Source organism: Pseudomonas sp. SWRI92 (genome assembly GCF_014268685.1).
Taxonomy (GTDB): domain Bacteria; phylum Pseudomonadota; class Gammaproteobacteria; order Pseudomonadales; family Pseudomonadaceae; genus Aquipseudomonas; species Aquipseudomonas marvdashtae.
Genome location: NZ_JABWQY010000015.1, coordinates 1 through 115,343, shown reverse-complemented (window position 1 = coordinate 115,343; position 115,343 = coordinate 1). Strand labels below are relative to the sequence as shown.

The 115,343-nt window shown below is 61.6% G+C and carries 98 protein-coding genes and 1 pseudogene (1 of these 99 running past the window's edge); 45 read left to right on the top strand and 54 right to left on the bottom strand.

The genetic code is table 11. The features are described 5' to 3' along the window. The 7 genes from HU762_RS20760 to HU762_RS20730 form a co-directional block, all read left to right on the top strand. A protein-coding gene (locus HU762_RS20760; RefSeq protein ID WP_186613825.1) for a DUF4381 domain-containing protein crosses the window boundary here: on the top strand, nucleotides 1-408 show its 3' portion. It extends 87 nt beyond the left edge of the window; only the last 408 of its 495 coding nucleotides appear in the window; its start codon lies off the left edge, out of view; its stop codon occupies nucleotides 406-408. Then, nucleotides 401-1,480 (top strand): VWA domain-containing protein, encoded by a 1,080-nt coding sequence (locus tag HU762_RS20755; RefSeq protein ID WP_186640173.1) that lies wholly within the window; start codon nucleotides 401-403, stop codon nucleotides 1,478-1,480. The genes HU762_RS20760 and HU762_RS20755 overlap by 8 nt, the downstream gene beginning before the upstream one ends. Further along, entirely contained in the window at nucleotides 1,477-3,210 is a 1,734-nt protein-coding gene (locus HU762_RS20750; protein WP_186640171.1) for a tetratricopeptide repeat protein, read from the top strand. Before HU762_RS20755 ends, HU762_RS20750 begins: the two co-directional genes overlap by 4 nt. After that, entirely contained in the window at nucleotides 3,207-4,844 is a 1,638-nt protein-coding gene (locus HU762_RS20745) for a BatD family protein (RefSeq protein ID WP_186640169.1), read from the top strand. The genes HU762_RS20750 and HU762_RS20745 overlap by 4 nt, the downstream gene beginning before the upstream one ends. A 276-nt stretch (nucleotides 4,845-5,120) precedes the next feature. Next, on the top strand, nucleotides 5,121-6,365 hold the full coding sequence (locus HU762_RS20740; protein WP_186640167.1) for an exonuclease SbcCD subunit D C-terminal domain-containing protein: 1,245 nt from the start codon (nucleotides 5,121-5,123) through the stop codon (nucleotides 6,363-6,365). Next, nucleotides 6,362-10,003 carry an AAA family ATPase gene (locus HU762_RS20735; RefSeq protein ID WP_186640165.1) on the top strand — a complete coding sequence of 1,214 codons (3,642 nt, stop codon included), beginning with the start codon at nucleotides 6,362-6,364 and terminating at the stop codon, nucleotides 10,001-10,003. The genes HU762_RS20740 and HU762_RS20735 overlap by 4 nt, the downstream gene beginning before the upstream one ends. Then, nucleotides 10,000-10,602, top strand: a complete 603-nt coding sequence (locus tag HU762_RS20730) for a glutathione S-transferase (RefSeq protein ID WP_186640163.1) — start codon at nucleotides 10,000-10,002, stop codon at nucleotides 10,600-10,602. Before HU762_RS20735 ends, HU762_RS20730 begins: the two co-directional genes overlap by 4 nt. Before the next feature lie 162 nt (nucleotides 10,603-10,764). Here the strand turns inward: HU762_RS20730 and HU762_RS26935 are convergent, their stop codons facing one another. The 7 genes from HU762_RS26935 to HU762_RS20700 all read right to left on the bottom strand — a co-directional run bounded on the left by HU762_RS26935 (nucleotide 10,765) and on the right by HU762_RS20700 (nucleotide 17,136). Beyond that, nucleotides 10,765-10,890, bottom strand: a complete 126-nt coding sequence (locus HU762_RS26935; RefSeq protein ID WP_264082673.1) for a hypothetical protein — start codon at nucleotides 10,888-10,890, stop codon at nucleotides 10,765-10,767. Between the two features lie 169 nt (nucleotides 10,891-11,059). Then, nucleotides 11,060-11,239 (bottom strand): hypothetical protein, encoded by a 180-nt coding sequence (locus HU762_RS20725; protein ID WP_018611529.1) that lies wholly within the window; start codon nucleotides 11,237-11,239, stop codon nucleotides 11,060-11,062. A 156-nt stretch (nucleotides 11,240-11,395) separates the two neighbouring features. Further along, complete coding sequence (locus HU762_RS20720) at nucleotides 11,396-12,571, bottom strand: lactonase family protein (protein WP_186640162.1); 1,176 nt, start codon at nucleotides 12,569-12,571, stop codon at nucleotides 11,396-11,398. Continuing rightward, a complete protein-coding gene (locus tag HU762_RS20715) occupies nucleotides 12,558-12,854 on the bottom strand; it encodes a DUF5629 family protein (RefSeq protein WP_186640160.1) in 297 nt (98 codons plus the stop codon). The genes HU762_RS20720 and HU762_RS20715 overlap by 14 nt, the downstream gene beginning before the upstream one ends. Nucleotides 12,855-13,053: 199 nt before the next feature. Next, nucleotides 13,054-14,634 carry an aldehyde dehydrogenase (NADP(+)) gene (locus HU762_RS20710; RefSeq protein WP_186640158.1) on the bottom strand — a complete coding sequence of 527 codons (1,581 nt, stop codon included), beginning with the start codon at nucleotides 14,632-14,634 and terminating at the stop codon, nucleotides 13,054-13,056. A gap of 12 nt (nucleotides 14,635-14,646) precedes the next feature. Further along, a complete protein-coding gene (gene araD1, locus HU762_RS20705) occupies nucleotides 14,647-15,639 on the bottom strand; it encodes an AraD1 family protein (protein ID WP_186640156.1) in 993 nt (330 codons plus the stop codon). 174 nt (nucleotides 15,640-15,813) lie between these two features. After that, the gene (locus tag HU762_RS20700; RefSeq protein ID WP_186640154.1) at nucleotides 15,814-17,136 is read right to left on the bottom strand and encodes an MFS transporter; all 1,323 of its coding nucleotides are present in this window, start codon (nucleotides 17,134-17,136) and stop codon (nucleotides 15,814-15,816) included. Between the two features lie 192 nt (nucleotides 17,137-17,328). Between HU762_RS20700 and HU762_RS20695 the strand changes: the two genes are divergently transcribed. The 3 genes from HU762_RS20695 to HU762_RS20685 all read left to right on the top strand — a co-directional run bounded on the left by HU762_RS20695 (nucleotide 17,329) and on the right by HU762_RS20685 (nucleotide 24,728). Further along, the gene (locus HU762_RS20695) at nucleotides 17,329-19,065 is read left to right on the top strand and encodes an IlvD/Edd family dehydratase (protein WP_186640152.1); all 1,737 of its coding nucleotides are present in this window, start codon (nucleotides 17,329-17,331) and stop codon (nucleotides 19,063-19,065) included. Nucleotides 19,066-19,170: 105 nt separating this feature from the next. Beyond that, nucleotides 19,171-19,890 carry a FadR/GntR family transcriptional regulator gene (locus tag HU762_RS20690; protein WP_186640150.1) on the top strand — a complete coding sequence of 240 codons (720 nt, stop codon included), beginning with the start codon at nucleotides 19,171-19,173 and terminating at the stop codon, nucleotides 19,888-19,890. Nucleotides 19,891-20,057: 167 nt separating this feature from the next. Then, nucleotides 20,058-24,728 carry a DUF6543 domain-containing protein gene (locus HU762_RS20685; protein ID WP_186640148.1) on the top strand — a complete coding sequence of 1,557 codons (4,671 nt, stop codon included), beginning with the start codon at nucleotides 20,058-20,060 and terminating at the stop codon, nucleotides 24,726-24,728. 71 nt (nucleotides 24,729-24,799) lie between these two features. Here HU762_RS20685 and HU762_RS20680 read toward each other — a convergent pair whose 3' ends face one another. The 8 genes from HU762_RS20680 to HU762_RS20645 form a co-directional block, all read right to left on the bottom strand. Continuing rightward, nucleotides 24,800-27,175 carry an RND family transporter gene (locus HU762_RS20680; RefSeq protein ID WP_186640147.1) on the bottom strand — a complete coding sequence of 792 codons (2,376 nt, stop codon included), beginning with the start codon at nucleotides 27,173-27,175 and terminating at the stop codon, nucleotides 24,800-24,802. Between the two features lie 43 nt (nucleotides 27,176-27,218). Continuing rightward, nucleotides 27,219-28,271, bottom strand: coding sequence for a YCF48-related protein (locus HU762_RS20675; RefSeq protein WP_186640145.1), 1,053 nt, complete (start codon nucleotides 28,269-28,271; stop codon nucleotides 27,219-27,221). Between the two features lie 355 nt (nucleotides 28,272-28,626). Further along, a complete protein-coding gene (gene pepN / locus HU762_RS20670; RefSeq protein ID WP_186640144.1) occupies nucleotides 28,627-31,284 on the bottom strand; it encodes an aminopeptidase N in 2,658 nt (885 codons plus the stop codon). Between the two features lie 13 nt (nucleotides 31,285-31,297). Beyond that, nucleotides 31,298-32,128 (bottom strand): DUF2797 domain-containing protein, encoded by an 831-nt coding sequence (locus HU762_RS20665; protein WP_186640142.1) that lies wholly within the window; start codon nucleotides 32,126-32,128, stop codon nucleotides 31,298-31,300. Further along, nucleotides 32,125-32,385, bottom strand: a complete 261-nt coding sequence (locus HU762_RS20660) for a DUF1315 family protein (RefSeq protein WP_186640141.1) — start codon at nucleotides 32,383-32,385, stop codon at nucleotides 32,125-32,127. The genes HU762_RS20665 and HU762_RS20660 overlap by 4 nt, the downstream gene beginning before the upstream one ends. A 45-nt stretch (nucleotides 32,386-32,430) precedes the next feature. Then, entirely contained in the window at nucleotides 32,431-33,303 is an 873-nt protein-coding gene (locus HU762_RS20655; protein WP_186640140.1) for a rhomboid family intramembrane serine protease, read from the bottom strand. Continuing rightward, nucleotides 33,300-34,274: a metallophosphoesterase gene (locus HU762_RS20650; RefSeq protein WP_186640229.1), complete on the bottom strand. Its 975-nt coding sequence runs from the start codon at nucleotides 34,272-34,274 to the stop codon at nucleotides 33,300-33,302. The genes HU762_RS20655 and HU762_RS20650 overlap by 4 nt, the downstream gene beginning before the upstream one ends. Beyond that, nucleotides 34,271-35,161, bottom strand: a complete 891-nt coding sequence (locus HU762_RS20645) for an NAD(+) kinase (protein WP_003180647.1) — start codon at nucleotides 35,159-35,161, stop codon at nucleotides 34,271-34,273. Before HU762_RS20645 ends, HU762_RS20650 begins: the two co-directional genes overlap by 4 nt. Nucleotides 35,162-35,266: 105 nt before the next feature. On the opposite strand from HU762_RS20645, the gene HU762_RS20640 reads away from it, so the two are divergent. Continuing rightward, a complete protein-coding gene (locus HU762_RS20640) occupies nucleotides 35,267-36,232 on the top strand; it encodes a DUF1853 family protein (RefSeq protein ID WP_186640138.1) in 966 nt (321 codons plus the stop codon). Nucleotides 36,233-36,279: 47 nt separating this feature from the next. Here the strand turns inward: HU762_RS20640 and HU762_RS20635 are convergent, their stop codons facing one another. Beyond that, nucleotides 36,280-37,563, bottom strand: coding sequence for an arsenic transporter (locus HU762_RS20635; RefSeq protein WP_186640136.1), 1,284 nt, complete (start codon nucleotides 37,561-37,563; stop codon nucleotides 36,280-36,282). Nucleotides 37,564-37,752: 189 nt separating this feature from the next. Beyond that, nucleotides 37,753-38,310: an NAD(P)H-dependent oxidoreductase gene (locus HU762_RS20630; protein WP_186640134.1), complete on the bottom strand. Its 558-nt coding sequence runs from the start codon at nucleotides 38,308-38,310 to the stop codon at nucleotides 37,753-37,755. Between the two features lie 186 nt (nucleotides 38,311-38,496). On the opposite strand from HU762_RS20630, the gene HU762_RS20625 reads away from it, so the two are divergent. Both HU762_RS20625 and HU762_RS20620 read left to right on the top strand, forming a co-directional pair. Beyond that, nucleotides 38,497-38,727 carry a hypothetical protein gene (locus HU762_RS20625; RefSeq protein WP_186640132.1) on the top strand — a complete coding sequence of 77 codons (231 nt, stop codon included), beginning with the start codon at nucleotides 38,497-38,499 and terminating at the stop codon, nucleotides 38,725-38,727. A gap of 88 nt (nucleotides 38,728-38,815) precedes the next feature. After that, entirely contained in the window at nucleotides 38,816-39,709 is an 894-nt protein-coding gene (locus HU762_RS20620) for a LysR substrate-binding domain-containing protein (protein WP_186640130.1), read from the top strand. On the opposite strand, the gene HU762_RS20615 is transcribed toward HU762_RS20620, so the two are convergent. The 4 genes from HU762_RS20615 to HU762_RS20600 all read right to left on the bottom strand — a co-directional run bounded on the left by HU762_RS20615 (nucleotide 39,675) and on the right by HU762_RS20600 (nucleotide 42,649). Next, nucleotides 39,675-40,289 carry a GNAT family N-acetyltransferase gene (locus HU762_RS20615; RefSeq protein ID WP_186640128.1) on the bottom strand — a complete coding sequence of 205 codons (615 nt, stop codon included), beginning with the start codon at nucleotides 40,287-40,289 and terminating at the stop codon, nucleotides 39,675-39,677. The genes HU762_RS20620 and HU762_RS20615 overlap by 35 nt on opposite strands. A gap of 172 nt (nucleotides 40,290-40,461) precedes the next feature. Then, entirely contained in the window at nucleotides 40,462-41,223 is a 762-nt protein-coding gene (dnaQ, locus tag HU762_RS20610; protein ID WP_186614965.1) for a DNA polymerase III subunit epsilon, read from the bottom strand. A gap of 125 nt (nucleotides 41,224-41,348) precedes the next feature. Further along, nucleotides 41,349-41,801 (bottom strand): ribonuclease HI, encoded by a 453-nt coding sequence (rnhA, locus tag HU762_RS20605; protein ID WP_003180633.1) that lies wholly within the window; start codon nucleotides 41,799-41,801, stop codon nucleotides 41,349-41,351. An 89-nt stretch (nucleotides 41,802-41,890) separates the two neighbouring features. Then, nucleotides 41,891-42,649 carry a methyltransferase domain-containing protein gene (locus tag HU762_RS20600; RefSeq protein ID WP_186614963.1) on the bottom strand — a complete coding sequence of 253 codons (759 nt, stop codon included), beginning with the start codon at nucleotides 42,647-42,649 and terminating at the stop codon, nucleotides 41,891-41,893. A 65-nt stretch (nucleotides 42,650-42,714) separates the two neighbouring features. Here HU762_RS20600 and gloB point away from each other — a divergent pair, with 65 nt between their 5' ends. From gloB to fabI, 8 genes are all read left to right on the top strand, one after another. Beyond that, nucleotides 42,715-43,482 carry a hydroxyacylglutathione hydrolase gene (gene gloB, locus HU762_RS20595; protein WP_186640126.1) on the top strand — a complete coding sequence of 256 codons (768 nt, stop codon included), beginning with the start codon at nucleotides 42,715-42,717 and terminating at the stop codon, nucleotides 43,480-43,482. A 99-nt stretch (nucleotides 43,483-43,581) separates the two neighbouring features. Next, complete coding sequence (locus HU762_RS20590) at nucleotides 43,582-45,030, top strand: transglycosylase SLT domain-containing protein (protein ID WP_186640124.1); 1,449 nt, start codon at nucleotides 43,582-43,584, stop codon at nucleotides 45,028-45,030. A 236-nt stretch (nucleotides 45,031-45,266) separates the two neighbouring features. Further along, a complete protein-coding gene (locus HU762_RS20585) occupies nucleotides 45,267-47,096 on the top strand; it encodes an extracellular solute-binding protein (protein ID WP_186640227.1) in 1,830 nt (609 codons plus the stop codon). Continuing rightward, the gene (locus tag HU762_RS20580) at nucleotides 47,093-48,946 is read left to right on the top strand and encodes an extracellular solute-binding protein (protein WP_186640122.1); all 1,854 of its coding nucleotides are present in this window, start codon (nucleotides 47,093-47,095) and stop codon (nucleotides 48,944-48,946) included. The genes HU762_RS20585 and HU762_RS20580 overlap by 4 nt, the downstream gene beginning before the upstream one ends. Before the next feature lie 4 nt (nucleotides 48,947-48,950). Next, on the top strand, nucleotides 48,951-50,024 hold the full coding sequence (locus tag HU762_RS20575; protein WP_186640121.1) for a microcin C ABC transporter permease YejB: 1,074 nt from the start codon (nucleotides 48,951-48,953) through the stop codon (nucleotides 50,022-50,024). A 1-nt stretch (nucleotide 50,025) separates the two neighbouring features. Continuing rightward, the gene (locus HU762_RS20570; RefSeq protein ID WP_186640119.1) at nucleotides 50,026-51,045 is read left to right on the top strand and encodes an ABC transporter permease; all 1,020 of its coding nucleotides are present in this window, start codon (nucleotides 50,026-50,028) and stop codon (nucleotides 51,043-51,045) included. Between the two features lies 1 nt (nucleotide 51,046). Further along, nucleotides 51,047-52,657: an ABC transporter ATP-binding protein gene (locus HU762_RS20565; protein ID WP_186640117.1), complete on the top strand. Its 1,611-nt coding sequence runs from the start codon at nucleotides 51,047-51,049 to the stop codon at nucleotides 52,655-52,657. Nucleotides 52,658-52,676: 19 nt separating this feature from the next. Next, complete coding sequence (gene fabI, locus HU762_RS20560; protein WP_150802880.1) at nucleotides 52,677-53,471, top strand: enoyl-ACP reductase FabI; 795 nt, start codon at nucleotides 52,677-52,679, stop codon at nucleotides 53,469-53,471. 75 nt (nucleotides 53,472-53,546) lie between these two features. On the opposite strand, the gene HU762_RS20555 is transcribed toward fabI, so the two are convergent. After that, the gene (locus tag HU762_RS20555) at nucleotides 53,547-54,506 is read right to left on the bottom strand and encodes a sensor domain-containing diguanylate cyclase (protein WP_186640116.1); all 960 of its coding nucleotides are present in this window, start codon (nucleotides 54,504-54,506) and stop codon (nucleotides 53,547-53,549) included. Nucleotides 54,507-54,624: 118 nt separating this feature from the next. On the opposite strand from HU762_RS20555, the gene HU762_RS20550 reads away from it, so the two are divergent. Beyond that, nucleotides 54,625-55,449 carry an AraC family transcriptional regulator gene (locus HU762_RS20550; protein WP_186640114.1) on the top strand — a complete coding sequence of 275 codons (825 nt, stop codon included), beginning with the start codon at nucleotides 54,625-54,627 and terminating at the stop codon, nucleotides 55,447-55,449. An 18-nt stretch (nucleotides 55,450-55,467) separates the two neighbouring features. Here HU762_RS20550 and HU762_RS20545 read toward each other — a convergent pair whose 3' ends face one another. After that, nucleotides 55,468-56,055 carry a LysE family translocator gene (locus HU762_RS20545; protein WP_186640112.1) on the bottom strand — a complete coding sequence of 196 codons (588 nt, stop codon included), beginning with the start codon at nucleotides 56,053-56,055 and terminating at the stop codon, nucleotides 55,468-55,470. Nucleotides 56,056-56,228: 173 nt separating this feature from the next. On the opposite strand from HU762_RS20545, the gene HU762_RS20540 reads away from it, so the two are divergent. Genes HU762_RS20540 through HU762_RS20525 form a run of 4 tightly spaced genes read left to right on the top strand, consistent with a single transcriptional unit; the run spans nucleotide 56,229 to nucleotide 60,000 of the window. Then, complete coding sequence (locus HU762_RS20540) at nucleotides 56,229-57,683, top strand: TrkH family potassium uptake protein (protein WP_186640110.1); 1,455 nt, start codon at nucleotides 56,229-56,231, stop codon at nucleotides 57,681-57,683. Nucleotides 57,684-57,742: 59 nt separating this feature from the next. Continuing rightward, on the top strand, nucleotides 57,743-58,825 hold the full coding sequence (locus tag HU762_RS20535) for a bifunctional transcriptional activator/DNA repair protein Ada (RefSeq protein ID WP_186640108.1): 1,083 nt from the start codon (nucleotides 57,743-57,745) through the stop codon (nucleotides 58,823-58,825). 23 nt (nucleotides 58,826-58,848) lie between these two features. Beyond that, nucleotides 58,849-59,466 (top strand): DNA-3-methyladenine glycosylase, encoded by a 618-nt coding sequence (locus HU762_RS20530; protein ID WP_186640106.1) that lies wholly within the window; start codon nucleotides 58,849-58,851, stop codon nucleotides 59,464-59,466. A gap of 45 nt (nucleotides 59,467-59,511) precedes the next feature. Further along, complete coding sequence (locus HU762_RS20525; protein WP_186640104.1) at nucleotides 59,512-60,000, top strand: GFA family protein; 489 nt, start codon at nucleotides 59,512-59,514, stop codon at nucleotides 59,998-60,000. Here HU762_RS20525 and miaE read toward each other — a convergent pair. Next, nucleotides 59,997-60,599: a tRNA isopentenyl-2-thiomethyl-A-37 hydroxylase MiaE gene (miaE, locus tag HU762_RS20520; protein ID WP_186640102.1), complete on the bottom strand. Its 603-nt coding sequence runs from the start codon at nucleotides 60,597-60,599 to the stop codon at nucleotides 59,997-59,999. The two genes, HU762_RS20525 and miaE, sit on opposite strands and share 4 nt — an antisense overlap. A gap of 160 nt (nucleotides 60,600-60,759) precedes the next feature. On the opposite strand from miaE, the gene HU762_RS20515 reads away from it, so the two are divergent. Then, nucleotides 60,760-61,623 carry a universal stress protein gene (locus HU762_RS20515; protein ID WP_186640100.1) on the top strand — a complete coding sequence of 288 codons (864 nt, stop codon included), beginning with the start codon at nucleotides 60,760-60,762 and terminating at the stop codon, nucleotides 61,621-61,623. A gap of 197 nt (nucleotides 61,624-61,820) precedes the next feature. On the opposite strand, the gene HU762_RS20510 is transcribed toward HU762_RS20515, so the two are convergent. Further along, complete coding sequence (locus tag HU762_RS20510) at nucleotides 61,821-62,291, bottom strand: DUF1289 domain-containing protein (protein WP_186614915.1); 471 nt, start codon at nucleotides 62,289-62,291, stop codon at nucleotides 61,821-61,823. A 408-nt stretch (nucleotides 62,292-62,699) separates the two neighbouring features. On the opposite strand from HU762_RS20510, the gene acnB reads away from it, so the two are divergent. Then, nucleotides 62,700-65,300 (top strand): bifunctional aconitate hydratase 2/2-methylisocitrate dehydratase, encoded by a 2,601-nt coding sequence (acnB, locus tag HU762_RS20505; RefSeq protein WP_186640225.1) that lies wholly within the window; start codon nucleotides 62,700-62,702, stop codon nucleotides 65,298-65,300. A gap of 81 nt (nucleotides 65,301-65,381) precedes the next feature. Here acnB and HU762_RS20500 read toward each other — a convergent pair whose 3' ends face one another. Next, a complete protein-coding gene (locus tag HU762_RS20500; protein ID WP_186640098.1) occupies nucleotides 65,382-66,662 on the bottom strand; it encodes a serine/threonine transporter in 1,281 nt (426 codons plus the stop codon). Between the two features lie 297 nt (nucleotides 66,663-66,959). On the opposite strand from HU762_RS20500, the gene HU762_RS20495 reads away from it, so the two are divergent. From HU762_RS20495 to HU762_RS20480, 4 genes are all read left to right on the top strand, one after another. Further along, nucleotides 66,960-67,913, top strand: coding sequence for a 2-hydroxyacid dehydrogenase (locus HU762_RS20495; RefSeq protein ID WP_186640096.1), 954 nt, complete (start codon nucleotides 66,960-66,962; stop codon nucleotides 67,911-67,913). 184 nt (nucleotides 67,914-68,097) lie between these two features. Then, a complete protein-coding gene (locus HU762_RS20490) occupies nucleotides 68,098-69,165 on the top strand; it encodes a phosphotransferase family protein (RefSeq protein WP_186640094.1) in 1,068 nt (355 codons plus the stop codon). A 24-nt stretch (nucleotides 69,166-69,189) separates the two neighbouring features. Continuing rightward, the gene (locus tag HU762_RS20485; RefSeq protein WP_003180553.1) at nucleotides 69,190-69,957 is read left to right on the top strand and encodes an SDR family oxidoreductase; all 768 of its coding nucleotides are present in this window, start codon (nucleotides 69,190-69,192) and stop codon (nucleotides 69,955-69,957) included. 103 nt (nucleotides 69,958-70,060) lie between these two features. Then, nucleotides 70,061-71,176, top strand: coding sequence for a Gfo/Idh/MocA family oxidoreductase (locus tag HU762_RS20480; protein ID WP_186640092.1), 1,116 nt, complete (start codon nucleotides 70,061-70,063; stop codon nucleotides 71,174-71,176). A gap of 36 nt (nucleotides 71,177-71,212) precedes the next feature. Here HU762_RS20480 and HU762_RS20475 read toward each other — a convergent pair whose 3' ends face one another. Together HU762_RS20475 and HU762_RS20470 are read right to left on the bottom strand one after the other, a co-directional pair. Next, a complete protein-coding gene (locus HU762_RS20475; protein WP_186640090.1) occupies nucleotides 71,213-72,664 on the bottom strand; it encodes an FAD/NAD(P)-binding protein in 1,452 nt (483 codons plus the stop codon). A 15-nt stretch (nucleotides 72,665-72,679) separates the two neighbouring features. Next, nucleotides 72,680-73,243 (bottom strand): XRE family transcriptional regulator, encoded by a 564-nt coding sequence (locus HU762_RS20470; protein WP_186640088.1) that lies wholly within the window; start codon nucleotides 73,241-73,243, stop codon nucleotides 72,680-72,682. A gap of 91 nt (nucleotides 73,244-73,334) precedes the next feature. Between HU762_RS20470 and HU762_RS20465 the strand changes: the two genes are divergently transcribed. Continuing rightward, nucleotides 73,335-74,267, top strand: coding sequence for a DMT family transporter (locus tag HU762_RS20465; RefSeq protein ID WP_189664456.1), 933 nt, complete (start codon nucleotides 73,335-73,337; stop codon nucleotides 74,265-74,267). A gap of 40 nt (nucleotides 74,268-74,307) precedes the next feature. Here the strand turns inward: HU762_RS20465 and HU762_RS20460 are convergent, their stop codons facing one another. The 4 genes from HU762_RS20460 to HU762_RS20445 all read right to left on the bottom strand — a co-directional run bounded on the left by HU762_RS20460 (nucleotide 74,308) and on the right by HU762_RS20445 (nucleotide 79,476). Then, nucleotides 74,308-76,143, bottom strand: coding sequence for a bacteriocin immunity protein (locus HU762_RS20460; protein WP_186640084.1), 1,836 nt, complete (start codon nucleotides 76,141-76,143; stop codon nucleotides 74,308-74,310). An 83-nt stretch (nucleotides 76,144-76,226) separates the two neighbouring features. After that, nucleotides 76,227-76,286, bottom strand: a complete 60-nt coding sequence (locus HU762_RS26785) for a hypothetical protein (RefSeq protein ID WP_238340417.1) — start codon at nucleotides 76,284-76,286, stop codon at nucleotides 76,227-76,229. Between the two features lie 110 nt (nucleotides 76,287-76,396). Then, nucleotides 76,397-76,873 carry a DUF6392 family protein gene (locus tag HU762_RS20450; RefSeq protein ID WP_186640082.1) on the bottom strand — a complete coding sequence of 159 codons (477 nt, stop codon included), beginning with the start codon at nucleotides 76,871-76,873 and terminating at the stop codon, nucleotides 76,397-76,399. Continuing rightward, on the bottom strand, nucleotides 76,873-79,476 hold the full coding sequence (locus HU762_RS20445; RefSeq protein WP_238340414.1) for an S-type pyocin domain-containing protein: 2,604 nt from the start codon (nucleotides 79,474-79,476) through the stop codon (nucleotides 76,873-76,875). Before HU762_RS20445 ends, HU762_RS20450 begins: the two co-directional genes overlap by 1 nt. 228 nt (nucleotides 79,477-79,704) lie before the next feature. On the opposite strand from HU762_RS20445, the gene HU762_RS20440 reads away from it, so the two are divergent. From HU762_RS20440 to HU762_RS20415, 6 genes are read left to right on the top strand one after another with little or no spacing between them, the layout of a single operon-like run. Then, nucleotides 79,705-82,626, top strand: coding sequence for a monovalent cation/H+ antiporter subunit A (locus HU762_RS20440; RefSeq protein ID WP_186640080.1), 2,922 nt, complete (start codon nucleotides 79,705-79,707; stop codon nucleotides 82,624-82,626). Continuing rightward, a complete protein-coding gene (locus HU762_RS20435; protein ID WP_038579788.1) occupies nucleotides 82,626-82,970 on the top strand; it encodes a Na+/H+ antiporter subunit C in 345 nt (114 codons plus the stop codon). Before HU762_RS20440 ends, HU762_RS20435 begins: the two co-directional genes overlap by 1 nt. After that, nucleotides 82,967-84,652, top strand: a complete 1,686-nt coding sequence (locus HU762_RS20430; protein ID WP_186640078.1) for a monovalent cation/H+ antiporter subunit D — start codon at nucleotides 82,967-82,969, stop codon at nucleotides 84,650-84,652. Before HU762_RS20435 ends, HU762_RS20430 begins: the two co-directional genes overlap by 4 nt. Next, complete coding sequence (locus HU762_RS20425) at nucleotides 84,649-85,137, top strand: Na+/H+ antiporter subunit E (RefSeq protein WP_186640076.1); 489 nt, start codon at nucleotides 84,649-84,651, stop codon at nucleotides 85,135-85,137. The genes HU762_RS20430 and HU762_RS20425 overlap by 4 nt, the downstream gene beginning before the upstream one ends. Then, nucleotides 85,134-85,412, top strand: coding sequence for a K+/H+ antiporter subunit F (locus HU762_RS20420; protein WP_186640074.1), 279 nt, complete (start codon nucleotides 85,134-85,136; stop codon nucleotides 85,410-85,412). The genes HU762_RS20425 and HU762_RS20420 overlap by 4 nt, the downstream gene beginning before the upstream one ends. Continuing rightward, complete coding sequence (locus tag HU762_RS20415; RefSeq protein WP_186640072.1) at nucleotides 85,409-85,762, top strand: Na+/H+ antiporter subunit G; 354 nt, start codon at nucleotides 85,409-85,411, stop codon at nucleotides 85,760-85,762. The genes HU762_RS20420 and HU762_RS20415 overlap by 4 nt, the downstream gene beginning before the upstream one ends. Nucleotides 85,763-85,935: 173 nt before the next feature. Here HU762_RS20415 and HU762_RS20410 read toward each other — a convergent pair whose 3' ends face one another. From HU762_RS20410 to HU762_RS20400, 3 genes are all read right to left on the bottom strand, one after another. Further along, complete coding sequence (locus HU762_RS20410) at nucleotides 85,936-86,373, bottom strand: DUF3995 domain-containing protein (protein WP_186640070.1); 438 nt, start codon at nucleotides 86,371-86,373, stop codon at nucleotides 85,936-85,938. A gap of 137 nt (nucleotides 86,374-86,510) precedes the next feature. Then, on the bottom strand, nucleotides 86,511-87,521 hold the full coding sequence (locus tag HU762_RS20405; RefSeq protein ID WP_186640068.1) for an ABC transporter substrate-binding protein: 1,011 nt from the start codon (nucleotides 87,519-87,521) through the stop codon (nucleotides 86,511-86,513). A gap of 189 nt (nucleotides 87,522-87,710) precedes the next feature. Further along, the gene (locus HU762_RS20400) at nucleotides 87,711-88,160 is read right to left on the bottom strand and encodes a hypothetical protein (protein ID WP_186640221.1); all 450 of its coding nucleotides are present in this window, start codon (nucleotides 88,158-88,160) and stop codon (nucleotides 87,711-87,713) included. 783 nt (nucleotides 88,161-88,943) lie between these two features. On the opposite strand from HU762_RS20400, the gene HU762_RS20395 reads away from it, so the two are divergent. Next, complete coding sequence (locus tag HU762_RS20395) at nucleotides 88,944-89,174, top strand: hypothetical protein (RefSeq protein WP_186640066.1); 231 nt, start codon at nucleotides 88,944-88,946, stop codon at nucleotides 89,172-89,174. Nucleotides 89,175-89,261: 87 nt separating this feature from the next. Next, a complete protein-coding gene (locus HU762_RS20390) occupies nucleotides 89,262-89,498 on the top strand; it encodes a DUF2789 family protein (RefSeq protein ID WP_186640064.1) in 237 nt (78 codons plus the stop codon). 146 nt (nucleotides 89,499-89,644) lie between these two features. On the opposite strand, the gene HU762_RS20385 is transcribed toward HU762_RS20390, so the two are convergent. The 14 genes from HU762_RS20385 to iolC all read right to left on the bottom strand — a co-directional run bounded on the left by HU762_RS20385 (nucleotide 89,645) and on the right by iolC (nucleotide 106,383). Further along, a complete protein-coding gene (locus HU762_RS20385) occupies nucleotides 89,645-91,252 on the bottom strand; it encodes a methyl-accepting chemotaxis protein (protein ID WP_186640062.1) in 1,608 nt (535 codons plus the stop codon). Between the two features lie 171 nt (nucleotides 91,253-91,423). Beyond that, a complete protein-coding gene (locus HU762_RS20380) occupies nucleotides 91,424-91,828 on the bottom strand; it encodes a TraR/DksA family transcriptional regulator (RefSeq protein WP_186640060.1) in 405 nt (134 codons plus the stop codon). Between the two features lie 326 nt (nucleotides 91,829-92,154). Further along, nucleotides 92,155-93,177, bottom strand: coding sequence for an ABC transporter permease (locus tag HU762_RS20375; RefSeq protein WP_186640058.1), 1,023 nt, complete (start codon nucleotides 93,175-93,177; stop codon nucleotides 92,155-92,157). Nucleotides 93,178-93,211: 34 nt separating this feature from the next. Beyond that, nucleotides 93,212-94,765, bottom strand: coding sequence for a sugar ABC transporter ATP-binding protein (locus tag HU762_RS20370; protein ID WP_186640056.1), 1,554 nt, complete (start codon nucleotides 94,763-94,765; stop codon nucleotides 93,212-93,214). A 74-nt stretch (nucleotides 94,766-94,839) separates the two neighbouring features. Beyond that, nucleotides 94,840-95,766 (bottom strand): sugar ABC transporter substrate-binding protein, encoded by a 927-nt coding sequence (locus tag HU762_RS20365; RefSeq protein WP_186640054.1) that lies wholly within the window; start codon nucleotides 95,764-95,766, stop codon nucleotides 94,840-94,842. Between the two features lie 52 nt (nucleotides 95,767-95,818). Then, nucleotides 95,819-95,971: a hypothetical protein gene (locus HU762_RS20360; protein ID WP_186615376.1), complete on the bottom strand. Its 153-nt coding sequence runs from the start codon at nucleotides 95,969-95,971 to the stop codon at nucleotides 95,819-95,821. A gap of 124 nt (nucleotides 95,972-96,095) precedes the next feature. Further along, nucleotides 96,096-97,166 (bottom strand): Gfo/Idh/MocA family oxidoreductase, encoded by a 1,071-nt coding sequence (locus tag HU762_RS20355; protein WP_186640052.1) that lies wholly within the window; start codon nucleotides 97,164-97,166, stop codon nucleotides 96,096-96,098. Nucleotides 97,167-97,199: 33 nt separating this feature from the next. Next, nucleotides 97,200-98,210 carry a Gfo/Idh/MocA family oxidoreductase gene (locus HU762_RS20350; RefSeq protein ID WP_186615380.1) on the bottom strand — a complete coding sequence of 337 codons (1,011 nt, stop codon included), beginning with the start codon at nucleotides 98,208-98,210 and terminating at the stop codon, nucleotides 97,200-97,202. 31 nt (nucleotides 98,211-98,241) lie between these two features. Beyond that, a complete protein-coding gene (gene iolD, locus HU762_RS20345; RefSeq protein WP_186640050.1) occupies nucleotides 98,242-100,173 on the bottom strand; it encodes a 3D-(3,5/4)-trihydroxycyclohexane-1,2-dione acylhydrolase (decyclizing) in 1,932 nt (643 codons plus the stop codon). A 105-nt stretch (nucleotides 100,174-100,278) separates the two neighbouring features. After that, nucleotides 100,279-101,100, bottom strand: coding sequence for a TIM barrel protein (locus HU762_RS20340; RefSeq protein ID WP_186640048.1), 822 nt, complete (start codon nucleotides 101,098-101,100; stop codon nucleotides 100,279-100,281). A 32-nt stretch (nucleotides 101,101-101,132) separates the two neighbouring features. Continuing rightward, on the bottom strand, nucleotides 101,133-102,635 hold the full coding sequence (locus HU762_RS20335; RefSeq protein WP_186640046.1) for a CoA-acylating methylmalonate-semialdehyde dehydrogenase: 1,503 nt from the start codon (nucleotides 102,633-102,635) through the stop codon (nucleotides 101,133-101,135). A gap of 30 nt (nucleotides 102,636-102,665) precedes the next feature. Continuing rightward, entirely contained in the window at nucleotides 102,666-103,475 is an 810-nt protein-coding gene (iolB, locus tag HU762_RS20330; RefSeq protein ID WP_186640044.1) for a 5-deoxy-glucuronate isomerase, read from the bottom strand. Then, nucleotides 103,472-104,365, bottom strand: a complete 894-nt coding sequence (iolE, locus tag HU762_RS20325; protein WP_186640042.1) for a myo-inosose-2 dehydratase — start codon at nucleotides 104,363-104,365, stop codon at nucleotides 103,472-103,474. The genes iolB and iolE overlap by 4 nt, the downstream gene beginning before the upstream one ends. An 80-nt stretch (nucleotides 104,366-104,445) precedes the next feature. After that, nucleotides 104,446-106,383, bottom strand: coding sequence for a 5-dehydro-2-deoxygluconokinase (iolC, locus tag HU762_RS20320; RefSeq protein WP_186640040.1), 1,938 nt, complete (start codon nucleotides 106,381-106,383; stop codon nucleotides 104,446-104,448). A gap of 312 nt (nucleotides 106,384-106,695) precedes the next feature. On the opposite strand from iolC, the gene HU762_RS20315 reads away from it, so the two are divergent. From HU762_RS20315 to HU762_RS20300, 4 genes are all read left to right on the top strand, one after another. Beyond that, a complete protein-coding gene (locus HU762_RS20315) occupies nucleotides 106,696-107,616 on the top strand; it encodes a MurR/RpiR family transcriptional regulator (protein WP_186640038.1) in 921 nt (306 codons plus the stop codon). A 33-nt stretch (nucleotides 107,617-107,649) separates the two neighbouring features. Then, nucleotides 107,650-108,261, top strand: a complete 612-nt coding sequence (locus tag HU762_RS20310) for a glutathione S-transferase N-terminal domain-containing protein (RefSeq protein ID WP_186640036.1) — start codon at nucleotides 107,650-107,652, stop codon at nucleotides 108,259-108,261. 116 nt (nucleotides 108,262-108,377) lie between these two features. Next, nucleotides 108,378-109,061 (top strand): response regulator transcription factor, encoded by a 684-nt coding sequence (locus tag HU762_RS20305; protein ID WP_186640034.1) that lies wholly within the window; start codon nucleotides 108,378-108,380, stop codon nucleotides 109,059-109,061. After that, nucleotides 109,039-110,424 carry a HAMP domain-containing sensor histidine kinase gene (locus tag HU762_RS20300; protein WP_186640032.1) on the top strand — a complete coding sequence of 462 codons (1,386 nt, stop codon included), beginning with the start codon at nucleotides 109,039-109,041 and terminating at the stop codon, nucleotides 110,422-110,424. Before HU762_RS20305 ends, HU762_RS20300 begins: the two co-directional genes overlap by 23 nt. Before the next feature lie 28 nt (nucleotides 110,425-110,452). Here HU762_RS20300 and HU762_RS20295 read toward each other — a convergent pair whose 3' ends face one another. The 5 genes and pseudogenes from HU762_RS20295 to HU762_RS26780 all read right to left on the bottom strand — a co-directional run. After that, nucleotides 110,453-110,704: a DUF1652 domain-containing protein gene (locus tag HU762_RS20295; protein ID WP_186640030.1), complete on the bottom strand. Its 252-nt coding sequence runs from the start codon at nucleotides 110,702-110,704 to the stop codon at nucleotides 110,453-110,455. Between the two features lie 240 nt (nucleotides 110,705-110,944). Then, the gene (locus HU762_RS20290; protein WP_186640028.1) at nucleotides 110,945-112,429 is read right to left on the bottom strand and encodes a helix-turn-helix transcriptional regulator; all 1,485 of its coding nucleotides are present in this window, start codon (nucleotides 112,427-112,429) and stop codon (nucleotides 110,945-110,947) included. Between the two features lie 82 nt (nucleotides 112,430-112,511). After that, nucleotides 112,512-113,591 carry a tartrate dehydrogenase gene (locus HU762_RS20285; protein ID WP_186640026.1) on the bottom strand — a complete coding sequence of 360 codons (1,080 nt, stop codon included), beginning with the start codon at nucleotides 113,589-113,591 and terminating at the stop codon, nucleotides 112,512-112,514. Between the two features lie 40 nt (nucleotides 113,592-113,631). Continuing rightward, nucleotides 113,632-115,089 carry an NAD-dependent succinate-semialdehyde dehydrogenase gene (locus HU762_RS20280; RefSeq protein WP_186640024.1) on the bottom strand — a complete coding sequence of 486 codons (1,458 nt, stop codon included), beginning with the start codon at nucleotides 115,087-115,089 and terminating at the stop codon, nucleotides 113,632-113,634. A 144-nt stretch (nucleotides 115,090-115,233) separates the two neighbouring features. Beyond that, nucleotides 115,234-115,343: pseudogene (locus HU762_RS26780) on the bottom strand (IS110 family transposase); the annotation flags it as partial.

Here is a 115,343-nt window from a genome sequence, read left to right as displayed (position 1 = left end):
GTGCTGATGCCACTGCTGGGCCTGGGCCTGTGGCAGTTGCGCCGGTTCATTCCCGCCAGGCGCAGCGATTCGCGCACCGAGCAACCGCTGGACCCGGTACGCCTCGCGGCGCTGGCCGAACTCGCCCTGTTGCCCAAACCCTACGACGGCGCACCCGCCGGGGCCTGGCTGCAGCAACTCAATGCGTTGCTCAAGCGCCTGTGTCGCAATCACTATCCCTACAGCCAGAGCCACACCCTCAATGGACGCAAATGGCTGGCCTTCCTCGATAACCGCTGCCCGGCCGCCGGCCTGACTCGCTGGATGATCCTGGTCGAAGGCGCCTACAAGCCTGAATGCAAGCTCGATGACAAAGCCATCGCCGGCCTGACCCAGGCGGTCGAGATATGGATTCGCAAGCATGTTTGAATTCGCCTGGCCGTGGATCTTCGCCCTGTTGCCATTGCCCTGGCTGATGCGCCTGGTACTGCCGGCGGCGGACAGCGGTGAGCCAGCCCTCAAGGTCAGCTTCCTGGAAGACCTCGAAGGCTTGGTTGGGCGCCGGGCCCGGGCCAACCTGCCCACCTGGCGCCAGCAGGCGCCCTTCATCCTGCTGTGGCTCCTGCTGCTGATCGCCGCCGCCCGCCCGCAATGGCTGGGCGACCCTCTGCCGATCGCCGCCAGCGGCCGCGACCTCTTGGTGGCGGTGGACGTGTCAGGATCGATGGATTTCCCCGACATGCAATGGAAGGACGAGGAAGTCAGTCGCCTGGCGCTGGTCCAGCACATGCTCGGGGACTTTCTCGAAAGTCGCGAAGGCGACCGGGTCGGCCTGATCCTGTTCGGCAGCCAGGCTTATCTGCAAGCCCCGTTGACCTTTGACCGTCACACCGTGCGCCGCTGGCTCGACGAGGCGCGGGTGGGCATCGCCGGCAAGAACACCGCCATCGGCGATGCCATTGGCCTGGCACTCAAACGCCTGCGCCAACGTCCGGCCCACAGCCGCGTGCTGATCCTGGTCACCGATGGCGCCAACAACGGTGGCGAGATCGATCCGCTGACCGCCGCCCGACTGGCCGCCGATGAAAGCGTGAAAATCTACACCATCGGCGTGGGCGCCGATCCGGAGCAAACGGGCACGGCCGGCTTCCTGGGCGTCAACCCGAGCCTGGATCTCGACGAAGCGACACTCAGGGACATCGCCCAAGTCACCGGCGGTCAATATTTTCGAGCCCAGGATGGTGAGCAGTTGCTGGCGATCAAGACCACGCTCGACCAACTCGAACCGGTGGCGCAGCAACCGACCCAGGCGCGCCCGTCCCTGGCGCTCTATCAGTGGCCGCTGGCCGTTGCGCTGTTGTTGAGCATGTTGCTGGTGGCTAGGGAACGCTGGCCGGACAACCCGTTGCAGCGGCTGTTCACCCAGCCGCTGTTTCAGCCATCGCAATCCTCTGAATGGCGCAAGCGGCTCAAGCGCCTGCGACTGCGGAGGCGCCGATGATCGCGCTCTGGCCGCATTGGCTGCGCCCTGGTTTCATCCTGCTGCTGCCTCTGTTGGGTTGGCTGCTCTGGCAACTGTGGCACCGGCAGAAACGCGTGGGCCGCTGGCAGATGATCCTGCCCCCGGCGTTCCATGCGGTGCTGCTCAGCGGTGGCAGCGGCCGTGAAAGCCGACTGCCCTGGATTGCCCTGGGCCTGGGCTGGCTGCTGATGGTGCTGGCCTTGCTCGGCCCAAGCTGGACGCGGGTCGAACAGACCAGCCAGAAACCCGCCGATCCTCTGGTTGTGATCCTGGAACTGAGCCCGGAAATGCTCGCCACCGACGTCCCGCCCACGCGCCTGGAGCAGGCCCGGCGCAAAGTGTTGGACGTGCTGCAAAATCGCAGTGACTCGCAGACCGCGATCATCGTTTACGCCGGCAGCGCCCACACCCTGGTGCCGCTGTCCGACGACCTGGCCACCAGCACCAACCTGCTCGAGGCCCTGGCGCCGTCGATCATGCCGCAAAACGGCCACCGCGCCGACTTGGCCGTCATCAAAGCCATGGCCTTGCTCGATCAGGCCGGGCTCGGTCATGGCCGGATCCTGCTGATAGGGTCGTCGCTGAACGAGCAGGAACGCCTAGGCATCCGGCAGGTTCTGGACGGTTCCGCGACGCGCTTGCTGATGCTCGGCATCGGTACCCGCGAAGGCGCGCCGGTGGCCCAGGACGATGGCAGTTACCTCAAGGACGCACAGGGCGCCATCCTGGTCCCGCGCCTCGACAGCCCGAGCCTCAAGTCCTTCATCAATGAACTGGACGGCCGCTACCGGCCGGCACGCCTGGATGACGGCGACCTGCGCGGCCTGGGGCTGCTGGACGGCCCAAGCCGTCTGCGCAGCGATGGTCAGAAACTGCGCCTGGATACCTGGGCGGACCAAGGCTATTGGCTGCTTCTGCCACTGTTATTGCTGGCCGCTTGCGCCGGGCGGCGTGGTTGGCTGTTCTGCCTGCCGCTGCTGTTCGCCTTTCCGCAAACCGGCCATGCCTTCGAATTCCAGGACTTGTGGTTGCGCGCCGATCAACAGGGACAGCATTTGCTCAAGCAAAAACGCCCCGCCGAGGCGGCCGCCCATTTCGAGGACAGCCAATGGCAAGGGGTTGCCTTGTACGAAGCCGGTGCATACAGCGAAGCCGCCCGACGGTTTGCCGAAGGCAACGATGCCCGGGCTCATTACAATCGCGGCAACGCCTTGGCCAGGAGCGGCGAGCTGGAAGCCGCCATCGATGCCTATGAACAAGCCTTGGAGCTGCAACCGGACCTGCGCCCGGCGCAGACCAACAAAGCCCTGGTGGAAAGTTTGTTGAAAGAGCAGGCACCGCCGCCGGATACGCCCAAGCCTGCCGAACGCGAGGAACCGGACCCCGCCGAGCAACCGCCGGATACCAATGCTTCAGCCCAGTCTTCAGAGCCGGGCCAGCCGTCTTCCGACGCCAGCGCGACGCCCGACGAATCCCAGGCATCCCAGGCACCGCCGCCCGGCGCCCAGGATGTTCCCGGCAGCGAATTGCCGGACGAGCAGACCACCACCCCGCCACTGCGTCCGGCCGCGGGCCAGCGCAATGAAGAAGAACAGCGCCAGGCACTGGAACAATGGCTGCGCCAGATCCCGGATAACCCGGGGGAACTGCTCAGGCGAAAATTCTGGTATGAACAGCAAAGCCACCAGGCCCAGGAAAAACACCAATGAGCCGCTGCACCGTCTATCTGCTTCTATTGCTGCTCTGGGCTGCCGGCTCCCAAGCCGCACAGCTCACCGCCAGCGTGGACCGCAGTCGCCTGAATTCCGGGGAGACCGTTGAGCTGACGCTCGAATCCAACGACGCCACGCTGTTCGGTAAACCCGACCTGAGCCCACTGCAAGCGCTGTTCGATGTGCGAGGCACCCGCCAGGTCAACCAGTTGACCACCCTCGACGGCGAGAATCGCGCCACCACCCGCTGGATCGTGACCCTGCTCCCGCGCCAGAGCGGCACCGTGGTGATACCGGCCCTGCAATTGGGCGAAACGACCAGCCAGCCGATCACGTTGCAGGTGATCGAAAGCGAAACCCGCAACGCCTCCGGCACCCTCGCGCCCGTCTTTATCGAGGCCAACCTCGACCAGGCCCAGGTGTATGTGCAGGCCCAGGCGATCCTTACGCTGCGCATCTACCATTCGGTGTCGCTGTACGACGACAGCAGCCTGACACCGTTGCACATTCCTGACGCACGCACTGAGCAACTGGGCGAATCGCGTACTTACGAGAAGGTCATCAACGGCGTTCGCCACGGCGTGATCGAACTGCGTTACGGCATATACCCGCAGCGCAGCGGCGAACTGACGATCCCTGTCCAGACCTTCAGCGCCACGCTGGTCGAGCCAACCGCCCAGGACACGGCAACGCCGGGCGCCAAACCTGGCCAGTTGATGCGCGTCAGCTCCACGCCATTGCCATTGACCGTCATGCCCAAGCCCGCCAGCTACCCGGCCGATCTGCCGTGGCTGCCGGCCCGCAGCCTGTCCTTGAGCGAAAGTTGGAGCCCGGAACCGACCCACAGCCAGGTCGGCGACTCACTGACCCGCAGCCTGACGCTGGAGGCCGAAGGCTTGACCAGCGCCCAACTGCCTCCGTTGCCCGCGACCGAGATCAACGGCCTGCGACGTTATCCCGACCAGCCGGTGCTGAGCAGTCGCAGCAGCGAACGCGGCCTTGTGGGCAGTCGTGAAGATCGCGAGGCGCTGGTGCCCAACCGCAGCGGTACCATCGAGCTGCCACCGGTGGAAGTGGTCTGGTGGAATACCCTGGAAGATCACCTGGACCGTACCAGCCTGCCCGCGCGAACCCTGCAAGTGGCGAACAATCCGAGCCTGATGGTGGATACACCGGCGGGCCCCGCTCAAATCGTCACGACCGTGGACAGCGAGACGCTGTGGTATTGGCAGCTGAGCACGCTCATCCTGACCTGTACCACACTGCTCGGGTTCGGCCTGTGGTGGCGAGCCCGCTGGCAACCGGCGATCCTGCGCTCGGCCCAGGCCGGACCGAGCCCACGCACCCTGCTGGACGACCTCAAGCGTGCCTGCCTGGCCAACGACCCCCACGCCACCCGCCAGGCGCTGGACGCCTGGGCCCGCCAGCAACCGGAAACCCTGGCCGACATGGCGGCGCGTTTCGTGCCGCTGTCCGACGCCCTCGACGGCTTGAACGGCGCCCTCTACAGCGAAACCGGCCAGCACTGGCAAGGCGAAGACCTGTGGCGTGCGATTCGGACCATCCCGCCCCTTGAGGGCGCACAAGATTCGACCAGCGATTCGAGCCTGCCGCCGCTGTATCCCAAATGACCCTCGCGAACGGCGCCGATCTTTTGTGGCGAGGGAGCTTGCTCCCGCTGGCGCGCGCAGCGCGCCCAAAGCCAGGCGCCTCGGTGTATCGGAAAGGTTGCGACTGGCTAGTTGGGGCCGCTGCGCAGCCCAGCGGGAGCAAGCTCCCTCGCCACAGGATCGCGCTGCAGCAGATCCAGGGAAGTTGACCAAGTCCCCAACGCCATTTCCCAGTAAACTCTGCATTTTTGCGCCGCCTCTCTTCCCGCGGCCATCCTCTGTTTTCTGGAGTCTGCCTTGCGTCTGTTTCACACCTCCGATTGGCACCTTGGGCAAAACCTCCACGGCCAGGATCGCGACTTCGAACACGCCTGTTTCCTCGAATGGCTGCTACGTCAGCTGGCCAACGAAAAGCCCGACGCGCTGCTGATCGCCGGGGACATCTTCGACACGGTCAACCCACCGGTCAAAGCCCAGGAGCGCCTGTACGACTTTATCGTCAGCGCCCACGAACAAAATGCCAACCTCACCATCGTCATGATCGCCGGCAACCACGACTCCGGCTCGCGCATCGAGTTGCCGGCGCCGTTGATGCGTCGCCTGCGCACCCACGCATTGGGCCGGGTGTTGTGGCTGGACGATGGGCAGCTCGACGTCGAGCGCCTGCTGCTGCCGTTGCCGGATGCCAAGGGCAAGGTCAAGGCCTGGTGCCTGGCCTTGCCATTCCTGCGCCCCGCCGAGGTCACCGGCGCACAACTGGGCGACGACTATTTGCGGGGCATCGGCCAGGTGCACGAATGGCTGATCGCCGCCGCCAACAGCAAACGCAAGAAAGGACAAGCGCTGATCGCTGTCAGCCACGCGCACATGGCCGGCGGCTCGGTGTCCGAGGACTCCGAGCGCAGCCTGATCATCGGCAACGCCGAGGCCTTGCCGGCCAGCCTGTTCGGCCCGGGCATCAGCTACGTCGCCCTCGGTCACTTGCACAAGCCACAGAGGGTCAATGGCGAAGAACGCATCCGCTACAGCGGCTCGCCGATTCCGCTGTCGTTTTCCGAAATCGGCTACCGGCACCAGATTCTCGACATCACCTTGGATGGCGAAACCCTGGTAAACGTCGAACCCCGGCTGATTCCCCGTGCCGTCAATCTGCAACGCCTGGGGCCAGTGCCACTGGCCGATCTGCTGGTACAACTGAAGGAGCTGCCGGACATCGACCTGTTGGCCGACGTCCAGCGCCAGCCCTGGCTGGAAGTACGAGTGCGCCTGGACGAACCGCAGCCGGACTTGCGCCATCAGGTGGAAGCCGCCCTGCAAGGCAAAGCCGTACGCCTGGTACGAATCGCCGCCGAGTATGCCGGCAACGGTGGTGCCGGCGGTGCCGATGACGGCAGCGCACTGGTGGAACTGGACCAACTCAGCCCGCAGGAACTGTTCAGCCGCGCCTGGCAGGACACCTACGGCAATGAAGTCGACGAGCAGACCCTCAGGGACTTCGCCCTGCTGTTGCAGGACGTGCAGATGGAGAGCGAGCAGCCATGAAGATTCTCGCGATCCGCCTCAAGAACCTCGCCTCCCTGGCCGGCCCTTTCGAAATCGACTTCACCGCCGAGCCATTGGCCAGCGCTGGCCTGTTCGCCATCACCGGCCCCACGGGTGCCGGGAAAAGCACCCTGCTCGACGCCTTGTGCCTGGCCTTGTTCGGCGCGGTGCCACGCCTCAACAACACCGGTCGCGACGCCAGGGTGCCGGACGCCGACGGAGAAATCGCCACGGGTGACCCACGCACGCTGTTGCGCCGGGGTACGGGCGATGGTTACGCCGAAGTGGATTTTCGCGGCGTCGACGGCCGCCGCTACCGCGCTCGCTGGGAAGCCAATCGCGCTCGGGAAAAAGCCGCCGGCAAGCTACAAGCCAGCCGCCAGAGCCTTCGCGACCTGGACAACGATCAACTGCTGGCCAGCCAGAAAGGTGAATACAAGACCCAGCTCGAAGCCGCCCTCGGTTTGAACTTCGAGCAGTTCACCCGTGCCGTGCTGCTGGCCCAGAGCGAGTTCAGCGCCTTTCTCAAGGCTGACGACAACGACCGCAGCGAGTTGCTGGAAAAGCTTACCGACACTGCCCTCTATACGCGCCTCGGTCGCCGCGCCTTCGACAAGGCCAAGCAAGCCAAGGAAACCCACAAGCTGCTACAGGACCAGGCCACCGGCGTCACGCCGCTGTCCCCCGAAGCCCGGGCCGAACTGGACCAGCGCTTCAACCAAGCCCAGCAATTGCTCAAGGCCCAGCAGGCGCAGCTCAAGCAACTGGAACAGCAGCACACTTGGCTCAAGGACCTGCGCCAATTGCAGGATGAACAGGCCAGCGCCGCCGAGCAGTTGCAACAGGCCCAGGTCGATTGGACCGCGCTGGCGGATGAACGCCTGAAACTGGCACGCCTTGAGCAATTGGCGCCCCAGCGCCATCAATTCATCCGCCAGGCTGAGTTGACCCGGCAACTTGAACCGCTGGCCGTCAGAATCCTGCAACTGACCCAGCAGCAGGTCGAGCTGCATGAACAACAGACCGAACTGGAAAAGGGCCTGGGCGTGGCGCAGTTGGCGCTGGCTGCCGCCCGCCAGCAGAGCAACGATAACGCGCCGCTGCTGCGCCAGGCGTTCGATGAACAAAGCAACCTCGCTCGCCTGGCCAGGGAAGTCGGTCAAGGCGCCGAGCAGTTGCAACAGGCCCAACAGGCTTGCAGCGATGGTCAACGCACCATCGACACGTTGCTCGAACAGCAACGGCACGTCAGCGAGCGCCTGCAACGGATTGCCGGCGAACTGGAGCAAAGCGTCGATCTTGCACCACTGGGCGATGCCTGGAGTGCCTATCGTGATCGCCTCCAACAACTGATGTTGATCGGCAATCGGTTGAACAAGGGCCAGGACGAACTCGCCCTACTGGAACAGAACGCGACTCGCGCCGCCGATGATCTCGCGGCCCGTCGGCAGAATCTCGACGTGCTCTACAAGGAGGCCGGTGCCGAACCGCAAGCGGTCGCCGAGCAGATCCAGTTGCTGGCCAACCTGCTGCAAGACAATCGCAAGCAACTGCGGGCGTTCGAAGAATTGAGCCGGCTATGGGCCAGTCAACAGGAACTGAACAGCCGCAGCGCGCAATTGGAGCAGCGCCAGCAACAAGCCTTGCAGGAGCGCGACCGACTGGTACGTGAAGGTGGCGAAGCCAAGGCCGAGCTGACCGTCGCCGAACAGACCCTGGCCGTGACCCGTGAGCTACTGGAGCGCCAGCGCCTGGCTCGCAGCGAAAGCGTCGAGCAACTGCGCGAACAGTTGCAGGACAACCAGCCCTGCCCGGTGTGTGGCAGTGTTGAACATCCTTACCATCAACCCGAAGCGCTGCTGCAAAGCCTTGGACGATTCGATGAAAGCGAAGAGGCCAACGCGCGCAAGGCCGTCGACCTGCTCAATGAAAAAGTCATTGATCTGCGGGCGCAATACAGCGGAGTCATCGCCCAGCTCAAGGAATTCAAGCAGCAACAGGAACAACTCGCGGCCCAACAACAAAGCCTCGCGCCAAGTCTCGAAGCCCATCCACTGTCGGAGCCGTTGCTGGCCCAGGATTCGGACAAGCGTGACGCCTGGCTGGCCCAGCAAAACAGCCAGTTGACCCAACGCATCAGCCAGGACGAACAGCGCCAGGCTGCCCTGCTCACCCTGCAACAAGACGCCGCGCGCCTGTCGCAACAATTGCGTGATGCCGAAACGGCGAGCCAGCAGGCGTCACAGCATCTGAACAACCAGCAACAGGAGCTGGCCCGGGATCGCCAGCGCCTGGATGAAGAGCTGGAGCATTTCAGCACGCTGTTGCCGTCCGCCACGCTACAGGCTCTGCGCAGCGACCCCGCGGCAACGTTCATGCAACTTGACCAGCGGATCAGCCAGCGCCTGGCGCAACTGGAACAGCAACGCGAGGAACTCAGCGAACAGCTTCAGCGTCAGCAAACCCTGGAGAAAGAACAGGACCGCCAGCAGACCCGCGTACAGCAACTGGAATCGGCGCAACAGCAATTCCATGCGCTGAATGAGCAACATCAATCCTGCCAGCAGAAACTCGCGCACCTGCTAGGCGAACATGCCAGTGCCGAACAATGGCAGCAACAGCTCGATCTGGCCCAGGAACAGGCCCGCAATGCCGAGGCAACAGCCCATCAGCAACTGCAGGATCTGCGCAACAGCCTTGTCCAACTGGCTGCCGAACTCCAGGCCCGTCATGAACAGGCCCATGGTTTGGAGGCCGAACAACAGACGCTGGCCGCTGGCATTGCGCAATGGCGCGCCTCTCACCCTGAACTGGACGACGCGGCGCTCGATGGCCTGCTGGGCCTCGACGAGCAACAGGTCAGCCAACTGCGGCAACGCCTGCTCAACAACGAAAAAGCCATCGAACAGGCCCGCGTCCTGCTGACCGAGCGCGAGCAGCGCCTGCAAAATCACCAGGCCCAACACAACGGCCACCTGCCATCGGAAGAATTGGCCGATGCCCTGTCCGTGCTTCAGGATCAATTTGCAGTCAGCGAACAACAGTGCGCCGAGTTGCGTGCCCAGCAGGCCGAGGACCAACGCCGACAAAATGCCAACCAGGCACTGGCCCAACAGATCGAGCAGGCTTATACCGAGTACCAGCGCTGGGCACGCCTGGACGCCTTGATCGGCTCGGCCACTGGCGACCGTTTCCGCAAACTGGCCCAGGCGTACAACCTCGATTTGCTGGTGCACCACGCCAACGCCCAGTTGCGCCAACTGGTGCGCCGCTATCGCCTCAAGCGCGGAGGCAGCATGCTTGGCCTGCTGGTCATGGACACGGAAATGGGTGATGAGCTGCGCTCGGTGCATTCGTTATCCGGCGGCGAAACCTTCCTGGTCTCCCTCGCCCTGGCGCTGGGCCTGGCCTCGATGGCATCCAGCACGCTGAAGATCGAATCGCTGTTCATCGACGAAGGCTTCGGCAGCCTCGACCCCGAGTCGCTGCAACTGGCGATGGACGCCCTCGACGGCTTGCAGGCCCAAGGCCGCAAAGTCGCGGTCATTTCCCACGTGCAGGAAATGCACGAGCGGATCCCGGTGCAGATCCAGGTCCGTCGCCAAGGCAACGGTTTGAGCACGGTGGAAGTGAAATGAGCCGCGCCACGCTGTATTCCTTCCGTCGTTGCCCGTATGCCATGCGAGCGCGGATGGCGCTGCGCTACAGCGCGATCGATGTGGCTATTGTCGAAGTCAGTCTCAAGGCCAAGCCGGCCGAAATGCTCGCACTCTCGAGCAAAGGCACGGTGCCGGTGCTGCAGGTCGATGGTCGGGTGATCGATGAAAGCCTGGAGATCATGCACTGGGCCTTGGCCCTGCACGATCCGCAGGATTGGAAACTGCGGGACGATGCCCAGGGCCAGGCGTTGACGGCGGCGTTGATCGAGGAAAACGATCAGGTCTTCAAGCTCCACTTGAATCGCTACAAATACCCGGAGCGGCATCCTGAACATCCGGCAGCGCATTATCGGAGCGAGGGGGAAGTTTTTCTGCGCAAGCTGGAAGGACTGCTGGAAACCCGACCCTTCCTTGTTGCGGGCCACCTGAGCCTGGCGGATGTAGCGTTACTGCCATTCGTGCGCCAATTTGCCCATGTCGATCGCGACTGGTTTTCCCTGGCGCCCTACCCTCGGCTCCAGAAGTGGTTGCAGGGCCTGCTCGATTCCGAGCTGTTCGTAGCGATCATGGCCAAGTAGCTGTTGGTCTTGCGAGCGCGCTTTTGTGGCGAGGGAGCTTGCTCCCGCTCGGCTGCGCAGCAGACGCCTTGGTTGTAGACCGAATAGGCCTGCTGCGCAGTCCAGCGGGAGCAAGCTCCCTCGCCACAAAAGCGATGATGATGTTCAAGCCGCGCGACCCGATCAGTCTCTCACCAAATTCAACAACCGCTCGCGAGCCACTTCCATTTCGCCGGGAATTGGCTGGGCTGCCGAGACAATCGGCGTGGAATAGAGAAACAGCAACATCACTGCAAGACGCATCGCCATGGTGTCGATCCTTATTGGTAAGGAGTCAATTAACTAGCGTCAAATTTAACCACATGGCCAAGTGATATCACAATAGGGTTTTTACCCAGACGCACGAAGCCTGCGATCTTTTCTCTCTTTAGCACGCTAAGGGAGATGAAAAGATCGCAGGCTTCATTTGCAGCGAGAGTCAGTGTTGGGTCTTGTGGTCCAGCGCCGCGTAGAAGTTGGCGCTCTGTTGCAGGTATTTCTCGGTGTAGCTCTGGGTGCGGTTTTTCTTGTCGCTGATTTCGATGCTGGCACTGGCTGGCAAGGCCACGGTAGCGGAAATGGCGGAAGCAGCGATCACGGAGAAAAGATTCAGATTCATGGCGGTAGTCCTCGGATTCAGTTAGCTGATTTGCCCGTTGGGGCCGTGAAGCAAACTTACGCGCCGAGGCGTCTCGCCTTGAAATGCTTTGTAATACTAGCGACTATCAGTCTCGTTGATACAACTGCGAAGGCCCCGGGAATCGGGGCCTTCGGTCTATTGACGGACCAGGAATTCAAGATCGCTGGGCGCATCCATTGATAACTTCTGCACGGTCTTTCCCAGTAGACCGGTCTTTGGATCACGCTCGATGACCACGATCTGGTTGCTCTTCTGATTGGCCACCAGGACGAATTTTTCGCTCGGATCGAGGCTGAATTCTCGCGGATGATCGCCTTCGACCGAGCGCCGCTGGAGTTCCTTCAGCGTGCCCGTCGCCGGGTCGATGGCCAATACCAGAAGTTCGTTGGTGGTGCCGCGGTTGCTGACATACAGAAACTTGCCATCCTTGGAGGCATGCAGCGCCGCCGCTGCCTTGCCCGGTTGGGGCTTGTCCGCCGCCAAATCAACAAGCTGGCGCTGGGTCAGGCGGCCATCGGCGTAGTCGAATACGGCGACCTGGGCGGTCATTTCCATGGTCAGCCAGGCGTGCTTGCCGTCACGGCTGAACAACAAGTGACGCGGCCCGCTGCCCGGCGGCAATTGCACGAATGCCGGGTCGGCGGGTGTCAGCGGTAGCTCGGGATTGGCCTTGGGGTCGTAGCGGTAGACGAAGACCTTGTCCGCCCCCAGGTCATTGGCGAACACGTACTTGCCGTCTGGCGAAGGCACCGCCGAATGCACATGGCCGGACTTCTGCCGCTCAGGATTGACCCGGCTCGGCTGATGACTGCCCGACTGCACCACCGGCGCCAGCTTGCCGCCTGGCCCCACCGGCAGCACCACCAGGGTGCCGCCCGGGTTTTCCAGCACGGAATAATTGCTGACCAGCAAATGCTGGCCATCGTGGCTCAGACTGGAATGGGTCGGCTCGTTGCCCAGGCTTTGTACCTGATTGATCAGGCTCAGTTCATGGGTCTTCGGGTCGATGGCGTAGCTGCTGACCTTGCCCACCGGATCCTTCTGTCCCGGGCCGTTTTCGTTGACCACGAACAACCGGGTCATGTCCTTGGAAAGGGTCAGCCAGGAAGGGTTGTCCGTCTTGATCACTTGCAGCGGCTTGGCGTCGAGCTGTCCGGTGCGACTGTCGAACTGCATGCGGTAGATGCCTTGGCTCTGGTCCGCCGTGTAGGAGCCGACCAGCAGTTGATAATGTTCGGCGGTTTCTGCCTGGACGCCCATGGCGCCCACGCTGCCGGCCATCAACAACGGCCAGAAACTACGCATCTTCATCTTCTTGGTCCTCGTCGTCGTGGCCGCTGGTCGCTTCCACGCATTCCAGGTGATGGTCGCCCGAGTCGCTGGTGATGATCCAATGCTTCAGGGCTTTGTCAAACGTCGCGGCCTGCATCTGCGCGGGCGTAAAACGCCAGTGCTCAAGGGTGCGGCCGTTCATGCACTCAACGTGCAACTGGTCTTGCTCGTCGAGGGAAAAATCGAACGCGTGCAGCCCGTCAATGATCAGCATGTCGCAGTGTTCGAGGGCGTGCAGCAGGGTGTCGGTGGAAGCAGTCATGGCGATCAGTCGGTCATTGGGAAAGGCAGCATGATAACCCAATGTCGGACCGGGCCTGGGCCCATAAGGTTCGAAAAACCTGCCACCGGCACATTCGCCAACGCAAACAGGCCCGCCCCACACCCGAACGCATTCGAAGTGTGGGAGCGGGCCTGCCTGGATCAGGCAGTCCATCAAAGCTCAATGGACTGCCTGATCTTCAGAGCGCCTCGCGCCCCGGTACGCCATCCACCAGCCGCTGGATGCCCAGCGGGTTGGCGTTCTTCAACGGCTCCGGCAACAGGCTGTCGGGGTAGTTCTGGAAGCACACCGGACGCAGGAAACGATCGATCGCCAAGGTGCCGACCGACGTGCCACGGGCATCGGATGTCGCCGGATAAGGCCCGCCGTGAACCATCGAGTCGCAGACCTCGACGCCGGTTGGATAACCGTTGAGCAGGATACGGCCGACCTTCTGTTCCAGCAGCGGCGTCAGTTCGCCGAACTGTTCGAAGTCCGCCGGCTCGCCAATGATCGTAGCGGTGAGTTGGCCGTGCAGGCCGTTCAGCGCGGCGGTCAGTTGCGCCTGGTCCGCCACTTCGACAAACACCGTGGTCGGCCCGAAGACTTCTTCCTGCAACGCCTCGTCGCCGTTGATCAACAGGCTGGCGTCGGCCTTGAACAACTGCGGCTGGGCCTGGTTGCCTTGCTGCTCGCGACCGGCCAAGTGCTCGATGCCCGAGTGAGCCAACAACTTTTGCAGGCCCTTGCCGTAACTTTGCAGCGTGCCGGCGTTGAGCATGGTTTGGGGTGCCTGGTCGCCGATCAGGGCCGCCACCTGCTGGGTGAACGCGGTGAACTCAGGCGAACGGATGCCGATCACCAGCCCAGGGTTGGTGCAGAACTGACCGCAACCCTGCACCACCGAGGCGGTAAGGTCGCGAGCAACGCTGTCGGCACGGGCCTGCAAGGCTTTTGGCAAGACGATCACCGGGTTGATGCTCGACATTTCGGCGAAGACCGGGATCGGCTGGGGCCGGGCGGCGGCCATGTCGCATAGGGCACGGCCGCCCTTGAGGGAACCGGTGAAGCCGACGGCCTGGATCGCCGGATGCTTGACCAGCCATTCGCCGACACCACCGCCGTAGATCATGTTGAACACACCGGCCGGCATCGAGGTCTTTTCGGCTGCGCGAATGATCGCATCGGCCACGTGTTCGGCCGTGGCCATATGGCCGCTGTGGGCCTTGAACACCACCGGGCAACCGGCGGCCAGCGCCGCTGCGGTATCACCACCGGCGGTGGAAAATGCCAGCGGGAAGTTGCTGGCGCCGAACACCGCCACCGGGCCGAGGCCGATGCGGTACTGGCGCAGGTCCGGGCGCGGCAGCGGCGTGCGCTCAGGCAATGCGCGGTCGATGCGCGCGCCGTAGAAATCGCCACGGCGCAAGACTTTGGCAAACAGGCGCATCTGCCCGCTGGTGCGCCCGCGTTCGCCCTGGATCCGTGCGGCTGGCAAGGCAGTTTCACGACAGACCACGGCGACGAACTCATCGCCCAAGGCATCCAGCTCATCGGCAATCGCGTCGAGAAACTCGGCCCGACGCGCCGCGCTCAGGCTGCGATAAGCAGGATAAGCCGCCGCCGCGGCCTTGGCGGCAGCGTCGACTTCTTCAGCCGTGGCCTGGACGAAATCATGGGGCAAGGCCTCGCCGGTGCTGGCGTCGACGCTTTGCAGGCGGGTCTGGCCGGCCGCGCTGCGTGCGCCGCCGATGTAGTTGTGGCCAAGGATCTGGTTCATCGCAAGTCTCCTTTAAAGTGTGCCGATAGTACCTGGGTTGAACACCGCGTCTACCGGGGCAATGCCATTGACCAGCGGCGCGCCGAATTCAGCCTGGCTGATTTCGAACACATCCCCCGGCTGGGTGCGGATGCCATCGGCGAACGACAGGGTCGCGGTGCCGAAGAAGTGAACGTGCACATCCCCCGGGCGCAGGAACTGACTGTACTTGAAGTGATGGAACTCCAGGTTTTCGAGGCTGTGGCACATGTTCGCCTCGCCGCTGAGGAATTCGTTCTGCCACAGCACTTCGCCGTTGCGCAGGATACGACTGGTCCCGGACAGATGTTGAGGCAGTTCACCCACGCGAAGTTCCGGGCCAAAGCTGCAACTGCGCAGTTTCGAATGGGCCAGGTACAGATAATTCTTGCGTTCCATCACATGGTCAGAGAATTCGTTACCCACCGCAAAGCCCAGGCGATAAGGCTTGCCGTCGAGACCGATGACGTACAGGCCGCTGATTTCCGGTTCTTCGCCGGCGTCTTCGGCGAACGGTGGCAGAGGGAACGGCTGGCCCGGACGGACGACGATACTGCCGTCGCCCTTGTAGAACCATTCCGGTTGCACGCCGGCCTGCCCGGCCTGGGGTTTACCGCCCTCCACGCCCCATTTGAAAATGCGCATGGTGTCGGTCATCGCGCTTTCGTCACCGGCCTGCTGATGCATCTTGTCCCGGGCAGAGGCGCTGCCCAAATGGGTCAGGCCGGTGCCGCTGACCAACAGGTGCGCCGGGTCCGGGTGATCCAGCGGCGGGAGGATGCGCAACTCTGCGAGCAGTTGCGCGTAGTCGTGGCTGGCACCCAGGCCCAGGCCATTGACCTGCTGCTCAAGCTTCAAGCCCGCTTCGATGGCGGCCAGCGCCAGCTCCCGCACAGTACCGGCGCCCTGCACTTCGCGCACCTGATCGCCGTCGACCAGGCCGACACGGCGCTCGCCGTTACTCAATTCGAACTGAACTAAACGCATGCTGTTCTCCTGTTAAACAAACACAACACTGTACGCATCGATCGTTCCCACGCTCTGCGTGGGAATGTAGCCCGTGACGCTCCGCGTCACTGGACGCGGAGCGTCCCTTGAGGCATTCCCACGCAGAGCGTGGGAACGATCAAACAAAAGCTCTCTTCCACAATTGCAATAAGTTCAGGTACGCGTCGCCCCGCGGGCACTGGCGGCGAACTGATCGGCCGGCAACACGTGCTTGCGCTCTAGCAGGCGATACACCACGCCGGTCAACACCAGGCCGAACACCATCACACCCGACAGGAAATACAGCCCCGACGCCAGGTTACCGGTGTATTCCTTCAGCGCGCCGATCACGAACGGCCCGATGTAACCACCCAGGTTGCCCACCGAGTTGATAAGTGCAATGCCCGCCGCCGCACTGGCGCCGGCAAAGAAACGCCCCGGCAAGGTCCAGAACACCGCCGTGCAGGAAAACAGCGCGAACGCCACCAGGCACAACGCCGCCAGTTGCAGCACCGGCACCGTCAGCCAGGCACTGAGGAACAGGCCGATGGCGCCCAGCACGTACAACACCGCCAAGTGGCCGTAGCGATCGTTCAAGCGGTCGGAACTGCGTGGAATGATCAACAGCCCGATAATGCCGAAGATGTACGGCACCGAGGACACGAAACCGGTCACCAGGTCCGTGCCACCGAACTGCTTGATCAGCGTCGGCAGCCACAGGCCCAGGCCGTAGATGCTCAGGGTCACCGGCAGATAGAACAGCGCCAGCAGCAACACACGTTTGTCTTTAAGCGCATGCAGCGGATTGCCATGGCGGGTCTGGCCGTATTCTTCAAGGTCCTTTTTCAGCTCACCGGTCAGCCAATCCTTTTCGCTCTGGTCCATCCATTTGACCTGGTGCGGGCCGTCCGGCAGATAACGCAGCACCGGCCAGGTCAACAGCACCGCCGGCATGCCGATGACGATGAACAGCCACTGCCAGCCATGCAGGCCGAGGATGCCGTCCATGCCCAGCAAGCCACCGGACACGGGGCCGGTAATCATCATCGCGATGGGTTGGGACAGAATGAACAGGCCGAGGATCTTGCCGCGATGGCGCACCGGGAACCATTGGGTGATGTAGTACAGCACGCCCGGGAAGAACCCGGCTTCGGCCGCGCCCAGCAAAAAGCGCATCACATAGAAGCTGTACGGCCCTTGCACGAAGGCCATGCCGATGGTGATGGCGCCCCAGGTGATCATGATCCGGGCGAACCAGCGTCGGGCACCGAAGCGTTCGAGCATCAGGTTGCTGGGGATCTCCAGCAGGAAATAGCCAATGAAAAACAGCCCGGCACCCAGGCCGTAGGCGGCGTCGCCGATGCCAATGTCAGCGCCCATGTGCAGCTTGGCGAAGCCCACGGCGGAGCGGTCCACGTAGGCAATCAGGTACAGCAGGATCAGGAAGGGAATCAGTTTCAGCGTGATGCGACGAATAAGCCGCAATTCCTGGCTCATGGGACCGGTCTCCGATTGTTGTTGTTATAGAAGCTCGGGGGATTTCTCTGGCGATTCACGCTAGGACAACCCCTCCGTTGAACCGGACTATATAGTAATACTATTTGAGCAACAACACTTCCAAACCGCGCAAATTGCGCTTATGTTACGCTTCAGCTAGAACAATATAGTCATACAATAAGAGAATCGATCATGTCTGATAAGAAACCCTCCCTGCGCTCGGCCCAATGGTTTGGCACCGCCGACAAGAACGGCTTCATGTACCGCAGCTGGATGAAAAATCAGGGCATCGCCGACCATCAGTTCCATGGCAAGCCGATCATCGGCATCTGCAACACCTGGTCGGAGCTGACACCGTGCAACGCGCACTTCCGGCAGATCGCCGAACACGTCAAGCGCGGCGTGATCGAGGCCGGGGGCTTCCCGGTGGAATTCCCGGTGTTCTCCAACGGCGAATCGAACCTGCGCCCCACCGCCATGCTGACCCGCAACCTGGCAAGCATGGACGTGGAAGAGGCCATTCGCGGCAACCCGATTGACGGCGTGGTGCTGCTCACCGGTTGCGACAAAACCACCCCTGCATTGTTGATGGGCGCCGCCAGCTGCGACGTGCCCGCTATCGTCGTTACCGGCGGGCCGATGCTCAACGGCAAGCACAAGGGCCAGGACATTGGCTCCGGCACCGTGGTCTGGCAGTTGAGCGAGCAGGTCAAGGCCGGCACCATCACCATCGACGACTTCCTCGCGGCCGAAGGTGGCATGTCCCGCTCGGCCGGTACCTGCAACACCATGGGCACGGCCTCGACCATGGCCTGCATGGCTGAAGCCCTCGGCACCTCCCTGCCCCACAACGCCGCCATTCCAGCGGTGGACGCGCGCCGTTACGTGCTCGCCCACATGTCCGGCATGCGCGCCGTGGAGATGGTCCGCGAAGACCTCAAGCTGTCGAAGATCCTGACCAAGGAAGCCTTCGAGAACGCCATTCGCGTCAACGCCGCCATTGGTGGCTCGACCAACGCGGTGATCCACCTCAAGGCCATTGCCGGCCGCATCGGCGTGCAATTGGACCTGGACGACTGGACCCGCATCGGTCGCGGCATGCCGACCATCGTCGACCTGCAACCGTCCGGGCGTTTCCTGATGGAAGAGTTCTACTACGCCGGCGGTTTGCCCGCCGTGCTGCGGCGTCTGGGCGAAGCCAACCTGATTCCGCACCCGAACGCCTTGACCGTCAACGGCAAGAGCCTGGGGGAAAACACCAAGGACGCGCCGATCTACGGCCAGGACGAAGTCATCCGCACCCTCGACAACCCAATCCGCGCCGACGGTGGCATCTGCGTGCTGCGCGGTAACCTTGCCCCCCTTGGCGCGGTGCTCAAGCCGTCCGCCGCCACCGCCGAATTGATGCAGCATCGCGGCCGCGCGGTGGTGTTCGAGAACTTCGACGAGTACAAGGCGCGGATCAACGACCCGGAACTGGACGTTGATGCCAGCTCGATCCTGGTGATGAAAAACTGCGGGCCGAAGGGTTATCCGGGCATGGCCGAAGTCGGCAACATGGGCTTGCCGGCCAAGCTGCTGGCCCAGGGCGTGACGGACATGGTGCGGATTTCCGATGCGCGCATGAGCGGCACCGCCTACGGCACCGTGGTGCTGCATGTGGCACCGGAAGCAGCGGCCGGCGGACCTCTGGCGGCAGTGCAGGAAGGCGATTGGATCGAACTCGATTGCGCCAGCGGCCGCCTGCACCTGGACATCTCGGACGCCGAACTCGCCGCGCGCCTGGCCGACATCGCCCCACCGCAGCAACTGTTGGTGGGTGGCTACCGCCAGTTGTACATCGACCACGTACTGCAAGCGGACCAGGGCTGTGACTTCGACTTCCTGGTGGGCTGCCGTGGGGCCGAGGTGCCACGCCACTCTCACTAATCCCCTCGCCACAAGTCACTCAAGCCCAAGGGTTTAGCCTGATGAATACCCGCCGCGCCTGCTATCATGCGCGGCACCCCCTCGTACAGGATCGCGCCGCGCCCCATGGATTACCGCAAACCCTCCGACCGCAAAAGCATGCATGCGCGCATCGTCCAGGAACTGGGCATGCAGATCGTCTCCGGGCGCTTCAAGCCCGACGACAAACTGCCGGCCGAAGCCTTGCTCTGCGAAGAATATGCGGTCAGCCGTCCGGTGTTGCGCGAAGCCACGCGGGTGCTGGTCGCCAAGGGCCTGGTGTATTCGCGACCGCGCGTGGGCACGGTGGTCAAGCCGCGTCGGGAATGGCACATGCTCGACCCCGATGTGCTGCATTGGCTGATGCAAAGCAGCCCGCAAAATGAATTTTTCAACCTGCTGACCAGCGTGCGCAGCATCATCGAGCCGGCCGCCGCTTCTCTCGCCGCGCAATTCGCCACCGATGAAGACATCGCGGCCATCAACGAAGCCTACCAGCGCATGGAAGCAGCTCCGACCCCCGAGGCGCTGCTGCAACCGGACCTGGACTTCCACAGCCGCATCGCCGACGCCACCCACAACGACCTGCTCGCCAACTTGTGCAACATGCTGTCGGTGGCCATCGCCGAGGCGCTCAAGCATTCCAACCAACGGCCCAACCTGCATGAGCTGGCGATGCCCCGACACAAAGCGATCCTCACCGCCATCGAGAACCGCGACGCCCTCGGCGCTCGCCATGCCACGCTGGTGCAGCTGGACGATGCCCGTAGCGCGCTGAACGTGGTGCTGGGCAGCGACCCAGCCTGATCACCCAACTCAACACCCTCGCAGGAACTTCAAAAAGCGCTGTCGACCAGGACGGCATGACTCGCGCTTGAAGAGGCGGTACTTATATACCGCACGCCATACAAAGGGACGCTGATACTTGCCCCGTCGTCATCCCGACGGCCATGAGATCAGGAAAAGGATGTCTTATGACCTCGCCCTCTTTGGCTGACCGCCCCTCTGCGCTTGCGCAAAATGTCAGCTTGCAATTCGCCGACTGCCCGACCTTCGAGCAGATCGTCCAGCAAGAGCTTAAACGCGCCCTCCAGTCGAAATACCCCTCGCTGGTCATCGACCTCGCCAAGACACAATTGGCCAGCCCCGATGCGATCGTCCGAGGTTGGAATTTCCAAGCGCTCATGCCGCTTGTGCTCGACTACCTGTCCCTCGGCACGCCCGTGGATTTTGGTTCACAGGGAATCCTTGAATGCTATCTTTCCGACTCACCGCCCCGACGCCTTCGGCCAGCCGATGGAAGGCTGGACATGGCGCTCGTCGAAAAGTGCGTACTTGAACTGCCTTGGCGCGTCCCCATCGGACTGCAAGATGCACTGACCCATTATTGGAATGGCGACATCGCTGCCCGCTCCCAGGCCGTCCCCCATGCTCGCGCCAGCCGCTGGCAATGGCTCAGCGATACCCTCAGGAACATGCTGCATATCCACGGGCTGCAACAGCCGGGATTGTCCGAACCGGCGCGCGACGCCCTGGACCAGATCGTCCGCTGGCCGGACCGTGAGGAGCGCTTCAAGCGCAATCTTCCACCGGTCTATGCCTACCATTTGGAAAGTACCGTCACCTACGGAGCCTCCAGTACCGTGCTGCCCGGCATGGCCATCCTCCTGATGCATTACACACGGTATGGACTGGTCATTTTGCTGAGCTGCCCCGGCAGCGCCGTGCAATCCTTCGAATCGATAGAAGCCTTCAACAGCTTTTGGGCCGGACGAATCGCCAATCGCTACGCCGTCGACACGGTCATCTGCCAACGCTACGAGATCGCTGGCAATGCCTTCGACACCCAGGCCGCAATGATCCTGGAGCAGCAACTGACCGACCTGAAAGCCGTCCAGTTACCCTCTCGGATCGGACAGAAGGACGTGAGTAAGCTCTACGAGGAACTGAGCGATCCTGCCCGCTATCTGCACGATGCCCCACGCCTCGCGCCAGACCTCTCGACACAACTGCTGCCTGAATGGCTGGCAAAGGCGTCCCTCCTGGACCAGACCAGATTCCAGCGATACAGCCTGGCACTCGCCGGTGCCAGAAGTCGCGGTCAAGGGCGTCCGCGTCTGATGGACATCAACGCTTTTGCGGCAGATGCCTTGTTCGCCCGGATGGAAAAAACCAACGGCAGCAGCCCGATCAGGGCCCATTCCGGGCAATTTCAACCCGACGACGTGCAACTGACCTTCACTCTATCCACGGGATACCCCGGGACCATCGGAATCAGCCAGAAAAAAACCATGAGCCTGACCCAACTGGCCATCAATAACCTGGTCGCGCGCCCCAGCGGCTATCTGGTGCTCAGTCATCGTCGGGGCCTGACCTTACCGGCGTGGTTGACACCCGGCTACATCACCGACAAGGGCGGGCTGATCGAACAGGTGGATATAGGCAGTAGCTATCCGCGTTATCTTCAGCAGGAGCTGCTGAGCGACTCGTCTCAAGCGCGCCAGTACCAAAGAATTTTTGCTGAACAGATCCCGGCGCAGTTGATGCTTGAAGCACTGCAGCAAGCGCTCGATAACCAGAATGGCATGACCCCCGAAGGGCTGCGTCTCATTGAGACACTGTTCCAACCTGACGCTGGCGACCAACGGGTTGACGGTCGTCCCGTGTTCATCCGGCACTTGGCTTTCCTGCGCAAGCCCAAGGCTACGCCTGACATCGTCGCCAATATGTTCATCATCGAGGCACAGGGCACCCAAACCGGTCCGCACATATTGTATCGTCCCCTTTACACACCCTCCTTGTTGGCGTTTGCGACGCGCCAGGCGCTGTTAAAGGCCATCGCAACCGCCGGGGATCTGCAAGACAGTGTGCTGACCTGGATGTCCGACGGTGCACGGGCGGTGTATGCCAACGGTGGTTTCCTTGAGCCACACGTCTTGCATTTTTTCCAGGGCGACGAGTTCAACCTGCCCGAACGGCCCGCCCCGGCGACGCTCGCCGACGACGGCGTCAACGATGAGTTGCTGCAATACCAGCGCCACGGCGAGTTGATGCAGTATCTGTATGGCTGCAACGCACGAGCCCTGATCGCCCAGGCCGACCGCAACTCTGTCTCTAACCGCGAGAGCCGCTGGGCGGTGTTCCTCGAAGGTGGCAGCCTGCTGTTCAATGCGTTCCTGTTTCCGGTATTGCGTGGTCCAGCCATGGCCGTCGCCTGGCTATGGAGCCTGATGGCCAGTGCTGGCCAGGATATTCCGGCCCTGGTCAGTCAGGACCCGGCGACCCGAGAACTCGCCGCCGTCGATGTGCTGGTAAACCTGGCCATGCTGGTAAGCCAGTTACGCGCCGCCCGGCTGCCCGCCCGTTCACCGCTGCCCGACGCACTCAAGACGCGAGCTCTTCGCCCTCCCGCCCCACGAGTCGTCGCACAACAATGGCCCGCGCCGCCCCCGCCCAGCGTCTTCGAGGGAACCGTGACCTTACCCGGCGAACCCTCCGGCAGGCATTTGGCCCTTGCGTTCAGCAGCCCCCGCTACAACCTGAGCCCGGAACAGCGCACTCGCATACGAGGCATGCAGGTGCCACGCCCCGCCACGTTGCCTGAACCAATAAAGAATGGGCCCTTGAAGGGCCTGTATGTGATCGGCAACAAATGGCACGCGGTAATCCAGGAAAACCTGTATCGGGTCGACCCGGATCCGGAGGCTGGCACTTCGATTGTCGATCCGCTCGATCCCACACAAATCGGGCCTCTGTTGCAATCGGACCTCGACGGCAACTGGACACTGGATTTGCGCTTGCGCCTGGTGGGAGGAGCCCTGCCAAGGCGCCTGGAAAATCAGCGACGTCTCAATGCAAAAAAAGCCGCTGACCTTAGCAATGAACTGGCGGATTACCTCGCGCAAGAGAACAAACGAGACAAGGCGCTGGACATCGCCCAGCAAGTCATGACGCGATTCGAAGAAACACCCGGCTTTACCGAAGAGCAACGCGCGCCGAGACGCAAGCTGTTTTACGACCTGCTCAACGAGCAGACCGAGGCCTATCTCAAATTGCTCGACAGCCTGCCCGAACGAGACAGGTTAGGTATCGGCCTGCCCTCCGAAAGTATCCGCGCGCTGATGGAAAATGTAGTCAACAACGCCCGCAAGGCCGTGCTTGTGGTCGAAGCGCAATTGCAGGCACTCAATGCGGCTCACCCCGGTTTTTCAGGGGAATTGGTCGAGCGAGTCGTGATGAGCGATATGGACGGCTACCTGACGTACCTTGATGCCATGAGCGATATCAACGACCGCGCAATCCATTGGCTGGAACTCAAGGATGAGTACCTGGAAAAGTTATTGAACCTGGACTCCATCGGGGCGCAAGCGTTCGAACGCCTGACACAGGGTCGTCCGCTCAATGAAAGAAACGTTATCGGTGCAAAGGCCTTGCAGGTGGCTGCACTTCCCATGCTCGCAATCAAAAATCCGGCATCCGATTTACCCGATAGCCTGTACCGCATCGTCACACCGTTGGCGGAGCAAATGCGCTCCCATGCTGATCTGCAAGCGTATGAGCTGTCCCCTTCGGAGCAATTGGACGTGCTGACGAGCCTCACCCAGCACTACGGCGAGGCCTTGGACGCGCTGCAAGGTATGCGAACGCTCTATGTCGACGATATCAACGAGTCCTATTTCGACAGACTGATCAAGCTGCTCGACAGTCTGTATAGCGACGTATCCCGGAAACTGGCGGCCGAAGTCAAACCCGAACCCACGCCGCGCAAGCGCGGGCCAAAACGTCCCAAGGTAAATTCGGGACGCCCCAATAAAAAGGTGATCAAGACGCGCAAGAATGGCGTGCTGATCGGCGACCTCAAGCCAGCCGGCACCGTCTTGCCGATCGAGGTCGTCGAGCTGCGCTCCGAAGTCGATGACCAGGTCATTGCCACGTATTCGCGTCACGACGAGGTCTGGGATGTCGTTGAAGAACGTCGCCCCACTCCTGCGCCAAGGACGAGAGCTGTCAAGACGATTAAAAGTGATGCGCGCCAGTTGCTGGAGCAGTTGGAAGAACGTTTACGTCGTGTGGAAAGCTATAAGAAGCACTGCCGCCATCCTCAGGAAATCGAGGAAATCATGAACAATGAGGCGGACCGCTTTAGCGCCCTCGCAACCGAACTCGACAGGGCCTTCACCGCGTCGCAAGCCACGCGCACGCCGGCCGAAAAGGCGCTGGCTAGTCAATTGTCAGAGGCGATATCCAGGCTGAAGACCAAGGGCAGTGCCCTGCGCACCGAGTTGAGCCTGCTGTTGCCGCCCACCGACGGCAACCTGCGGTTCCTTTTCGAAAAAAACCTGATCCAGGTCGCACGCCTGGGCGAACGCAAAGCCCTGAAAGGGGCCCGCATGGATTTCCTTCAGGAATATGCCGTCAATGACCGTAACGGCTCCCCCCTCTGGTACGCTCACTTTCACTACGAAACGGCTGATACACCAAAAGCCGACTATAGCGTCGCGCATCTGAAAAGCCGGGAGCAACGCCGGGAACACTACCATTCGCTGCTCGCCAAGGCGCAAAACCCCTACGCGGTGATGGATGTGCACCGAGGGCAGATTGGCAAATCCCTGGCCAGCGACAAGTTCCTGCCGTTGGCGCCCTGATCGCAACGAAAGAAAAAGCCGCAGCCCCTGGGCTGCGGCTTTTGCCGATCAATCAAGTGAAGTACACCCCATCAATGGGCAAACAACGAATTGCCCTTCTGCCCCGCCAGTTTCTCAGGCTTGATCAGGAACCGCGCCAGCGCCGGCAGCAGCCACAGCGCGCCGAACATGTTCCACAGCAGCATGAACGTCAGCATCAAGCCCATGTCGGCCTGGAACTTGATGGCCGAGAAGATCCAGGTGCACACACCAATCGCCAGGCACAGACCGGTGAATAGCACCGCTTTACCAGTGGATTTGAGCGTCTGGTAATAGGCTTCCTGCAACGGCAAGCCGGCCCGCAGGAAACTTTCCAGGCGGCTGTAGATGTAGATGCCGTAGTCCACGCCAATCCCCACGCCCAAGGCTACCACCGGTAAGGTCGCGACCTTCACGCCAATGCCCATGAATGCCATCAGGGCGTTGCCCAGCACCGACGTCAGCACCAGCGGCAACACGATGCACAGCGTCGCCGCCCAGGAACGGAAGGTGATCATGCACATGGTCGCCACGCAGATGTACACCAGGATCAGGATGGTCAGTTCCGACTCCTTGATCACTTCGTTGGTGGCCGCCTCGATCCCGGCGTTACCGGCGGCGAGGATGAACTCCAGGCCATCGCGGTTGTTTTCCTTGGCGAAGTCCTGCACCGCCTTCACGGCGCGGTCCAGGGTCTCGGCCTTGTGATCGTTGAGGAACACCAGCACCGGCGCCAGGGAGCAGCTGTTGTTGTACAGGCCATCGGCCCGGGCAATGGAGTTGTTCAGCACGTCCGGGTTGCGCGACAAGGTTTCCCATTTCAGGTTGCCCTCGTTCATGCCCTTGATCATTTGCTTGGACACGGTCACCAGGGAAATCGCCGACTGCACGCCCTCGGTGTTCTGCATCTTCCACATCAGCTCGTCGATAGGCGCCATGGCCTCGTAGCGCGAGCAGCCTTCGGCCTTGGTCTTGACCATCACCACCAGCACATCGGAACTGGTGGAATAGTTGCTGATGATGAAATTGTTGTCCTGGTTGTAACGCGAGTCCGGACGCAGTTCCGGCGCCCCCTGGTCCAAGTCGCCAATCTTCAGGTTCTGGCTGTACCAGAGGCCGCCGCCAAAGGCGAGCACGGCCAGGGCAATCGACACCGGCGCGACTTTGGCGCTGGCGAAATTCGACAGCAGGCGCCAGAACGGATGCTCGCGGGTCGCGTCTTTCTTGCTGCGCTCAACGGCACGCTTGCTGATGCCGACGTAGGAAATCGCCACCGGCAGCAGGATCAGGTTGGTGAACACGATCACCGCCACCCCGATGGACGCGCCGATGGCCAGCTCGCGGATCACGCCGATGTCGATGATCAACAGGGTAATGAAGCCGACGGCATCGGCCAGGATGGCGATCATCCCCGGCAGGAACAATTGGCGGAAGGTGCGCCGTGCGGCGGTCAGGGCGTTGTCCGCCTCGCTGGACTGCAAGGCGATGCCGTTGATTTTCTGCACGCCGTGGGAAATGCCAATGGCGAAGATCAGGAACGGCACCAGCATCGAATACGGATCGAGACCGAAGCCGGCCGCGTGCATCAACCCCAACTGCCAGACCACCGCCACCAGCGTTGTGCTCAACACCGCGACGGTGCTGCGCATGCAGTTGGTGAACCAGTACAGCAGGATCAGGGTAATGACGAAGGCCACGCCGAAGAACAGCACCACCATGACCAAGCCATCGATCAGGTCACCGACCTTCTTGGCGAAACCGACGATGTGAATCTGCACATTCGGATTCTGGGCTTCGAACTTGTTGCGGATCTTGTCTTCAAGCTCGTGGGAAAACTTGCGGTAGTCCAAGGCGAGCAATTTGCCCTGGTCCTGCGGGTCCGGGTAAGACTCCAGCAGCGGGATATCGATGATGCTCGACTTGAAATCGTTGGCGACAAGACGCCCCACCTGGCCGGACTTGAGCACGTTGTTGCGCAGAAGATCGAGGCTTTCGGCCGAGCCGTTGTAACTCTGCGGAATCACCTCGCCACCGGCGAAGCCCTCTTCCGTCACCTCGGTCCAGCGCACGCTGGGGCTCCAGAGTGACTTCAGGCCGGAGCGGTCGACGCCCGAAATGTAGAACACTTCGTCGTGGATCTGGCGCAGCGTCTCCATGTAGTCCTTGGAAAAGATATCGCCGTCGGTGGCCTCCACGGAAATCCGCACCGTGTTGCCCAGGTTCGCCAGGTCATTGCGGTGCTCGAGCATCTTCTCGATGAAGGGGTGCTGGAGGGGGATCATTTTTTCGAAACTGGTGGACGGCCGGATCAGCGTGGCCTGCCAGAACAGGAAAATGCTGACCAGCAGGCAGATGATGATCACTGCCGGGCGGTTGTTGAATATAAGGCGTTCGAGAAACGTCGCCTTGTCTTGGTGATGACTGCTCATGGGGTCCGCCTTCTTGTTATTGTGCCCGTCTGACAGGCCCGGCTCATTTGCTCAATTCGGCGCCCGAGGACGTGGTGGCGCGAACGCCGCCCTGTCCCGCCAGGATCAGGTTGCCGTTGCCCGCCGCCGTGACCGCCGCCACCGAAATACGATCCGGGCGGTTGAACACGCTGAAGGTCACGCCGTCATCGGTGCTGCGCACCACACTGCCGCCGTTGCCGACGATCACGATCGAGCCGTCCGACAGAAGCGTGCTTCCCGACAAACCGAACTCCAACGCGCCACGGGCGGCCTTGAGTTCGACCTGCTCCCAGGTATCGCCGAAATCGGTGGAGCGGTAGAGGTTGCCGCGCAGGCCATAGGCCAACAGTGTCGAAGGCTGGGCGGTGCCAATCACGCCAAACAGCGAGCCCTCATACGGGCCTTCGAGCTTTTCCCAGGTCTGTCCCCAGTCGGGGGATCGGAACATGCTGCCGGCTTCGCCGACGATGAACAGCCCGGCGTCTTTCACGGCCGTCAAGGCGTTGAGATGGAATTGGTCTTCGTTGTCGAGGCGGTCACTGACGTCGGCCCAGTGCTTGCCGCCATCGGTGGTTTCGTACAACGCACCGTAGGCGCCCACCGCAAGACCATGGCTGGCGTCCTTGAACCAGACGTCCAGCAACGGCGCTTCGCGGGTGAGGTCTTCGAATTGCTTGGTCCAGGTACTGCCACCGTCGTCGCTGGCGAGGATCTGCGCGTCGTGCCCGACGGCCCAGCCGTGTTTGTCGTCGACGAAAAACACCGCGGTGAGCAGTTGGCGAGTCGGCACCTTGGCCTGGGTCCAGGTCTTGCCCTGGTCATCGGAATAGACGATATGCCCACGGTCGCCGACCGCCACCAGGCGCGGCCCGGCGTGGACCACATCGAGCATCAGGGTCTTGCTGGCCTTGGCCGATTCGACGGAGTAGATGACATCGGACGTCGATGCCGCGACCGCCAGCACCGGTGCCGACAAGACGGCAGAGCCCAGCAGCGAGAGCACCGAGGCCAGCAACGCCACTCGGCGCAGCAACGGCGGCCGGCAGCGGCCCACAGCCATGACAGGCTCATTCATAGACCTTTCCCCCATTATTATTGTTATGGCGTGATACGTTGCCAGTCTTGGAGCATAGCCCTGAAACCTGCAATCTAGAGCCACTCGCAAGCGGAACCTATCGTATCGGGCTTTCGAAAGGTCTGACAATCGACGCCACGTTATCTTTTGTTAACCACGGGGGTATCGGCCAAGGGTGAATCAGAAGACATTCGTGAGGGTGATGGATGTGGCGAGGGAGCTTGCTCCCGCTGGAGGCCGAAGGACTCCCTGATCTTGGTTCACACGCCTTTTATGGCGAAATGAATCAAGATCGGGCCTGCTTCGCAGGCCAGCGGGAGCAAGCTCCCTCGCCACAAAGGCAACGCGAATCCGGTCACGCCAGGCTCTTGCTCACCACCTCGAACACATCGGCGGAAAGCCCGCCGGACGCCAGGATGCGCTCCAGCTCGGCCTTCATCAGCGCCTGGCGGGCGCTGTCGTACTTGCGCCAGCGAGTCAGCGGCGCCAGTTGCCGCGAGGCGATCTGCGGGTTGAAGCCGTTGAGCTCGATCACCAGGTCCGCCAGGAAGCGATAACCCGAGCCGTCGGCTGCGTGGAAGTTGATCAGGTTCTGCCCGGCAAACGCGCCCACCAGCGCCCGTACCTTGTTCGGGTTCTTGATATTGAACGCCGGGTGCTCCATCAGCGCCTTGACTCGCGCCAGCCCACCCGGCAGCGGGCTGCCGGCCTGGACGCTGAACCACTGATCCATGACCAGCGGGTTGCCCTTGAAGTTTTCCGCGAACACTTCCAGCGCCTTGGCTTTTTCGGCTTCGTATGGCGAATTCACCAGCACCGCCAGCGCGGTCAGGCGCTCGGTCATGTTGTCGGCGGTGTCGAACTGTTCCAGGGTCGCGCTCAGCACCTCGGGCTTGTCCGTCAGCATCAGGTACGACAGGGCGATGTTTTGCAGCGCGCGCCGAGCGAAGTGCTCGGCCTCGGCCACGTATGGCGTGCGCTTGGACAGGTCGCGGTTGGCTTCATAGCGCAGCCACAACGCCTCGAACAGGCTCTCGGCCAACTGCCGGCGGGCAAATTCGCGGGCGGCGTGGATCGCCTCGACGTCCGCCACCTCACTGATTTCGGTCAGGTAGGCTTCGCTTGGCAGCGAGAGCATTTCCGCGACCATCGCCTGGTCCAGGGATTCGTCCGACAGGACGGCGCGCAACGCGCTGACCAGCCGCGGATCGAGCACCAGGCCCTGGCCCTTCTGATGCTGGCCGATCAATTCCTGCAACACCTGCACCGATAGCTGCTGGCCGGCGTCCCAGCGGTTGAAGCCATCGCTGTCGTGCTGCATCAGGAACATCAACTGGTCGCGATCATACGGGAAGCTCAGCTTCACCGGCGCCGAGAAACCGCGCAGCAGCGACGGCAAAGGTTTCTCGGTAACGTCTACGAATGTGAACGTCTGCTCGGCTTCGGTGACCGAGATCACTCGGGTGGTGCCGTTCGCCGCCGCCTCATCGGCCAGGCGCAACGGGATCTCGGCGCCCTTGCTGTCCAACAGGCCCAGTTCCACGGGAATCACGAACGGCAGTTTTTCAATCTTGTCCGGCGTCGGCGGACAGCTCTGGCGGAAGGTCAGGCTGTAGATCTTGGCCGCGGCGTCGTAGGACTCGCTCACCGCCAGCCGTGGCGTGCCGGCCTGGCTGTACCAGCGCTTGAACTGGCTCAGGTCGACACCGTTGGCATCTTCCATGGCCTTGATGAAATCGTCGCAGGTTACGGCCTGGCCATCGTGGCGCTCGAAGTACAGGTCGCTGCCCTTGCGAAAACCCTCAGGCCCCAACAGTGTGTGGATCATGCCGACCACTTCCGAGCCCTTCTCGTACACGGTCAGGGTGTAGAAGTTGGAGATCTCGATGAAGCTGTCCGGACGCACCGGGTGGGCCATGGGCCCAGCGTCCTCGGCGAACTGGTGGGTACGCAGGTAAGCCACGTCCTGGATGCGCTTGACGGTCGCGGAATTCATGTCCGCCGAAAAGCCAGCATCGCGGAACACCGTGAAGCCTTCCTTGAGCGACAGCTGGAACCAGTCCCGGCAGGTCACGCGGTTGCCCGACCAGTTATGGAAATATTCGTGGGCGACAATCGCCTCGACCCGCTGGTGCGCGGCGTCGGTGGCGGTTTCGGCCCGGGCCAGCACGGCGCTGGAGTTGAAGATGTTGAGGCCCTTGTTCTCCATGGCGCCCATGTTGAAATCGTTGACCGCGACAATCATGAAGATGTCCAGGTCGTATTCGCGCCCGTACACCTCTTCGTCCCAGCGCATCGACTTCTTCAGGCTGGACATGGCGTGCTGGCACTTGTCGATGTTTTCCGGCTCGACGTAGATGCGCAGCGCCACGGTGCGCTCGGTCATGGTGGTGAAGGTGTCTTCGACGCACCACAGGTCACCGGCCACCAGGGCAAACAGGTAGGCCGGTTTCTTGAACGGGTCTTCCCAGGTCGCCCAGTGCCGCCCGTCTTCGCCAGGACCGCTGGCGATTGGGTTGCCGTTGGACAGCAGCACCGGATAGCTGTGCTGTTCAGCCACCACCGTGGTGGTGAACTTGCTCATTACGTCCGGACGGTCAAGGTAATAGGTGATCTTGCGGAAACCTTCGGCCTCGCACTGGGTGCAGAACATGCTGCCGGATTTGTACAGGCCTTCCAGGGCGGTGTTGGTTTCCGGATGGATGCGCACGGTGGTGTCGAGCGTGAACGCCTGGGCCTTGGGCTGCAAGGTCAGGTGGCTATCGTCGAGTTGATAGTCGCCCTGCCCCAGGTCGGCGTCGTCGAGCTTGATCGACAACAGCTCCAACTGCTGGCCATCGAGCACCAACGGCGGCAGCCCGGCACCGCGCTCGGGATTGCGGCGCATCACCAGTTGCGCATGGACCAGGCTGTGGTCCTCGAACAGCTCGAAGGTCAGGTGCGTCTCGTCGATCAGGTATTCGGGTGCCTGATAGTCCTTCAGGTAAATCATCTTCGGTTGTTCGGTGCGCATGGGTCGAATCCTTCTACTGATGCACGGCGAGCTGGTAAGCCGTGTATTTACGAATATTGATCACGCCGGTGTCGAAAATCAGATACTGGCCCTTGATTCCCAGCAGCGTGCCTTCGGCGATCGGGTTCTTGTCCAGGTTGAAGCTGACGATCTTGGCCGGATATTGCTCCACCGGGTAACGGATCTCGACCGGTTCGACGTCCGCTATGGTCTGGATCGCCTGCAGGCCGAATCGTTCCTGCAAACCCTGCAGGCCTTGGGCGCAGCTTTCAAACAGTGAATCACGAATCCGTGGCAAATCCACCGCGACGGCGTCGCCCTTGAGCAAGGCCCGCCAGTTGGTCTTGTCCGCCACTTGGCTGCGAAACAGGTCTTCGACAAAGCCCGACTGCTGCCGGGTCGCCACTCGCAGGATCGGCAACGCCTGGCTCGCGCCCTGGTCCAGCCAGCGGGTCGGCAACTGCGTGGCACGGGTGATGCCGACTTTCACGCCTGAGGAGTTGGCCAGGTAGACCACATGATCGGTCATGCAGAACTGCTCGCCCCAGGCCGGATCCCGGCAAGTGCCCGCCTCGAAATGGCAACGTTCCGGGCTCATGATGCACAGGTCGCACTGGGCCAGCTTGGTCATACAGGGGTAGCAATAACCCTGGCTGAAACTGGTCTTGGTCCGGCGTCCGCAGTGGGTGCAGTGGATCGCACCGAGGTATTCCAGGCGGATCGTGCTGCCGATCAATGGATTGACCGGCACCTCGACGTCGCCCAGGCGAAAGGCGTATTGAACGTTCGGCCCGTCAAGGCGTGCCGACATCTTGCTGATTGCACCGCGGCCAATCTCGATCAATGGATGGCGTCCGATTTGAACAGGATATTCGGCACTTCGGTCGCTTTCGACTGGCATTCCTGCGGGCCCATGTAGCCGGTGCGCTCTTCCTCGGGCAGGTTCTGGATTTCCCAGGCGATCATCGCCTGCAGCGACAGTTCGCGTTGCTCGGCGGTGAGCTTGTTGCCATCGGCCCATTTACCGATTTCCACGGCCAGCTTCAGGCTGCGGTAGATATCGGGGGTGATGTTCTTGATCATTTCGTTAAAGGAAGACATGGGTTCTCCGCGCAAACGCGCATTGTCAAAAGGCACAGGCGCCGGTCAAAGGGCCATTTTACGGCGAGCGAACAGCCCGCCCAACAAACCCGTGAAGCAGCCGACGAGCAGCCCGCCGACGTGGGCCGCATTGGCGATTTCACCGAAACCGATCAGCGAGACCAGCCCGGACAGGCACAACAGCAACCACACCAGCATCATCACCAGCACCCCACGGGGCAAGTGATAGGCCGGGTTCGGTGCGAGCAGTTGGTAAATCCAGCAATGCCCCAGCAGGCCGTATAGCACCCCGGACAGCCCGCCGAACAGCGTCGCGCCACTGAACACGTACTGGGCGAAATTCGACACGAGGCTGAACAGCAGCGTCAGCCCCAACAGGTTGATACCTCCCTGGCGCGCTTCGATCCTGCGCCCCAGCTCCCAGTACCACATGCCATTCATGGCGATGTGCAGGAAACCGAAGTGAACCAGCATCGGTGTTACCAGGCGCCACCACTGTCCCGCCGCCAGGCTGTCGCCCAGCGGGGTGAACTGGATGTAGTCACCGACCACGCGAAATTCAAGGAAGGTCAGCCAGCGCAACGTCTCGAGGTTTTCACCCAGCAGGGTCACGGCCGCGACGATCAGGCTCGACAACAACACCAGCGCGGTGATCGGGCTGGCCTTCAGTTGCTGGACAAACCCGGGGCGAGTCGAGGTGCGGCCGGAGGCTGGAAGCTCCAACTGCTGGTCCGGATCGCCAGCGGGAAAACGGGCATAGAGCGAACGCACGTCTTCGCTGATTTCATCCGGCACCCAAAGCACTTGCTCGCCCGCCTCTTCGCTGACGCGATGGGGCACTTGCATGCGTTGCAGCAGCTTGACGAAGCCGCTCAGGTCGACTGCCAGGGGCAGGCGCAAAACCGCGACGACACTCATCGCACAACCTCCGGCCGTTCGACATCGACCCAGACGAACTTGTGCGGATCCAGGCGGGTTTCCTGGTCGAGTCGATAGGCGACCAGCTTGCCATAGAGCACGGCGCTGTAATCCAGGCAGGCCAGGTTCGGACGCAGCGGCGCAGGTTTGCCGCTGCGCCAGTAATGCCCGACGAACAACAACGGCTCGTCGACGCCATAGCGCAGCAGGTTGTTCTTTTCATCCGGGGACAACGGTGTGCGGGCCACCGGTTCGGGCAGCGCATCGGGTTGGAACACGATGTCGCCGTAGGTCTGCGGGTTGTCTTCCCAGAATTTGGTGCGAAAAAACGAGCGGGTCAGACCATCGCCGCCTGTAAGGGTCATGCCATGGGGCAAGCGCATATCGGTACCGCGCAGCAAACGGTCGAACACGGTACAGGCGAAACTGCCCGATTCAGCCGAGGCCTGGAGAAAATGCTCGTCGACGCAGCCATTGGGGAACAAACCCCGCAACGGCTCGATCAGGCCGGCGTCCCAGCAGGCGTGCACAACCCGGAAGCGCCCGGCGTCGATAAACAGCGGTAGCTCGTAGAACCACTTGAGGAAATCCTGCCAGTCGCCCGGATGTTGCTCGAATTGACTCAGGGTTTCGTTGAGCAGGCGTGCGTGTCGCGGCGTGTGTTCGCGCACGTAGCGCTGGCCGCTGCCCGGCAACGCCGGTGTGCTCCAGCCCAGGGCGTTGAACTCATGGTTGCCCATGATGCACAACGCCTGGCCGGCCTGGACCATGTCGTGGACGATGTGCAGCGCCTCGCGAATCCGCGGACCCCGGTCAATGATGTCGCCAAGGAACACGGCCATGCGCGACGGATGCCGCCAGACCCCGCCCTGCTTGTGGTAACCGAGTCGGTCCAGCAGGTGTTCCAGCGTCAAGGCGCATCCGTGCACGTCGCCGATCAGATCGTAACTGCGCGCGGGATCGAGCATCAGTCGCCTCCACCCCCCAACCGACTGCCCCAGCCGAGCTTGGTCCGGCAGACTTCGTAGTAATTGTGGTCCAGCGGGTGGATCAGGCGCAGCTTCTGCGCTTTCTTGCTGACGGTGATGGTGTCACCTGGCGCGCAGGTGAAATGGTTCTGGCCGTCACAGGACACTTGCGGGTAGATCTGCATATCCTTGGACACGACGATTTTCAGCTCACTGTTGCCATCGACCACGATGGGTCGCCCAGACAAGGTATGGGGGTACATCGGCACAATCACAATAGCGTCGAGCTTGGGGTGCATGATCGGCCCGCCGGCAGACAGTGCATACGCGGTGGAACCGGTCGGCGTGGCGACGATCAGGCCGTCGGCCTTCTGGCTGCAGACGAACTGGCCGTCGATATACAGCTCGAACTCGATCATGCGCGTGGATTTGCCGGGGTGCAGCACCACGTCGTTGAGCGCGTCGCCCTGGCCGATGGCCTCGGCGTGACGACGCACCTCGGCTTGCAGCAGGAAGCGGTTTTCCACCAGGTAATGGCCGTCGAGCACCTCGGCGACCTTGATTTCCAGCTCGTCAGGGCGGATATCGGTCAAGAAACCCAGGCTGCCACGATTGATCCCCAGCACCGGAATATTATGCCGGGCCAGTGCCCGGGCGGCGCCCAGCAAGCTGCCGTCGCCACCGACCACGATGACCATGTCGCAGACTTCGCCGAGCATCTTGCGCGACGAAGTCTGCAGGCCGTGGCCCGGCAGCACTTCGGCGATGGTATCTTCGAGGATCACGTGCAGGTGCCGCTCCAGGAGGAAGCGCTTGAGACGGCGAACGGTGTCCAGCACCTGCGAACTGCCCAGGCGACCGATGATGCCGATATTGCGAAATTGCTCCATGAGGCTCCTGCGAAGGTCTGCGGCGGGCGAAAAACACGATTATGGGCGAAAGCGCTCCATAGACAAAATTCTTTAAGCCTCCGGCGCAACGGCTATGCTCGCAAGATGATCCTGTTCCCTGAATTGCTGGACCTGCCCCGCCGCCTGCACCATCCCGAAGTGCGCGACCTGGCGTGGGTGATCGTCGCCCCGCCGATGCTCATCGACCCGCCTTGGCCCCAGCGCCATCCGCTGGCGGGCAGTGATTGGGTGCAACAGCCCTATCGACTGGAAGATTGGCTGCGACAATTGGACCGCGACAGCTATCCACTCCTGCAGTGCCTGTCCCAAGGGCGGACGAGGCGCCTGGGCCTGTATTACGAAAGGCTGTGGCAGTTTGCCGTGCAGCACGCACCGGGGATCGAGTTGATCGCAGCGAACCTGCCGATCCGCCGCGAAGGCCATACGCTGGGCGAGCTGGACCTGTTGCTGCGCGATGGCGAAGGGGTTCATCACTTGGAACTTGCGATCAAGCTGTACCTCGGGCCACAGCACGGTAACGGGCTCGATACCGCGCAATGGCTTGGCCCGGGCTGCCATGACCGGCTCGACCGCAAGCTGGCGCACCTGCGCGAGCATCAACTGCCGATCTCGGCACGTCCGGAGAGTCGCGAAGCCCTGGCAGCGCTGGGCATCGAACACTCGGGCATCGAGTCATTTCGCTCGCACCTGTGGCTCGGCGGTTATTTGCTTTACCCCTGGCCAGGCGAGGCCGAACCACCCAGCGGTGCTCATCCCAGGCACTTGCGCGGCCGGTGGCTGCACCAACGAGATTGGCTCGGATTCGTCGCCCAGCGCCCGCCAGGCCGCTGGCAACCCCTGCCCCGCGCGGCCTGGTTGGCCCCGGCGCATTACCCGGCGGACCAGACCTGGACCGCCGCGCAACTGGACGCTTGGCGAGCGACCCTCGACCCCATGGCGCCCGCGCAACTGATGGTGCGCCTGACGGAAAATGCCAAGGGCGAGTGGGAGGAAGCCGAACGGGCATTCCTGGTGGCGGATCTGTGGCCGGATGTGCCGGGCAATGGCTAAGCGCCCGCCCGGCTGAACGCCTGCTCGCGCGATGCGTCCGACTCGGTCTAGAAGGACAGCCGCACCGCCAGCGCCGCCAACGTCACCAGCAACACCGGCACCGTCAGGACGATCCCGACCTTGAAGTAATAACCCCAACCGATCTGGATGTTCTTGCGCGCCAGCACATGCAGCCACAGCAACGTCGCCAGGCTGCCAATCGGGGTGATTTTCGGACCCAGGTCGCTGCCGATGACGTTGGCATAGATCATCGCTTCCTTCACCACACCGGTGGCCTGGCTGGCGTCGATGGACAAGGCACCGATCAGTACCGTCGGCAGGTTGTTCATCACCGATGAGAGCAACGCCGTCAGCAAGCCGGTGCCCATGGCCGCGCCCCACACACCGTAGCCGGCGAAGGCGTCGAGCCACTGGGCCAGATAGTCGGTCAGCCCGGCGTTGCGCAGGCCATAGACCACCAGGTACATGCCCAAGGAGAAGATCACGATCTGCCACGGCGCTTCTTTCATCGCCTTGCGAGTAGAGATCTTGTGACCGCGAGCCGCGACAGCCAACAACAATGCGGCGCAGACCGCCGAGATCGCGCTGATGGGAATCCCCAGCGGCTCCAGGGCAAAGCAACCCAGCAGCAGGATCACCAGCACCGCCCAACCTGCATAAAACGTGGCCTTGTCGTGGATCGCCGTTGCGGGATCGTCCAACTGATCAGGGTCATAGTCACGGGGGATGTCGTGGCGAAAGAACCACAACAAGATCGCCAGGCTCGCCGCCACGCTGACCAGGTTCACCGGCACCATCACCGCCGCGTAGCGGTTGAAGCCAATGCCGAAGAAGTCCGCCGAGACGATGTTCACCAGGTTCGACACCACCAACGGCAGGCTCGCGGTATCGGCGATGAAACCGGCACCCATGACGAACGCGAGGGTCGCCGCCGGGGAGAACCGCAAAGCCAGCAACATCGAAATCACGATGGGCGTCAGGATCAGCGCCGCGCCGTCGTTGGCGAACAGCGCCGACACCAGTGCCCCGAGCAGCACCATGAATGCGAACAGCTTGCGTCCGCTGCCTCGCCCCCATCGGGCCACATGCAGGGCGGCCCAGGCAAAAAAGCCGGCCTCGTCCAGCAACAGGCTGATGATGATCAGCGCAACAAACGTGCCGGTGGCGTTCCAGATGATGTGCCACACCAAGGCGATATCACCGACCTGCACCACCCCGCTCAGCAACGCCAACAGCGCGCCGAGCATGGCGCTCCAGCCGACACCCAGCCCTTTGGGCTGCCAGATCACCAACGTTATGGTCAGCAGGAAAATCAACGACGCGAGAAGCATGCGCAACAACCTTGGGAGTAAAACGGTTTGAAAGAAAGCGTCAGCAACAGCGCGCCACCGGACGATCGGCCATGGCGTGCAAACGGTAGTAGACCCATTGCCCTTGGCGCCGGTCGCTTCGGCATTGCAATACGCCCCCGTGGCGAGGGAGCAAGCTCCCTCGCCACGGGATCTACCGTACTGTCGAGATCAAACCTTCTTGTGCTGCTCGACCCACTGGCCATAGGCATCGATGAATTTCTGCAGGAACGGTCGTACAGATTCCGACAGGTTACCGGCTTCGTCGAAGGCAGTTCCCGCGCCACTCAGGTAAGCTTCAGGTTGCTGCATGCAAGGCACATCGAGAAACACCAGGGACTGGCGCAAATGGTGGTTGGCACCAAAACCGCCGATGGCGCCGGGCGATGCGCTGAAGACCGCGCCAGGCTTGCCGCTCAGGCAACTTTTGCCGTAGGGACGCGAGCCGACATCGATGGCGTTTTTCAGCGGAGCGGGCACCGAGCGGTTGTATTCGGGCGTGACGAACAACAGCGCATCGGCAGCGCCCACCTGCTGGCGAAACGTGGTGTAGGCCGCTGGCGGCGTTACGTCGATGTCTTCGTTGTAGAGCGGCAGCTCGCCGATTTCGACAATTTCCAGTTTCAGATGAGACGGGGCCATGTCGGCCAGGGCCAGCGCAACCTTACGGTTGATCGATGCCTTGCGCAGGCTGCCCACTAAAACGGCCACTGTGTAGACATTACTCATGAGAGGCTTCTCGACTGTCGGATAAAAGGGAGCCTGTAGTTATAGATGATCGGCACCACAATTGGACCAATGGAACGTCGAAAACCTTCCGGCCGGACTATTTTTTTCATGTAGGAAAACTTACCGCACTTGATCAAGGTCTACAGAACCGCAAATCGAGTGATCTATTTCCAGAGGTTCTAAGCAATGGCAGCAGTACTTGTCGGACAATTTCATGCACGGGACGCCGAAGGTCGCGTCTATTCGGTGCATGAATTCCAAGAATCAGACCCGTCGCCAGACGGCAGTGGCAAGGATGTCATCACCTATAAGCTGGCGATTGGCGACCGAGTCAACAAAAACCCTGAGGGCACGTTTGTCCTGGTGCAGTCCGGTGTCGAACTGACCCGCGAACCTGAAACACAGATAGCCTCATAACCTCAGGTTCGATGAGCAGAAGTCGCACCCGCAATTGGGTTAGGATTCAGCCACTCAATGGCTTACCTGCCTAATACGGACTTCTTGCATGCGTTTACGCCACATCGAAGTGATCCAGGCGCTGCTGCAGACCGGCCATCTCGGTACAGCGGCTGAATGGCTGCAATTGCCGGCGGTCGAAGTCGAGTCGATCCTGCGCGACGCGGAGGCCCAGCTCGGTTTCATGCTGTTCGCCAGCGTACGCGGACGGTTGCAGGCCACTCGAGAAACCCTGGAGTTGCGCGAAGGCATCACGCGACTGTACGACACCCTCGAACCGATACAGCGGCTGGCCAGCAGCCTGAAACATTATCAGGCGCCGCCCCTGCGCATCATCTGCACCCCGCCGCTGGCCCAACAGCTGCTGCCCCTGAGCATCGCCGCCCTGCGCAGGCGCCATCCAGATGCGCCTTGCACGCTGCTCAGCCAACCGACACGCGACATCGTCAAGAGCCTGCTGCTGCGTGAAAGCGACCTGGGCCTGAGCCTGCACGATCCCGAACATCCCGACATCCACTGCCAGATGATCGCCCAAGGCAAACTGCAATTGCTCGCGCCCCACGGCTGGCTGCAACCGCGGCAAAAATACATTTCGCTTCAGGATCTGGCGGGCCAATCGCTGGTCGGGCTCGAGGGCCACGATCCGCTGAGCCCGGTATTCGACCATAAGCTGGCGGCGCTACGGCCGGCACCGCTGGTGCAGATCCGCGTGCAGACCCACCAGATGATGCGTGCGATGGTCGAGGCTGGGGAAGGCCTGGCCATTGTCGACCCGTTCACCGCCTCCGGGGCCAAAGGCAGCGGGCTGGACATTTGCCCGGTGTCGCCGGCCGTTCCCATCTGTCTTTATGCACTGAGCCTGAACGGCGCGCCGCCTTCACCGACAGTGCAATCATTGCTGGAGCGGGTTACGGAACAAGCCGAGGCGTTGCTGAACCACTGACGGTCATGCCCAGCGGATCGTCGAACAACCGGTACCAGAACAACGCCACTTCGGCGGTGTGCCGATCGATGCCGCGATAGCGCAGGTGGTCGATTCCTCCCAGCACATAGCCGCAACGCTCGTAGAGCCGGCAGGCGCCCAGATTGTTGTTCTGGGTTTCCAGCATGATGCCCGGCAGTTTTTTCTTGCGACTCCAGAACTGGGCGACATCGAGCAGGGCCTTGGCTACGCCATGCCGGCGAGCCGGGGCATGCACCGCTAATTCGTCGATGTGGGCGTAACCGTTCCAGTTGGTACTGACGACCAGATGCCCCACCGGCTGGTCATCCAGATAAGCCATGAAGATTTCGCTGTCCGGCGCGTCGCGAAAGCTGCTGAACTCTTCCGGATCGATGCCGTAGCACTTGCGATACGGAACGATGGGCGTCACGGGCCATTGATCCACGGGCCGACCGATCTGCGCCGCGCCGTAGACACTGACCTCGAAACTGAAGTCGCTGCCCCAGATGTAGGCCGCGAAGCCATCATCGACGACGCGCACCGACAGGCCGGGGTGCTTGGGGTTCATGACCGGTTGCATGCTGGGGAACGTCCTCATTCCTTGAGACAACCAACGGCGTCGTGCCATCCATTGCCCTTGCCTCTCGAAACTTCACACATCAAAGCGGGTATCCATGGCCTGCCTTCACTTCAGGTTAGAAGAGACTGGCGATTGTCGCGAGATTGACATGACCGAACCCGTGGGCGGTGCATCAGTTGGCCGCAGCCTGCGCCTCGGCCAATTGCGTCCACAATGCCGGGGCACCGGCCGACTTGGCGATGGCTTCCAGACGTGCGGCATGCTCAGCCAAATCGCTTTCGCTGGCACGGATGATCCGGGCCGGCTTGCGGTCCGCAGGCAGACGACGAATTTCGGTCGCCTGGTTACCCGAACCTTCACCGGTGCCGTTGCCGTCCGAAGCGTTGCCGGCCAGGGACAGGCTGGTCTGGCCGCCGGTCATGGTCAGGTAGACGTCAGCGAGAATCTCGGAGTCGAGCAAGGCGCCGTGCAGTTCACGACCGGAGTTGTCGACGCCGTAGCGCTTGCACAGGGCATCGAGGCTGTTGCGCTGTCCGGGGTGCCGCTCCCGGGCCATCATCAAGGTGTCGAGGATGGTGCAATGCTGGGTGATATCCGCCCGGTCATGCTGACCCATCAGGGCGAATTCATTGTTGATGAACCCGACGTCGAACGCCGCGTTATGAATGATCAGTTGCGCGCCCTGGATGAATTCGAAGAACTCATCGGCCACCTCGGCGAAACGCGGCTTGCCCACCAGGAATTCGTTGGTGATGCCGTGCACGCCGATGGCGCCTTCGTCGCTTTCGCGGTCCGGTTGCAGGTAAACGTGAAAGTGACGGCCGGTCAGGCGCCGACCCATCAGCTCGACACAGCCGATTTCGATAATCCGGTGACCGTCGGTCACCGGCATGCCGGTGGTTTCGGTATCCAGTACTACAGATCTGTTGGCCATCTAGTGTTCAGCTCTCAACGGACAGTCTTGCAAAAGCGCGGATGTTAACACGCTCACGTAAGGATGAGCCGAAGCCTGCTTTTTGTGGCCACAGTTTAATCCTGGCCAGACTGACGAGGCCCGGATCAAGCCTGCTTGTAACCGCGCACTTCATCCACCCCTCGGTTGGCCAACTGGTCGGCCCGCTCGTTTCCGTGGTGACCGATATGACCGCGCACCCATTTCCAGGTGACGTTATGACGGTTGACTTGCTCATCCAGGAGTTTCCAAAGATCAGCGTTTTTGACCGGCTCCTTCGCCGCCGTCTTCCAGCCGCGCTTCTTCCAGTTCGCCATCCACTCGTTGATGCCTTTCATCACATACTGCGAGTCGGTCACCAACAGCACGTCGCATGACCGCTTGAGTTCTTCCAGGCCGCGAATGGCGCCCATCAGTTCCATGCGGTTGTTGGTGGTGTTGGCTTCGCCGCCCCAGAGCTCCTTTTCCACGCCCTTGCACACCAGCAACGCACCCCAGCCGCCCGGGCCGGGATTGCCCTTGCAGGCGCCATCAGTGAAAAGTTCTACGCTATCGCTCATGCCAATCTATCCAAAAAATTGCAAAGGCCTGCCGGTCGGGAGCGATCGACGCCCGAAGCCGAATGCCGGCAAGAACCATCAGAAAAGGGTTACGGCTCGATGTGACGGCGATTGACCTTGGCCATCGGCAAGGGAATCAGCTTGCCCATCGGTTCGCGTCGCGCCTGGCGCACCGGGCGCAAGCCGACTGCGATCTTGCGCGCGACCAATAAATAGAAGCCGCCGCCGGACAGTTGCCAGTCACCGGCCTTGCGCTCCCAGCCGGCCAGACGGGCCTGCCACTTGGGCGACGCAAGCGGCGGACGATAGCACCCGAAGCGGCGTTTCTCCAGCGCGAAGCCCAGCAGGTTCAGCCAGTCGCCTACCCGCGAGGCCGAAATGCAACGGGCCTGGCGCAACGCGTCGCTGGCAAAGACATGCCGCAGCCCCCAACTGCTCCACGGATTGATCCCAATGATCACCAAGTGCCCGCCGGGACGTACGCTGCTGGCGGCTTCTCGCAACAAACCATGGGGCGACAAGCAGAAATCCAGGCCGTGCTGCATCACCACCACGTCGGCGGCGTGCTCGCTCAACGGCCAGGCCTGCTCTTCACAGACAATCTCCACGCCAGGCAACGGCGCGCCCAGGCGAACGTTGCGCTGGACCTGCGGCGCCGAAGGCGGTGTCTGCGCCGAGGGACCGTAATGCACCAGATAACCGCCAAAGAACCGGCCCAGCTCGTCTTCGAGCATACGTCGTTCTTCTTCCAGCAAGAATTGCCCAACCGGGCCGGATAGCCATTCACGGGCGGAGCTGATCAGTGCCAGCCATTCAGGATCGGCCTGAGCGAACGCTTCATCGGTCATTGCATTCTCCAACGCGCCAGGAAGTTCTAAGATGCGCCTTTGTTTTGAGCTTGGCGAATTCCGCGATGATACAGATCACTGCCCTGCCCGCGTTTACCGATAACTACATTTGGTTGTTACAGGATCACTCGACCCGGCACTGCGCCGTGGTCGACCCGGGCGACGCCGCCCCCGTCCAGGCCTGGCTCGACGCGCATCCCGGCTGGGTCTTGAGCGACATCCTGGTCACCCACCATCATCATGACCACGTCGGCGGTGTCCAGGCGCTGAGAAACGCGACCAACGCCACCGTGTACGGCCCTGCCAGCGAGAACATCCCGGCGCGGGACGTGGCCCTGGAGGACAACGCCAACGTCAACGTGCTCGGCCTGGATTTCGACGTCTACGCCGTCCCCGGGCACACGTTGGGGCATATCGCCTATTACCACCGCGGCCTGCTGTTCTGTGGCGACACGCTGTTCGCCGCTGGCTGCGGCAGGCTTTTCGAAGGTACGCCACAACAGATGCACCACTCTCTGGGCCGACTTGCCGCGCTGCCTGAAGATACCCTGGTCTATTGCACCCATGAATATACCCTGAGCAACCTGAAGTTCGCCGCAGCGGTCGAGCCAGCGAACCCGGACATTGCCGCCCGCCTGGAAAAAGTCATCCAGCAACGCGACCAAGGCGTCATCACACTGCCTTCGACCCTGGCCCTGGAAAAACTCACCAATCCTTTTTTGCGCACCGCTGAAACATCCGTTAAACAAAAAGCAGACGAACGGAACGGCCAGCGTAACCAGACGCCGAGTGAGGTTTTTGCGGCCTTGAGGGCGTGGAAAGATAAGTTCTAAGGCAGCTATCGATTGATACAAAAATTCTGAATGGTTGACCTGTTGGGGTGCGCTTCCTAGAATCGGCCGACATTTTTGCCCGGAACTTACTTCCAGCCAATGTCGTCATCTATCCGTAGGTCCGTCCAGTCAGACACATTGACCCGCTTGGCTCAAGCCATCGCGGTGGCTGTGTCCGCCACGCTGGCGGGCTGTCAGAGCAGCGGCCAGGTTCCGCAGGCCGATGTTGCGCATACGCCGAAAATCGCTGCGCGGGCCAAGCAGAAGCCGGTTTGGCTCACCGAGAAGCCCACCCCCCAGGTGCCCCAGGACGTGTGGGAACGCATGCGCCAGGGTTTCCAGCTCCAGGAAACCGCCGGCGTCAACCCGCGCATCGAACAACAGCGCCTATGGTTCGCCAGCAACCCGTCCTTCCTGGAGAACGCCGGCGAGCGTGGCAGCCTGTACATCCATTACATTGTCGAGCGACTTGAAGAACGCAACATGCCGCTGGAGCTGGCGCTGCTGCCGGTGATCGAAAGCGCCTACAACCCCATGGCTTACTCCCGGGCCAACGCAGTGGGGCTGTGGCAGTTCATCCCGTCCACGGGGCGTTATTTCAACCTGCGCCAGACCCGCTTCTACGACGGGCGTCGCGATATCACTGCTTCCACCACGGCCGCCATGGACTACCTGACGCGCCTGCATGACATGTTCAACGGCGACTGGCTGCTGGCGCTGGCGGCGTACAACGCCGGTGAGGGCACCGTCAGCCGGGCCATCGAGCGCAACGAGAAACTGGGCCTGCCCACCGACTACTGGAACCTGCCGTTGCCCAGCGAGACCCAGGCCTATGTGCCGAAGCTGCTGGCGCTGTCCCAGGTGGTGCTGTCCCCCGATGCCTATGGCGTGAATCTCAACCCGATCGCCAACGAACCTTACTTCCAGGTCGTCGAGATCAACCAGCGCATGGACCTGTCCAAGGTCGCCGCGGTCGCGAACATCGACGAAGACGAACTGTTCCAGCTCAACCCGGCCTTCAAGCAGCGCACCACCATCGATGGCCCGCAGCATTTGCTCGTGCCGACGTCCAAGGCGCAGTTGCTGACCGCCAGCCTGTCGACGATGCGCCCGGAAGAACTGATCAGCCCGCGTTCGCTCAAACCGGTTTTCGAAACCGCCGAAGACAGCGACGTGGAAGGTGCCAGGCGCACCTACCGCGTCAAGCGCGGCGACAACCTGGCGCAGATCGCCAAGGCCAACAAGGTCCAGACCAAGGACCTGCAACGCTGGAACAAGCTCAGCGGCAACAAGCTCAAGGTCGGCCAGACCCTGGTGATGCAAGACACCAGGGCTACAAAGGCTAACGGCAAGCGCATCAATACGGTCGTGGCCGCCAAGGGCAAGGAACAAAAGAAGCAGACTCAGTACAAGGTCAAGCAAGGCGACTCGCTGTATGTCGTCGCCAAACGCTTCAATGTCGAGATGCAGCACCTCAAGCGCTGGAACCCACGAATGGGCAAGGCGCTCAAGCCTGGGCAGATGCTGACGGTCTATTCCCCGCATTGACACCGGGGCTCCGGTGGCTGGGGGCTTGTTGTGGCGAGGGGATTTATCCCCGCTGGGCTGCGAAGCAGCCCCCCCTGGATCTATCTGATACACCGAGTTGTCAGGTTCTAGGGCCGCTTCGCGCCCCAACGGGGATAAATCCCCTCGCCACAAGCCCCCGCCTTTTTCCTGCCGATACAAGCTGTTACTGTACAGCCCATAAAAGCCCAAGCCGCCTGTATCGGATCCCAGACTTGATACGTCCCCTCCTCCTGCTCCTGATCAGCCTGGCCCTGAGCTCACCCGCTGGCGCCACCATCAGCGAAAGCCATGGCTATGCGCAATTCGGCACGCTCAAGTACCCAGCCCGATTCACCCACTTCGACTGGGTCAATCCGCAAGCGCCCAAGGGCGGCACCTTGCGGATCATGGCGTTTGGCACCTTCGATACGCTCAACCCCTACACATTCAAGGGCAGCAGCCCGGTCTCCACGGCGAATTTCCTGCAGTACGGCATCAACGAGCTGAACGAGCCGTTGATGGTCGGTACCGGCCAGTACGCGCCGTCCGGGGATGAGCCGACGTCGAGTTACGGCTTGATCGCCCAGTCCGTGGAATACAGCGAGGACCGCAGTTGGGTGGTGTTCAACCTGCGACCCGAAGCACGCTTCCACGACGGCGTACCGATCACCGCCTACGACGTGGCGTTTTCCTATCGAACGCTCCTCAAGGACGGCCATCCGCTGTACCGGACCAACCTTCAGGAAGTGCTGCGAGTCGATATCCTCAGCCCGCTGAAGATCCGCTTCGTCTTCAAGCGCTCGGGCAATCCGCTGCTGATCCTGCGCCTGGGTGAGTTACCGGTGCTGCCACAACATTATTGGAAAAACCGCGATTTCAAGGCGACCACCTTCGAGCCGCCCCTGGGCAGCGGCCCTTACCGCATCACCAAAGTCCAACCGGGCCGCCAATTGATCTTCGAGCGGGTCAAGGATTACTGGGGCAAGGACCTGCCGGTCAATCGCGGCAAATACAATTTCAACCGGATGGAAGTGGAGTTCTACCGCGACAGCGAAGTCGCCTTCGAAGGGTTCAAGGCCGGCGAGTTCGATATCTACATCGAACACCAGGCCAAGAACTGGGCCAACGGGTACAACTTCCCGGCGGTCAACCGTGGCGACGTGATCAAGGCGCAGATCCCCCACCAGATTCCGACCCAGACCCAAGGCCTGTTCATGAACACTCGGCGCGCAACCTTCGCCGAGGTCAAGGTACGGGAAGCCCTGGGATTGATGTTCGATTTCGAATGGACCAACCGCACGCTGTTCAGCGGCGCCTACAAACGCACCCTCAGTTACTACCCCAACAGCGAATTCTCGGCGACAGGCCTTCCGGTGGGCCACGAATGGCTGTTGCTCAAGCCGTACCGCGAGCAACTGCCCGCTCAGTTGCTCACCGAGCCCTTCAGCCTGCCCAAGACCGACGGGCGCGGCATTCCCCGGGAAACCCTGCGCAGGGCCCTGGCCCTGCTGAAGGAAGCCGGATGGACCCTCAACGGCCAGCGCCTGCTGAACGCTGAAAGCCAACCCTTGCGCTTCGAGATCCTGTTGGTGAATCCGAACCTGGAGCGCATCCTCCAGCCTTACGTCGAGAACCTTGCCAGCATCGGCATCCAGGCTCGCCTGCGCACGGTGGACCGCGCCCAGTACAAGCAGCGCCTGGACCAGTTCGACTTCGACATGATCCTGCTGACCCTGGGCCAGACTCTCAGCCCCGGCCTTGAACAATGGCAGTATTTCCACTCCAGCCAGGTCGGGATCAAGGGCAGCAAGAATTATGCGGGGATCGCCAACCCGGTGGTCGACCATTTATTGGAAAAGCTGCTCGCCGCCCAGACTCGCGACGAACAGGTGGCCGCCGGCAAGGCGTTGGATCGTGTGCTGCTGTGGCAGCATTACTGCATCCCCAACTGGTATCTCAATTATCATCGCCTGGCGTACCGCAACCGGTTCGCCTTTGTCACTACGCCGCCCTACACCCTGGGCCTGAGCGCATGGTGGCTGAAATCTTCGGAGAAAGATCAATGAAGCCTTTACGCGCCCTGCTCCTGCAGGCCAGCAGCCTGTTATTCGCCGGGCTGGCTTGTGCCGCGCCGCAGCACGCCTTGACCTTGTACAACGAGCCGCCGAAATACCCGGCCAACTTCAAGCATTTCGACTACGTAAACCCCGACGCGCCCAAGGGCGGGATATTTCGCCAGGGCGGGTTTGGCAGCTTCGACAGCCTCAACCCTTTTATCAACAAAGGCGTACCGGCCGAGGACATCGGCCTGATCTACGACACCCTGGCCAAGCAAGGCCTGGATGAACCGTTCACTGAATACGGCCTGATCGCCGAGAAAATCGAGAAAGCCCCGGACAACGGCTGGGTGCGTTTCTACCTGCGCCCCGAAGCCCGTTTCCATGACGGCCATCCGGTGCGCGCGGACGACGTGGTCTTCAGCTTCCAGACCTTGACCAGGGACGGCGCCCCGATGTTTCGCGGTTATTACAACGATGTCGCCGAAGTCATCGCCGAAGACCCGCTCAAGGTCCTGTTCAAATTCAAGCACACCCACAACCGCGAACTGCCGCTGATCCTCGGCCAACTGCCGGTATTGCCGAAACACTGGTGGGCCGACCGCGACTTCAACAAGGGCAACCTGGAGTTCCCCCTGGGCAGCGGCCCCTACAAGGTCAGCGAAGTGAAGGCCGGTCGCTCGATACGCTATGAGCGCGTGAAGGATTATTGGGGCAAGGACCTGCCGGTCAATCGCGGCTTCTATAATTTCGACGTATTGACCACCGACTATTACCGCGACAACACGGTGGCCGTCGAAGCCCTGAAGGCCGGACAGTTCGATTTCTGGCTGGAGATGAGCGCCAAGAACTGGGCCAATGCCTACAACATCCCGGCCGTCACCGAGGGCCGGCTGGTGAAGGAACAGATCCCCAACGGCAACCCCACCGGCATGCAAGGATTTGTCTACAACCTGCGCCGGCCGGTGTTCCAGGATGTGCGAGTACGCAAGGCCTTGAGCCTGTTGTTGGACTTCGAGTGGACCAACAAGCAGCTGTTCAGCGGCGCTTACGCCCGCACACGCAGTTATTTCGAGAATTCGGAGATGGCCGCCACTGGCCTGCCCGGCGAAGACGAGCTGAAGATCCTCGAACCACTGCGGGGCAAAATCCCCGAGCAGGTCTTCACCGAAGCCTTCCAGCCGTCGATGTGCGACGGTAGCGGCATGATCCGCGACCAGCAGCGCAAGGCCTATCAGTTGCTGCAAGAAGCGGGCTGGCGCATCGTCGACGACAAGATGGTCGATACCCAAGGCAAGCCCGTGGTCCTGGAGTTCCTGCTGGCCCAGACCGAGTTCGAGCGGGTCTTGCTGCCATTCAAGCGCAACCTGAGTGACCTGGGCATAGAACTGGTGATCCGCCGCGTCGACGTGTCCCAGTACATCAACCGCGTGCGTTCACGGGATTTCGACTTGGTGGTGGGCAGCTTCCCGCAGTCCAGCTCACCGGGGAACGAACAGCGCGAATTCTGGATGTCGGCCGCTGCGGACAAACCTGGCAGCCGCAACACCATGGGCCTGAAGGATCCCGCCGTCGACCAGTTGGTGGAACAGCTGATCAACGCCGACTCGCGCAAGAGCCTGGTCACTCATGCCCGCGCGCTGGACCGGGTGTTGCAGTGGGGCTACTACGTGATACCCAACTGGCACATCAAGACCTGGCGCGTCGCCTACTGGAACCACATCGGCCATCCAAAAGTCCCGCCGACTTATGACATCGGCACCACCACCTGGTGGGTCAAACCGGAGATCAAGCCGGCCGATGAAGTGGAGAAACAAGTGATCGAGCAACAAATCGCCGCCCCCGCGAGTGTGGAGTAACAACATGCTGGCTTATATTTTTCGGCGACTGTTGCTCATCATCCCGACCCTGTTTGGCATCTTGCTGATCAATTTCGTGATCATCCAGGCGGCGCCCGGCGGCCCGGTGGAGCAGATGATCGCCAAGCTCGAAGGCTTCGAAGGCGCCACCAGCCGCATCGCCGGTGGCGGTGCCGAAGTATCGGTGGCCGGCTCCGCCTACCGTGGCGCCCAAGGCCTGGACCCGGCGCTGGTCAAGGAAATCGAGCGCATGTACGGCTTCGACAAGTCGGCCCCCGAACGCCTGTGGATCATGATCAAGAACTACGCCCGCCTGGATTTCGGCGACAGTTTCTTCCGCGACGCCAAGGTCATCGACCTGATCAAGGAGAAAATGCCGGTGTCCATTTCCCTCGGGTTATGGAGCACGCTGATCATGTACCTGGTGTCGATCCCGCTGGGGATCGCCAAGGCGACGCGCCACGGCAGTCATTTCGATGTATGGACCAGTTCGGCAATCATCGTCGGCTACGCGATTCCCTCGTTCCTCTTCGCCATCCTGTTGATCGTGGTGTTCGCCGGCGGCAGTTATTTCGACTGGTTTCCGTTACGCGGGCTGACCTCCAACAACTTCGACGAATTGAGCATGGGCGGCAAGGTCCTCGACTATTTCTGGCACCTGGCCTTGCCCGTGACGGCGCTGGTAATCGGCAACTTCGCCACCATGACCTTGCTGACCAAGAACAGCTTCCTCGATGAAATCAACAAGCAATACGTGGTCACCGCCAAGGCCAAGGGCCTGACGCGCAACCGCGTGCTGTATGGCCATGTCTTTCGCAACGCGATGCTGCTGGTGATCGCCGGTTTCCCGTCGGCATTCATCGGGATTTTCTTCACCGGCTCGTTGCTGGTGGAAGTCATTTTCTCCCTTGACGGCCTCGGGCTCATGAGTTTTGAAGCCGCCATCAACCGCGATTATCCAGTGGTGTTTGGCACCCTGTTCATCTTCACCTTGCTGGGGCTGGTGGTGAAACTGATCGGCGACTTGACCTACACCTTCGTCGATCCGCGCATCGACTTCGAAAGCCGGGAGCATTGAGATGAACCTGTCCCCTCTCAATCGCCGACGCTTCGAACTGTTCAAGGCCAACAAGCGTGGCTGGTGGTCGCTGTGGCTGTTCCTGATCCTGTTCGGGCTGAGCCTGGGCGTCGAACTGATCGCCAACGACAAGCCACTGGTGGTGCATTACGACGACGGCTGGTATTTCCCGGCCCTCAAGCGCTACCCGGAAACCACCTTCGGTGGCGAATTCCCCTTGGAAGCCAACTATAAAAGCCCGTACATCCGCGAACTGCTCGCCGCCAAGAACGCCTGGGTGCTGTGGGCGCCGATTCCGTTCAGCTACCAGAGCATCAATTACGATTTGAAGGTCCCGGCCCCCGCGCCGCCCTCCTCGGTGAATTGGCTCGGCACCGATGACCAGGGCCGCGATGTCATGGCGCGGGTGATCTATGGCTTTCGCATTTCGGTGCTGTTCGCGCTGACGCTAACGGTGCTCAGCTCGATCATCGGCGTGATCGCCGGCGCCCTGCAGGGCTTCTATGGCGGCTGGGTGGACCTGGCCGGCCAGCGCTTCCTGGAAATCTGGTCCGGGCTGCCGGTGCTTTACCTGCTGATCATCCTCGCCAGTTTCGTCCAGCCGAACTTCTGGTGGTTGCTGGGCATCATGTTGCTGTTTTCCTGGATGAGCCTGGTGGACGTCGTGCGCGCCGAGTTCCTGCGCGGGCGCAACCTGGAATATGTGCGGGCGGCACGGGCGCTGGGCATGCAGAACGGCGCGATCATGTTCCGCCACATCCTGCCCAATGCCATGGTCTCGACCATGACCTTCATGCCGTTCATCCTCACCGGCGCCATCGGCACCCTTACCGCCCTGGACTTCCTCGGTTTCGGCCTGCCGGCTGGTGCGCCGTCCCTGGGCGAACTGGTGGCCCAGGGCAAATCAAACCTGCAGGCGCCGTGGCTGGGTATCAGCGCGTTCGCCGTACTGGCGATCATGCTGAGCCTGTTGGTGTTCATCGGCGAGTCCGCTCGCGATGCCTTCGATCCGAGGAAGTGATATGAACCAGGACAATCTGATCGAAGTGCGCGATTTAGCCGTCGAATTCGTTGTCGGCGAACGCCGCCAGCGCGTGGTCGAGGGTGTCAGCTTCGACATCAAGCGTGGCGAAACCCTGGCGCTGGTAGGCGAAAGCGGCTCGGGCAAATCGGTGACGGCGCATTCGATCCTGCGCTTGCTGCCCTACCCGCTCGCCCACCACCCCAGCGGGACCATTCGCTACGCTGGCCAGGATCTGCTGGGCCTGAAGGAAAAAACCATTCGCCATATCCGGGGTAACCGGATCGCGATGATTTTCCAGGAGCCGATGACCTCGCTCAACCCTTTGCACTGCATTGAAAAACAGATCAACGAGGTGCTCGGTATCCACAAGGGCCTGACCGGCAAGGTCGCGACCCGACGTACCCTCGAACTGCTGGAGCTGGTCGGCATCCCTGAACCGCACAAGCGCCTCAAGGCCTTGCCCCATGAACTGTCCGGCGGCCAGCGCCAGCGGGTAATGATCGCCATGGCCTTGGCCAATGAGCCGGAGCTGCTGATCGCCGACGAACCGACCACTGCGCTGGACGTCACCGTGCAGCTGAAAATCCTCGACCTACTCAAGGAATTGCAGGCGCGATTGGGCATGTCGCTGCTGTTGATCAGCCACGATTTGAACCTGGTGCGAAGAATTGCGCATCGCGTATGTGTCATGCAGCGCGGTTGCATCGTCGAACAGGCATCGTGCGCAGAGTTGTTTCGCGCGCCGCAACATCCGTACACTCGGGAACTGCTGGCCGCCGAGCCCAGCGGCAACCCGGCGACCAACGTCGTCGGCCCGCCGTTGTTGCAGGTCGAGGACCTGAAAGTCTGGTTTCCGATCAAGAAAGGCCTGTTCAAGCGCACGGTGGATTACATCAAGGCCGTGGACGGGATCCGCTTCAGCCTGCCCCAGGGCCAGACCCTGGGCATCGTCGGCGAGAGCGGTTCGGGTAAGTCCACGCTGGGGCTGGCGATCCTGCGGTTGATCGGAAGCCAGGGCGGGATTCGCTTCGAAGGCAAGCAGCTCGACAGCCTGACGCAACAACAGGTCCGGCCATTGCGCCGGCAGATGCAAGTGGTGTTTCAGGACCCGTTCGGCAGCCTGAGCCCGCGGATGTGTGTGAGCCAGATCGTCGGCGAAGGCTTGCGGATCCACAAGGTCGGCACCGAAGCCGAACAGGAACAAGCGATAATCGCGGCATTGAAGGAGGTAGGCCTGGACCCGGAAACCCGGAACCGCTACCCCCATGAATTTTCCGGAGGGCAACGGCAGCGTATCGCCATCGCCCGGGCCCTGGTGCTCAAGCCGGCGTTGATTCTGCTGGATGAACCAACGTCAGCCCTGGACCGCACCGTGCAACGCCAAGTGGTGGAGCTGTTGCGGTCGTTGCAAACCAAGTACAACCTGACGTACCTGTTTATCAGCCATGACCTGGCTGTTGTCAAAGCGCTGAGCCACCAGCTGATGGTGGTCAAGCATGGCCAAGTGGTCGAACAAGGTGATGCCCGCAGCATATTCGCCGCGCCGCAACACCCCTATACACAGCAGTTGCTGGAGGCCGCTTTCCTGGCTCCAACAACTGCCGAATAACCTGAAAGAGGAGCAACACATGGGTTTTCTCGCCGGTAAGCGCGTACTGATCGTCGGTGTCGCCAGCAAGCTGTCCATCGCATCCGGCATCGCCGCCGCCATGCATCGCGAGGGCGCTGAGCTTGCCTTCACTTATCAGAACGACAAACTCAAGGGTCGTGTCGAAGAGTTCGCGCAAGGCTGGGGTTCGAGCCCTGAGCTGTGCTTCCCGTGCGACGTGGCCAGCGATGAAGAAATCGCCAAGGTCTTCGAAGCACTGAGCAAGAAGTGGGACGGCCTGGACTGCATCGTGCACTCCGTAGGCTTCGCCCCGGGCGACCAACTGGACGGCGACTTCACCGAAGCCACCACCCGCGAAGGTTTCCGCATTGCCCACGACATCAGCGCCTACAGCTTCGTGGCCCTGGCCAAGGCCGGTCGCGAAATGATGAAAGGCCGCAACGGCAGCCTGCTGACCCTGTCGTACCTGGGCGCCGAGCGCACCATGCCGAACTACAACGTCATGGGCATGGCCAAGGCCTCCCTGGAAGCCGGCGTACGTTACCTGGCCGGTTCCCTGGGCCCGGACGGCACCCGCGTCAACTGCGTATCGGCTGGCCCGATCCGCACCCTCGCCGCTTCCGGCATCAAGAACTTCCGCAAGATGCTGGCCGCCAACGAAGCGCAAACCCCGCTGCGTCGCAACGTCACCATCGACGAAGTCGGCAACGCCGGCGCCTTCCTGTGCTCGGACCTGGCGTCCGGCATCAGCGGTGAAATCATGTACGTGGACGGCGGCTTCAACACCACCGCCATGGGCAACCTCGAAGAGTAATCTTCACGTTGCAACAAAAACGCCGCTTGCCCTGGAAAGGCCAAGCGGCGTTTTTTGTCTTCCGTAAATCCCTTCTCAGTGCCGTCCCTGCTTCTGCGCATACATCGCCGCATCCGCGTCGGCCAACAGGCTGTCGATCGATGCGTGCCGCTTGGGGTCGTATTCGATCTGGCCGACGCTGAAGCGAATGTCATAGCCGCGCTGCAAGGTCGCGTTGCGCTCTTCCAGGATCTCCCCGAGCCGCGCCATGATCGCCGCGGTCTCGACATGGGAAGCGCCGGTGAGCAAGGCGACGAACTCATCGCCGCCCAGGCGACCGATGACATCGCTTTCGCGAAAGGCGATACGCAGCACGTCGGCAAAGGTTTTCAGGGCGCTGTCACCCTCGGCATGGCCGAAGCGGTCGTTGATCGGCTTGAAGTCATTGAGGTCGAAGAACAGCAACGTGGCCGGTCGCGACAGCCGATTACACACGCCCAGCGCATGCTGGGCCAGCGTCTTGAAGCCTCGCCGGTTGGACAACAGCGTCATTTCATCCATGCTCGCCATCTGCACGGCAATCATTTCCTGCTCGGCCATGCTTGCCAGGTCGCGCAGCATTTCGCGTTCGTCGTCGCTGAGCTTTCGCGGCTTGGTGTCCAGCAGGCACAAGGTGCCCAACTTGCTGCCATCCTCCAGGCCCAATGGATGCCCGGCGTAGTAGCGAATACCCGGCCTGTCCGTGACCAGCGGATTGTCGTAAAACCGTTCGTCCTGTTCCGCGTCGCAAATCTCCAGGATTTCATCCTTTAGGATCGCATGTCCGCAGAAGGAAACCTCGCGCGGGGTTTCACTGGCGTCCAAGCCCGCATTGGACTTGAACCATTGCCGGTTGGCATCCACCAGCGACACCAGGGCAATGGGCACGTTGAACAAGCGTCGGGCGAGACGGGTCAAGCGGTCAAACCGTTCCTCGGGTGCAGTATCCAGCAGCTTGAGCGACTGCAGGTGCTTGAGACGGACGGCTTCATTGTCCGGTTTGCGTGGTTCAAGCATCGTGAGCTCCGTTGGCGAGACTCACTGCAGTCTAGTTCACTGCCGTAGCGAACTCGAACAGCATTTTGCGGCGCAGGCTAATACAATCAGGCACAGCCCATCACACAGGACACGGACGATGAAGCCTGCCCAACATGACGCCGCCCCGCGTTTCTGGCGCGACGCGGCCCTGCCCTTCATCGAGGCGCGGGCCATCGCCGATGGGCGCAAGGTCTGCTATTCGCGTCACTCCCACGATCATTTCTCCATCGGCGCGATCACGGCCGGGCGCAGCACCTACTTGCATGAGCTATCGCGGTTCCAAGTGCGCAGCGGGACGGTGGTGCTGATGAACCCTGGCGACGTGCACGCCTGCAACCCGATCGACGATCAGCCTTGGTCCTACGTGATGTTGTATGTCGACACCCACTGGCTGCGGGATTTGCAACGCCGCATTGGCTTTGATCCGTCGCTGGATTTCCAGGCGTTCGACACCACCCACAGCCGCGATGCCGCGCTCTACTCGGGGTTGTGCGGCCTTTATGAGCGGTTGGTGGATGAACAAGTCGGTACTGGCGACAAGCAAGCCGCCGTCGAAGCATTTTTCACCGACCTGCAGCATCGTCTCAACCCGGCCGGGCGTCCGGACCGGGGCAGCCATCCGGCGCTGATGCGGGCAGCGCAGTTTATCCATGATCACTGCACCGAAGCCCTGAAGCTCGAAGACATCTGCGCCTTCGCCCAGCTATCGCCGTCCTACTTGAGCCGGGCTTTCAAGCGTCATTACGGCATGACGCCCCACGCCTTCCTGATCAACCGCCGCATCCAGTTCGCCCGCCGACAATTGCGCGAAGGCAAGTTGATCGCCGACGTGGCGCTGGACAGCGGGTTCGCCGACCAGGCGCATTTCCAACGGGCGTTCAAGCAACACCTGGCAGCCACGCCGGGGCAGTACCGCGGCTGATCGGCTTGTAGCGCTTCATCAAGGCAGCAACAGATACACCGCACTGGCGACCAGCAATGCCGCCATCGCCCGGTTGAACAGGCGCATGGTCGCCGGGTTGCCCAGCCAGGTACGCAAGAAACTCCCGGCATAGGCCCAGCAGCCCACCGAGACGTAGCAGATCACCAGGTAGATCGCCGCGAACTGCCACACCAGTAGCGCCTCGCCATCAGCCACGAACGCCCCCATTCCCGCCACACAGGCCAACCAGGCCTTAGGGTTGAGCCATTGCATCAGCGCACCGTAGAACATCGTCGGCGCGCGGCCCTCGTCCCGCTCGCCCAGCTCACCATCGTCGATCGCCAGTTTCCAGGCCATGAACAACAGGAACGCTACGCCGGCCCATTGCACCACCCGGGTCAGGCCCGGCCAGCGCTGCAACACCTCGTGCAACCCGAGGCCCATCAAGACCAGCAACAGGACAAACCCGAGGGTGGCGCCAGCTACATGACGCAACGTGGCCCGAAAGCCATACCGCGCCCCGGAGCTGAGGGCGACGATGTTGACAGGGCCGGGCGTGATGGAGGCGACCAGGGCAAAGGCCGCCATGGAAAAAACAAGGCTCATCGCATACCTACTTCATTTGAGTGGGAAGGCTGCCAGGCTAAAGTACGGTGCCGGACGGGTATTGAAGAAAACTGCCTTGTCTTCGAACCTCATCGCTCTTTTTTACGCAAATTTTACGCGGCGAACGAGGGACCAAATCGATACTGTGCCACTCTTCCAATCAGGCGTTTCCCATGTCCATCGCGGTACTGCGTCTCATCGGTTTCATCCTCGGTATTTTCTTGATTACCCTGGCGGTCAGCATGGTGATCCCGCTGTTGACGCTGATCTACTACGACCGCAACGATGACGTGTCGGCGTTCCTCTGGTCGAGCCTGATTACGTTCGTCTGTGGGGTTGCGTTGGTTGCCCGAGGCAGGCCGGAACAGGCCCAGATGCGCCCCAGGGAAATGTACCTGCTGACCACCGCCAGCTGGGTCGTGGTTTGCGCCTTCGCCGCATTGCCAATGGTGTTCATCCAGCACATCAGCTACACCGATGCGTTTTTTGAAACGATGTCGGGCATCACGACCACCGGCTCGACCATCCTGACTGGCCTGGACACGGCATCCCCCGGCCTGCTGATCTGGCGCTCGATGCTGCACTGGCTCGGCGGGATCGGCTTCATCGGCATGGCGGTGGCGATCCTGCCGCTGCTGCGGGTCGGCGGCATGCGACTGTTCCAGACCGAATCATCGGACTGGTCGGAAAAGGTCACGCCGCGCTCTCACGTCGCGGCCAACTACATCTTATGGATTTATGTCGGGTTGACGGCCCTCGCGACACTCGCGCTGTGGCTTGCCGGCATGACCCCGTTCGAGGCGATCAACCATGCAATGTCGCTGATTTCCACCGGCGGCTTTTCCACATCCGATGCCTCCCTGGCACATTGGCCTCAACCCTCCATTCATTGGGTATCAGTCCTCGTGATGATGGCAGGATCGCTGCCCTTTACGCTGTATGTCGCGACGCTGCGGGGCAATACGAATGCGTTGCTCAAGGATCAGCAAGTCAGGGGTTTCGTCGGATTCCTGGTCACTACCTGGCTCGTGGTCGGCACGTGGCTGAGCCTGAACAGTGACCACGGCTGGTGGGACGCGGTCCGCATCGTTGCGGTCAATGTCACCTCCGTTGTCACGACCACCGGCGTGGCGTTGGGCGATTACACCCTGTGGGGCAGTTTCGCCCTGTTGCTGTTCTTTTACTTGACGTTCGTCGGCGGCTGTTCGGGTTCCACTGCCGGAGGACTGAAGATTTTTCGCTTTCAAGTCGCCGGGGCCTTGCTGATGGCCAGTTTGAAACAGCTGATCCACCCCCGGGCGGTGATCCGAAAAAAATACAACAATCATCCCATCGACGAGGAAATCGTTCGCTCCCTGCTGACGTTCTCGTTCTTCTTTACCATCACGATCGGGGCCATCGCCCTGGGCCTGGCGCTGATCGGCCTGGACTGGACGACAGCCTTGACCGGCGCTGCCACCGCTGTGTGCAACGTTGGCCCCGGCTTGGGCAACATCATTGGCCCAGCGGGCAATTTCTCGACGTTGCCGGACGCGGCAAAATGGCTGCTGACCATCGGCATGCTGCTGGGGCGATTGGAGATCCTGACAGTGTTGGTATTGTTCACGCCGGTGTTCTGGAGATACTGAAAAAATTCACTGTCGATTTTTCGGTGGAGTCGGCCTGGGCGCGGTTCTATGCTCACCCCATGAACCTACAAGACACGCTACTGCCGCCGCACGCCGAAATGGTCCGCGCCATGCTCGAACGAGACACCGCCTACGAAGGGGTGTTTTTCACAGCGGTCAAGACCACCGGTATTTTCTGCCGCCCCAGTTGCACCGCCCGCAAGCCGAAACCGGAGAACGTGGAATTCTTCGCCCATGCCGACGAAGCCATGTCCGCCGGCTACCGCGCCTGCCTGCGCTGCAAGCCGTTGGATGCCGCCGCGATCGCCCCCGACTGGGTCCAGGCGCTGCTCCAGGCCGTGGATGCCCAGCCCGACCTGCGCTGGACCGATGCCCTGCTTCTGGAACGAGGCATCGAACCGCTGAAGCTGCGCCGCTGGTTCAAGCAGCACTTCGGCATGACCTTCCACGCCTACCTGCGCACCCGGCGCCTGGGCATCGCCCTGGGCGGTATCAAGGAGGGCGCCTCGATCGATAACGCGGCGTTCGATTCCGGCTACGAATCGCTGAGCGGCTTTCGTGACGCCTTCGTGAAATCCTTCCACATCACGCCGGGCCGCGCCGGCCTCAGCGAGCCCTTGCTGTTCACCCGCCTGACCACACCGCTGGGGCCCATGCTGGCCATGGCCGAGCGTCGTGGCCTGGTGCTGTTGGAGTTCCTCGACCGCCCGGCCTTGACCAAGGAACTGGAAGAATTGCGGCAACGCTACGGCTACACGGTCGCGCCGGGGCACAACGCTCATCTGCAACAGATCGAACGCGAGCTGGCCGACTATTTCGCCGGGAAGCTCACATGCTTCACCGTCCCGCTGCACATGCCCGGCAGCGCCTTCGCGGCGCGGGTCTGGGCGCAGTTGCAGAAAATCCCCTACGGCGAAACCCGCAGCTACGGTGCCATCGCCGCCGCCCTGGGCAGCCCCGGTGCCAGCCGCGCCGTGGGCTTGGCCAATGGCCAAAACCGCCTCGCCATCATCATCCCCTGCCATCGGGTGATCGGGGCGGATGGCTCGTTGACTGGCTACGGTGGCGGTCAGCCGCGCAAGGCGTTTCTATTGCGGCTGGAGAGAGCCGCGGTGCAGGTTTCCCTGCCGCTGGCGTTTTGATCGATGCCCCGGACAAAGACCTGATGGTTGTGCCCTATCACCAAGCGACGGCATTCCTGGCAAACCTTGACGAAGATTGGCGACGCCATGTCGAGGCGACCGGCCCCTGCCTGCTGCAACCCAAGCCGGCCCGCGATCCCTATGAGGCGCTGGTGCGGGCGATTGCCTATCAGCAACTGCATGCCAAGGCCGGGGATGCGATTCTCGGCCGGCTGTTGGGGCTGTTTCCCCAGGGGACCTTCCCGCGGCCCGAGCAAATACTGGCGACCGACGTTACGCAAATGCGCAGTTGCGGCTTTTCCGCCAGCAAGACCGCGACCATCCAAGGCATCGCCCAGGCGGCGCTGGACGGGATCGTACCGGATTACGCCACGGCGCTGGCCATGGACGATGAAGCGTTGATCGAACGCCTGGTCACCTTGCGCGGCGTCGGCCGTTGGACCGTGGAGATGCTGCTGATCTACAGCCTGGAGCGGCCCGACATCTTGCCAGCGGACGATTTCGGGGTTCGCGACGGTTATCGGCGGCTCAAGGGGCTGGACGCTGAGCCGAGTCGCAGGCAGATGGTCGACATCGGCCAGGCCTGGAGCCCCTACCGAACCGTCGCGGCGTGGTACTTGTGGCGGGTGCCTAACCGCTGACCGTCTAAACTATCCGGGTCATTTCAATTCGGACCGGAGGCAACCATGCAGCTCGAAGGATCCTGCCACTGCGGCGCCGTAACGTTCAGCCTGGACTGCGTTCACCCCTACCCCTACCAGCGCTGCTACTGCTCGATTTGCCGCAAGACCCAGGGCGGCGGCGGTTATGCGATCAACCTGGGGGGCGACGCGAAAAGCCTGAAGGTGCAAGGTCGCAAGCACATTACGATCTACCATGCGCGCCTCAAGGACGAAGGCGACAAGCGGTCCCACCGCAGCAGCGCCGAGCGGCATTTCTGCTCACTGTGCGGCTCGGGATTGTGGCTATTCAGCCCGCAATGGCCGGAGTTGATCCATCCTTTTGCCTCGGCCATCGATACACCGCTGCCGGTGCCGCCGGAACACACCCATCTCATGCTCGGTTCCAAGGCGCCGTGGGTCGAAGTCGAGGCGCACCCGGGCGACCAACAATGGGAGGTGTATCCAGAGGAATCGATTGCCCAATGGCATGAGCGCCTGGGCTTGACCCGTTAGGCTGGCACGCCGCTGTGGAACCGAAACTCCGCATCCGCCGACTCGATCAGCTCGCGCTCGGCGGCACGGACTCGGTCGATGACCTGGGCAATGTCCTTGGCGTCACCGTATTGGTAGGCCAGTTTCAAGTAACCCTGGAAGTGCCTGGCTTCGCTTTTCAGCAGGCCGAAATAGAACTTGCCGAGCTCCTCATCCAGATGCGGCACCAAGGCCTCGAAACGCTCGCAACTGCGGGCTTCGATGAAGGCGCCGACCACCAGCGTGTCCACCAGTTTCACCGGCTCGTGGCTGCGCACCACCTTGCGCAAACCCGAGGCATAGCGTCCGGCGGAGAGCTGGCGCAACGCGACCTTGCGCTTTTTCATCAAGCGCATGACTTGCTCGTGATGCACCAGCTCTTCCCGGGCCAGGCGCGACATCATGTTGATCAGGTCGACATGGGAGTGGTACTTGGCAATCAGGCTCAGGGCGGTGCTGGCGGCCTTGAACTCGCAGTTCTTGTGGTCGATCAGCAACGTTTCCTGGTCGGCCAGCGCGGCCTGGACCCAGGCATCGGGGGTGCGGCAGCCGAGGAATTCGTGGATTTCGGGAAGGATCATGGGGCTCACGGCAAGAAGGTAGTCGAGCGAAGGGCGCCGATTATACCGGGCTGCCCCCAGACCACCAGCCACCGCTGTTGATATGCATCAAGTCGACGGGCCGTTCATAGCAACTATAGTTGAGCAACGCAGTGCCTTTTCATTGCTGGAGACACCGATCATGCAAGCCATTCGCAGCATCCTGGTGGTCATCGACCCCGAACATTCGGAAAGCCTGGCACTCAAGCGCGCCAAACTGATCGCCGGCGTGACCCAGGCGCACCTGCACCTGCTGGTGTGCGACAAACGGCACGATCACGCTGGCATGCTCGGCGTACTGAAGGCGGCCTTGGTGGCGGACGGCTACAGCGTCACCACCGAGCAAGCCTGGAACGAAAGCCTCTACGAAACCATCATTGACGTGCAGCAGGCCGAAGGGTGCGGCCTGGTGATCAAGCAGCATTTCCCCGACAGCCCGTTGAAGAAGGCCCTGTTGACACCCGCTGACTGGAAATTGCTGCGCCATTGCCCAACCCCGGTGCTGCTGGTCAAGACTACGGGCTCCTGGAAGGACCGGGTCATCCTGGCCGCCGTCGATGTCGGCAATGCCGATGGCGAGCATCGCCACCTGCACTCCACCATCATCGATCATGGCTATGACATTGCCAGATTGGCCAAGGCGCACCTGCATGTGATCAGCGCCCATCCGTCGCCGATGCTCTCGTCCGCCGACCCGACCTTCCAGCTCAAGGAAACCATCGAGGCTCGCTATCGCGAGCAATGCCGCGCGTTCCAAGCCGAATTCGATATCGATGACCAACACCTGCATATCATGGAAGGCCCGGCGGACGTGCTGATTCCCTTCATGGCCCACAAGCTCCAGGCGGCGGTCACGGTGATCGGCACCGTGGCCCGCTCGGGTTTGTCAGGGGTGCTGATCGGCAACACCGCCGAAGCCGTGCTCGATACCCTGGAAAGCGATGTGCTGGTGCTCAAGCCGCAGGAAGTCGAGGATCACCTGGTGGAGCTGGCGGTCAAGGAATGAGGCGCGGACGATAAGGCTGTTGTGGCGAGGGAGCTTGCTCCCGCTCGGCTGCGCAGCAGACGCCTGGATTTTCCAGGTTCAGGAATTATCAGGATCAAGAGCGAGGGTCGCTTCGCAACCCAGCGGGAGCAAGCTCCCTCGCCACAAGAGCTACCTGGTCCAAAAACTAAAAGTAACTTGCCACACATGAAGGCCTGTCAGCCGCCGATCGCATCCTTGAGAAACCCCGGCGCGATGTAGCGTTGGTAATGGGCTTCGGACAGCAGGAAAAATTCCCGATCAATGGCATCACGCAGGTCCGGCAGCTCCCAATCGCGAAATTCCGGCATCAGCACCATGCCGTAGGCTTCGAGGTTGTTGATTACTCGCGCGCCCCGGGCGATCAACTGGTAGGCCCAGCAGTATTCCGACTGGTGGGGCACGAAGCGGATCTTGCGTGTCTCCAGTTGCTGGCGCAGCAGGCCCGGGTCGAACACCTCCAGCTTGGCCACCATTACCTGCACCAGCAGCTGCTCCAGCCGCATCCATACCGCGCGTTTTTCCTCCTCGTTGTAGCCGTTCCAGTGAATCACTTCGTGGTGGAACCGCTTGCAACCACGGCACACCAAGTCACCGTAGACAGTGGAACAGAGGCCGACGCAGGGGGTCTTGATGAGCTGGTTGGGCATAGGTAACGCACACGCAAAAAAACAGGACAGGCCGGCATGTTAGCCCTTTGTCTAAGATTGATCACCCCTTCAAACTTCATGGGCCAACTTACCTTTAATATTTTTTTCCCGTAGAATCAGCCAGCCTTTTAAGGCGCCAATGTCCGTTAGAAGCTGTTTTCAAAGCGTCACGAGCACAGTCGTTCCTTCAGAGCGGTGTTGGCGAAGGGTCTTTCCAGCGGGGAAAGCCCAACGCCAACCCTCATCAGCTCCCGTTCTGCAGGCGTAAAACTTTGAAAGCAGCTTCTGTGAGGAACTCCGACAACTCTGGCGTGGAGGCCCAAAAGGCCCCTGACGCGCATGAGTGCCGTGAGTTTCTGGATGAGCGTCCCGGACACCCATTTGGGACCACTGATGAGGGTAATAACTGTGCTTGAAGCCTACCGCAAACATATCGAAGAGCGTGCAGCACTGGGTATCGTTCCCCAGCCGCTTAACGCCGAACAAACCGCAGGCCTGGTCGAGCTGCTGAAGAATCCCCCGGCTGGCGAAGAAGCTTTCCTCGTTGACCTGATCACCAATCGCGTTCCGCCTGGCGTCGACGAAGCCGCCTACGTCAAGGCCGGTTTTCTCTCCGCACTGGCCAAGGGCGAAGCCCAGTCCCCTCTGATTGACAAGAAGCGCGCGGTCGAACTGCTTGGCACCATGCAGGGCGGCTACAACATCGTCACCCTGGTCGAGCTGCTGGACAACGCCGAGCTGGCGCCGGTAGCGGCCAAGGAACTCAAGCACACCCTGCTGATGTTCGATGCGTTCCATGACGTCGCTGAAAAAGCCAAGAACGGCAACGTTCACGCCAAGGCCGTGCTGCAATCCTGGGCCGATGGCGAGTGGTTCAAGAACCGCCCGGTGCTGGCCGACAAGATCAGCCTGCGCGTGTTCAAGGTGACTGGCGAAACCAACACCGACGACCTGTCCCCTGCCCCTGATGCCTGGTCCCGCCCGGACATCCCGCTGCACGCCCTGGCCATGCTGAAAATGGCCCGTGACGGCATCGTCCCGGACGAGCAAGGCAAGACCGGCCCGATGAAGCAGATCGAAGAGATGCGTGGCCAAGGCTTCCCGATCGCCTACGTCGGTGACGTGGTCGGTACCGGTTCGTCGCGTAAATCGGCAACCAACTCGGTGCTCTGGTTCTTCGGCGATGACGTTCCGTACGTCCCGAACAAGCGTGCCGGCGGCTTCTGCTTCGGCAGCAAGATCGCGCCGATTTTCTACAACACCATGGAAGACGCCGGCGCCCTGCCGATCGAATTCGATGTGTCCAACATGCACATGGGCGACGTGATCGACCTGTACCCGCATGCTGGCAAAGTCTGCAAGCACGGCACCGATGAAGTCCTGACCACCTTCGAAATGAAGACTCCGGTCCTGTTGGACGAAGTCCGCGCTGGCGGCCGTATCCCGCTGATCATTGGCCGTGGCCTGACCGAAAAGGCACGCGCCGAGCTGGGCCTGCCACCGTCGGAGCTGTTCAAGAAGCCTGAAGCACCGGCCGAAAGCACCAAGGGCTTCACCCTGGCGCAGAAAATGGTCGGCAAGGCCTGCGGCGTGACCGGCGTTCGCCCGGGCACCTACTGCGAGCCGAAGATGACCACCGTCGGTTCCCAGGACACCACTGGCCCGATGACCCGTGACGAACTCAAGGACCTGGCGTGCCTGGGCTTCTCGACCGATCTGGTGATGCAGTCGTTCTGCCACACCGCGGCTTATCCGAAGCCGATCGACGTGACCACCCACCACACCCTGCCTGACTTCATCATGACCCGCGGCGGCGTGTCCCTGCGTCCGGGCGACGGCATCATCCACAGCTGGCTGAACCGCATGCTGCTGCCGGACACCGTCGGCACCGGTGGCGACTCCCACACCCGTTTCCCGATCGGCATCTCGTTCCCGGCCGGCTCCGGCCTGGTGGCCTTCGCCGCCGCCACCGGCGTCATGCCGCTGGACATGCCCGAGTCGATCCTGGTTCGTTTCAAGGGCAAGCTGCAACCGGGCGTCACCCTGCGTGACCTGGTCCATGCCATCCCTTACTACGCCATCCAGAAAGGCCTGCTGACCGTCGAGAAGAAAGGCAAGAAAAACGCCTTCTCCGGCCGCATCCTGGAAATCGAAGGCCTGGAAACCCTGACCGTCGAACAAGCTTTCGAGCTGTCCGACGCCTCGGCGGAACGCTCGGCCGCTGGTTGCACCATCAAGCTCTCCAAGGAATCGATTGCCGAGTACCTGCAGTCGAACATTACCCTGCTGCGCTGGATGATCGGCGAAGGCTACGGCGATCCTCGCACCCTGGAACGTCGTGCCCAGGCGATGGAAGCCTGGCTGGCCAACCCTGAACTGCTGGAAGCCGACAAGGACGCCGAATACGCCGAGATCATCGAGATCGACCTGGCCGACGTCAAGGAGCCTGTGCTCTGCGCGCCGAACGACCCGGACGACGCCCGTCTGCTGTCCAGCGTTGCTGGCGAGAAGATCGACGAAGTGTTCATCGGTTCGTGCATGACCAACATCGGTCACTTCCGTGCTGCCGGTAAACTGCTGGAGCAGGTCAAGGGTCAGCTGCCAACCCGTCTGTGGCTGTCGCCGCCGACCAAGATGGACGCTCACCAGCTCACCGAAGAAGGCTACTACGGCATCTACGGCAAGGCCGGCGCACGCATGGAAATGCCAGGCTGCTCGCTGTGCATGGGTAACCAGGCGCGCGTTGAACCGAACTCCACCGTGGTGTCGACGTCGACCCGTAACTTCCCGAACCGTCTGGGCGACGGCGCGAATGTCTACCTGGCTTCGGCCGAGCTGGCGTCCGTGGCGTCCATCCTGGGTCGCCTGCCGACCGTCGAGGAGTACATGGAATACGCCGGCAAGATCGACAGCATGGCAGCGGACGTGTACCGCTACCTGAGCTTCGACCAGATCGCCGAGTTCCGTGAAGCGGCTGCAAATGCCAACATCCCGGTCGTTCAAGCCTAACGCTTAAAACGCCCGACTAAAAACGCCGCCCCTCTCGCGAGGGGCGGCGTTTTTTTATGCCTGCCTACAGAGCGGCGCCGGTCAGGCCGTCAGCGAATAGACCAGCGCGGTAATCGCCACCAGACCCACCAGCCCCACGAAGACATTGGACGCCTGGCCGCGATAGCGCGCCATGGCCGGGACTTTGCGGATGGCGTACATCGGCATCAGGAACAAAATCGCCGCAATGACTGGACCGCCGAGGGTTTCGATCATGCCCAGGATGCTCGGGTTGAGCGTGGCGACGATCCAGCACACCAGCAACATGAACGCCGCAGTCAGGCGATCGAGGGTCTTGGCGGCTGGACGGCGTCCGCTCTTGACGATCAGGCCCTTGAGACCTTCGCTGGCACCGATGTAATGGCCGAGGAATGACTTGGAGATCGCCACGAACGCAATCAATGGCGCTGCGAAGGCAATGGTCGGATTGCTGAAATGGTTGGCCAGGTACGACAGGATCGACAGGTTCTGCGCCTTGGCCTCGGCCAACTGCGCCGGGGACAGGGTCAACACGCAACTGAACACGAAAAACAGCACCATCACCACCATCAGCAGATGGGCACGCGACAGGATCTGCGCGCTGCGCTCTTCAGCGCGAGGACCGTAGCGACGCTTCTGATCCACCGCAAACGCCGAGATGATGGGCGAATGATTGAACGAGAACACCATCACCGGAATCGCCAGCCACAGGGTATGCAGCAGCGCCGAAGGCTGCGGCAACGTGGAGGCCGTGGCCAGGATGCCGCCGTTCCAATGCGGAACCAGGAACACCGCCAGGAACAGCAGCGCCACGATGAAAGGATAGACCATCAGGCTCATGGCCTTGACGATCGCCTGCTCGCCGCAGCGGACCACGGCCAGCAGGCCCAGGATCAGCATCAGCGATAGCACGGCGCGAGGTGGCGGCTGCACATGCAGTTGGTGCTCCAGGAAGCTGCCCACCGTATTGGTCAGCGCCACGCTGTAGATCAGCAGGATCGGAAAAATCGCAAAAAAGTAGAGCAAGGTGATCAGCGCACCGGCCTTGATACCGAAATGCTCCTCCACCACCTCGGTGATGTCCGCGCCTTCACGGCCGGACAACACGAAGCGGGTCAGGCCACGGTGCGCGTAAAAGGTCATGGGGAACGCCAGCAAGGCGAGGATCACTAGCGGCCAGAAACCGCCGAGGCCGGCATTGATCGGCAAAAACAGCGTGCCGGCGCCAATGGCGGTCCCAAACAGGCCCAGCATCCAGGTCGTATCGTGGCGACTCCATTGGCTGAGGGTGGCAGGGGCTGTCGTTTCAAAGCGCTCTTCGACGCTATTGGCCTGATCATTCATCCGGTCGGATCTCCGCATTCCGGTCACATGCACCCGGCCGGGACGAGTCGGAAAAACCCGACAGGCAGCGCCCTGGCCGAAACAGGGGCGCGATTGTCCGGGATTCGTGAGCAGAAGCAAAGGCTTAGCTGAAGAGCGGTCAAGCGGATCAGAGGGTTCAAGTTCGAAACGCAAGTCGAAAATCCATGACCGCCAGTGGATCCGAAATGAACAGCTAAAAAGCCCCGCCTCCCGTCCTTCGCCCCCTACAATCAAGTTCATTACCGATGATCAACAAACCGCCCACAGGAGCACAGCATGACCGCAACCGTTCTGGTACTGGTGGAAACTGTCAACGAATACCTGCCGATCCTGGAACGCCAGGGCTATCACCTGGAATTGGCGCCAACCCCTGCCGAACGCAGGACGGCGATATTCGAACACGGCGATCGCTTCAGCGCCGTGTTGACCCGCGGCCCACTGGGTTTGACGGCGGAGGAAATCGCCGCCCTGCCCAACCTGAAAATCATCTGCGTGATCGGCGCCGGTTATGAACAAGTGGACCTGCAAGCGGCCAGCGACCGTGGCATCGTCGTCACCAACGGTGCCGGGGTAAACGCTTCCTCGGTGGCCGACCATGCCATGGCGCTGCTGCTGGCGCTGGTGCGTGACATTCCTCGCGCCGATGCCAGCGTGCGCCGTGGTGAATGGGCGAAAGTCATGCGCCCGTCCCTGGCCGGCAAGCGCCTGGGTGTACTCGGCCTGGGCTCCGTGGGCATGGCCATTGCCAAGCGGGCGGCCCTCGGTTTCGACATGAGTGTCAGCTACCACAACCGCAGGGTGCGCAATGATGTCTCCTATACCTTCTGCGCCACGCCCATGGAACTGGCTCGCGCCTCCGATTTCCTGATCATTGCCACGCCCGGTGGCCTGGACACCCGCCAGCTGATCAACAAACAAGTCCTCGATGCCTTGGGGCCCAACGGCTTTTTGGTCAACATCGCCCGGGCCAGCGTCGTCGCGACTGGCGATCTGCTCAACGCCCTTGAACAACGGCGAATTGCCGGAGCGGCCCTGGACGTGTTCGATCACGAACCCGAGGTACCCGATGCGTTGAAAAAACTGCCAAACGTGGTGTTGACGCCCCACGTCGCAGGCTTGTCGCCGGAAGCGACCCGCGGGACGGTGGAGCTGGTGGGCCAGAACCTGACCGCGTTCTTTTCCGGTAAACCGGTGCTGACCCCAGTGCCATTGCCCGAGGCGCGGATTTGAGCCGAACACTGGCTCAACTCCACCGTTGTCCTCGGGACAGACTGGCAAACCCACAGGCCATCAGGCCGGCTGATTACCCTGCAACACGCTAACCTATAAGACCCGGGCGTGCTTGTGGCGCCTGCGTCACCCCATTAGATTAGCCAATGATCGATGGCCTCCAAAATAAGCAGAAGGGATAAGCATGGCAGTTACTGATCAGTCCACCCGGGTGCGCGACGGTGAAGAACTCGATGCCAGCCTGATCGACCCGTACCTCAAGGCCCACATTCCCGGCCTGAGCGGCACACCGGTGATCAGCCAGTTTCCTGGCGGCGCGTCGAACCTGACCTACCTGCTGGAATATCCCGAACAGGAATTCGTGCTGCGCCGTCCGCCGTTCGGCCACAAAGCGAAATCCGCCCATGACATGGGCCGCGAGTTTCGTATCCTCAATCAGTTGCGCGACGGTTTCCCGTATTGCCCGAAAGGCTATGTGCATTGCACCGATGAGTCGGTGATGGGCGCCGAGTTCTACGTGATGGAACGGGTCAAAGGCATCATCCTGCGCGCCGAGTTGCCGCCGGAACTGGGCTTCGACGCAGCCCGTACCGAAGCGCTGTGCAAGAGTTTCATCGACCGTCTCGTCGAACTGCACCGGGTCGATTACCAGGCGTGCGGCTTGGCCGACCTGGGCAAGCCTGAAGGCTACGTGGCCCGACAGATTCGTGGCTGGAGCGACCGCTACGAAAAAGCGCTGACCCCCGACGCGCCGAAATGGGAGGTGGTGAAGGCCTGGCTCAACGACAAGATGCCCGCCGATCACCCCACCTCAAGCATCGTCCACAACGACTATCGCTTCGACAACGTGATCCTCGACCCGGAAAACCCGATGCAGATCATCGGCGTGCTGGACTGGGAACTGACCACCCTCGGAGACCCGCTGATGGATTTGGGTAACAGCCTCGCCTACTGGATCGAGGCCGGCGATCCGGCGCCGGTGCAATTGCTGCGCCGCCAGCCCAGCCATGCGCCGGGCATGCTGACCCGTCGGGAATTCGTCGATTACTACGCCGAGCGCGCCGGCATGCGCATCGACAACTTCGACTTCTATTACACCTACGGACTGTTCCGCCTGGCGGGTATTGTCCAGCAGATCTACTACCGCTTCTTTCATGGCCAGACCCAGGACAAACGCTTCGCGCAGTTCGTTCAGATGAACCAGCTGCTGGAGCAGATGAGCCTGCAAGTCATCCATAAATCCACGCTCTGAGCGCACCTATAACAAGGAAACAGCATGTCCAAGACTCAGTTGTTCGACCTCGACGGCAAGATCGCCTTCGTTTCCGGCGCCAGCCGCGGCATCGGCGAGGCCATCGCCAAACTGCTGGCCCAGCAAGGCGCCCATGTGATCGTCTCCAGCCGCAAGCTCGACGGTTGCCAGCACGTGGCCGATGCGATCATCGCCGCTGGCGGCAAGGCCACCGCCATCGCCTGCCACATTGGTGAAATGGAACAGATCAGCCAAGTGTTCGCCGGGATTCGCGAGCAGTTCGGTCGTCTGGACATCCTGGTAAACAACGCAGCCACCAACCCGCAATTCTGCAACGTGCTGGACACCGACCTGGGCGCGTTCCAGAAGACCGTCGACGTCAACATTCGCGGCTATTTCTTCATGTCGGTGGAAGCCGGCAAGCTGATGCGTGAAAACGGTGGCGGCAGCATCATCAACGTCGCGTCGATCAACGGTATTTCGCCGGGCATTTTCCAAGGCATCTACTCGGTGACCAAGGCCGCGGTGATCAACATGACCAAGGTCTTCGCCAAGGAATGCGCGCAGTTTGGCATCCGCTGCAACGCGCTACTGCCGGGGCTGACCGACACCAAGTTCGCCTCGGCGCTGGTCAAGAACGACGCCATCCTGAAAACCGCCCTGGCGCAGATTCCCCTAAAGCGCGTGGCCGATCCAAGCGAAATGGCCGGCGCAGTGTTGTATCTGGCCAGTGATGCGTCGAGCTACACCACAGGCGTGGCGCTGAATGTGGACGGGGGGTTCCTGTCCTGAGATTCTCCTCGCAGAAATGAATATTTATTCCACCAATTGCAATTTAGGAATATTTATTCCATAAAGAGCCCTTCTGAAAATAAAAATTCAAAGGGCTCTTCTCATGCGTGAACTCGGCATCGGTCTGATTGGCACCGGCTTCATGGGCCGTGCCCATGCCTTGGCGTTCCACAATGCCAAAGCGGTGTTCGACCTTCCCCTGGACCTGAAACTGGCCGCCCTGGCTGACGCCGATCCGCAGCGTGCCCGACAGTGCGCCCAGAGCTGGGGGTTCGAGACGTCCCACGGCGACTGGCAGCAACTGATCGACAATCCCAACGTCCACCTGATCGCCATCACCACGCCCAACCATTTGCATTATCCGATGGCCTTGGCCGCGCTGGCCGCGGGGAAACCTGTCTACTGTGAAAAACCCCTCGCAGTTTCCCTGGAACAGGCCGACCGCATGCGACAGGCCGCCAAGGCCGCCGGCGTGGTGACGCGAGTCGGCTACAACTATCAGCACAACCCGATCATCCAATTGGCGCGGGAGATGATCCAGCGCGGGGACTTGGGGCGGATCGTCAGTTTCCAGGGCGAATTCAGCGAGGACTTCATGGCCGACCCCACCTCGCCGTGGTCATGGCGCTGCGAAGCCGAGCATGCCGGCGGTGCCTTGGCCGACCTGGGCAGCCACTTGCTGGCCATGGCCCGGCATCTGCTGGGTGACATCGAAGCGGTATGCGCCGACAGCCAGACCGTGCACAGCCAACGCCCCGCTCGCGCAGGCACCGCCGAACAACGTGCCATCGCGGTGGACGACCAGGTCCACGCGCTCCTGCGCTTCGCCAATGGCGCGCGGGGCACGGTCAGCAGCAGCTGGCTCAAGCACGGCTACAAGAACCACCTGAGTTTCGAGATCAGCGGCACCCTCGGCACCCTGGCATTTGATCAGGAACGGCTGAACGAATTGCGCGTCTGTCGCGCCGGCCAGCCGGGCTTCCAGCGCTTGCTGGCCGGGCCGGACCTGCCCGGCTATGCCGCATTCAGCCCGGCCGCCGGACACCAGTTGGGGTACAACGAATTGAAGACGTTGGAAGTGCAGGAACTGATCATGGCCCTCGCTGGCGAAGGCGGCAGCGGCACGGATTTCGAGGAGGCTTGGGAGGTGGAGCGACTGGCGGCGGCGATTCGCGTGGCGGCGCGGGAGGAGCGTTGGGTGAAAGTCAGGGAGCGCTAGCCACTGATTTCCCACTCTGGCCATACAGAGGCATGTTCAGCCTGAATTTTCTTGGGCTTGCAACCCAACCAACCGCCCCGCCAACGCCTTGGCCTGGCTCGCCACATCAGTTACGGCAGTACTTTCCCACCACATCCCCCGCAGTGGCGGGCCCATGGCGAACAGGCGGCTGGCCGGCTCGCCTTTGGCATCCAGCACCGCGCCGTCGGCACGCGCGGCGATGCCCAAGGCCAGCGGCCCCGGCTGGATCAGCCCTCGGGCCAGCAACTGTTGCGGCAACGGTCGTGCAACGCGTCGCCAGTCATATTCGATGCCGCTGGAGTTGATCAACGCGGCGCCCTGCACCACTTCCAGTCCGGCCTCTCCCCGTCGGCGAACATTAATGGCCACCGATCCCCCGCCAGACACCGCCAGTCCCTTGAACGACGCCGCCTGGATCCGCAGCCGCCCTTCCTCGTGCAGACGCGCCACCAGCTCCGCGCTCAACGGTGGCGAGCGATGGTGATGGCTTTCCCACCACGGCCGCACATGCCGCACGAACTGTCGGCGCTGCACATCGCTGGCCTGGTTCCACAAACGCCCGATGTGCGCGCGCACGGTGTCCAGCGGTGCCTGCCAATCAACCCCTTCGGCCTGCGCTTGACGGCATTGCTCGCGCAGGGCGCGCATCAACTGGCGGGGCGAACGCAGGTTGTGATCTTCGGCGAGGAAGTCCACCCAGGCCGGTGGCTGGCGGCGCACATGGGGCAGCAGGCCGTGGCGGGAAAACACTTCGATCGGCCCGCGATGCCCGGCCTGCTCAAGCGATACCACCGCGTCGACCATGGTCAGCCCCGAGCCGATGATCAGCACGGTGGATTGCGGATCCAGTTCACGCATCGCGGCCACATCCCAGGGATCCAGGGCCGCGGCATTCAAGCCGCTGGATTCGGTTTGCGGAGTGCGCGCCGCCGGGAACATGCCCGTGGCCAGCACCGCGAAACGGCCACGCAGGACTTGGCCGTCGTTCACCGTCACCCTCACGGCATCGTCGACAAGCCGCAGGTCCACGGCCTCCCCACGCACGTGCTCGGCGGTCGAACCGTTTTGTGCGCCCCACTCCCGAGCCTCGGCCAGGCGCTGCTGCACATAAAGGCCAAACAGCCCTCTTGGAGGAAACAGCTCGGTGACCGGCACGTGCTGCTGGTCCGACTCAGGCCAGCCGCCCGCCTCGATGAACTCGGTAAGCCATTGCGTAAGGTCGTCGGCATTGTCCGGGTCGACGCTCATGCGCGCCGCGTTGCCGTTCAGCGTATGGCCCAACTCCACCGCGCTATAGGCCTCGCCCCGGCCCAGCTCACTGCGCGGCTCGACAATCAACACCTCGCGCCGGCCCGGCAGGCGCAGCAACTGCGCGGCCAGCATGGCCCCGCTCAGGCCGCCGCCGATGATCAGGATGTCGGCTTCGCGGGTATTGCCTTTCATCGTTTGCGCCAGCGCTGTGTCCATACCGCTCTCCAGGAATCAAATCACCACATTGCGTACGAATCGCGCCGCCACCGCGCCATCATTGCGATAGGCATGGGGCTGGTTGCTGGCAAACATGAAAAACTCACCGACGCCTATGCGGCGCTCTTCACTGCCCAGCAGCAACGTCAGGCAGCCTTCGAATACATAAAGTTGTTCGCTCCATCCATCTGCATCGCACTCGGAATGGTAATGCTCGCCCGGCTCCAGCCGCCATTCCCAGAGTTCTACCTCACGGCTGGCGGTGGCCTTGGCGAGCAACACAGCTTTGCTGCCCGGGATCACACCGGCCCAGACCAGTTCGTTGATGCGGCTCGGGTCGCGGGCTTCGGGGGCCTGGATCAAATCGCTGAAGGCCACGTCAAGGGCTTCGGCGACCCGATCAAGGGTGGTCAGGCTGACATTCTTTTCGCCGGCCTCGATGGCCACCAGCATCCGCCGGCTGACCCCGGACCGTTCGGCCAGCGCCGTCTGGCTGAGCTGGGCGGCATGCCGCAAGCGGCGGACGTTCTGGCTGACGTGTTGCAGGACGGAGGCCCGCTGCCCATTTTCTTTGTGCACTATATTGCTCATTTGCCGGGGTTGCGCATTATACTGCCCACCTTCTTCATCCGGGCGCATTGTGCGTCCGCCTCATGTGGCGCGCAAGGTCATGGCATCGGTGAATTCCCCTCAAGCATCCTCCCGTTTTCCAAGGCTCAGCAAGGCCGAATGCGTGCTCGTGCTGATCACCATGATCTGGGGCGGCACCTTCCTGCTGGTGCAGCACGCCATGACGGTCAGCGGGCCGATGTTTTTTGTCGGCCTGCGCTTCGCTGCCGCGGCGGGCTTCGTTGCGCTGTTCTCCTGGCGCCATCTGCGAGAACTGACACTGTTCGAACTCAAGGCTGGGTGTTTCATCGGCGTGGCGATCATGCTCGGTTATGGCTTGCAAACCGTCGGCCTGCAAACCATTCCCAGCAGCCAATCGGCGTTCATTACCGCGCTCTATGTACCCTTCGTGCCCTTGCTGCAGTGGCTGGTGCTGGGTCGGCGGCCTGGATTGATGCCGAGCATCGGCATCATGCTGGCGTTCACCGGGTTGATGCTGGTGTCCGGCCCGGCCGGGGCGTCGTTGAATTTCAGTCCGGGCGAAATCGCCACGCTGATCAGCGCCATCGCCATTGCTGCGGAGATCATCCTGATCAGCGCCTATGCCGGCCAGGTCGATGTGCGCCGGGTGACCGTGGTGCAACTGGCAAGTACGGCGGTGTTGGCCTTCCTGATGGTGGTGCCGACCCAGGAAGTGATTCCTGACTTTTCCTGGCTGCTGTTGATCAGCGCCGTCGGCCTGGGCGCCGCCAGCGCAGCGATCCAGGTGGCGATGAACTGGGCACAGAAAAGCGTCTCCCCCACCCGCGCCACGCTGATCTATGCCGGCGAACCGGTGTGGGCCGGCATCGCCGGGCGCCTGGCGGGCGAACGGTTGCCGGCGATTGCACTGTTGGGCGCTGGATTGATCGTGGCGGCGGTGATTGTCAGCGAGTTGAAGACCCGGGGCAAAAATGCCGTTGAGGTGATTGAAGTGCCTGAACGCGAGGGTTGATTACCCTTCCCTCGCACGGATTTGAAAGATCCGGACGAAGTCAGCCACGAACAATCAAGTTATCTAGATCGTAGACGCCACCGCCTTGCATGACGTCGACACGGTGCAAGATGCGCAGCGCCCGATTACCGGGTTGCTCGCTGCGAGGCGCCGAACCGCTGAGCAGTAACGCCCTGTTGTCCAACGTGAACTGTGCGTTGAGTGTCGGCGTCGCCGCGACAGCTTTCCAGAAAGCATGTTTGAACAGGTCGAAACGCTCGAAGACTTGCCCGCGCAATTGATCGGCAACCAACGCCGGGACAGGGGCACCCTGGCTGCTCGCCGCTTGCGTCTGCCAGGCCTCAGCCACCGCCAGCCCTGCTCCGCTGACGACACCGGGACAATCCCGACGGTCGTTGAACATCACGTAGACCGGCTCCAGCCCGGAATCGTGGGGGAACACCACGACGTAATCATCGAATCGCACCTCTTCGACAGAGTCGAACGAGGCCAATTCTGGCACCGATGAAGACCGGACAAAGCCAGCGGAGTCGAGCCGATCCTGCTTGGGCGTCGCGGCTGATTCCACGCCACGGGGTAGCGCCCATTCGACAACGGAGGACTGCGGGCCATCCGTCGTCAAACGGTAAACCCTCTCGTCTTCATGCCAGAGCGCCGGCCTGACACGAACCTTTGCGGGCAACGCCCCGGCGCAGGGAGTGATGTAGATTTCAAAAAGCTCGCGTATTGCTTTCAGCCCATAAGACAGGCTGCCGGGTTTCACGGCGACCGTCGTGGTGCCCATTCGCATCGGCAACTCGACTTCGCCACGCTGAGCGGCAAGTGCCTGCCAATCAGGATCGATCAGCGAGAGTTCGGCCAACGCCACGCAGAGGCCAAAGCGCACTGCCTTGGCTCGACTGGCGAACCTGAAGTTCAGCACGCCGACGTATTTTCCGAGATGCTCCCGCGCGCCGTCAGTCATCGACCAATTGAACTCGGCGACTGCGGAACGGAGCGTCTTTTGCAGGTCTGTTCGCTGGCGGGGCACCAGCGGCTGCGCATTGCTGATTAACAGACTTGGGCGTTCCAGATTGTCGGCGGCAGACAGACGAAACAAAGTGGCGCCGAGGTCTGTTCCCCGTATATGCACAAGCTGCCCCAAGGTATTGTCCAGCGCGGTTTCGGCCTTGGAGTGAAGCTCCGCGTGGCGCTGGGCAATCAACGACAAACGCGCAATATAACGGCTGTGGTTGACAGTCGCCTGCTGCAGATTGGCTTGCCAGGTGGTCCCGTCCGCTTTGTTGTAGGCAAGATTTTGCTTGGCTGCGTTCTTCGCAAATTCAAGGCGCATTTTTTTGCGTCCGAATGCACCTACGGCCATGAGCACATCGTGCTGTGCGCGCTCGACGTGACGGATGGCTTTTTCCATGTTCGCCAGTGTCGCGCTTGGACTCTGTTGGGTTTGCAGCGCCTTGATAGAACTCTCAAGCAGCGTGAAGGCCGATTCGGTCGTTCGCTCCGCAGCGGCAAGGTCCGCTGTCACCCGCTGCGTGTTGGCAAGCTCGCGCTTGGCTCTCGCTGTCGCCTGCTCGGCTGAGCTCAACCTGGGTCCTGGCTTGACCGACGCCGGAAGCGCCCCGCCCTTGAAAGGAATGATGTTGTTTTTAAGATGCCAGTGTTTTACGTAATAAACGACTGCCCCGGAGGAGTTCCGGTTCGTGGTGTCCTCTGGGTAAAACAGCAGGTCCGCACCGCCGGGATGCCCCACTATTCGATCAAAGTGATTAATCAGCCTGTCATGATCTTCTTCACGAATATCGACGTTCCAGATCTGGTCGACGAACATCTGAAACTCGGACTCGGTGTAATCCTGGAGTTTTGCTTTAAGTTCCATCTTTGGTTTTCCTTGTTTAAGCGTGTGCCTTCGATGACGCGCCTGCTCACGACGGGTTGAGCAGGTGCGTTCAAAGGGCTGGTTTATTCTGGCTTGAAGCCTGGTTTGTTATGGCGGGATCGCCATTCCTTGACTTCTTTCAGGGTCCCTACGAGGCCGTCATCTTGGCCTTTGCTGGGGGACGAGAAATAACGCCATAACCGTCTGGATGCTCAGTGACAGCTTCGAAATAGGGAAGCGCTCATCACCTTGATCAACGGTGTCCTTTATCTATTAACGTGAAGACCAAGGTTTTTACTCTCATATCCTGGGTATATTGAAAAACAACCTTTTTATCGGGATACAATTCTGGGTCCAACGGGTACGAATCCCACCCCCCAGTCATCCCTATCGGAACTGGCATTTTTATAGGGCCTTTCGATTCCATCGGCTCACCAAAAATGGCATGGACATCAGACTGCGTCATCTCTGGCATATAGGGGGCAGGAAGCTCGCCTTGATATTTGGAGGTCGAAGGTGTGGTTCGTATGAGGGTAACGAAAAGCGTCTCGAATCTCCTTGTCTCCCGCCAGAAGTCCAGCTCTATGCCCGATTCGGGTACAAGCCAAAGTTGATCGTCCCCTTCAAAAATTTCGGCCAATGGCTGATCAGGCAGTATGCCTTCGCTTACCAATACGTCATGTTGACTTCCTACACGCTCAATGAGGACTTCAAGTTCAAAAGACTTCATCAATACCATCCTTGTTTTTTATGCAGTTCATGCAACGACTTTAGGGCGGCATCTATATCTGACTCTGACGCTCCAGACTCAATAAGCCCCGGCTTCAGGGCTGCCGAATTACTGTTCACCGCCGCCTCCAGATCTGCAGCGTCGTTCATGCTTTTTTCGAAACTGTTGCGGCCACCATAAGTCTCACTGAATTTTTGATGGACACTCGAAGGAATTGCAATACACGGTGCCCGTCGGATGGCATCCCGGATTTCGAAAGGTGTCATATCTTTATAGTTCATGTGAATATAGGCCTTTAACGCCTTCCTAGACGGTATGTGATCAATATCCAACCCATCCCCTCTGCTTCGACCACTGAGCTCGTTATACGGCCCTACCTCCAACGGTTCCACCGGAGGGCCGACAAACACCAACCCCGGCGAAGGCAGTTCAGTGTCTACCGGATACCCCGGAATATTGGCACCGACCTGCCCCGGATCAATAGCCGGAAACGTCTGGTTTTCCGGTAGGACGGGGATGACAGGGTTGCCGGGATATACCGTCGAGAGTGGCGGTGTAATCGGTAAGGTGGTCGGGCCGAGCAGTTCGATGCCCGGCGGGACCAGGGGTGTTCGGGTGCCGTTGCCGACAGGCGCCGCCGGCCAGGGTATGACGGCCGGGACGATACCCGGTGTGCCGAGCAGGCTGTTTGGCGTGGTGATGCTGATGCGGTCGAGGTTGAATGGGTTTTCACCCAGCTCTGCCCGCTCCTGGTAACGCAGTTCGAATTCGCGACGCTCACCCACCCACGTGCTTTTCGGCGCGTAGGGGGCAAAGCCTCGTTCGATGCGTTTCTGATTGACCTCGTCTGCGCTGCTGAACAGCGTCGGATGCTCGGCCAGGGTTTGCCATACAGCCTGATCGAAAGCACTGAACGACTTGATTTCCCGCGCCCGTAACTGGTGGCCGAGCTGTTCGGGAATGGCTGCGCCCTGGGCCTGGCTTGCGGTATTCCACCAATCATTCGCTGCCGGTTTGCCAGCGCCCGTGACGATGCCCGAGCCGAGGGGTGGCAAATCGAAAGAGAAATAGGTGGGTGGCAGGCCAGGCACGCAGACGATGCAGTCTTGAATGCGCAGGTCCACGCCCGTCGGAAGGGTCTCGACGTGTGGCGCCATGAGCATCAGCACTGGCGGGCTTGTCGGGGCAGTGTGTGGCACCGCGTCAGTGGCGAACTGTAGTTGCCGGGTTACAACGCCAGGAACTTCGGCCTTATAGAGGCCGGACAATGGGTCCAGGACTGCATTGATGACCGGAACCTGAGCACTGATTGCCCCGCCGGTATTGGCGACGTGGATCGTGGTGCCTTCGGATACGGTTTCAGGTTTAAGCCGGTGAGGCATTTCTACCGAGCCACCTGCATCGGCAACTGACCTAAGCCTCTGCTCGTCCGCCAGACCCAGTGCCTGGGCCGGTACGCCAACGCCTTGAAACAGTCGTCGACGTTGCTCGACAGTAAGTTCTCCGTTGCCCAAAGGGATGTGGTGTGTCGCCAGCGAGATAAATAAACCTGGCCCCTTCAAGGCAATGCTCTTCAACTCACCGAGCATCGCCACGGCCGACTGGACAGCCTTGTCCAATACCGCCGTGTCTTGCCGGGGCACAAACGCGGTCCCCTGGCTCAATACCATCCCGCCGCCAGTCATCGAAAGCGCAGGCACACTCAGGGTATGGACTTGCCTGAACCGCTCCAGTCGAATGCTTTCATCCACTTGCTGTTTAAAGCGGATGCGCTCCGCTCGCTGCTCGGCATACTGGCGTTGGCGCTCCCAGACAACCTCTCGCTCCCGCCAAACCACGGTCTGTTCGGCATGGTGCCGGGCCAGCGCGTTGGATTTTTCGGTCAGGGCCTTGATCTGCGCAGACAGTATTTGCGCCTCTTGGGCAGCGGTATAAGCCTGCTCCCAGAGTCGATGACCTTCTTCAGCCGCGGCGCCGAATTGAGCCAGTCGCGTGCGGTAGTCGTTCGCCGAACGTGTGAGCGGACTCTGCCCGTCGAAGACACGGGCGGCGAGATTCTTGGCGTTGAGCTCCTGGGTCTTGCGGGCGATCAGCCCGTCGATTTCGTTTTTTTCCATGGTGATGGTGTAAAGCTGCCAACGTTCGGTCGAGTTCGAGGCAGGCGGCCGTCTTGCAGCAGAGATTTCCTTTTGCAGCGACGCGTCGAGTTGTTGCTTTTTATTCGCGAAGTGTCGATCCACCTCGGCCCGGGCGGAGGTGTGGCGCTGCACCATGGTCGCCAGCACTTGTTGGCGCGCTTGGTCCTTGGCCTTCGCGGCAGCGACGGCCTTGGCTTTCGCAGCGTCGGCTTTCGCTTTTGCAGCGGCTTTCGCTTCTTCGGCCTGGCGTTGGAGCGTCGCTCGCCGCCGCTTTTCCATCCCCTTGGCTGAACGCTTTGGGCCGCCTGTCGCTCCGACGCGGTTTCCTCCGAAGCCGCCGCCATACCCGCCGCCGGAACCGCCACCCGGTGCGGGCCGCCCCGGTCTGATGACTACTGTTCCATCTGATCCATCGTTAAGTGTTTGCTTTGCCATACAGTTCTCCTTTTCTGTATGGCGCAGCATGGCGATGGAGCCCTGTTCGGGTGCGGTACATATGCACCGCACCCGAACACTGTCTTTAAGGCAGGAGTGCCTTGTTACCCTTGGCCGATCCCAACGAACCGGCGCTTACCGAAACATCCAAAAATAGGAAAAATCCATCTGCCTTGTAGGATTCTGCGACACCCTCGCGGTTGGTGATCTGGAATACGCCACGTATGATCCCGGACAACCTTTGCCGAATAGAAACCTATGTCACTGATAGTTCTATTGCTTTTGCCCTTCATCGGCAGCTGCCTGGCGGCCTTGCTGCCGCATAACGCGCGTAACGCCGAATCCTTGCTGGCGGGCCTTGTGGCGCTGGCCGGCACCGTTCAGGTGGCATTGTGGTACCCGCAGATCGCCGATGGCGGCGTGATCCGCGAGGAATATTCATGGTTGCCGAGCCTGGGCCTGAACCTGGTGCTGCGCCTGGACGGTTTCGCCTGGCTGTTTTCATTGCTGGTGCTGGGCATCGGCACGCTGGTGTCGTTGTACGCCCGCTACTACATGTCGCCGGACGATCCTGTACCGCGTTTCTTCGCGTTTTTCCTGGCGTTCATGGGCGCCATGCTCGGGTTGGTGATTTCCGGCAACCTGATCCAAATGGTGTTTTTCTGGGAACTGACCAGCCTCTTCTCGTTCCTGCTGATCGGCTACTGGCATCACCGCGCCGACGCTCGACGTGGTGCCTACATGGCGTTGATGGTGACCGGCGCCGGCGGGCTGTGCCTGTTGGCCGGGGTGATGCTGCTCGGCCATGTGGTGGGCAGCTATGACCTGGACAAGGTCCTGGCCGCCGGCAACCTGATCCGTGACCATGCCCTCTACCCCATCCTGCTGCCGCTGATCCTGATCGGCGCCTTGAGCAAAAGCGCCCAGTTTCCTTTTCACTTCTGGCTTCCCCACGCCATGGCCGCGCCCACGCCGGTGTCGGCGTACCTGCACTCGGCGACCATGGTCAAGGCCGGTGTCTTCCTGTTGGCGCGGTTGTGGCCTTCGCTGTCGGGCAGCGAAGAATGGTTCTACATCGTCGGCGGCGCAGGCGCTTGCACCTTGGTGCTGGGCGCCTATTGCGCGATGTTCCAGAACGACCTCAAGGGCCTGCTCGCCTATTCGACCATCAGCCACCTCGGGCTGATCACCTTGCTGCTGGGCCTGAACAGTCCGCTGGCGGCGGTGGCGGCGGTGTTCCATATCCTCAACCACGCGACGTTCAAGGCTTCGTTGTTCATGGCCGCCGGGATCATCGATCACGAGAGTGGCACCCGGGACATTCGCAGGCTCAGTGGCCTGGTCAGGCTGATTCCGTTCACCGCGACCCTGGCCATGGTCGCCAGTGCGGCGATGGCCGGGGTGCCGCTGCTCAATGGTTTCCTGTCCAAGGAGATGTTCTTCGCCGAAACCGTGTTCATCTCGGCCACGGCCTGGGTCGAGTTGGCGCTGCCAATCATCGCCACCATCGCCGGCACATTCAGCGTCGCTTACTCCCTGCGCTTTACCGTGGATGTGTTCTTCGGCCCCACCGCCACCGACCTGCCCCACACGCCTCATGAACCGCCGCGCTGGATGCGCGCGCCGGTGGAGTTGCTGGTGTTCACCTGTCTGCTGGTGGGGATTTTTCCGGCCCAGGTGGTCGGTTCGTTGTTGGCCGCCGCGGCGCTGCCCGTGGTGGGCGACCCGCTGCCCGAGTACAGCCTGGCAATCTGGCACGGGCTGAACGCGCCCATGATCATGAGCCTGGTGGCGATGTCGGGGGGCATCGTCCTGTATCTGCTGCTGCGCAGCCAATTCAAACAAGGCCACATCAAGCATCCGCCGTTGATCGGTCGCCTCAGTGGCAAGCGGCTGTTCGAACGCTGCCTGGTGCTGATGATGCGCCAGGGCCGACGGCTGGAGCGCAGGATCAGCACCCGGCGCCTGCAAGCCCAACTGTTTTTCCTGGTACTGGCGGCGGTGTTGGCCGGGCTGATTCCGATGCTGCACAGCACGCTGGTCTGGGGCGACCGGCCGAAGATTCCCGGCTCCGTCGTGTTTGTCACCCTGTGGGTGCTGGCCATCGCCTGTGCCTTGGGCGCAGCCTGGCAGGCCAAGTATCACCGTCTCGCGGCGCTGACGATGGTCAGTGTCTGTGGCCTGATGACGTGCGTGACCTTCGTCTGGTTCTCGGCCCCCGACCTGGCCTTGACGCAACTGGTGGTTGAAGTGGTCACCACCGTGCTGATCCTGCTGGGCCTGCGCTGGCTGCCACGGCGGATCGAAGACGCGCTACCTCGGCCGAACAGCGAACGGCGCGCACGTATCCGGCGCCTGCGGGACTTGCTGCTGTCCGTCAGCGTCGGCGCCGGCATGGCGCTGCTGTCCTATGCAATGCTGACGCGCCAGACGCCCAATGACATCTCTTCGTTCTACCTCAGTCGGGCGCTGCCCGAAGGCGGCGGCACCAATGTGGTGAATGTGATGCTGGTGGACTTCCGCGGCTTCGATACCCTGGGGGAAATCACCGTGCTGACGGCGGTGGCCCTCGCGGTGTTCGCCTTGTTGCGACGGTTCAGGCCGCCCAGGGAAAGCATGCAACTGCCGGCGCAACAACGCCTGCTGGCGCCGGACGTGGTCACCGACCTGGTCAACCCGCGCCACGCCAGCGACACCGCGCTGGGCTTCATGATGGTGCCCTCGGTGCTGGTGCGGCTGTTGCTGCCCATCGCCTTGGTGGTGTCGTTCTACTTGTTCATGCGTGGCCACAATCAACCGGGTGGCGGCTTTGTCGCTGGGCTGGTGATGTCGGTGGCGTTCATCCTCCAATACATGGTCGCCGGCACTCAGTGGGTCGAGGCGCAAATGAGCCTGCGACCGCTGCGCTGGATGGGCACCGGGCTGCTGTTTGCCACCGTCACCGGCCTGGGTGCGATGGCGGTGGGCTATCCGTTCCTGACCACCCACACCTGGCATTTCACATTGCCGCTGCTGGGCGACATTCATCTGGCCAGCGCGCTGTTTTTCGACATTGGCGTGTACGCCGTGGTGGTCGGCTCGACGCTGTTGATCCTCACCGCCCTCGCCCACCAGTCGGTGCGCGCGCACAAACCGAGCCTGCATCCCAAACCCGTCGCACAACCGATAGGAGCCGCCTGATGGAAGAAGTCATCGCAATTGCAATCGGCGTGCTGGCCGCCTCGGGGGTCTGGCTGGTGCTGCGGCCGCGAACCTTCCAAGTGGTCATGGGCCTGTGCCTGCTGTCGTATGGCGTCAATCTGTTTATCTTCAGCATGGGCAGCCTGTTCATCGGCAAAGAGCCGATCATCAAGAACGGCGTGCCCCAGGATCTGTTGCACTACACCGACCCACTGCCCCAGGCCCTGGTGCTGACCGCCATCGTGATCAGCTTCGCCATGACCGCGTTGTTCCTCGTGGTGTTGCTCGCGTCCCGGGGACTGACCGGCACCGACCATGTGGACGGTCGGGAGCCCAAGGAATGATGCTGACGTCTCACCTGATCGCCGCGCCCATCCTGTTGCCGCTGCTGACTGCCGCGTTGATGCTGATGCTCGGCGAAAAGCACCGTCCGCTCAAGGCGCGGATCAACCTGTTTTCCAGCCTGCTGGGCCTGGGCATCGCCGTGCTGTTGTTGCGCTGGACCCAGGACCAGGCGCTGCCCGCGTCCATTGGCGTATACCTGCCGGGCAATTGGCAGGCACCGTTCGGTATTGTGTTGGTGGTCGATCGCCTGTCAGCCCTGATGCTGGTCCTGACCGGCATCATCGGTGTGTGCGCCCTGCTGTTCGCCATGGCCCGATGGGACCGTGCCGGGGCGAGTTTTCATGCCTTGTTCCAGATCCAGCTCATGGGCCTGTACGGCGCGTTCCTGACGGCGGACCTGTTCAACCTGTTCGTGTTTTTTGAAGTCTTGCTGGCGGCTTCCTACGGTTTGATGCTGCATGGCTCGGGCCGGGCGCGGGTGTCGTCGGGGCTGCATTACATTTCCATCAATCTGCTGGCTTCGTCGCTGTTCCTGATTGGCGCGGCCCTGATCTACGGCGTCACCGGGACATTGAACATGGCCGACCTGGCCTTGAAAGTGCCCCTGGTGCCGGAAGCCGACCGCGGCCTGCTACACGCTGGGGCGGGGATTCTCGCGGTGGCGTTCCTGGCCAAGGCCGGCATGTGGCCGCTGAACTTCTGGCTGGTGCCGGCCTACAGCGCGGCCAGCGCCCCGGTGGCGGCACTGTTTGCGATCATGACCAAGGTGGGCGTCTATACGATCCTGCGCTTGTGGACGCTACTGTTTTCCGGGCAGGCCGGCGCGTCGGCGTATTTCGGGGCGGATTGGCTGATCTACGGCGGCATGGCGACGATCGTCTGCGCGGGGATCGCCATCCTCGCGGCCCAGCGCCTGGAGCGCATGGCCAGCCTGAGTATCCTGGTCTCAGCGGGGATCCTGCTGTCGGCCATCGGCTTTGCCCAGCCCAACCTCGTCGGGGCCGCGCTGTTTTACCTGGTGAGTTCGACCCTGGCGCTCTGCGCGCTGTTCTTGCTGGCCGAGTTGATCGAACGGTCACGCTCGGCCAACGAAGCGCCATTGGACGATGACCTCGACAGCCTGCCGCGCCCGCTGGAATCCCTACAGCCGCCCAAGGGCATCAACCTCGACGACGAGCAGAAGGCCGTGGTCGGCCAAGTGATTCCCTGGACGATGGCCTTCCTCGGCTTGAGTTTCATTTTCTGTGCATTGTTGATTATCGGCATGCCGCCGCTTTCAGGCTTCATCGCAAAATTGGGTCTGCTCCATGCGTTGCTCAATCCCCAGGGGCTCGGCGCGAGTTCCGAGGTACCCGTGTCGCCCGCGGCGTGGGGCTTGCTAGGGTTGCTGATCCTGTCGGGGCTGGCTTCGCTGATTGCTTTTTCACGACTGGGCATCCAACGATTCTGGACGCCGCAAGAACGGCCCTCACCGCTGCTGCGACCGTTCGAATGTCTGCCGATCATCGTCTTGTTGGGCCTGGGGATCGCCTTGACCTTCAAGGCTGAGCCGTTGCTGCGCTACACCCAGTCCGCCGCCGACGCGCTGAACAACCCCGAACATTATGTGATGTCGGTGCTCGCCACCCGCACCGTGCCCAACCCTGAAACCCGCGCTGGGTTGCGCGAGGTGCAGCCATGAAGCGTCTGTTTCCCGCGCCGTGGCTGTCCCTCGCGCTGTGGCTGCTCTGGCTGGCGTTGAATCTGTCCCTCAGCGCCGGTCATGTGCTGCTTGGCGCTGCGCTGGGCTTCCTGGCGCCGTTGATGATGCGCCCGCTGCGACCACGCCCGATCCGCATCCGGCGACCGTGGGTAATGCTGCGGCTGTTCTTGTTGGTGGGGCGCGACGTACTGGTGTCCAACGTGGCCGTCGCCTGGGGCGTCCTGAATGCCGGGCGCCGTCCACCTCGCTCGCGGTTCCTCAAGGTGCCGCTGGATCTGCACGATGCCAACGGCCTGGCGGTGCTGTCGATGATCACCACGGTGATTCCCGGGACGGTCTGGTCGGAACTGGCGCTGGACCGCAGCATCCTGTTGATGCACGTGTTTGATCTGGAGGACGAAGCGGCATTCATTGCGCATTTCAAGGCCACCTACGAGCGCCCCTTGATGGAGATTTTCGAATGAGCCCGCTGCTCTCCAATGCGATCCTGCTGAGCCTGTTTCTGTTTTCGCTGACTATGGTCCTGACCCTGGTGCGTCTGTTCCAAGGCCCTTCGGCCCAAGACCGGGTCCTGGCGCTGGATTACCTGTACATCGTTGCGATGCTGATGATGCTGGTGCTGGGTATCCGGTATGCCAGTGACACGTATTTCGAGGCAGCGCTGCTGATCGCCCTGTTCGGCTTTGTCGGCTCGTTCGCCTTGGCCAAGTTCCTGTTGCGTGGCGAGGTGATCGAATGATGGGCGAACTGTCGTTGTGGGTGGAGATCCCGGTGGCAATCCTGCTGGTGTCCAGCAGTGTGTTCGCCCTGACCGGGGCGATCGGGCTGGTGCGGTTGAAGGATTATTTCCAGCGCATGCATCCGCCGGCGCTGGCCTCGACGCTGGGCGCCTGGTGCGTGGCGCTGGCCTCGATCATTTATTTCTCGGCCCTCAAATCCGGGCCGGTATTGCACGCGTGGCTGATACCGATCCTGCTGTCGATCACCGTGCCGGTGACCACCTTGCTACTGGCCCGGGCGGCCTTGTTCCGCAAGCGCATGGCGGGGGACGACGTGCCGGCGGAGGTGAGCAGTCGCCGGACCGACTGACAGACATTTCGAGCTGGTACAGCTTTTGTGGCGAGGGAGCTTGCTCCCGCTGGGCTGCGCAGCAGCCCCAAGGCCTGCCACCTTGGTGTGTCAGGCTGATTGTGTTCAATTTTTCTGGGAGGGCTGCGCCCTCCAGCGGGAGCAAGCTCCCTCGCCACAACGGCATTCGTGAATCAAGCCCACGCCACCGTCAGCAACCCCGCCCCTAACACGACACACAACGGCGAGTAGACCCAGGTGTCGAGCCGGGCGAACGTCGAGTCCTTGACCTCCTTGAAGAAGCCCACCAGGTTCGACTCGCCGATGGCGCGGGCAAACATCACCAAGGCAATCGCGCTGATCAGCCACTGCAGGGCCCGGTGGGTGACGGGCGGCGCGAGCAAGCCGACCCGCAGGCACACCAGCACCGCAATCATCAGCAGCGCGATGGCCACCAACAACGTCAGCCATCCCGACGGGTTGAATGCCGGCCGCAACGTGCCGCCCTGCTTCACCGGAACCTGCGGCACCACCGCAGAAGCCGCCCATCGGCCGCCGAGGGCCCAGTACATATGAATCAAGCTGATGGTCGCAAACACTGCGACCAGCGACCGAGCCACTAAAAGCGTCATTCGCCAGCCTCCTGAATAAGGTTGAACAATCATCCTAGCTGGAATTTGGCATTTCGCTGGACGGGCGCAGGTTGCCAGTTTCCAGCGAATGACGCCTTGCCCAGGATCAACTGTTCAATCGGCTGGCATCGAGCGCGCTACAGGGCGGCGGAAACCCTGTCGGCAACGTCCTTGGGCAACCATGCTTGCCAGACCTGGGGATGGGCCTTGAGGAACGCCTCGGCCGCTTCACGTGAAGGGGTGCGTTTCTCGCTCATGTCGGCCAGGGCCTTGTTCAGCGGTTCGATGGGCAAGTCGACCTTGCTGAAGAACTCGGCGATGTCGGGATGCTGCTTCTGGAACGGCGCGGACACGCCAATCGACAGTTTCGAGGCCAAGGACCGGGTTGGCTTCGGATTCGGGTTGTCGGCGTCGGTCAGGGTTTTCCAGGCCTCGGCATCGAACGGGGGCTCTTGCAGTTGCACCAGTTTAAAACGTCCGAGCAACGGCGTCGGCGACCAGTAATAAAACAGGACGGGCTTGCCACGACGGATCGAGGAAGTGATTTCCGCGTCGAGGGCGGCTCCGGAGCCGCTGCGAAAATTGACATAGCTGTCGGAAAGACCGTAAGCCTTGAGCTTCTGTTTATTGACCACTTCGGACGTCCAGCCGATGGGGCTGTTGAGGAAACGTCCCTTGTCGGGGCTTTCCGGGTCCTTGAACACGTGCTTGTAGCGCGCCAGGTCCTCGACGCTACGCAGGTCCGGCGCCAACGCCTTGATGCCCTTGGCCGGGTCACCCTTGATGACGTATTCCGGCACCCACCAACCTTCGGTCGCACCCTTGACGGTATCGCCCAGGGCGACCACCTTGCCTTCAGCCTCGGCCTTGACCCACACCGGGCTGCGCCCCGCCCATTCCTCGCCGATCACTTGGATGTCGTTATTGGCCAGGGCGGTTTCCAGGGTAATGGTGGTGCCCGGCAACGTATCGGTCGGTAGCCCGTAGCCCTTTTCGACGATGACCCGAAGGATGTCGGTGATCAGGCTGCCGCTCTCCCAGTTCAGGTCGGCGAAATGGATCGGCGCCGATGCGGCTGATGACGGGAGTGGCGAAACCAATGCAGCGAGGGTGGCCCAGGCAGCCAGCCACTGTCGAACGCGTTTCATGCTTGATACCTCATGCCGGATACAGCAGTGACCGAACGGCGTTGCGAACCAAGCGCAAGCCTGTGAATAATTCAGTCAATTGACTGTAGCCAAGGTTCCAGCAAGCGCCGTGTAAAAACTGTTACAGGTGCGCAAAGTCCGAAAGCGATTCAAACCGATGCGTCCGTTTACTTAGCTGCGGCGCACTTTCTATTCGCTGGCCTTGAATGTCACGAGTTCGCCCTTGCGCCATTTGGCTGCCTTCGCAGTGACCGCTTTCAGAGTCTTGGTCAAGCCTTCCAGCAACTGCTCGTTGGCCGCGAACACCGTCACCACGCTGTGGCCTTCCTTAAACAGGATGGCATGACCGTCTGCTGTCGTGACGAACGCGTAGTCACCCAGGCCATAGACTGTCAACTTGATCTCACGAAACTTGATTTCAAACTTGCCACCCTCGCGACTTGGCAATACCGCCGCGCGAAAATGGTCGCCAACCTTGAGTTCGAGCCTGGGCTTGTCATCCACCACCAGCGCCGATTCGGTATCGATTTCGGCAATGTAAATACCTTCGGCGGTCTGCTCGGTAACGTAGACAAACCGTGACTGGAATTGCTTGACCAGTTTTGCCCGCAGGTCACCCAGAACAAATAACGCATGCATGTCGAGATTACTTACTGCCAAGGAAACATCCCCATCTTTTTAAACGGCCCACGCTCCAGGCGTGGACCAAGAGAACCCGCACGGTCGCAAGGGACCTGTCATTGAATTCAAAAGTGAACGGCGCACCCTGACCCAGGGCGAGAGAAGACTAAAGGATCGCCACGCTCGCTGTCTTTCCCAGAGATCGTCAGGGGCTGAAGGAAAACACCACACTGATTATCGGAAAAGGTGGGACTACTAACTTTAGGGAAATTTCTCACTTAAAAAAGCATTTTTCTGACATCGAGACCAAAAAAAATTGCTTTAGATAGGCACCACATCCACACGGTGCTGCTGATTCTAGAGCAGCCAACGGCGTGGAGACTACTCGAAACAACCGACAATTCGTCGGTAAACCATAGAAAAGGAATTCACATGGGTACTTTCACAACCCTGATCCGCCCCGTTACCTCGCGTGTTGTCCAAGCACACGAGTCCGCTGATGGCTGCGAAGGCAGTGCAAATTCCTTGATCCAGCCGCAATACAGGGTCGTTCTGGCTGGCAAGTGCTTTTTTCATATCGAAGAGACGTCGACTGGACGTGTAAGAGGTTTCCGAGCCGATCATAACGAAGCCTGCCACTTGGCCAGGAGCCTGGAACAGAACCTTGCCGTCCCATCTGCGCCCTGTCCATGACTTAACTGAGCCGCCGACCTGCAACTGCTGCCATACTGGCGGCCCAGCGAAGACCGCCGCCTATCGGCGGTCTTCGCACAATAATATGACTTGAACGGAAGGCGCGACGTGACGGAACTTGATATTGGCGATTTTTTCATCCGTGGCGAAGCGAGAGAGGTCGAAGGCGAGTTCCAGGCCGTCATTGTAATGCGCGCCAAATCACCTTCGACCGCTGTCACCTATCACCAGGTGGAGAAGGATCGCTGGTTCAAGACCTCGGAAATCGCTGCCGAGGCCGCAAGGGATGCGGCAAAAGCCTTGAAGCTTGCGGTGGATGAAGGTGCGCTGAAAGCTTGAAATCGATCGAACTCCTGGTGAGCGCTTGCCCTCAGATAAGGGAAGCAACCGAGGCGCCATGACGGTGCCAGCCTAAAGGAGTCCCCCATGCAACAGCCATCCCACGATCTCAAGACCCTGTTCGACCAACTCGGGCTGCCCTCGGAGGGCACCGACATCGACGGTTTCATCGGGGAGCACCCACTGGACCCGGACACCAAGCTGGTCGATGCGCCTTTCTGGTCGGATCAGCAAAAGGATCTTCTCAGGGATTGGCTGCTCGCCGACGGTGAGGAAGCGGTGCTGGTGGATCAACTGAATGTGCGCTTGCACGACGGCAAGTAACCTCAACCACCAGGCGGCTCTTGTGGCGAGGGAGCTTGCTCCCGCTCGGCTGCGCAGCAGTCGCCGGCCTTATTGGGCCCGCTTCGCAGGCCAGCGGGAGCAAGCTCCCTCGCCACAAGAGCTCGGCGCACAGGTTGCGTTGAGATTCAGCGCGCCTTCTCGGGCTTATAGCCCAACCGCAACCCACCCCAATGACGGCCCTTGAGCATGATCGGCACCGACAGGTCGTGCATCAATTCACCCGTATCGCGCGTGTACGTCTGCAGCAGCACCGGCTGCTGGTGGCTGCCGCAGCGGATCCCGGTGCGATCGGAAAACTTGCGCTTGGTGCGGTTATTCAGGGTGTCGACCTGAGGATCGCCAGTCAGCGGCTGGCAGAACGCATTGTTATGGGTCGGCACGTAGCCTTGCTGGGTACAAGCGATCGCAAACACCAGGCCCTCGTGCCGGGCCAGCAACGGCTCCTGGATACCTGGCAACACCTGATCGGTGTAGCGGTCGAAACGCGTCTGGAACTTGGCCGGATGGGTGTTGGGGATGGGCTGGTAGCTGCGGTCGAACAGGTCGTCCAGACTGATACGACCCTGGTCGATGTCCGCTTCGAACTGCGCAGCAATCCGGCTCGCCCCTTCGCGCGCAAGGTCGTAGACCCGCTGGTGATAATCGTCCAGGCCCACTTCGGCCAGGCGTTCGCTGATGGTTTCGGCCTGGCCTTCCATCTGGATGGCGGCCTCGGCCAGGCGCTGGGTCTGTTGGTCACTGACCGCCAGGTCGCTGCGCATTTGCTCGATGGCATGGAACAGGCTGTCGAGTTGCCCACGGTTGGTGTCCGTGCCTTGGGCGATGGCGCTGACCTGGGTTTCGACGCCGGCCGCGAGCCGGGCAATGTTCTCCAGATGTTGGCCGGTGTGCTCGACTTGCTGCACACCGCTGTCCAGGTCGCCGGCCAGTTGGCGGATCTGTTCGACCACTTGCGCGGTGCGCTGCTGGATGTCCGCCACCATGACCCCGACCTCACCGGTCGCCGCAGCCGTGCGTCCGGCCAGGCCGCGAACCTCATCGGCCACCACAGCGAAACCGCGTCCATGCTCACCGGCCCGCGCCGCTTCGATGGCGGCATTGAGGGCCAGCAAGTTGGTCTGGCTGGCGATCGATTGGATCACCAGGGTGACACGCTGGATTTCGTCGCTGCGCACGCTCAGCGCCTCGATCAACTCGCGGCTGTCGTTGGCGCGCTGGCTGAGCTGGTGCATGCGGCTGATGGACTCCACCAGCTCGCTGCGCCCGGCCACACTGCTGCGATGGGCCTCGCTGGCCGCGCCCAAGGCCTGCTGGCTGAGCTGCGAGGTAGCCTGCTCGGTTGCGATCATCGCTTCGGCGTTGCTGACAATCTGCGCCGCAGCGCCGAGCTGCGACTGGACCTTGCCGGCCAACTGCTTGACGGAATAGGCCACGCCCGCGGCAGACAATGCGTTATGGCTAGTGGTGTAGGAGAGGTCGCGGGTCAGTTCGGCCAGGCTGTCGCTCGCCGCCGATACCGGCGCGCTGGCCAGGCGCGAGCGCAGGCGTGGCAACCAGACGATGAGCATCGCCAGGGGTAGGCCCACGTACAACGGCCAACCGCCCAGGGTCACGCCGCACAGCAGCAAGACCAGCGCGAGGCTTTGCAACGTCGGTGCAAGCCAGCGTGCCGTGCCACGCGTCGCGGGCACCGATGCCGGCACCGTCCCCGCCAGAGATCCGTCTGTCGCCATTTTCGCCACCATAGTTCTCATTGTTATGCACGCATTAAACGCCACTACGGGGCCATTATCCATGGTCCATTAGTCGTGTTTTTGCGTCAGCTCAAGAGAAACGGGCAGGCAGGCGAAAACAAAAGATCGCAGCCTCCGACAGAAGGCTGCGATCTTTTTACGGAACGCGGATCAGGCCTGACGCTGGTGCTTGTCGATCTGTTCGTGACGTTCCTGGGCTTCGATGCAGTACTTGGTGGTCGGGCTGATCAGCAGGCGCTTGAGGCCGATCGGCTCGCCGCTGTCGTCGCACCAGCCGAAGCTTGCGTCGTTGATGCGGTCCAGGGCCTGCTCCAGTTGCGGCAGCATGCGTTGGTCGCGATCGATGGCGTTGACCAGCCAGGTGCGCTCTTCTTCCACGGAAGCGGCGTCCGCCGGGTCGGCCGGGGTGTCCAGGCTCTCAATGGCGATTCGGTTCTGTTCGATGCGCTCGTGGGTTTCAACCTTCATGTTCTGCAACAGCTTGGTGAAGTAAGCCAGCTGCTCGGCATTCATGTAGTCATCCGCCGGCATGGCCAGCAACTTTTCCTTTGTCATTGATTTCTCTATAAAAAAACGTGCATTAAGGCGAATTATGAAGCGTCCCGCATTAAGCCGCCACGCTCATCGGGAAGGCGCCGTCTATTCCAAGCGCCACCCGGCACTCAATTTACGAGGGGCGGCAGTCTAAGGCCGAGTTGTGGCGTCAGCAACTGAAAACATGGGGAAAATGTCCGACAACCCCTACAAATGCTGTCTGACAGACTAAAGGCGGTCATCGGAGTGCGTTTATAACAAGAAATTCAGTGCAATGGATGTATTAAGAAGACAAATGGCAACGCCACGCGGGTCAGGCGTGGCGCGTTGTCGCATCGGCGGGAGGCCTAGCGCTTGAGTTTGCGTTTGTTGCGGTATTGGTCGATGACCACCGCGACCACAATGATCAGCCCCTTGATGATGTCCTGGATATAGGCATCGACGCCGACGAAGGTGAATCCGCTGGCCATCACCCCGAGGATCAGCGCACCGATCACCGTTCCGGTGATGCGCCCCACCCCACCGGCAAGGCTGGTGCCGCCGATCACCGCCGCGGCAATCGCGTCCAGTTCATAGGACATGCCCATGCCGGCCTGCCCGGTCGCCGCCCGCGCCGATGCCACCACCCCGGCCAGGCCCGCCAGCAACCCGGCGATGCTGTAGACAATCACCAAGTGACGCTTGACGTTGATGCCCGAGGTGCGCGCCGCCTGCATGTTGCCGCCGATGGCGTAGGTGTATTTGCCGTACTTGGTGTAGCGCAAGGCGATGTGGAAGATCACCGCCACCACCAGGAAGATGATCACCGGCATCGCGCCGTGGCCGATGGCGGTGTAGGAATCGGACAACATGCTCACCGGCTGGCCTTCGGTGTAATAACGCGCCAGGCCACGGGCCGAGACCATCATGCCGAGGGTGGCAATAAAGGGCGGGATACCGGTCATGGCGATGATGCTGCCGTTGATGGCCCCGGCCAGCAAGCCAACGCCCAGTCCGGCGATCACCGGGATCCACACCGGCAAGTCCGTCAGGGAAGGAAACACCGCTCGGGCGAAATCCGAAGTCTGGGCCAGGCTGGCGGCGATCATCGCCGACAACGCCAGCACCGAGCCGGATGACAGGTCGATGCCAGTGGTGATGATCACCTGGGTCACGCCGATGGCCAGCAGGCCAATGATCGACACTTGCAGGATCATCAGTACCAGGCGCTGGGAGTTCATCAGGAAACTCTGGTCACGCATGATCCAACCGAACATCTCGAACACCAGGCCGATGCCGATCAGCACCAGGAAGATGCTCAGTTCCGTCGGCAGCCGCCGACGCGGCCTGGCCGGTGTGGCCGCAGGTTTGTTTTCCAATATCGCGTTCATAGCCACTCACCTTTTCTATTCGGACTGACGGGCATCAGGACAAACCCGAGGCCAGTTGCATCACTCGTTCCTGGGTCGCTTCGCTGCGCTCGAGGGTGCCCATCAGGTCGCCTTCGTGCATCACCATGACCCGGTCGCTCATGCCCAGCACTTCGGGCAGTTCCGAAGAAATCATGATGACCGCCATGCCTTCGCTGGCGAGGTAGGAAATGAGCCGGTAGATCTCGGCCTTGGCGCCGACGTCGATGCCGCGTGTCGGCTCGTCGAGAATCAGGATCCGCGGGTTGGTCATCAGCCATCGGGCCAGCAAGGCCTTCTGCTGGTTCCCGCCAGACAACGTGTCAATGCACTGCTCAAGGGACGGGGTCTTGACCCGCAACTTCTTGCACATGTCTTCACACAACGCACGCAGGGCCTTCTGCTGGATGAATCCATTACCGACGTAATGGGGCAGCACTGCCATTTCCATGTTTTCCAGCACCGAAAGGCACGGAAACAGCCCGCTGAGCTTGCGGTCCTCGGTCAACAGCGCGAAGCCCTTCTCGATCGCCATGTGCGGGTCGGTGATGCGCACCGGTTGGCCGTCCAAGAGGATTTCGCCACCGGTGCTCGGCGTCACGCCGAAGATCGCCTCGGCGACGTTGGTCCGGCCCGAGCCCATCAGCCCGGCGATACCGAGGATCTCCCCGGCGTGCAGGTCGAACGATACCCCTTTGAAAATGCCGTCCAGGCTCAGGTCGCGTACCGACATCACCAGATCACCGATGGGTTTGTCGCGCACCGGGAACAGCTGGCTCAGTTCACGCCCGACCATCATCGAAATCAGGCTGTCGCCGTCCATGCTGTCGGCCCGTTGCAGGCCGATGTAGGCGCCGTCACGAAACACCGCCACTTCATCGGCGATGGCGAACACTTCATTCATTTTGTGGGTGATATAGATGATGCCCTTACCTTGGGACTTGAGGTCGGCAATGATCGAGAACAAGTGGGCGACTTCCGTCTCGGTGATGGCCGAGGTCGGTTCGTCCATGATCAGGATGTCGGAGTCGTACGAAACAGCCTTGGCGATCTCGACCATCTGCCGCTCGGCGATGCTCAGGTTGCCCACCTGCTCTTCGGGGTCGAGCTTGATCCGCAGGCGCTCCAGCAACCGGGCGGTGCAGCGGTGCATTTCGCCGTGGTCGACCATGTGCAGGCCGTTGAGCTGTTCGCGGCCGATCCAGATGTTCTCGGCGATGCTCATGTGCGGCATCAGGTTCAGTTCCTGATGGATCATCGCGATCCCGGCCTGCAAGGCCGCCAGGGGCGTGTCGAAAGTGACCGGCTTGCCGCGCAGGCGCAGTTCACCGGCGTCCGGCTGGTAGATGCCGGCGATGATTTTCATCAAGGTGGATTTGCCTGCGCCGTTTTCACCCATCAGGGCCAGCACCGAGCCGGGGCGTACCCGCAATTGCACGTCGGACAAGGCCACCACGCCGGGAAATCCTTTGCTGACGTTAATGACTTCCAACAGGTACGGTTCGTCAGGTATTGCGCCCGGTTGGAACATTGTCACCGGGACGCTCGAAGCAGTCGCTGAAGCGAACATGGTCAGGTACTCCCTTGGCGAGGTCGGCGCGGCGACCTCGCCTGTTTATTGTTGTGGTAAAAACAGCTGGAACGTCACTTGAACTGATCGACGTTCTCCGGCGTGATCAAGCGGTACGGCACCCACACGGACTGCTCGACCGGCTGTTTCTTGACCATTTTTACCGCGGTGTCGATGGAGCCGTCGGCCTGGCCCTTGGCGTCCTGGAACACCGAGACGGCCATTTCGCCTTTCTTGATGGCGTTCAAGCCGTCCGGCGTGCCATCGACCCCGGCAATCAATACGCTGCCTTTCTTGGTGCCCGCTTGCTTGAGCGCCATGGCCGCACCGATGGCCATCTCGTCGTTGTTCGACACCACCGCCTGGAATTCCCGGCCCTGGGTCAGCCAGTCGTTGACCAGGGTCATGCCCTTGTCCCGGGACCAGATACCGGTCTGTTCCTGTTCGATCTTGATACCAGGGTACTTGGCCAGTACTTCCTTGACGCCCTTGGTACGGTTGGTGGTGGAGTTGTTGGCCAGGTCGCCCAGCAGGATCACGATGTCGCCCTTGCCGCCCATTTTGTCGGCCAGGTACTGCATCTGCATGCGCCCGGCCTCCAGGTCATCCGAGGCAACGGTGACCACGCCGGCGGGCAGCTTCATGTCGTCGGGACGACGGTTGACGTAGACCAGCGGAATGCCTGCGGCCACGGCGGCCTTGGTGATGCGCTGGGTCGCGGCGGTGTCCACCGGGTTGACGATGATCGCGTCGACCTTCTGACTGATGAAGCTTTCCACCTGGGTCAGTTGCTTGACCACGTCGCTGCGCGCGTCCTCGAACTGCAAGGTGACGCCGTCCGGCAGGGCCTTGGCTTTCTTGTCCATGGATTCGCGCAGGTAGGTCAGCCAGGTGTCATCGAACTGAGACATGCTGACACCGATCTTCAGGTCCGCCAGGGCAGCGCCACTGGCGAGCATCAACGACAGGGCCAGCGAGGCAAAACGGGTCTTGGTCTTCATGAACGGTCTTACTCCACATTCTTGTTGGTTTTATGGATAAGGCGTGACGGATTCAGGAACGCGGCAAACGCACGATCGGCGCGCCGGGCATGCAACAGACCACGGCGTCCTTGCGCTGGATGCACAGGGATTCAAGCAAGGGAAGGATTGCGGACAGGCGCAAGGACAATGGCAGGTGAAACGCAGAGCGGTTGAAGGTTTTCATCGACGGTACCTGGCTGTGTTTCTTGTTTTTGTTTAGTTCGTCGTCTATTCAAGGCGGGCCTGGATAAACGCGAACAGGGTTGTCGGTCACCTGGAATCGACTTTATTGGAAAATATTTTCCATATCAACTCATTTTAGAATTTAATTCGTTTTTTATTCCATGGCCGACAGGCGTGGATAAACACACCACGCTGCCCTGCTCCGCACTCTGCCTTGCAGCGTCCAGCACATGGGTCGTGGCCAAGGCATCGCGGGCCGCTACCGGCAGAGGGCCGTCGCCCTGCAACGCGGCTTGGAGGCGTTGGTAGAACGCCAGCCAGCAACCTCGCTCCGAGGCCACGCGCTCTCGTTCGGCACCGTGTTCGAACCAGCCCCAGCGCCGATGTTCCTCGGCGCCCCAGCGCTCGCCCTCGGTGGCCGGGCTCAGGCCCGCCAATGCCTGGGCTTCTTGTCCATCGAGGCCTTCGACGGTATAGCAGCCTTGCGTGCCGCTGACCCGAAAGCGTGGGCGCGGCGCGTTTTGCAGGCAGCTACCGCTCAGGTGTGATACCACGCCGTTTACGTGGCTCAGTGACAGAAAAAAACCGTTGTCGTAGGCCTGGCCCAGCTGTCGATAATCCAGCTCGGCGTACACCCGTGCCACCGGGCCGAACAATTGCAGCGCCTGATCCACCAGATGGCTGCCCAGGTCCCGCAGGAACCCACCGCCGCTGCCTTTGCCCACCGATGTGGGGGAGTAGCGTTCGACACTCGATTCAAACCTAACGATTTGCCCCAAGGCGCCGGATGCCAGCAATTTTCGAACCGTCAGGAAATCCGAATCCCAGCGACGGTTCTGGTACACGGTCAACGGCACATTGCCCTGCTCGGAGGCCAATACCATCGCTTCGGCCTGGGCGGCATCGGCGGCGAAAGGCTTGTCGCTGACCACCGCCACGCCACGCTCGATCGCCTCCATCACAATGACGGGACGTCCATCCAAGGGCGTGGAAACCACCACGGCGTCGACGCCGGCCGCCACCAACTGTTCGAGGCTGTCGAACGGCTGGGCGTGTGGATGTTCGGTCGCCAATTGCTGGCGCCGCTCGGCGGACCGGGTCACCACGCCAACAAACGTAGCCCCCGGCAGACTGCTGATCAGCGGCGCATGAAAAAACCGTCCGCCCTTGCCATAGCCCACTAATCCGATTCGCATGAAAATCCCTTATGCAATTTCTATAGGAACGTCTCAGCCGTAGAAACGAGGACGCTGCGGCAACTCGACCTTCACGATCTGCCCACTCTGCTGCGCTTCGATGCACGCATCTGCCGCCACCGCCGCCGCGTAGCCGTCCCAGGCCGATGGCCCACCGACGCGCCCGGCGCGTACGCCGTCGATGAAGGCTTGCAGTTCAACGTCATAGGCGGCGATGAAGCGGTCTTTCCAATCCATCAGGATCGCGTTGGACAGCTTGGCGTCGCTGCGCAGTTGCACCTGGGACGGTTCTGGCAGCTTGGCGATGCCGGTCTCCCCCACCACTTCGCACTGGATGTCATAGCCGTACTGGCAGTTGACGAACACTTCGACGTCGATGCGCGTGCCCTTGGCGGTTTCCAGCAGGACGATCTGCGGATCCCGCAGGTGGGCCAGGGCCTTGCTGGTCTTGCGCGGAAATACCACCTGCACCGACACGTAGTCATCGGCCAGCAACCAGCGCAACACATCCAGCTCATGGATCAGGGTGTCGGTGATCGCCATATCGGTCTTGTAGTTTTCACCCACGCGAGGGTTTCGATGGGCGCAGTGCAGCATCAACGGCTCGCCGATCTGGCCGCTGTCGATCACCGCTTTGAGCGCCCGATAACCTTCGTCATACGGGCGCATGAAACCCACCTGCACCAGGCGCTTGCCGTGGGCCACTTCGGCGTCGACGATCCGGCGGCAGCCTTCGGCGGTGACGGCCAGCGGTTTTTCACAGAACACCGGCTTGCCGGCCGCGATGGCCGCCAGTACGAATTCTTCGTGGCTCGGCCCCCAGGACGTGACCAGGATCGCCTCGACGTCCGGCGCTTTGATCAAAGCGTGGCCGTCGGGGTAGACCTCGGCGGTCAGCTTCAAGTCGGCCACCACCTTCGCCGCCTGGGCGAGGTTGATGTCGGTCACTGCCACGACCTGGCTGTTGAGCAAGGTCTGGCTGCACCGACGGATATGGTCCTGGCCGATGGCCCCGGTGCCGATGACGCCCAGCTTCAAAGACATGTGGAACTCCTTAATGTAGGTGTTGGGGCAATCAGTATTGACGGGCCTTGGCCAGTCGTTCATTGAGGGTCTTGGCGACGGCATCGGTGCGGGCGCTGGTGGAAACTTGCGCCACGCCGACACGCCACCACGACAGGTATTTGTGGATCATGGTCTTGGGCAAGACCTTGATGTCGATCAGCGTCGAGACCGTCTGGCGCCGGGCGTCGGCCAGGGCCGCGTGAAGCTCGTCGAGGGTCTTGACGGTGTAGGTCTTGCAGCCGTAGGCCGCCGCGCTCATGGCGAAGTCCACCGGCACAAAGCCGCCGTCGAGCTTGCCGGTGTCCGGGTTGCGGAAGCGGAACTCGGTGCCGAAGCTGTCCATGCCGTGTTCCATTTGCAGATTGTTGATGCAACCGAACGTCATGTTGTCCAGCAGCACGACGTTGATCTTGCGGCGCTCCTGGATCGAAGTGGCGAGTTCCGAATGCAGCATCATGTAGGAACCGTCGCCGACCAAGGCATAGACCTCTTTTTCCGGCTCGGCGAGTTTCACGCCCAGGGCAGCGTTCACTTCGTAGCCCATGCACGAATAACCGTATTCGACGTGATAGGTGTTCACCCCCAGGCTGCGCCAACTGCGCTGCAAGTCGCCGGGCAAGCTGCCGGCGGCCGCGACGATGATCGCGTCATCCGCCAGGGTTTCGTTGAGGGTGCCTAGCACCCGGCTCTGGGTCAGGCAGGAACCGGTGAGCTCGATGAATTCGCGAAACACCGCCGGGTCCATGTGATCGTTGATTTCCGGGACGAAGTCCTCGGTCTTGAAGTCAGCCTGATAAATCCGGTCCACTTCGGCATCCAACTGCGCCTTGGCCTCGGCGATCTGCCCGGCCCATTCGGCACGATAGTCGCCCATCGCGGCGGACAACGCCTCCAGGCCCGAACGGGCATCGGCCAGCAGCTGCACGCCATCGAGTTTCAACGCATCGCAGGGGTTGATGTTGAGGTTGAGGAACTGCACGTCGGGGTGTTGGAACAGCCATTTCGAAGCGGTGGTGAAATCGCTGTAGCGCGTGCCGACACCGATGATCAAGTCCGCTTCCTTGGCCAGCAGGTTCGCCGCCAGGCAACCGGTTTCACCGACGCCGCCGACGTTCAGTGGGTGGCTGGAAACCACGGCACTTTTGCCGGCCTGGGTCTCGGCAAACGGAATCTCGAAGCGTTCGGCAAAGGCCTGCAACGCGGCGTTGGCGCCGGAGTAGCGCACGCCGCCACCACAGATGATCAACGGCTTGCGCTTGCCCTTGAGCAGCGCCAGGGCATCGCCGAGCATCGCTTCGGTGGCCGGGCGGCGGTCGATGCGGTGCACGCGTTTTTGCAGGAAGTAATCCGGATAGTCGTAGGCCTCGGCCTGCACATCCTGAGGCAGCGCCAGGGTCACCGCGCCGGTCTCGGCCGGATCGGTGAGCACGCGCATCGCCTGGATCGCGGCGGTCATCAGTTGCTCGGGGCGATTGATCCGGTCCCAATATTTGCTCACGGCCTTGAACGCATCGTTGGTACTGATGCTCAGGTCGTGGAATTGTTCGATCTGCTGTAGCACCGGGTCAGGCTGGCGGCTGGCGTAGACGTCGCCCGGCAATAGCAGCAACGGAATGCGGTTGGCCGTCGCGGTGGCGGCGGCGGTCAGCATGTTCGCCGCGCCGGGGCCAACCGATGAGCTGCAGGCGTAGATCTTGCGCCGCAGGTGCTGCTTGGCAAACCCGATGGCGGCATGGGCCATGCCCTGTTCGTTGCGGCCCTGATGGACCACCAGGTCGCCACCGTCCTGTTCAAGCGCCTGGCCCAGGCCCAGCACATTGCCGTGGCCGAAAATGGTAAACACCCCGGCGACGAATTTGCTCTGGACGCCATCGACCTCGATGTACTGGTTATCGAGGAATTTCACCAGGGCCTGGGCCATGGTCAGTCGTGTTGTGGTCATGCTTGCACCTTATCTGGAATGCAGGTCTGGAGTGCAGTCTGGAATGCAATTGGCGGCGCTCGGTTTCGGTTCCCCTTGCAGAGCCCGGCCAGATCGGCAGTCGCGTCAGGCCTGGGAGCTTTTCAGGTGATTCATGCTCGCCCCTAGTGCCTGGCGGATATCGGCCAGTTCATGGACGCTTTCGGCAAACGGCTCGAAGGACAAGTAGCCTTCATAACCTGCGGCCCGCAGCGCTTCGATCTGCCCAGCGTTGCCGAGGATGTCGGCCTCGCCGACCAGCACCCGATGACCGTCGCGAATGGTAGCCAATGGTGCCTGGGCATCCTCGACGCCGGAGATGTGCACCAGCCCGGTCAGTTCAGGGAAAAACTCCTCCTCGCCCGCCAAGTAATGATGAAAGGTGTCATGCACCAGGCGGAACACATCCAGCCCGCCGATGGCCTTGATCGCTTCCACTGCCGTGCGCTTGCGCCGCAATGAACACTCTTCGAAACCCAGCGGCTCGATGAAGCCGTAGATGCCAAAGGCGCGCAGGATCGGTGCCAGCTCACTGAGCGAGGTCCGCAGCCCCGCCGCGCGCTCGGCCTCGCTGCGCGGGTCGGCGCGGTCGTTGAGCGGGCACATCACCAGCCCCTCGGCGCCGCATTCACGGGCGTAGTCAGCCAATCGCACGGCCTGGGTGCGGCGCTCCTCGTTCCACACATCGAAGGGGTACAGGGCGTTGATCGACAGCACCTTGATGCCGCGTTCCTCGCACAGTTCACGGACCCGAGCCGGCGGCATGCCGTCTTCGATCTCGACGCCCTTCAAGTCGTTGCGGATCTCAATGGCATCGGTTTTCAACGCCAGGGCCAGGTCGATGAACGCCGGGAGTGACAGGCGCGGGGCAACCATTCGGTTCAAGGCAAAACGCAGGGGCTTGTTCATTGTTGTTCTCCCTCCGGCATTCATTTAATGAGTTATTGGGCAGTGGGCATGCTGAACTCAGGACCCTTGGCGATGCTGTCCGGCCAGCGCTGCATCACGCTCTTGTAGCGACTGTAGAAGCGCAGGCCTTCTTCGCCGTAGGCATGGTGATCGCCGAACAGCGAACGCTTCCAGCCTCCAAAGGAATGCCAGGCCATGGGCACCGGAATCGGTACGTTGATGCCCACCATGCCAACCTTGATGCTGCGGGCAAACGCCCGGGCGATGCCGCCGTCGCGGGTGAAGCACGACACGCCGTTGCCAAACTCATGGGCGTTGATCAACGCCACCGCCGTGGCGAAATCCGGCACACGAACGATCCCCAGCACCGGGCCGAAAATCTCTTGCTGGTAGATGCTCATCTCGGCAGTGACCTGGTCGAACAGCGTCGCCCCGACAAAAAATCCCTGCTCGGCCCCCGGCACCTTGAAGCCCCGACCGTCGACGATCAGCCGTGCACCCTCGGCCACGCCGGCGTCGATGAAACCTTCCACCTTGGCCTTGTGCTCGGCCGTGACCAACGGCCCCATGTCGGTGCCGGCCTGCTGACCGTTGCCGACCTTCAACTGGTCGATACGCGGCAGCAACCGGGCGATCAACTCGTCACCGACGTCGCCCACTGCCACGGCAATGGAAATCGCCATGCAGCGCTCGCCGGCCGAACCGTAGGCCGCGCCGATCAGCGCGTCCGCCGCCTGATCAAGGTCAGCATCGGGCATGACGATCATGTGATTTTTCGCCCCGCCCAGGGCCTGTACCCGCTTGCCGTTCGCGGTGCCCTGCTGGTGGATGTATTCGGCGATGGGGGTGGAGCCGACAAAAGAAATCGCCTCGATGTCCGGATGCTGCAACAGCGCATCCACGGCCGTCTTGTCGCCCTGGACCACGTTGAAAACCCCGTCCGGCAAGCCCGCCTCCGTCAGCAACCGAGCCATCAACAGGCTGGCGGACGGGTCGCGCTCCGAAGGCTTGAGAATGAAACAGTTGCCGGCGACCAATGCCAGGGGAATCATCCACAACGGCACCATCACCGGAAAGTTGAACGGTGTCACGCCGGCGCACACGCCCAAGGGCTGGCGCAGGTTCCAGTTGTCGATGCCGCCGCCGATGTTGTCGCTGAAATCGGTCTTGAGCAGGCTCGGTGCACCACAGGCGTACTCGACGATTTCGATGCCGCGGGTGACTTCGCCGTGGGCGTCGGACAGCACCTTGCCGTGTTCGCGACTGATGATTTGCGCCAGTTCGTCATGATGACGGTCCAGTAGTTCCTTGAACTTGAACATGACGCGCGAACGGCGCAATGACGACTGTTCGGACCAGACCGGGAACGCCGAGAGCGCCGACGCGACCGCCGCTTCGACGGTCCCCGGTTCGGCCAGCGCCACCCGAGCCTGCACCGCGCCGGTGGCTGGGTTGAAGACATTGCTGAACCGGGCGGCGTCGTTGTCATGCACGCGACCGTTGATGTAATGGCCTATAACCGGGGTGTCGCTCATGGTGCGGGTTCTCCGTGCGGATTCTGTGGGTCAGAGGTCGAGCAGCCAGCTGTGCTGCGGATCGTTATGGAACTGCCAGACCCGCTTCGGACCGGCCATGACGTTCAGGTAGTAAGACTCGTACCCGTAAGGCACGCTGACCGGGTGATAACCCTTGGGTACGACCACCAGATCGCTGTTTTCCACGGCCATGGCCTGGTCGATGCTGCGGTCGTCGGTATAGACCCGCTGGAACACGAAGCCCTGGGACGGGTTGACCTGGTGGTAATAGGTCTCTTCAAGAAAGCTTTGATGCGGCAAGTCATCGGTGTCGTGCTTGTGCGGCGGGTAGCTGGACGAATGACCTGACGGCGTGCGCACTTCCACCACCAGCAGCGAATGGGCCGGTTCGCTGTCGGGCAGGATGTCGCAGACGTAGCGGGTATTGGCGCCCTTGCCGCGCACACTGCGCTTCATGCTCTCGGGACGGATCAGCCGTGGCCCGTATTCATTCGAGGCAGCACCCGGCGCTGCGCACACCGCCACCTGCACGTCGCTCAACGCGGTGACCTGGGCCTGGCTGCCGGGCGGCAGGTACGCGGCGTAAGGGGATTTATCCTCGAACACTGACTGGCGATCGCCGAGGTTGTCCCAGTCGAAGGCGCCCTGTCCCGGCGCTTCGCCCTTGAGATGGATACGGCCGCTGAGCAGTACCACGCACAACTCCTTGTCCCCGGCAGCCACCGGAAGGGTTTCGCCAAGGCTCAGGCGGTAAGCGCCGAAACCGACGTATTCCAGCGCGTCGCGCGGCAGTTCGACCATGGTTCGGCCGCCAGGATTGCTCTTGATCAAAAGGCTCATGCCGGGATCCTCTCTTGCAACAGGGCACGCAGCGTGTCGTAGCCCTTCTTGGCGTAGATATAACTCGGCGCCACCGCGGGGTCCTGCTCGGCTTCCACCACCAGCCACCCCTGATAATCGGCAGCCAGCAGCACGTCCAGCAAGGCGGCGAAATCGATATCGCCATCCCCCGGCACCGTGAACGTGCCATTGATGATGCAGTCAGGGAAACTCCAGAGGTTGTTGCGCGCCAGTTGCACAACAGGTTTGCGCACGTCCTTGAAGTGCACATGGCAGATGCGCTCGATGTGTTTGCGCAGCACTTGCAACGGTTCGCCGCCGCCCATGTAGCAATGGCCCGAGTCGAACAACAGGCCGACCTCGCTGCCGGTCAAGGCCATGAGTTTGTCGATGTCCGAAGGTGATTCGACGTAGGCACCCATGTGGTGGTGATACGCCAGGCGCACGCCTTGGGACAGCGTGAAGCGCGCCAGTTCGGTCAGCTTGTCGGCGTAGGTTTGCCAGGCTTCGTCGGTATGAAAGCGTGGCCGTTCGATCAACGGGATGCGCTGGCCCTGGATGGAATCGGCGACTTCGCCGTAGACCAGCACCGTCGCGCCGTTCTGCGCCAACAGCTCGGCATGGCTGGCGATCGCGTCGATTTCCTCGGCCGCCGAACGTCGCGCGAGGCGGCTGGAGTACCAGCCGGAGACCAACGCCAAATCATATGGACGCAACACGTCCCCGACGCCCTTGGCATCCTTGGGGAATTTGCCGTTGAGCTCAAAACCTTCGTAGCCGATTTCCTTGCCTTCGCTCAGCGCCGTGCTCAACGGCGTCTCGCCACCCAGGGACGGCAAGTCATCGTTGCTCCAGGAAATCGGGTTGATGCCAATTCGAATAGCGGGCATGGCTGCACCTTTTATTGTTTTCAAGCTGAATATCGAAAACCGTTTGGAATACTTATTGTGGCGAGCGGACGCAACATCCATCAGGTCCGCGCAGCGCGCCAGGCCTCGATCAATTCCACAAACCTGCCCTGCACGTCCCGAATCAACGTTTCATCATCGATTTCCCCGGCCAACCAGGCCCGGCTCGGTTCTTGGAAAATCGTCCGGCCCACGGCAAAACCCCGGCACGTGGTGCTTTGGCTGGCTTGCCGAAAACCTTCGGCCAGCGCGGCGGCGGGCGCGTTGAGGCCCAGCAGCACCACGCCCCGGCAATACGGGTCACGCGCCTGGATCAGTTCGTCGAGTTGCTTCCACTCATCGCAGGTCTGGGCTTCGATTTTCCACCACGCCGGGAAGATCCCCAGGTTGTAGAGGCGCTTGAGCGCGCGATAGAGCACGTCCGGATGGGCCGAGGGGTGATCCTTCGGCGGAATGACTTCCAGCAGCAATTCATGGCCGCTAACCTGGGAGGCCTTGTACAAGCCCATCAGTTGCGCCTCCTGTTCCAGGCGCAGCAGCGGCTCGTCATCGGGGTGGAATTGCACCAGGCACTTGATAATTTGTTCCTGCGGCCAGGCGATCAGGTTGCTGCCAATGGACCGTCCATGCTCGAAGGCCAGTGGCCGCGAACCTTGGACCTCCACCGGACGCGCCACCCACCAGCCACGTCCGGTGGCGGCGTTCAACGAGTCCTGGCCGAAACGCTGGTCGGCCAACAGGCCGACGTCGGCATCGATGCCCTGGCGTTGCAGGTCGGCCTCGACCCGCTCCACGGCCTGGATGAACAGTTGTTTGAGCTGGCCGATGCTGTCGAGGTCGCGCCCGCTCTTCTGGGCCAATTCCACCAACTGCCAACGATGGTCGAAGGCAAAAACGAACAGCTGCTTCCAGATCTTGCGCGGTACGCTGACCTGATGCAGTCGTTGCAACACGACGTCCTGGTCCGGCCGGGTGATCGGTACCGGGCTGTCGAATAAGTACTCGAGTTCGGCCCGGGTCGGCATGGCCGGGGCACAGGCGTGGCGCGACACCACCAGACCACCACAGGCATTGGCCAACTGGCAGCAGCGCTCATCGCTCGCGTCCTCCAGCCAACCGGCGAGGAAGCCCGACATGAACGCGTCACCCGCGCCGAGCACGTTCAGCACCTCGACCCGCACGCCGGGATAGATGTCGCCGTCCTCCAGTCGGTTCGCAATCTCGCCGTGGATCACCGTGCAACCCTGCGGGCCGAGCTTGACCACCAGGGTGGCCGCCGTCAGCGAGCGTACGGTGCGCAGCGCGGTCAGCAAGTCTTCGCTGCCGCCGGCAATCAAAAACTCTTCTTCGGTGCCGACGATCAGGTCGAAACGCGGCAGGATGCCTTGGACGTGCTGGCTGACTTTGCGGTCGGCGACAAAACGGGTTTCCCCATCGGCCTTGCTCGCCAAGCCCCAGAGCACCGGGCGGTAATCGATGTCGAGGACGCGCTTGACCTGATGTTTCTCGGCAAAGTCCAGCGCCTGGATACTCGCCTCGTAGACGCCTTCGGTGGAGAAATGCGTGCCGGTGATCAGCAGCGCCTTGCTGGACGCGATGAACGCCTCGTCGATGTCTTCGGCCCGTAGCGCCATGTCCGCGCAGTTTTCCCGGTAGAACACCAGGGGGAAGGTTTCCCGGTCCTTGATCCCCAAAAGGACCATGGCCGTCAGGCGTTCAGGATCGACTTTTATGCCGCTGACATCGCAACCTTCACGCGCCAGGGACTGGACCAGAAAACGCCCCATGTGATCATCGCCTACCCGGCTCAGCATCGCCGACTTGAGTCCCAGGCGGGCCGTGCCGAAGGCGATGTTGGCAGACGAGCCGCCGAGGTATTTGGCAAAACTGCTGACATCTTCCAGGCGCGCGCCGATTTGCTGCGCGTAGAGATCGACGCCCAGGCGTCCGAGGCAGATCACATCCAATTGACGCCCACTGGCAAAACGAGTCTGGCCCATGCTGGCTCCTGTTATTTTTATCAGCCTGCGCTTGGCGCCGGAACCGACGCCAACGCTTTGTTGGAAGCAGACTAAAACGAGCGGGCGGCAATAATCAATATTTATTCCATAAATTTTTATCATGGAATATTTTTTCCAATACGCTACTGCTCAAGCGAGCCAGACGCAGTGCATCGTTTCAGCAGGCGTTACAACGTTGTCTGCCGCTGATTTTCCCAGCGCCTACGCTGTAGACTGCGACCAGCCAACCTATTGTCGAGGGCCTACCCGATCTGCGGGGTGCCCTATAAGAACAAGCCAGAAGGATTTCCTATGACCCGCCCCGATCTGCCGGCGCCGTCCGAGAGCGCGTCCGAAGCCGCCCTCCCCAGCCCACCGGTCAACGCCGAGCGGCTGTTGCAACTGATTACCGAGGAATACGAAAGCCTGCCGCGCCAGCTCAAACGCATCGCCAGCTACATGAGCCAGCAAAGCGACCGGATCATGGTCGACCGCATCAGCGACATCGCCCGGGAGTGCGAAGTACACCCGTCGGCCATCGTCAGGTTTTCGCAACGCTTCGGTTTCAGCGGCTTCAGCGAAATGCAGGCGCTGTTTCGCGAGGCGTATACCCACAAGACCACGCCGGTACAGAACTACCAGCAACGCATTCGCAGCATGATCGCCAACAAGTCGCAGAAAGCCAGCGCCGGCGACCTGGCACGCGAATGCGTCAATGCCACACTGTCGGGCATCGAGCGCCTGGGGCTGGAGCTGGACGACGAAGCGTTCGAAAAGGCCGTCGACCTGGTGGTCAACGCCGATAACATCTATGTCGTCGGTGTACGCCGTTCATTCGCGGTAGCCGATTACCTGGTCTACAACCTGCAACACACCAACAAGCGCATCCATTTGGTCTCCGGCCTGGGCGGCAGTTATCGCGAGCAGATGCGCAGCGTGCGGGCCAACGACCTGGTCATCGCCATCAGCTTTACGCCCTACGGCAAGGAAACCCAGCATTGCCTGCGCATCGCCCAGCATCACCAGGCCAAGACACTGATCATCACTGACAGCAACCTGTCGCCCCTGGCCAAGCGGGCCAATGCGGTATTGTTGGTGAATGAAGGCAGCTCGTTCGCGTTCCGTTCCTTGAGTGCCACGTTGTGCCTGTGCCAGGCGTTGTTCATTGCCGTGGCGTACCGGCTGGAACTCAAGGTCGATGAAATCCATGAACAGGTCGGGTTCGAGGATTGACCCCTGACCTGCCAAACCGCTGAAGGGAAAACCATGAAACTGATCGGCATGCTGGACTCACCCTACGTACGACGCGTCGCCATTTCCGCCAAACGCCTGGGAATCGCCCTGGAACATGAATCGGTCTCGGTGTTCAGGCACTTCCAGCACTTCCAGAGCATCAATCCGGTGGTCAAGGCACCGACGCTGGTGCTTGACGATGGCTCGGTGCTGATGGATTCCACCTTGATCATCGATTATCTGGAAACCCTGGCCGGGCCCGGGAACAGCCTGATGCCGACCGAGCCAGGGCAACGGTTGCGATCGCTGCAGTTGATCGGGCTGGCGTTGGCGGCGTGCGAGAAGTCGGTGCAGATCTATTACGAACGCACCCTGCGACCGACGGAAATCCAGCATGCGCCATGGGTCGAGCGGGTATCCGGCCAACTGCTCGCGGCCTATGAGGCGCTGGAACAGGCCCTCGCCAAACAACCGCTGCCCACTGACGGCTCGCTCGATCAGGCCGGTATTACCGTTGCGGTGGCCTGGACCTTCACTAATCTGTTGGTCGCGGACCAGGTGCAAGGCAAAGCGTTCCCGCAGATCAGCGCGTTTACCGCCTATGCCGAAGGGCTGGAAGCGTTTGTCAGCACGCCGGTGGAATAACGAATGGATACGGCGGGCTCCTTGTCGGCGTCCATGAACTTTTTTTCAGAAAGCCGACAGGTATTATTTGGCAGAATGCTGCGCAGTCGCTCCAATTTCCTCACCCGGAACTGCCCATGAACCGCATCCTGACCATCGAAGACGACGCCGTGACCGCCCGTGAGATCGTCGCCGAACTGACCCGCAACGGCCTGGACGTCGATTGGGTCGACAATGGCCGCGAAGGCCTGGAACGGGCCGTCAGCGGTGACTACGACCTGATCACCCTGGACCGCATGCTGCCCGAGCTCGACGGTCTGGTGATCGTCACCACGTTGCGGACCATGGGCGTGGCCACGCCGATCCTGATGATCAGCGCCCTTTCCGATGTCGACGAACGCGTGCGCGGGCTGCGCGCCGGCGGCGACGATTACCTGACCAAGCCGTTTGCCACTGACGAAATGGCCGCCCGCGTCGAAGTGCTGCTGCGGCGCAACAATGGCGCCCGCGAACCGGAAACCGTGCTGCGGGTGGCAGACCTGGAGCTGAACCTGATCAGCCGCGAAGCCAGCCGCAACAGCCAATTGCTGAGCCTGCTGCCCACCGAGTACAAGCTGCTGGAATTCCTCATGCGCAACAGCGGCCAGATCCTCTCGCGCATGATGATTTTCGAGGAAGTCTGGGGTTATCACTTCGACCCGGGCACCAACCTGATCGATGTCCACATCGGTCGCCTGCGCAAGAAGATCGACCCGCCGGGCCTGGAACCGCTGATCCGCACGGTACGAGGTTCCGGCTATGTCATTGCTGAACCCCGCTAAGGGCTGGCGCTCCTCTAGCAGCCGCCTGCTGGCGCTCTACAGCGCGCTGTTCGTGCTCTGGAGCGCGATCCTGATGGGCGTGATGTATTACGAGGTATTCGGCTACCTCGACAGCCTCGCCAAGCATTCCCTGATGCAGCGCCAGCATCTGTTTGCCCGCATCCACGGCGATCAGTTGGAAGACGCGCTGATGGCCAGCCTGACCCTGGATGAGCGCGGCGTCGACGCCTACGGCCTGTTCGATCCGCAACTGCGCCATTTGAGCGGGCCGATCCAGCGCATCCCCGCCGACCTGCCCCTCGATGGCAAGATCCACATGCTTGGTGGCTGCGTCGATTCCGACGATCCGGGCGTGCCGTCCGACAGTTGCGATGCGGTAGCGACCCGGACCCAGGACGGTCGCTGGCTGGTACTGGCACGGGACAACGGCTCGCTGTTCGCGGTGACGCGGATCATCCTGCACGCCTTGTTCTGGGGCGTGTCGCTGACCATCCTGCCAGGCGTTGCCGGCTGGCATCTGCTGCGCCGCCGTCCGCTGCGGCGCATTCGTGCCTTGCAGGCGAGTGCCGAAGCAATCGTCGCCGGCGATCTGAAGCATCGCCTGCCGCTGTCGAGTCGTCGCGATGAGTTGGACATGCTGGCCGCCATCGTCAATGCCATGCTCGACCGCATCGAACGATTGATGAATGAAGTAAAAGGCGTGTGCGACAACATCGCCCACGACCTGCGGACACCGCTGACACGCCTGCGCGCCCAGCTTTATCGCATCCAGCAAGAGGCGGCGGACGGCTCTGCCGAAGCGCTGCAGATGGACCAGGTGATCGCCGAGACCGACACGCTCATGGCGCGATTCCGCGGCTTGCTGCGAATTTCCGAGCTGGAGGATCAACAGCGCCGCTCTGGCTTCGTGCGCCTCGACCCGTTGCCGCTGTTGCAGGAATTGCACGACTTCTACCTGCCGCTGGCTGAAGAAGGCGAACTGGTCTTCATCCTGGAAATACCCGACAGCCTGCCCTTGCTCAACGGCGATCGGGCCTTGCTGTTCGAAGCGGTGTCAAACCTGTTGAGCAACTCGATCAAGTTCACCCCGCCGGGCGGCAAGGTGATCCTGCGAGGCGTCGATCAGGGCGACAGCACGCGCATCGAAGTAATCGACTCCGGCCCCGGTATCCCCGAGGCAGAACGCAAGGCGGTGTTCCGGCGTTTCTATCGCGCCGAGGGCAGCAGCCAGCACGGCGGATTCGGCCTGGGCCTGTCGATCGTCGCCGCGATAGTCAGCTTGCACGGGTTCACGCTGGAGGTGGACCGCAGCGAGTCGGGAGGCGCGCGTCTGGTGCTCGATTGCCGGGCGACGTTGTTGTAGGGTCCCGGCACCTGTGGTGAGTTCAGCTTCAGGCGGGATCGCTGCTGCGATGCAACGGCGTGTTGTGCAGCTCGTACCGCAGTTCATCGATCAGCTTGGCCAAGCCTTCCTCGGACCGGATGCTGTCGACGCTCATACCGCTGACCACCAGATCAACCTCGCCGCTTTCCCGGTGATACAGGCGGATGGTGAGCGTGCCATCGCCGTTGAGGTTGCACTCGCAGGACAGTGGGGCAAAGTTTGTTTCGAGACGGGCGCGCAGAGGAGCCAGATGGGTCATGGCGTGCACCTCAGCTTCGGCGTCGTAAGAGAGCGGTGGATGCCCCTTGCCTCCTGGCTTGTCCAGACGTCCTCTCGCGCTCGATTTTGAAGGGTTTGCTGTACATCGTGGCGTATTCCTTGACTGTTTCGTGGGGGACGCGGCATCAACAGGAACACCGCACCCTTTCAGCCTAAGGAGGTTACAGTCCGAGCAAAACCCGAATTTGCACCAGCGCGCCAGGTGCATTTGCACTGGCTATCATTGTGCCTTCATCCGCCATTCATTGGCGAACAAGCCGCGTTCCCGCGCCCATACAATCGCCTCGCTGCGGCTGTGGACGTCGAGTTTCGAATAGAGCGTTGCCACATGATTGCGCACGGTATTGGGGGCCAACTTCAAACGCGCGGCAATTTCCTTATCCGCCAGTCCCTCGCAAATCAGCCCCAGCACATCACGCTCCCGGGCCGTCAGTTCGGTGAAAGACGTCGTCGGCGACTGCGCGTTGATGCTTTTTACATTGGCCAGTTTTTCGATCAGGGTCCGGCTGAACCATGAGGCGTCCTTCATCACTTCCTCGATGGCGGCCACCAGCTCCAGCTCCGAGCGCTTGCGTTCGGTGATGTTCATCAGCACCAGCAAGTAGCACGGTTTGTCCTGGATGAGCACCGTGTCGGCCGCCACTTCGCAATCGATCTGTTCGCCGCCCTTCTTGTGCACCTTGACGTCGACGCGGGACACCGTGGCCGTCTTCTCCAGCCGGGCAAAGAGTGTCGCGCCCGCCCCTTTGTCAAGAAACCCGATTTCATCCACGGTCTTGCCCAGCAGCTCCTCGCTGCTATAACCCGTCGTCTGGAGGAACGCTTCGTTGATTTCCAGCAGCTGCTGCTCACCGCTGCAGATCAAGGTCGGCACCGGGGACAGGCGAAACGATTTGGCAAAACGCTCCTCGCTCTGGCGCAACGCCGTTTCCGCCTTGCGCCGCGGTTCCATGTCCATGAAGGAAAACAGCATGCAGTCCTCGTCGTGCAGGTCCAGCGGCTGACCGGCAACGATCACCTGTTTATTGGTGCCGTCAGGCAAGCGCATCTCCGCCTGCATCTGCGGAATGGTCACCCCCTGCCCCAGGCGCTCGATGGCCAGGGCGCGCTTCTCGGCCGCCTCGAGCACATCCAACTCGTACACCGAACGCCCGATCACCTGCTCGCGACTGTAGCCGGTCATTTCCAGGAATCCCGCGTTGACCTTGATGTAGCGCAGATCACTGAGACGGCAGATCACCGCCGGCGCCGGGTTGGCGCCGAAGGTCTTCTCGAAACGCTGTTCAGCGCTGGCCCACTCGGTGGCGTCGCTGAGAATAAGCACCAGGTATTCCGGTTCGTCGTTACGGTCGGTCAGCACCATGCTGCGGATGCGGTGCACCCAGGTGCGGTCCGGATCCGCCACCGGTGTGACTTCCACCAGCACGTCGGTGAATTCATCGCCGCGCGCCACGCGGGCGATCGGGTAGTTTTCCTCGGGCAGCGAATGATTGTTGCGGTAGCGCAGGTTGAAGCGTTGGGCGTACGCCTTGGCATTGCGACCCAGCTCTTCAAGCTCCTTGACGCCGTGCATGGTCAAGGCGGCTTCGTTGGCCCAGGCGATGGTCTGGTCGACCTCCACCAGGATCACGCCGTCAGACAGCCCGGCGATGATCTGCAGCAATTGGCGGCGATTGGTATCGGTGTTCGGGACGTCCTGATTCATTGGGTCTCCATGGGTCATAACGTTCAAGCACGGATGCGTTGAAGGTTACGACCACATGGGCTGGCGATAGTGCGCCAGGCCCTCAAAGCGCCGAAGCGATAGCCTTGCCGACGTCCTGGGTCGAGCCTTGCCCGCCCAAGTCCGGGGTGATAGGTCCTTGGGCAATCACCTGCTCGATAGCCTGGAGAATCCCGTCATGGGCCGCGCGATAACGTTCATCGCCATTGCCGAGGAAATCGAGCATCAGCGCGCCGGACCAGATCATCGCGATCGGGTTGGCGATGTTCTGCCCGTAGATGTCTGGCGCCGAGCCGTGCACCGGTTCGAACAGCGATGGAAAGCGGCGCTCCGGGTCGAGATTGGCCGACGGCGCGATACCGATGGTTCCGGCGCAGGCCGGGCCCAGGTCGGAGAGGATATCGCCGAACAGGTTCGAGGCAACCACCACGTCGAAACGGTCCGGCTGCAAGACAAAACGCGCGCAGAGGATGTCGATGTGTTGCTTGTCCCAGGTCACCTCGGGGTAGTGCTCGGCCATCAACGCGGTGCGTTCATCCCAGTACGGCATGCTGATGGATATCCCGTTGGACTTGGTCGCCGCCGTCAGGCGCTTGCGTGGTCGAGCCTGGGCCAGGTCGAAGGCAAACTTGAGGATCCGGTCGACGCCTCGGCGGGTGAACACCGATTCCTGCAGCACGAACTCATGCTCGGTGCCCTCGAACATCTTGCCGCCGACCGATGAATATTCACCCTCGGTGTTCTCACGGATCACCACGAAATCGATATCCCCCGCCTCTCGTCCGGCCAACGGGCACGGTACACCTGGAAACAGGCGCACCGGGCGGATATTCACGTACTGGTCGAAATCGCGGCGGAACTTGAGCAACGAGCCCCACAGGGAAATATGGTCCGGGACCTTGTCCGGCCAACCCACGGCGCCGAAGTAGATGGCGTCGAAACCCTTGAGTTGCTCGAACCAGTCGGCGGGCATCATCTGCCCGTGCTCCAAGTAATAATCGCAGTGGGCCCAATCGAGCACTTCAATGTTCAAGTCCAACTGCCACTTCTTCGCGGCCTGCTCCAATACGCGCAGGCCTTCGGGCAGCACTTCCCTGCCAATGCCGTCACCGGCAATCGCAGCGATTCGAAAGGGTTTGCTCATCAATCATGACTCCCAAGGGTCCGTTCAAACGATGGCCACATCACAACCCACCGATGTGGAAGGCTTTGACTTCAAGGTATTCATCCAGGCCGTACTTGCTGCCTTCGCGGCCCAGGCCCGACTGTTTGATACCGCCGAAGGGCGCGACCTCCATGGAAATGATCCCGGTGTTGAGGCCGACCATGCCGAACTCCAGCGCCTCGCCGAACCGCCATGAACGGCGCAGGTCCTGAGTGAAGTAATAAGCGCCCAGGCCATAAGGCGTGGCATTGGCCAGGGCCAGGGCCTCTTCCTCGGTGGTAAAGCGCATCAGCGGGGCAACGGGGCCGAAGGTTTCTTCGTTGGCCAGCAGCATCCCGGCATGGGCGTCGCCCAGCACCGTCGGCTCGACAAACTGGCTGTCGCCCTGGGGAATGCCGCCACACAACAATCGCGCGCCCTGGCTCAGCGCATCGTCGATATGCCGGGCGACCTTGCTCACCGCCGCCGGGTTGATCAACGGGCCGATCATGACATCGGCTTCAAGGCCATTGCCGACCTTGAGCTTGCGCACCTCCTGCACCAGGCGCTCGGCGAAGCGTTCGTAGATACCGTCCTGCACCAGGATGCGGTTGGCGCAGACACAGGTCTGGCCGGCGTTGCGAAACTTGCTTTGCATGATACCGACCACGGCCTGCTCCAGGTCCGCGTCGTCGAACACAATGAACGGCGCGTTGCCGCCCAGCTCTAGGCTCAGCCGCTTGATGTGCTCGGCGCTCTGGCGCATCAGCAATCGGCCGACCGCCGTGGAACCGGTGAAGGAAATCTTCCGTACCGTGGGGTTGCTGGTGAGCTCTTCACCAATACCGACAGGCAGCCCGGTCACGACGTTGAAGACCCCAGCCGGAATCCCGACCCGCTCGGCCAGCACCGCCAATGCCAGCGCCGACAAGGGTGTCAGGTCCGAAGGCTTGACGATGACCGGACACCCCGCCGCCAAGGCCGGCGCGCACTTGCGGGTGATCATCGCATTGGGGAAATTCCACGGTGTGATGGCGGCGCAGACACCCACCGGTTGCTTGAGCGTGAGCAGGCGACGGTCGCCGCTGGGGGCCGGTATGGTTTCGCCATAGATCCGGCGGGCTTCTTCGGCGAACCATTTGACGAACCCGGCGCCATAGCGAATCTCGCCCTTGGCTTCGCTCAGCGGTTTGCCCTGCTCATAGGTCATGATCAGCGCGAGGTCGTCGAAGTTGTCCATCATGGCTTGATACCAACGCTCCAACAGCCCCGCCCGCTCCGCCGCCGGACGCGCCCGCCACGCCGGCCAGGCGCGCTCGGCGGCCTCGATGGCGCGCCGGGTCTCATTGCCTTGCATCGCGGGGACGCGGGCAAGCGTTTGGCCAGTGGCTGGGTTGATGACGTCGAGGGTGGCGCCATCGTCGGCGGCGATCCACTGTCCATCGATATAGGCCAGTTCCGCCAGCAGGCTGGGGTCTTTCAGGTGTTGTGTGAGCATGGTCGTGTCCTGTTCCGAGGTAGTTCCAGTCTAGGGAGACGCTGCGGCGCAGGATGCTGAAAGTGGGGGTTGGGCGGTGTTGGATGCTGAAGTTTTGGGGTGGGACGGCAGGCTATACCGAGGGGCTGCGGTTGCGTTTTTTTGGTTTCTAGCCCAGACGCCGAGCGCATCGTTTCGTTTATCGATTCGGTAAAGCAGGGTTTGGGCGCCCTGCATCAACAAGGTTCGCAAATACCGATCCCCACGCTTGCTAA

Excerpts from the sequence above, each read along its gene's own strand:
- HU762_RS20315 (WP_186640038.1), top strand. The coding sequence starts at position 106,696 with ATGACCCGCCCCGATCTGCCGGCGCCGTCCGAGAGCGCGTCCGAAGCC.
- HU762_RS20495 (WP_186640096.1), top strand. The coding sequence starts at position 66,960 with ATGACCGCAACCGTTCTGGTACTGGTGGAAACTGTCAACGAATACCTG.
- HU762_RS20440 (WP_186640080.1), top strand. The coding sequence starts at position 79,705 with ATGTCACTGATAGTTCTATTGCTTTTGCCCTTCATCGGCAGCTGCCTG.
- HU762_RS20425 (WP_186640076.1), top strand. The coding sequence starts at position 84,649 with ATGAAGCGTCTGTTTCCCGCGCCGTGGCTGTCCCTCGCGCTGTGGCTG.
- HU762_RS20460 (WP_186640084.1), bottom strand. The coding sequence starts at position 76,143 with ATGGAACTTAAAGCAAAACTCCAGGATTACACCGAGTCCGAGTTTCAG.
- HU762_RS20370 (WP_186640056.1), bottom strand. The coding sequence starts at position 94,765 with ATGTTCGCTTCAGCGACTGCTTCGAGCGTCCCGGTGACAATGTTCCAA.
- HU762_RS20690 (WP_186640150.1), top strand. The coding sequence starts at position 19,171 with ATGGATTACCGCAAACCCTCCGACCGCAAAAGCATGCATGCGCGCATC.
- HU762_RS20565 (WP_186640117.1), top strand. The coding sequence starts at position 51,047 with ATGAACCAGGACAATCTGATCGAAGTGCGCGATTTAGCCGTCGAATTC.
- HU762_RS20310 (WP_186640036.1), top strand. The coding sequence starts at position 107,650 with ATGAAACTGATCGGCATGCTGGACTCACCCTACGTACGACGCGTCGCC.
- HU762_RS26935 (WP_264082673.1), bottom strand. The coding sequence starts at position 10,890 with ATGGCGATGCGTCTTGCAGTGATGTTGCTGTTTCTCTATTCCACGCCG.
- HU762_RS20415 (WP_186640072.1), top strand. The coding sequence starts at position 85,409 with ATGATGGGCGAACTGTCGTTGTGGGTGGAGATCCCGGTGGCAATCCTG.
- HU762_RS20675 (WP_186640145.1), bottom strand. The coding sequence starts at position 28,271 with ATGAATGAGCCTGTCATGGCTGTGGGCCGCTGCCGGCCGCCGTTGCTG.
- HU762_RS20630 (WP_186640134.1), bottom strand. The coding sequence starts at position 38,310 with ATGAGTAATGTCTACACAGTGGCCGTTTTAGTGGGCAGCCTGCGCAAG.
- HU762_RS20380 (WP_186640060.1), bottom strand. The coding sequence starts at position 91,828 with ATGACAAAGGAAAAGTTGCTGGCCATGCCGGCGGATGACTACATGAAT.
- HU762_RS20620 (WP_186640130.1), top strand. The coding sequence starts at position 38,816 with ATGCGTTTACGCCACATCGAAGTGATCCAGGCGCTGCTGCAGACCGGC.
- HU762_RS20290 (WP_186640028.1), bottom strand. The coding sequence starts at position 112,429 with ATGAATCAGGACGTCCCGAACACCGATACCAATCGCCGCCAATTGCTG.
- HU762_RS20745 (WP_186640169.1), top strand. The coding sequence starts at position 3,207 with ATGAGCCGCTGCACCGTCTATCTGCTTCTATTGCTGCTCTGGGCTGCC.
- dnaQ (WP_186614965.1), bottom strand. The coding sequence starts at position 41,223 with ATGGCCAACAGATCTGTAGTACTGGATACCGAAACCACCGGCATGCCG.
- HU762_RS20755 (WP_186640173.1), top strand. The coding sequence starts at position 401 with ATGTTTGAATTCGCCTGGCCGTGGATCTTCGCCCTGTTGCCATTGCCC.
- HU762_RS20490 (WP_186640094.1), top strand. The coding sequence starts at position 68,098 with ATGGCAGTTACTGATCAGTCCACCCGGGTGCGCGACGGTGAAGAACTC.
- HU762_RS20635 (WP_186640136.1), bottom strand. The coding sequence starts at position 37,563 with ATGCTTCTCGCGTCGTTGATTTTCCTGCTGACCATAACGTTGGTGATC.
- HU762_RS20590 (WP_186640124.1), top strand. The coding sequence starts at position 43,582 with ATGTCGTCATCTATCCGTAGGTCCGTCCAGTCAGACACATTGACCCGC.
- HU762_RS20305 (WP_186640034.1), top strand. The coding sequence starts at position 108,378 with ATGAACCGCATCCTGACCATCGAAGACGACGCCGTGACCGCCCGTGAG.
- HU762_RS20550 (WP_186640114.1), top strand. The coding sequence starts at position 54,625 with ATGAAGCCTGCCCAACATGACGCCGCCCCGCGTTTCTGGCGCGACGCG.
- miaE (WP_186640102.1), bottom strand. The coding sequence starts at position 60,599 with ATGATCCTTCCCGAAATCCACGAATTCCTCGGCTGCCGCACCCCCGAT.
- HU762_RS20545 (WP_186640112.1), bottom strand. The coding sequence starts at position 56,055 with ATGAGCCTTGTTTTTTCCATGGCGGCCTTTGCCCTGGTCGCCTCCATC.
- HU762_RS20480 (WP_186640092.1), top strand. The coding sequence starts at position 70,061 with ATGCGTGAACTCGGCATCGGTCTGATTGGCACCGGCTTCATGGGCCGT.
- HU762_RS20485 (WP_003180553.1), top strand. The coding sequence starts at position 69,190 with ATGTCCAAGACTCAGTTGTTCGACCTCGACGGCAAGATCGCCTTCGTT.
- HU762_RS20295 (WP_186640030.1), bottom strand. The coding sequence starts at position 110,704 with ATGACCCATCTGGCTCCTCTGCGCGCCCGTCTCGAAACAAACTTTGCC.
- HU762_RS20280 (WP_186640024.1), bottom strand. The coding sequence starts at position 115,089 with ATGCTCACACAACACCTGAAAGACCCCAGCCTGCTGGCGGAACTGGCC.
- HU762_RS20570 (WP_186640119.1), top strand. The coding sequence starts at position 50,026 with ATGAACCTGTCCCCTCTCAATCGCCGACGCTTCGAACTGTTCAAGGCC.
- fabI (WP_150802880.1), top strand. The coding sequence starts at position 52,677 with ATGGGTTTTCTCGCCGGTAAGCGCGTACTGATCGTCGGTGTCGCCAGC.
- HU762_RS20500 (WP_186640098.1), bottom strand. The coding sequence starts at position 66,662 with ATGAATGATCAGGCCAATAGCGTCGAAGAGCGCTTTGAAACGACAGCC.
- HU762_RS20580 (WP_186640122.1), top strand. The coding sequence starts at position 47,093 with ATGAAGCCTTTACGCGCCCTGCTCCTGCAGGCCAGCAGCCTGTTATTC.
- HU762_RS20530 (WP_186640106.1), top strand. The coding sequence starts at position 58,849 with ATGGTTGTGCCCTATCACCAAGCGACGGCATTCCTGGCAAACCTTGAC.
- HU762_RS20375 (WP_186640058.1), bottom strand. The coding sequence starts at position 93,177 with ATGAACGCGATATTGGAAAACAAACCTGCGGCCACACCGGCCAGGCCG.
- HU762_RS20525 (WP_186640104.1), top strand. The coding sequence starts at position 59,512 with ATGCAGCTCGAAGGATCCTGCCACTGCGGCGCCGTAACGTTCAGCCTG.
- HU762_RS20475 (WP_186640090.1), bottom strand. The coding sequence starts at position 72,664 with ATGGACACAGCGCTGGCGCAAACGATGAAAGGCAATACCCGCGAAGCC.
- HU762_RS20285 (WP_186640026.1), bottom strand. The coding sequence starts at position 113,591 with ATGAGCAAACCCTTTCGAATCGCTGCGATTGCCGGTGACGGCATTGGC.
- HU762_RS20445 (WP_238340414.1), bottom strand. The coding sequence starts at position 79,476 with ATGCTGCGCCATACAGAAAAGGAGAACTGTATGGCAAAGCAAACACTT.
- HU762_RS20735 (WP_186640165.1), top strand. The coding sequence starts at position 6,362 with ATGAAGATTCTCGCGATCCGCCTCAAGAACCTCGCCTCCCTGGCCGGC.
- HU762_RS20350 (WP_186615380.1), bottom strand. The coding sequence starts at position 98,210 with ATGTCTTTGAAGCTGGGCGTCATCGGCACCGGGGCCATCGGCCAGGAC.
- HU762_RS20355 (WP_186640052.1), bottom strand. The coding sequence starts at position 97,166 with ATGCGAATCGGATTAGTGGGCTATGGCAAGGGCGGACGGTTTTTTCAT.
- HU762_RS20420 (WP_186640074.1), top strand. The coding sequence starts at position 85,134 with ATGAGCCCGCTGCTCTCCAATGCGATCCTGCTGAGCCTGTTTCTGTTT.
- HU762_RS20725 (WP_018611529.1), bottom strand. The coding sequence starts at position 11,239 with ATGAATCTGAATCTTTTCTCCGTGATCGCTGCTTCCGCCATTTCCGCT.
- HU762_RS20715 (WP_186640160.1), bottom strand. The coding sequence starts at position 12,854 with ATGACTGCTTCCACCGACACCCTGCTGCACGCCCTCGAACACTGCGAC.
- HU762_RS20385 (WP_186640062.1), bottom strand. The coding sequence starts at position 91,252 with ATGGCGACAGACGGATCTCTGGCGGGGACGGTGCCGGCATCGGTGCCC.
- HU762_RS20410 (WP_186640070.1), bottom strand. The coding sequence starts at position 86,373 with ATGACGCTTTTAGTGGCTCGGTCGCTGGTCGCAGTGTTTGCGACCATC.
- HU762_RS20720 (WP_186640162.1), bottom strand. The coding sequence starts at position 12,571 with ATGAAGATGCGTAGTTTCTGGCCGTTGTTGATGGCCGGCAGCGTGGGC.
- HU762_RS20680 (WP_186640147.1), bottom strand. The coding sequence starts at position 27,175 with ATGAGCAGTCATCACCAAGACAAGGCGACGTTTCTCGAACGCCTTATA.
- HU762_RS20640 (WP_186640138.1), top strand. The coding sequence starts at position 35,267 with ATGATCCTGTTCCCTGAATTGCTGGACCTGCCCCGCCGCCTGCACCAT.
- HU762_RS20510 (WP_186614915.1), bottom strand. The coding sequence starts at position 62,291 with ATGCCCAACCAGCTCATCAAGACCCCCTGCGTCGGCCTCTGTTCCACT.
- HU762_RS20335 (WP_186640046.1), bottom strand. The coding sequence starts at position 102,635 with ATGAGCGACACCCCGGTTATAGGCCATTACATCAACGGTCGCGTGCAT.
- HU762_RS20685 (WP_186640148.1), top strand. The coding sequence starts at position 20,058 with ATGACCTCGCCCTCTTTGGCTGACCGCCCCTCTGCGCTTGCGCAAAAT.
- HU762_RS20450 (WP_186640082.1), bottom strand. The coding sequence starts at position 76,873 with ATGAAGTCTTTTGAACTTGAAGTCCTCATTGAGCGTGTAGGAAGTCAA.
- iolC (WP_186640040.1), bottom strand. The coding sequence starts at position 106,383 with ATGGGCCAGACTCGTTTTGCCAGTGGGCGTCAATTGGATGTGATCTGC.
- araD1 (WP_186640156.1), bottom strand. The coding sequence starts at position 15,639 with ATGCGTTTAGTTCAGTTCGAATTGAGTAACGGCGAGCGCCGTGTCGGC.
- HU762_RS20575 (WP_186640121.1), top strand. The coding sequence starts at position 48,951 with ATGCTGGCTTATATTTTTCGGCGACTGTTGCTCATCATCCCGACCCTG.
- HU762_RS20600 (WP_186614963.1), bottom strand. The coding sequence starts at position 42,649 with ATGACCGATGAAGCGTTCGCTCAGGCCGATCCTGAATGGCTGGCACTG.
- HU762_RS20340 (WP_186640048.1), bottom strand. The coding sequence starts at position 101,100 with ATGAACAAGCCCCTGCGTTTTGCCTTGAACCGAATGGTTGCCCCGCGC.
- HU762_RS20390 (WP_186640064.1), top strand. The coding sequence starts at position 89,262 with ATGCAACAGCCATCCCACGATCTCAAGACCCTGTTCGACCAACTCGGG.
- HU762_RS20365 (WP_186640054.1), bottom strand. The coding sequence starts at position 95,766 with ATGAAGACCAAGACCCGTTTTGCCTCGCTGGCCCTGTCGTTGATGCTC.
- HU762_RS20540 (WP_186640110.1), top strand. The coding sequence starts at position 56,229 with ATGTCCATCGCGGTACTGCGTCTCATCGGTTTCATCCTCGGTATTTTC.
- iolD (WP_186640050.1), bottom strand. The coding sequence starts at position 100,173 with ATGACCACAACACGACTGACCATGGCCCAGGCCCTGGTGAAATTCCTC.
- HU762_RS20515 (WP_186640100.1), top strand. The coding sequence starts at position 60,760 with ATGCAAGCCATTCGCAGCATCCTGGTGGTCATCGACCCCGAACATTCG.
- gloB (WP_186640126.1), top strand. The coding sequence starts at position 42,715 with ATGATACAGATCACTGCCCTGCCCGCGTTTACCGATAACTACATTTGG.
- HU762_RS20710 (WP_186640158.1), bottom strand. The coding sequence starts at position 14,634 with ATGAACCAGATCCTTGGCCACAACTACATCGGCGGCGCACGCAGCGCG.
- HU762_RS20615 (WP_186640128.1), bottom strand. The coding sequence starts at position 40,289 with ATGCAACCGGTCATGAACCCCAAGCACCCCGGCCTGTCGGTGCGCGTC.
- HU762_RS20655 (WP_186640140.1), bottom strand. The coding sequence starts at position 33,303 with ATGAGTGTCGTCGCGGTTTTGCGCCTGCCCCTGGCAGTCGACCTGAGC.
- HU762_RS20645 (WP_003180647.1), bottom strand. The coding sequence starts at position 35,161 with ATGGAGCAATTTCGCAATATCGGCATCATCGGTCGCCTGGGCAGTTCG.
- HU762_RS20625 (WP_186640132.1), top strand. The coding sequence starts at position 38,497 with ATGGCAGCAGTACTTGTCGGACAATTTCATGCACGGGACGCCGAAGGT.
- iolE (WP_186640042.1), bottom strand. The coding sequence starts at position 104,365 with ATGCCCGCTATTCGAATTGGCATCAACCCGATTTCCTGGAGCAACGAT.
- HU762_RS20750 (WP_186640171.1), top strand. The coding sequence starts at position 1,477 with ATGATCGCGCTCTGGCCGCATTGGCTGCGCCCTGGTTTCATCCTGCTG.
- HU762_RS20730 (WP_186640163.1), top strand. The coding sequence starts at position 10,000 with ATGAGCCGCGCCACGCTGTATTCCTTCCGTCGTTGCCCGTATGCCATG.
- HU762_RS20535 (WP_186640108.1), top strand. The coding sequence starts at position 57,743 with ATGAACCTACAAGACACGCTACTGCCGCCGCACGCCGAAATGGTCCGC.
- HU762_RS20555 (WP_186640116.1), bottom strand. The coding sequence starts at position 54,506 with ATGCTTGAACCACGCAAACCGGACAATGAAGCCGTCCGTCTCAAGCAC.
- HU762_RS20700 (WP_186640154.1), bottom strand. The coding sequence starts at position 17,136 with ATGAGCCAGGAATTGCGGCTTATTCGTCGCATCACGCTGAAACTGATT.
- HU762_RS20660 (WP_186640141.1), bottom strand. The coding sequence starts at position 32,385 with ATGTCTTCCTTTAACGAAATGATCAAGAACATCACCCCCGATATCTAC.
- rnhA (WP_003180633.1), bottom strand. The coding sequence starts at position 41,801 with ATGAGCGATAGCGTAGAACTTTTCACTGATGGCGCCTGCAAGGGCAAT.
- iolB (WP_186640044.1), bottom strand. The coding sequence starts at position 103,475 with ATGAGCCTTTTGATCAAGAGCAATCCTGGCGGCCGAACCATGGTCGAA.
- HU762_RS20695 (WP_186640152.1), top strand. The coding sequence starts at position 17,329 with ATGTCTGATAAGAAACCCTCCCTGCGCTCGGCCCAATGGTTTGGCACC.
- HU762_RS20465 (WP_189664456.1), top strand. The coding sequence starts at position 73,335 with ATGGCATCGGTGAATTCCCCTCAAGCATCCTCCCGTTTTCCAAGGCTC.
- HU762_RS20360 (WP_186615376.1), bottom strand. The coding sequence starts at position 95,971 with ATGAAAACCTTCAACCGCTCTGCGTTTCACCTGCCATTGTCCTTGCGC.
- HU762_RS20300 (WP_186640032.1), top strand. The coding sequence starts at position 109,039 with ATGTCATTGCTGAACCCCGCTAAGGGCTGGCGCTCCTCTAGCAGCCGC.
- HU762_RS20435 (WP_038579788.1), top strand. The coding sequence starts at position 82,626 with ATGGAAGAAGTCATCGCAATTGCAATCGGCGTGCTGGCCGCCTCGGGG.
- HU762_RS20430 (WP_186640078.1), top strand. The coding sequence starts at position 82,967 with ATGATGCTGACGTCTCACCTGATCGCCGCGCCCATCCTGTTGCCGCTG.
- HU762_RS20400 (WP_186640221.1), bottom strand. The coding sequence starts at position 88,160 with ATGCATGCGTTATTTGTTCTGGGTGACCTGCGGGCAAAACTGGTCAAG.
- pepN (WP_186640144.1), bottom strand. The coding sequence starts at position 31,284 with ATGCGCACCGAACAACCGAAGATGATTTACCTGAAGGACTATCAGGCA.
- HU762_RS20405 (WP_186640068.1), bottom strand. The coding sequence starts at position 87,521 with ATGAAACGCGTTCGACAGTGGCTGGCTGCCTGGGCCACCCTCGCTGCA.